A 92864-nucleotide genomic window follows, 5' to 3' on the forward strand; every position below is an offset into this window, starting at 1 on the left:
CAAGGGACGCAAGCGCGTCTATTTCTCACGGGATCCCGAGGCTCTGCGTGCCAGTGGTAGCACCACCAAGCCCAAGCCGGTACCGGACACCCCGTTCTGGGTGATCACCAACACCAACACCAGCCGCAAGCAGAATATGGTGGCCCAGCTGATGGCCAGCATGGGCTATGGCGAAGAGGTGATCGCGCAGGTGTGTGGCGCCATTTAACGGTTTATCAAGACTCAGGCCTTGCCCGGCAAGGCCGCCATTACGCAAGGAAAACGCCATGGCTCAGCATTCCCACGCCGGTCAGCCGGCTCGTTTAAGCGACCTGACCAACATCCCCCGTCTGGTCAGTGCCTACTACCTCAACAAGCCGGACATGAGCCGCCCCGAGCAGCGGGTTGCCTTCGGTACCTCCGGCCACCGTGGCAGTGCCTTGCACAACGCCTTTACCGAATCCCATATTCTGGCGGTGACCCAAGCGCTGGTGGAATATCGCCGGCAGGCCGGTATCACTGGCCCGCTGTTTGTCGGCATGGATACCCATGCCCTGTCCGAATCCGCCTTTGCCAGCGCAGTCGAAGTGCTGGCGGCCAACGGCGTTGAAACTCGCATTCAAGCCGGTATGGGCTTTACCCCGACCCCGGTCATCTCTCACGCCATCCTGCGCCACAATGCAGGCAAACCGGCTGCGCGCGCTGACGGGGTGGTGATCACCCCGTCCCACAACCCGCCGGAAGATGGTGGCTTCAAGTACAACCCGCCTCACGGTGGCCCCGCCGAAGGAGAGATCACCAAGTGGGTGGAGGACCGTGCCAACGCCATTCTGGAAGCGGGTCTGGCCGGTGTGAAACGGATGCCGTTCGCCGAAGCGCTCAAGAGCCCGTTCGTGGTCGAGCACGACTATGTCACCCCTTATGTGGATGATCTGAAGAACGTGCTGGACATGGATGCCATCAAGAACGCTGGCATCAAGATCGGTGTCGATCCGCTGGGTGGCTCCGGCGTCGCCTATTGGGACGTTATCGCCAAGACCTATGGCCTGAATATCGAGGTGGTGAACTACAAGGTCGACCCGACCTTCTCCTTCATGACCCTGGATAAAGACGGCAAGATCCGGATGGACTGCTCCAGCCCGTTCGCCATGGCGAGCCTGATTGCCCTCAAAGACAAGTTCGACATCGCCCTTGGCAATGACCCTGACTATGACCGTCACGGCATCGTTACCAAGTCCGGCCTGATGAACCCGAACCACTATCTGGCGGTGGCAATCCAGTATCTGTTTACCCATCGCACCGGCTGGGCTGCCGATGCGGCTGTCGGCAAGACGCTGGTCTCCTCTTCGATGATCGACCGGGTTGCCGGCGAGATTGGCCGCACCCTGAAAGAGGTGCCGGTCGGCTTCAAGTGGTTCGTGGATGGCCTCTATAGCGGCGAGTTCGGCTTTGGCGGCGAAGAGAGCGCGGGCGCCTCCTTCCTGCGCAAAGACGGCACCGTCTGGACCACCGACAAGGATGGCTTCATTCTGGCGCTGCTGGCGGCCGAAATTCTGGCGGTTACCGGCAAGGATCCGCAGGCCCACTACGACGCACTGGAAACCAAGTTTGGCCGCTCCAGCTATCGCCGTATCGACGCCCCGGCCAACAGCGCCCAGAAAGCGGTGCTCTCCAAGCTGGATCCGGCACTGGTCGAAGCCTCTACCCTGGCCGGTGAGCCCATTATCGCCAAGCTGACCAAGGCGCCGGGCAACGATGCAGCCATCGGTGGCCTGAAGGTGGTGACCGAGAACGGCTGGTTCGCGGCGCGCCCCTCCGGCACCGAGTCCATCTACAAGATCTACATGGAGAGCTTCAAGGGCGAGGCGCACCTGGATCTGATCCAGCAAGAAGCCCAGCAGATCGTCTCTGCGGCGCTGGCCAAGGCAGGCGTCTAAATCAGGTAGTCATCCTTGAGCCCCTGATGGGGTTGAACGTTGGATATAAAAAAGGAGCCATAATGGCTCCTTTTTCATTGTCTGTTTTATACCAGCGAGTTGTCAGCGTGCCGCCTTCACCGCCAGACCCAGCTGCCACACCGCCATGGCGTAGTGGGTGCTGTGGTTGTAGCGGGTGATGGTGTAGAAGTTGGGCAGGCCGTACCAGTATTGGTAGCCGGTGCCCACATCGAGGCGCAGCAGGCTCGACTCGCTGTGATTGCCCAAGCTGCTGGTGGGGGTGAGCCCTGCGCGGCGCAGAGTGGCGACCGGGTAGCGGGTCTGGAAGCCATGCTCGTAGCCGGGCAGTTGGCCCTGACCGCGCACCGCCACCGGTTGCCCTTTCTCCCAGCCGTGGGCCTTGAAGTAGTTGGCAACGCTGCCGATGGCATCCACCGGATCCCACAAATTGGTGTGGCCGTTGCCGTCAAAGTCCACCGCATAGCGCTGGAAGCTGGAGGGCATGAACTGGCCATAGCCCATGGCCCCGGCGTAGGAGCCCTTGGGTTCTGCAGGATCCATCCCTTCATCGCGGGTCATCACCAGGAAGGCTTCCAGCTCGCTGGTGAAGAACTCGGCGCGGCGCGGATAATCAAACGCCAGGGTGGCCAGCGCATCCAGAATGCGGGTCTTGCCCATCACCCGGCCCCAGCGGGTCTCCACCCCGATAATGCCGACGATGATCTCCGGCGGTACCCCGTAGATCTGCTCCGCCCGGTTCAGCTCGCTTGCGTATTCACGCCAGAAGTTGACGCCGTTTTGCACGTTATCCGGGGTGATGAACTTGGCGCGATAGCGGTTCCAGGCGCCGGTCGGGCCGGTGGGCTTGGCGGTGGTCGGCGCCTGGGCATCCATCAGGCGGATGATCCAGTCGTAGCGCTCTGCCTGAGCCAGCACCTGATGCAGCTGGGCGCTGTCAAAACCGTGCTTCTCGACCATCTTCTGGACGAATCGATCCACATTGGGGCGATTGGCGAAATCCCCCTTGCTAACCCCTTGTGTGTAAACGGGTTTGCTCGATGGCGCCTGATTGATAAAGGCACTGTTGGGTTGAGGCTTGACCACGGGCTTGGGGGCCGGGGCGCTGCTGCAGCCACCGAGCAGGGGGAATAACGACAGAGTGAGAAGAGAGGCAAGGCGACGCATAGGGTTCTCAAAGAGACTGACAAAAGTGTCGTCATGGTAAAACATTGTCATCCCCGTGCAAGTGTTCCGTGCGCCTCGTTGGCCACCAATTCATCGTGCGATAGATTAGCCCTTAGGTGAGGGCTGCACTGTTTAGCGCGGTGGGTGACGCAGGGTGTGGTAACCGCTCCAGAGCCGGGTCAGGGTGGTGATGGCGCAGAGCAGCGCAAAGCCGTAGGCGAGCGGGGCGAAGGCGGCGGGCCACAGACACATCAGCACAAAGAGAGCTATGGTCTCGCTCCCCTCGGTGAGGCCGCCCAGATAGTAGAGGGACTTGTGGTGGTAGACCGGATTGTCGATCCCCCGCTTGCCCGCCATGATGGCAAACGCCAGAAAGCTCGACCCTGTGCCCATAAAGGCAAACAGCAGGGTGGCGGCGGGCAGTGCATTGGCGGGGGCGGCGAGGGCAAAGCCTAGTACCACGGCGGCGTAGAAAATAAAGTCGAGCGTGATGTCGAGAAAGCCGCCGCAGTCGGTGATGCCGGTTTCCCGCGCCACTGCGCCATCGAGCCCGTCCAGCAAGCGGTTGAGCAGGATCGCCGCGAGCGCCCATTGATAGCAACCAAAGGCCAGCAGCGGCAGCGCCAGCATGCCAATAGCAAAGCCGGTGAGGCTCACCTGATTGGCGCTGATCCCGGCGCGGCAGAGCGGCTTGGCAAGCTGGCTGAGGGGGCTGCGGATCACGGGGATCAGGTGGCGGTCAAACAAGGTGAACTCCTCGGTCAAAAACAGGATTCGGTGAGGTGAAGTATGGTGCCCGGCGCGTCGTCTTCGTCGTGGGTTACCAGAATGGCGGGAATGGCCAGCGCTTTGATCTGCGCGAACACCAGCTGGCGAAAGGCGGCCCGCAGCGGCTTGTCGAGGCGGGAGAAGGGCTCGTCCAGCAGCAGGGCGTCGGGTTCCGCTAACAGCGCCCGCAGCAGGCTGACCCGCGCCCGCTGACCCCCCGATAGCAGTTGCGGCAGCTTGTCAGCCTGATCCGCCAGCGCGATCCGTGCCAATGCGGCCAGTGCCTTTTCCCGCCGCGCGCGTTTTCCCTTGATGGTCGCCGGCATGCCGAACATCAGGTTCTCCGCCACCGTCAGATGGTCAAACAGCAAGTCATCCTGAAACAGCATGCCGATGCGCCGCGCTTGCGCAGGCAAGGTGTTGAGTGGCCGCTCGCCGAGCCTTACCTCCCCCTCCAGCCGGATTGGGCCGCTCCCCGTCAGCGCGCTCGGCAGTACCCCGGCGAGCCCCGCCAGCAGGGAGCTTTTACCACAGCCGCTGGGCCCCATCAGGGTCAACACCTCGCCGGGTGCCACCTGCAGGGCGGGCAGCGAGAGCAACAGGCTTTCCTCCAGATAGAGCCGAAGAGGCGTGGTGCTCAGCACATGGCTATTTCCATCATGAGAGTTCATCGTGAGCCGCCCCCCTTGAGCGCCGGATTGATCCGCGCCGGCAGCCAGAGCGCCAGCAGATAGATAACGAGCGGCAGCAGCAGTTGCAGCAGGCCGTAGAGCCCCGCCAGCCGCCGGTTGAGGCCACTGCCGATGGCCACCGCTTCGGTGGTGATGGTGACCACTCTGCCTGCGCCAAACAGCAGGGTCGGCAGATACTGGGCCAGGCTTACCGCCGCCCCGACACCGAAGGCAAATAGCAGAGGGCGGGCCAGTAGCGGTGCTTTGACCTGCCACCAGGCTCGCCACGGTGTTGCTCCCAGCAGCAGGGCGCTTTGGGTGATCCGCGGATCGAACTGACGATAGGGGCCGTGCAGGCACAAATAGACATAGGGAAAGACAAACAGCAGCTGGCTCCAGAGCACCCAGCTCCAGCCAATGGCGCTGCTTATCGAGTCATGTGCAAGCCAGTCCAGCCCGAGCCGGATGCCAAACAGCAGGCTGGCCTGCGGCAGCAACAGCGGCAGGCAGACAAGCCAAAGTGGCCAGCGGCGGCGCCCGGCTTGCACCTCCAGACTACACACCGCCATCACCAGCGCCAGCAAGCCACTCGCCAGTGCCAACAGCGCACTGGTTGCCAGCAGCGGCAGCAGGGTTGGCAGCAGATCCAGCCAGTAGTGACCGCTCCACTGACTGGGCAAGAGGGCGGGAAAGGGCCAGCGGCGCGCCAGCGACCAGAGCAGCAGGGCCGCCAGCACCGCCAGATTGAGGGTGATCAGGGTGAATGAAAAGCATGCTGCGAGCCGGTTGGCAAAGGAGTGAGGCATCGCCCGTTTGCCATCGAGCCAGCAGCCTTTGCCCACTTCTTGATGAAACCACTCCAGTAATCTGAGCAGGGCGATCAGCAGCGCCGTGATGGCGAGCAGCAGCAGGGCGCCGCTGGCGGTGGCACCGCGCCAGAGCAGATCCGGGTCCTGATACCAGAGCCACAACCGCACCGCCAGCGGGGCGGGGGCATCGGGCCCGAGCAGCTGGGCGAGATCCACCACCGCCACACCATAGGCTGCCACCGCATAGATGGGCAGGTGCAGGGCGGGCCAGAGCGCTGGCAGCAGCAGGCGCCACCAGATCTGGGGGGGGCTGAAGCCGAGGCTCGCCCCCAGCCACTGCTGGCGCGCCAGCGGGATGGGTTGCTGCGCGGCCATCGCCATCAGCAGCAGAAAGGGGGTCTCTTTGAACACGAGCAGTGTAATCAGCCCGAGTCCTAGAGGGTCGCGAATAGTCTGCCAATCGGGGGGCAGTTCAAATCCGGTAAGGGCTGGCGAGACGAGCCGCAGCAGCCAGCCGGAGGGGGCGAGCAGAAAGGTAAAACCGATGCCAAAGGCGACGTGGGGCATGGCCAGCATCGGCGAGAGCAGGCGGCGGAGCAGGCCGAAAGCCCGGCTGTCGCTGTGGGCCAGCAGCAGGGCGGTCAACAGCAGGCTACCGAGGGTCGAGGCGGCGCCAATCCACAGGCTCAGCGCAGCGGAGTGCCACAGGCCAGGCTGGGCCATCAGCAAGGCAAGATGAGAGGCGGTCATCCCCTCCGCCAGCAGTTGCCATAGCCCCGCCAGCAGGGGAATGACGAAGATCACCAGATAAACAACGCCCATACCCATCCCGCGGTGGCGGATCAGCAACCTGCGCCATGGTCGGGAGCGGGCAAGCGGGTGACCAGCGGCACTCATCAGTGGCCGTAACGCCCGGCCCAGGCCGCTTCCAGTTTGAGCTGCCAGCTGGGATGGGGCTCTGACACTGATTTGAAGCGCAATGCCGGTTGCCCCTTTGTGGAGTCAGGCTGGGCATCGGCCCGCAGCACGCTGGGATCACCCCAGAATGCCGGATTGGCCTTGCGCGCCTGCGCTGCCGGGCTCAGCAGGAAGTTGGCCACCACCTTGGCCCCGGCGCGGGCACTGGCGTTGAAGGGGATAGCGAGAAAATGGCTGTTGGTGAGCGCCCCTTTCTCCATGGCAACCGCCTCCACACTGGGGGGCAGGGCGCCAATCTGGGCGGCGCTTTGCGCCTCCTGCGGGTTGAAGCTGATGGCCATGGCCAGTTCGCCATCATCGAGCAGTTGGCGGGTTTCGGCGGCGCTGGTGGGGAACAGCTTGCCCTTGCGCCAGAGTGCCGGATGCAGCTCATCGAGCCAGGCCCAGAGCGGGGCGGTGAGCTTGGTAAAGTCGCTCTCGGTCGCTTCCCGATAGAGGGGGGCGGGGTTTGGCGCCAACTCCAGCAAGATCTGCTTGAGAAAGCTGGAGCCATGGAACTGGGGCGGCTTGGGATAGGTGAAACGGCCGGGATGGGCCTTGGCCCACGCAAGCAGGGCAGCAGCCGAGGTGGGCGGGCTGGCGACCTCTTCGGTGTCGACCATCAGATTGAGCTGGCCGATGCCCCAGGGGGCTTCCAGCCCTTCCACCGGCAGGGTGAAGTCCTCACTCACCGGCAGGCTGCTGTCTACCAGCGCCATGTTGGGCAGCTCAGTGGTAAAGGGCGCGCCAAGCAGCCCCTGCTCCTTGAGCGCCTTGAAGTTCTCACCGTTGACCCACAGCAGATCGATGGGGCCGCCAGCTTGCTTACCCGCCTGCTTGTTGGCCAGCAGCTGGCTGACGCTCTGGGCGATGTCATCTACCTTCACCTGCACCAGCTTGACCTGATAGTCGCGCGCCAGCTCCTGCCCGGCCCACACCAGATAGGCGTTGATCTCCGGGCTGCCGCCCCAGGCGTTGAAGTAGACGGTCTGCCCTTTCGCCTCCTCAAGGGTCTGTTGCCAGCCGTCGTCTGGATTGGCCGCCAACAGCGGGCCACTGGCCAGCAGTGGCAGGGCGCACAGCAGGGCGTTGAGCCGCTGTTTAAGCCGAGAGTTCTGGCGTGATCTGAGGTGTGAGCCGAGCAGTGAGAATGGCTTGAGCATAAACGTTTCCCTGATTGTCAGGCGCCACGGCGCCAGCGGTGATAACGGGCCAGCAACGCCAGCACCCGGGTGGGCTGGTGGGCCCGTTTCCATTCACCTGCCACGTATTTGTTTCCCTCCATCAGGGTGGGATAGGCGTGAATGGTGCCGAGGATCTTGCCAAGGCCGAGGCGGTGACGCATGGCGAGCACGAACTCGGCAATCCGCTCACCGGCGTGAGTGCCCACTATGGTGGCGCCAAGGATAGTATCCTTGCCCGGCACGGTCAGCACCTCGACAAAACCGTGGCGCTCACCATCGGCAATGGCGCGATCCAGCTCGGCCAGCTCGAAGCGGGTCGCCTCGAAGGGAATCCCCTGCGCCTCTGCCTCCTTGCGATTGAGGCCGACCCGGGCAATCTCCGGAGTGGTGTAGGTGGCCGCCGGAATGACCCGATAGTCGGCCCGAAAGCGCTTGAACTGGCCAAATAGGGCATTGACCGCCGCATACCAGGCCTGATGGGCGGCGAAGTGGGTGAACTGGTAAGGGCCCGCTACGTCTCCCACTGCCAGTATGCTGGGGAAGTTGGTGGCAAGAAAGCCATCGACCGCTATGGTGCCGCGGGGGGCAAACTCGACTCCCAACGCTTCGAGCCCGAAGCCGCTCACATTGGCGACCCGACCCAGTGCCAGCAGCAGTTGATCCCCTTCAATCACCTGCGTCTCATCGCCCCGGCGCAGTTGCAGCCGGATGGGCAGATCCCCCTCGGCTGCGGGCAGGTAGTCGGCTCGCTCGGCGCGCCAGCCGGTGAGTAGCCGCACGCCATCGCGGCTCATCTGCCCGGCCAGCGCGTCGGCCACTTCCCTATCTTCGCGGGGCAGCAGCTGCTCCGAGAGCTCCACCAAGGTCACGGGAATGCCGAGCTGGGCGAAGCTTTGGGCCAGCTCGCAGCCGATGGGGCCGCCGCCCAGCACCAGCAGGCGGCGCGGCGGGGTGCGCAGTTGCCAGAGGCTATCCGAGGTGAGGTAAGGCACCTGATCCAGCCCCGGCAGCTTGGGCACCAGCGGCCGGGCGCCGGTGGCAATAACGATATGGCGGCTGGCAAGGCGCTGGCCATTCACTTCCACCTCCCAGGGGGAGACCAGCCGCGCCTCCCCTTCGATGCACTCCACCCCAAGCCCCTGATAGCGCTTGATGGAATCGTGGGGCTCGACCGCCTTGATAACCTCAGCCACCCGCTCCATCACAGCGGCAAAATCGGCGCGGGAGTGGCTTGGGCTAAAGCCCAGCTCGTCGGCCTTGCGCTGCTCTGCGGCAAAGCGGGCGCAGCGGATCAATGCCTTGGAGGGGACGCAGCCGCTGTTGAGGCAATCGCCCCCCATCTTGTGTTTCTCGATGAGCGCCACCTTGGCCTTCACCGCTGCGGCGATATAGCTGGTGACCAGTCCACCGGCCCCGGCACCTATCACCAGCAGGTTGTAGTCATAGCGAGCGGGTTTGCGGTAGGTGGCGAGCAGGCGCCGCTGGGCGAGGTGTGCGGTCAATTTCTTGACCAGCCAGGGCATCAGCCCCAGCAGGGTCAGCGCCATCATCAGGCCGGGAGAGAGGATATTGCCGGTGCTGGTTAACTGGCCAAGCTCGCTGCCCGCCAGCACATAGACGAAGGTGCCGGGCAGCATGCCAAGCTGGCTCACCCAGTAGTAGGTGCTGACTCTGATGGGGGTGAGCCCCATCAGCAGATTGACCAGAAAGAAGGGGAATACGGGGATGAGGCGCAGGCTGAGCAGATAGAAGGCACCCTCCTTCGCCATGCCGGAGTGAAAGGTGGTCAGCTTGTCACCAAAGCGGGCCGTGACCCAGTCGCGCAGCAGAAAGCGGGCGCTGAGAAAGGCCAGGGTCGCGCCGATGGAGCTGGCAAAGGAGACCAGCAGCAGCCCCCAGGCGACGCCGAACACCGCGCTGCCACCCAGGGTGAGCAGGCTGGCACCGGGCAGGGAGAGGGCTGTGCTCAGCACATAGATAATCACGAACAGCAGGCTGGCCGAGACAAAGTGGCTGTCGACCCATTGCGCCAGTGCCGCCTGCTGGGCCTGCAAGGCGCCCAGAGTGAGGTAACGGCCAAGATCGAGGGTAAAAAAGGTGCCGATGAGGCCCCCCATCACCAGCGCAAGCAGCAGGCGGGTCCGGTTCATCAGGCGTCCTTGCTGTCTGGCTGGGCGGGGCGTTCCGGTTGCACCGGTAGTTGGCAGAAGCCCTGCGGCGCGATATCGAGGGCGGCGTTGAACTTGGCCGACATGTTCTGGAAGGCGATAAGGCCGGTCAGCTCAACCATGGCGTCGTCGTCGAACCAGGGCTTGAGGCGGGCCGCCTGTTCATCGCTAACCCCATCCAGCCCGGTCATCGCTTCGGTGTAGTCGAGCACTGCTTTCTCCCGTTCATCGAACAGCGGGCTTTCGCGCCAGTTGGCCAGCGCCTCCACCTTCTCGCTGGAGCCGGCTCTCTTTACCAGGGTCATGGCATTGATGTCGACGCAAAAACGACACCAGTTGAGCTGGGAGACCCGCACCGTCACCAGCGAGCGCAGCACGGGGTCGATGGGGGATCGCTTGCGGTTGATGACCCCGTAGAGGGTAGCGACGGCGGCAAACAGGCGCGGCGAGCGGCCCCAGCATTTGCCCGGAATAAGCACCTGACCATAGTTGCGCTTTTGCAGCCAGAAAAAGGGGCGGATAAACCAGGCATATTCCCGGTCGGGTTTGACCTCAACGCGCATCAGTTACCTTCTTGTTGTTTCACACTTACGGTTTCAAATTGGGTTTGTAGGCCTGACCGAGTCGCTCGTTCAGGCGGATCAGAAAATCCTCGATCCGCGCCCGGTTGGTACCCAAGTCGCTGCGCCCCTGACGGGAGGCCGATCGCATATCGATGCGAGTCTCTTTCGGGCCGGCAAAGACCCGCAGCGCCACATCATCCTGAAAGCCGAACCAGCCGGTGGTGACCACTGCATCCAGACCATCCGGGCTCGGTCGTACCTGCCAGCCCAGCTCCTGCATCAGTTCGCTGGCTTCAATCACCACTTCGGCAGGGGAGGCCCTGGTAAAGAGAGGACCGGGTTTTGCCTCAACTGCTTTCAGCGGGGCGCTATTAATTGGCAGATCCTGCTCGGTTCTAAGCTCCGCCGCCCAGCGCAGCAGGGGGGGATTGTAGGGATCGGTACTCACATCGTTGATCAGCGGCATGCGCAGCGCCTGCACCACAAAGAGCAGCGGCAGCAACAGCGGCAAGGCGCCAAAGCCGTTGGCGTAGCGGTTGCGGCTCCAGGGCAGGCGCACCAGCAGGATAAGGGAGACAAGCGCTCCGATGAGACAGATCGCAAAACCTATCCACCAGGGCCAGAGATGGAAGCGGCTGCCGAGGGCGCCAGCGAGCGGGAGTAACCAGGCCAGCAGGGGCCACAAGCAAGAGCGGGGCATAGCACGGGATCCATCGTCGAATGTGGACAATGCCGAGAAGGATAAACTTAATTGTCTGATAACGTTAGTAAATTGATGCGAGTTTGGCGTTGTTTCAGCCAGTTTTGCGAGGGGGGATGCAGAGGTCGGTGAAGCCCGCCTGATGGGAGCTTCACCGAGAGAATGGTCAGTTGCGATGGTTTAATTGCGATAGAGCACTTTGATCAGATGGAAGCCGAACTTGGTGCGCACCGGCCCCAGTACCTTGAGCAGTTCGCCCTTGAATACGGCATCGTCGAAGGGCTTGACCATATCCCCTTTATTGAACTCCCCCAGATCGCCGCTACGTTTTGCAGAGGCGCAGGTGGAGAAGCGCTTGGCCATCTGGCCGAAGTCGGCTCCCTTCTCGATCTTCTCCTTGATCTCCATACACTGTTTTTCGGTCTTGACCAGAATGTGCTGGGCACAGGCTTTTTTCATCGGGGCGCTCCTGGGCGTGATGGCGAAGGTTGTTAATGCCAAGTGTGGTGGCAAATGGGGGCGCAAGAGTACCCCAATTTGCCACCGGCGTCAGCCATCACAGCCCGCCGTTTACCGGCGCTGGTCAGCCCTATTATTGGCGAGCGCGGGTGGCTAGCACGGCGCGGGGGCGAGCTTGCCAGATGATCTCCAGCCCGAGCAGGGCGTAGAGGCTCCAGATGGCCAGCGGATTGAGCCACTCGCCCCCCAGTTGCAGGGTCATCAGGGCGCAACCTGCCAGCAGCAAGGTGATGCCTGGCAGCCGCCAGTGGGCGGGCAGCGGGGCCAGCATCGCCATCGCCAGCAGAATACCGAGGCCAAACGGCAGATTCAGGGCGGTAAAGGCCAGTGCTTGTTGGCCACTCATGCCGGTCAGCAGGGCCAGCAGGGCGCTGCAACAGGCGAGGAAGGTGATGAACTCGAGACGATCGGCAATATAGTCAGCCATCTGTTCGCTACGTGCATGCATGATGTGTCTCCTTCAGTTGATGGTTCAAGTGTGAGGGAGTGACGTCTGCAAAGGCAGCGGGATAATTCGATTGCGCTGAACGAGCAATTCTTAATCACCCGCTACGGCGGGCTTTGGCGTGTGCCGGGCCTGCTAAACCGTGAGGGTGGGGCGATGCCGACAAACTCTGTCGTGGTGGGTTTCTGGTGGTAAAGAGAGGGGGAGAGGTGACAAATGGTGCCTGACGACGGGGTGAAGCATGTTCAGGGCAGGTCAGCTCGCCCTCATCGGGAAAGCGGGCGTCGTCATTGTCACCAAAATGTGTGATTTGTGGTCAACCTCTTAAAAGATATGGCGAATTTGCCAATGGCACCGCGCTGTCGCTGGCCGATGCCTATGTTAGGATAAGGTTCGCCATTTTTCTGGCGCGCATTATTGTGTCACGGCCATGCACTGCATGGCGTGCTGCGCCGCTTTCGGGGTTGGCCCGAAAGGGCGCTGGTTTCCTTCACCACAGATTCAGGAATATTGACCTTTGACAGGATGCATTTCATCCCTGCTGGCAGGGCGTTCGCTGTCTGGCTCTGCGTTTCGCCGCGGCCTGTTGGTACTGGGGGTGGGCCTGTTGCTGTCGCTGCTGGCTTCGCCCGCGTTTGCCGCCAAGCTCACCTATCAGGTCAAGGGGTTGAAAGGGGAGAACAAGGATAACGTTGAAGCCTACCTCAATGCCCTGCCGGTCTATCAGGAGCGGCAATACCGCCCGGCCCGCGCCAGGATCACCGAGAGCGTGCAAAAAGCGCTGCAAGTTTATGGCTACTACCAGCCGAAAATCACCCTGAGTCGCGACAAGAAGAGCCCGTCCAAAGTGGTGATCGAGGTGGACAAAGGGGAGCCGGTCATCGTCTCTCGCCTCGATATTCTGCTGGAGGGGGATGCGGGCAGCGACGAGCTCTACAGCGCCCTGCTGGACAAGTTACCGCTGAAAGAGGGGGAGCCTCTCAACCACGCCAAATATGAATCGATCAAGGCGGATCTTGGCAGCCTCGGGCTGGCCCGCGGTTACTTTGATGCCAAGCTGAGCAGGAGTCAGGTCAAGGTGTTCCCGGACAAGGGGACGGCGGAGATCTTCATCCTGTTCGAATCGGGCCATCGCTACCGTTTCGGCGAGATCCGCTACGATGCCACTCCCGAAGCGCTCCACCTGATCCGCCCGCTTATCAACATCAAGAGCGGTGACCCCTATCTCGCCATCCGGCTGGCCGAGATGTCGCAGGATGTCTCCTCCACCAAGCTGTTCCGTCAGGTCGATATCAAGCCGGTATTGAGCGAGGCGAGCAACTATCGGGTGCCCATCGCGGTGACACTGGATAACCGGGTCGATCACGAAATCGAGACCGGTATCGGTTACGCCACCGACGTGGGGCCAAGATTGAGTGCCACCTGGGAGAAGCCCTGGGTCAACCACTACGGCCACCGCCTCTTTGCCACCGCCAAGGTGTCGGCGCCGGAGTCTGAACTCAGTTTCGACTACCAGATCCCGGTGGGCAACCCGCTGCGAGACTACTACTCGGTACAGGCCGGTTACCAGTACAAGGACAACAACGATACCCGCTCCGATCTGACGGCTATCGGTGTGCACCGCTGGACGCGGCGACCGGAGAGCTGGGATCGGGACGTTTTTATCCGGCTGGAGAACGAGATCTATACCCAGGGCGCCGACGAGGGGAACAGCTTGCTGCTGATCCCGGGGGTCTCCTGGTCCCGGCTGCGGGTACGCGGCGGATTGGTGCCGGACTGGGGCGATCGCCAGCAGTTGACGCTGGAGTTCTCCGACCCCAGATGGGGCTCCGACATCAGCTTTATGCGGGTGTGGGGGCGCAGCAAGTGGCTGCGTACCCTCGGGGATAACCACAGATTCCTGATGCGGGCCGAGCAGGGGGCCATCATAGGTGACAGCTTCTCGCTGGTGCCGCCGTCGTTACGGTTCTTTACCGGTGGTGATCAGACGGTGCGTGGCTTTGGTTATGAGACCATCTCCCCCACCGGGTCGGATGGCAAGCTGACCGGTGGCCGCTACACCAGCGTGGCGAGTCTGGAATACAACTACCGCTTCAGCGAGAAGTGGCTGGGTGCCATGTTTGTTGATGGCGGCACCTCCACCACCGATTACAGCGAACCCTGGAAAATAGGTACTGGCGTCGGTGTGCGCTGGGTGACTCCCATCGGTCAGGTCAGGCTGGATCTGGCGGTCGGGGTATCGGAGGAGGATAAGCCCTTGCGGCTGCATTTCGCATTGGGGCCTGAATTATGATGTTGTCTAAACGCTTTTTTCTTTGGCCGCTGCGGCTGTATCTTGCGCGGGGGGCTGCATTGTGATCTGGCTAAAACGCATTTTTCTCTGGCTGATGGGGCTGGTGTTCCTGCTGCTGATCGGCGTCAGCCTGCTGGGCTTTACCCATCAGGGCAACAAGTGGTTGTGGCAACAGGCCAAGGGGGCGTTGCCCTCTCTCAAGGGGGAGCTGGTGGCCGGTCAGCTTGGCTACGGCTGGACTCTGGAAGGGGTGGGCTGGCAGGATGAATTGGTGGAAGTCACGGTCGATCGCGCCGTGCTCGACTGGGATCTTGGCAAGTTATTGCAGGGCAAGCTCTGGATAAAATCCCTGGTGGTGACCCATCCGGTGGTCAAGGTAGCTGACTCCGAGCCGACACCGGAAGAGCCTTCCGAACCCTTTGTCTGGCACCCGCTGCCGCTCAAGATCCAAGTTGACAGCCTCAAGGTAGCGGATCTCGATCTGGCGTTGCCCGGCGTGGCCGTGACCCTGGGGTCCCTCGATATCGGCGCTAGCCTCAATCGCAAGGGGCTGATTGTGCGCGGCCCGGTGCTCGATAACCTGAAAGTGACGCTGGACGACGCGGCGCCCGCTAACGCAGAGGCAAAATCAGCCAAGCAGCCAGCCGCTGCGAACGCCAAGACCGTTACCGAGCAGACCGTTAATGCAAAGAGCGCTAACGAGAAGCGAGCCGGGACTGCAGTTGCTCGCACCGACAAGGCCAGTGCCGAGGCCGCCAAACAGGGCAAAGGGGCGCCAGTTGCAAAACCTGCAAAGGCTGCCCCCATTGTCCTGCCCGCCATTCACCTTCCTTTCCCCATTCAGCTGGAAGGGGTCAATGCGACCCGGGTGCAATATAAGCAGGGCGAGCTGATCGAAGGGCTCGACAAGTTGCTGCTGTCGGCCACTGCCGCCGATGATCGCATCGAGGTGCGCGAGCTCTCGCTGCGCCACGCCATGGCTGATCTGGCGCTCAAGGGCCACATCCAGCTCAGTGACGACTACCCGCTGGCGGTGACGCTGGATGCCAAGGCCCGCAAGGGGCTGCTGGATGGCGAGTTGCAGGGTGAGCAGGCCACGCTGGCGCTGAGCGGTTCGGTCGGCAAGCTGGGGCTGGTGTTGTCGGCCAAGGGGCCGGTCGCCGCCAATCTCAAGGGTTCTCTGGCCGCCCTCGACCCGGATCTCCCTTTTGATTTGGCCCTCGACTGGAAGAGCCTCGGTTGGCCCTTTCATAAGCCTGCCAAAGATGAGCCGAGCTATCGGCTGGATAAAGGGAGCCTGACCGCCAAGGGCAAGCTCTCCGGCTACCAGTTTGCCCTCAATACCTCCGGCAAGGGGACCGATGTCCCCCCCTTCAAGCTTGCGCTGGACGGGAAGGGGGATCTGGAGCGGCTCAGCAAGATCGCCTTGCAGCTCAACGCCCTCAAAGGGGGGCTGAAGCTCGATGGCAAGCTGGCCTGGAACAAGGGGATCGAGTGGCAGGGAACCACCCTGTTCAAGGGGATCAATCCAGCCGAGCTGGTGCCTGAGCTGAAAGGGACGCTGGCCGGTGAGCTGGAGAGCCGTTTCGTGATGAACGAATCGGGCCACTGGGAGCTGAAACTGCCCAAGCTCAAGGTGGATGGCAAACTCAATCAGTACCCGCTGGCCCTCAAGGGGGCGCTTAGCGGCAACGACAAGATGGAGTGGCAGATCCCGGCGCTCTCGCTGCAAAGTGGCCCCAACCAGTTGCAGGCCAAGGGCAGTATCAGTAGCGTCCAGTGGAGGCTCGATGCCAACCTGCAGGCTCCCCAGCTGGGGGGCATCTATCCCGGCCTGAAAGGGGATATCAAGGGACAGGTGAAGGTCAGTGGCAATCAGCAGACGCCAAAAATCGATGCGGATCTGGCCTCCGAGCGGCTCTACTATGCTGGCACCGACCTGAAGGGCATTAGTCTCAAGGGCAATGCGGCGATCGGTGCCAAACCGGCCGGTGAGCTCTCGCTGTTGGTGGCGCAGCTGAAACAGGGGGATACCAAGCTCAGCCAGCTGGCCCTGAACCTCAGCGGCGATATCAGTCAGCATCTGTTGACCCTGACCATGAAGGGTGACCCTGTTGCCGCCAACCTCAAACTAGGTGGCGGCGTGCGCGGGGATCACTGGCGCGGGGCGCTCTCCGAGTTGCAGTTGAAAACCCCGCTGCGCCGTTGGGACTTGAGCTCCCCCTGGGCGCTGGATCTCGATCTGCCGCGTCAGCGGCTGGCGATGGGGGATCTCTGTCTCGGCTCCAAGGGAGCCAGCCTCTGCGTCAAGGGGAGTCAGGTCTCCGCTGCCCAAGGCACCCTGGAGTTTGCCCTGAGCGAGTTTGATCTCAAGCGGCTGCGCCCCTGGTTGCCGGACAACTTCCGCTGGCAGGCGATGCTCTCGGCCGACGGCCGCGCCAGCTGGCGTGGCAATCAGCCGACCTTGCATGCAGTGGTGCGCACTACGCCGGGCACTTTTGTGGCAGATGGCCTCAAGACTGATTATCAGCAGCTGGCACTAGCCCTGGATTTCGAGCGGCAGCAGGCGGCCATTCGCCTCGATTTTGCCTCCAAGCAGATCGGCAATATCGATACCGACCTGCTGATCAAGGAGCCTGCCGGTCGCGGTCTGCTCGGTGGTCAGCTCAAGTTTGACGATCTCAAGCTCAATACCTTCGCGCCACTGATCCCGGAGGTGCGCTCCCTGCAAGGGATCATCTCCGCCGATGCCCGTTTCGACGGCACGCTGGCGGCGCCCCTGCTGTTTGGTCAGCTCAACCTGCGTGACGGTGAAGTGCAGACCCACTCCGACATGGTGACCCTGACCAAGCTGGTGACCCGCCTCAAGATCGAGGGCAACCGCGCCGAGCTCGATGGCTCCATGCTGGTGGGCAAGGGGCCGCTGGCGTTGGGCGGCTGGCTCAGCTGGGCCAAGATGCCGGTCAGCGGCAGCCTCACCATTCAGGGCAAGGATCTGGAGGCGCAATATCCGGGCATGGGCCGGGTCAGAGTCTCGCCCGATATCGCAGTGTCGCTGGGGGAGGAGACCCGCATTACCGGTCAGGTGGATATTCCCTGGGCACGCATTCTGGTCAAGAGCCTGCCGGATTCGGCGGTGGCGGTCTCCGACGATGTGACCGTGGTCTATGACGATCTGCCCCCTGCTCCCAAGCAGGCCAGCCTGCCGCTGGCGATGAAGGTGGCGATCCGCCTTGGCAACGATGTGAAGCTCGATGCCATGGGGTTGAAGACTGATGTCTCCGGCGGTCTCAATATCCGTCAGGATCCCGAGAAGCCGCTGGCAGGCAATGGCCGGCTGGTGCTGACCAACGGCCGCTTCAAGGCTTACGGTCAGAACCTCATCATCAAGGAGGGTCGGATCCTCTTCTCTGGTCCGCTGGATCGGCCGTTCCTCAACATCGAGGCCAACCGGGATCCCGATACCATCGAGGGTCAGGTGACGGTCGGGGTGCGGGTGACCGGCCCAGCCAGCAAGCCGGAGATCACTGTCTACTCCGAGCCGCAGATGGCGCAGTCGGAACAGCTCTCCTATCTGCTGCGCGGCAAAGGGTTGCAGACCGGTGGTGAGGATGGCGGTTTCAACGGCCTGCTGGTGGCCGGTGCGGTGAGTCAGGCCAACGGCGTGGTGTCGAGCATCGGCGAGTCGCTCGGGATGAGCGATGTCTCCCTCGATACTGCGGGCAGTGGCGACAACACCCAGGTGACTCTGTCGGCCTATCTACTGCCGGGCTTGCAGTTCCAGTACGGGGTCGGGGTGTTCAGCCCCATCGCCGAATTCAAGCTGCGCTACGAGGTATTGCCACGGCTCTATCTGCAGGCGATGAGCGGGGTGGCCCAAGCGGTCGATGTCTTCTATCGCTTCACCCTGTAACGCTTTGCCCCCTAACAAGGCTGATATGAACGTAAACGGGAGGCGCAGGCCTCCCGTTTTTTATTGCGCGATCGGCAGCAGGTAAACGGCGATAAGAGACTGGAGTGCAGAGGGAAAATAGATTGCGGCGGGCTATAAATGCGAAAACCCGGCGCTAGGCCGGGTTTTCTGAATGATGGTGGAGGGAGAAGGATTCGAACCTTCGAAGGCAGAGCCGTCAGATTTACAGTCTGATCCCTTTGGCCGCTCGGGAACCCCTCCACGGGGTATTGCTTTCAATTTGTCGCACTTGAAATGGTGGAGGGAGAAGGATTCGAACCTTCGAAGGCAGAGCCGTCAGATTTACAGTCTGATCCCTTTGGCCGCTCGGGAACCCCTCCACAAGTGCGAGGCGCATACTAACAGATCTTCTGGTTTTGTGAACCCCCAAGCAGGATTTTTCCATTAAAAGAATTGGATTTGTGGCCGATAACCAGTGAAATCGCCATTTTCGAGAGTTATCTCATGCTGCCCAGTTCAATCCGTAATCACCTGCTCGTTGATGAGGGCCAGTTGGGGCAGCGCCTCAACCGTGACCTGCAGCATGGCGATCGGGCGGATTTCCGGTTGCATCTGGCCTTGCTCACCGACGCGGTGGAAGAGCAGCCCTGGTTTGATGCCAAACCGGCGGTCAGTTCCCAGAGCCGTGACTGGCGTCCGCACTTTGACTTGAGACCGGCAGAGGTGCTGGTGGCTGAAGGGGCTGGGAGTGACTGCAGTGCCATCAATGAGCGGTTGCAACAGGGGGGAAGCATGGTGGATGTGCGGCTCTGGCTGGCGCTGCAAACGCCGCCGCTGGCGGTCAAGCAACCGCTGCTGGATGAGGCTGTCTACGACAACCTGTCGCCGCTGGCGCGGGAGCGGTTGCAAGGAAAGCTGGCCGATATGCCACGCCAGGAGGATCCGTTGGTACTGTTGCCGATCCTCGACCGTTTGCAACAGGGGGTGGATACCCGGTTGCACTGGCTCAGTTGATGGCGCCTGCTCACTGGTGTAACGCGGTGCTTATCGGGCAAATCACAGGCAACAAAAAGGCGGGTAACCCCGCCTTTATGCTCGCTGAATTTTTAGCCTTGCGGCATGCTATCAAGCGTCGGCTTCATCCGGTTGCGGCTGCTCTTTGAGGGCGGCGTTGGCGCGACGGGCAATCGGCTTCTCGGTGTGACGATTGAGTTGGCGCTCCAGCTTTTGACCCAGTTCGTTGATGGCGGCGTAGAGATCCTCATGCTCTGCCTGGGCAAACAGTTTGCCGTTGGGGATGCCAGCACTGGCTTCGACAGTGAACATCAGACGCTCTTTGGAAACAATCACATGGGGTGTGATGAGAGGCACCTGAAGACGTTCGAGCTTTTCAAAACGGGATTCGATGCGCTCGCGGATAGCCGGGGTGATGTCGATGATTTTGCTGGTAATTTCGATTTTCATATTGGCCCCCTTCGGGTCGTCTTGCTTGTGTCTTCACCTTCAGATTACTCATTGGTAAAGATTGAAATGTGATCCATGTCACATAACCTTCCCTTGGCTATTCAGCAACTTATAAATTGTGATCTTTTCCGGTTTCGTGCCAAAAACAGCTTGAGCTCCATGAAACTGGCAGGCAGTATGACGGGAATAGGATCGTTTCTGTCCCTTCTTGGCAGCACTTCGTGTCGACCTCATGTCCGGTTTCCACTGCTTGATATCGCATGTTTGTACTCTTCCCTCGCAACCGCTGATCTGATGAGTGGATGCAGGGGGCGTTGCTGTGCCCGATGGGACATCAAACGTGGTTGGTTGTTGTGTTGGAGTGGTAAATGAAGCAGCAAGCCACGCAAGTTATGTGGTTTTTCGATCGGCAACATGATCAGTGGAGTCTCTCTGATCAGGGGGCCTACCAGCAGTGGCAAGGGGAGGGCAATCATCCCTGGGCCGCTCGCCTGTTACCGGAAGATGAGGCAGGCTTTGCCGACTTTCTCGTCCGGCTTCATGAATCACATCTGCCAGAGCAATTCATCGGTCATCTGAAAGATGATCAGGGTCAGCTTAACCATGTGCTCTGGAGCGGCCAATTTGTGCCCACCCAGCAGATCTGCTGTGGCTGGCTGGCCCCGCTCGATACCGCCAACAGCGCGGTCTCCTCCCTCAACCTCTCTTTGCCGTTGCTGCAAACCACTCTGCTCACCCAGTTGGCGCAGGCGCTCTCTGCCCGCACCGGGCTCGACTTCTTCAATACCCTGGTCAGCCAGCTGGCTCACATCCTCAAGGTGGATGCGGTCTGGGTGGGGGAGCTGTGCGGTGCCGACCGGGTCAGGGTGCTGGCCGCCGACGGGCTGGCGCAGAAGGATTACCCGCTGGCGGGCTCACCCTGTCAGGAGCTCTACAAGCAAGGTGCCATCTGTTTCGAGGTGATCGACGAGTCGCAGGAGTATCAACCCTGGCTGGCGGCCGGGCAGACTTACTATGGTCAGCCGCTGTTTGATGCCAGAGGTCAACTTCTGGGTCACCTGGCGCTGCTCTATTCGGCCCCGGCAGATACCCGCAACCTCACGTCGGTGCTCAATACCTTCTCGGTACGGATGGTGGCCGAGCTGGAGCGGCTGCAATCCGATGCCCAGATGCGCCTCTCTGCCGTTGCATTCGAGACCCACGAAGGGATCATCATCACGGATCCGGGGTTCAAGATCCTGCGGGTCAACAACGCCTTCAGCCAGATCACCGGCTTTGACAGCCAGTCGGTACTGGGCCTGCATCTGGAAGAGGATCTCTGGCCAAATCTGGGGGGATTGGGCTACGAGCTCAACACCCTCAGCCGCTGGCAGGGAGAGACCCAGCGTCGCCACGTCGATGGTCACACCTATCCCCAGTGGGAGATAGTGACGCCGGTGCAGGATGAGAAAGGGGTGATCAGCCACTTTGTCATCTGCTTCGAGGATATCTCAGAGCGCAAGGCGGCCGAGCGGCGCATTCAGGATCTCGCCTATTACGACGAGCTGACCGGATTGCCCAACCGCCGTCAGCTGCACGAAACCTTGGTGCAGACCTTCAACGAGTCGGTCCGCGACGGCCTGATTGGTGCGCTGCTCTTTATCGATCTCGATCACTTCAAGACCATCAACGACTCCCTCGGCCACGCCACCGGTGACTGGCTGCTCAAGGAGGTCGCCGCTCGCCTCAAACGGCTGGTGCGACAGGGGGATTGTCTGGCACGTCTCGGCGGTGACGAGTTTGTACTGTTGCTGCCGTCGCTCTCGGCTAGCCCGCCCCAGGCGGAGATGCAAGCCGATATCATTGCCGAGCGCCTCATCACCGAGATTGCCGCCCCTTATACCTATGTGGGACAGGTGTTGCACATCGGCGCCAGCGTCGGCATAACTTTGTTTCCGGATCGGGAGCAGGGGGTCGATGATCTGCTCAAGCAGGCAGATACCGCCATGTATCAGGCCAAGTCCGCTGGCCGCAAGACCCGTCGCTTCTTCGATGCCTCGATGCAGCAGCAGGCGGATCGCCGTCTGCTCATTCACAACGAACTGCGCAATGCCCTCAGCCAGCAAGAGCTGACCCTCTACTATCAGCCCCAGCATATGGTCGATGGCGGCGATATCATCGGTGTCGAGGCGCTCATTCGCTGGCAGCCGGCCGGTCGCTCGCTGGTCTCGCCGGCCGAATTTATCCCCATCGCCGAGGAGACGGACCTGATTGTCGATATCGGTAACTGGGTGCTGCACGAGGCGTGTGCCCAGTATGTGCTGTGGGAGGAGAACGGCATCCACATTCCGCAGATCTCGGTCAACGTCAGTGCCAAGCAGTTCCATGCCGCCGATTTTGTCGAGCGGATCCATGATGTGCTGGCGCAAACCGGCATGGATCCGGCCTGCCTCAATCTGGAGATCACCGAATCCGTGGTGCTGGGCCACGCCGAGGACACCATCAGCAAGATGACCGAGCTCAAGGAGCTCGGCATCAGCTTTGCCATCGACGATTTTGGCGCCGGTTACTCCTCCTTGAGCTATCTCAAGCGACTGCCTGCCGATGAGCTCAAGATCGACCGCTCCTTCATTCAGGACATCCCGAAAGATGGCGACAACATGGCCATCGTCGAGGCGGTGATCGCCATGGCGCGCCATATGGGGTTCAACGTCACGGCGGAAGGGGTGGAATCCCGTCAGCAACTGGAGTTTCTCAAGGCGCAGGGGTGCAGTTTCTATCAAGGCTATCTTGCCTCCAAGCCGCTGCCGGTGCCCTATCTGGAGAAATATGTACAGCGGCTGACCAGACCGGAGCCGCTACGCGAAATGCAGCTGAGCAGTGCAGAAAAATAGTCCCTGCTCCCCGCTGTAGCGCTGCCCGGCAACGGGTAGAATGAGAGGCAGTAGACCCACCGCCACCGGGCGGTGTATTGCCCTCAATGGAGATGTTCAGTGAAAGCTGTATGGGGAATTGTTTTGTCGGCGCTGTTTGTGCCGACCCTGATGGCGCAGACTGCCGACCAGACGCTCTACCGTCAGGCGTATGACGCCGTGCGGGCCAATGATCAGGCTCGTTTCCAGCAAATTCGTGCCCGGTTGACCCATTATCCGCTGCTGCCCTATCTCGATTACTATCAGCTCGCCTTTCGTCCGGGGGCGGCCGATTACAACGATGTGACCCGCTTTATCCGCCAGCATGGGGATACCCCCCAGTCCAACCGGCTGGAGCGCAGCTATCTGACCTATCTGGCCCAGAGCCAGCAGTGGTCGCAGTTCCTGCGCTTCTATCCGGCCAAGCCGAGCTCCACCGATCTGCTCTGCATGCACTATCAGGCGCTCTATTACACCGGCAAGCCGAAAGAGGCGTTGCAGGGAGCGGGCAAGATCTGGATGAGCGGACAATCCCGCCCCGATGCCTGCTCCCCGCTGTTCCAGCTGTGGCAGGCATCCGGTCAGCGTACCCAGGAGAAGATCTGGCAGCGGATGACGCTGGCGTTCGAAGCGGAAAACCCCAATCTGATCCGCCACCTTGGCGCGACCCTGGGAAGCGGCTTGCAGATCTATGGCGATCAGATGGTGACCCTGTTCGAGCAACCCGCCAAGGCGATGAATCCAGCCTATTTCAGCAACAACCCCTATTCACGCAAGCTGCTCTCCCTCGGTTTGACTCGCTATGCCAATCAGGAGCCGGAGTCGGTGCTGCGCCAGCTGGCGCTGTTCCGTAGCCGTTTCGGCCTGACCCAGGCCGAGGTGAAACCGGTAGAGCGTGCCATTGCCCGCCGTCTGTTGCTGGATCGCGCCATTGCCCAGCGCAGCTGGGTAGACAGCACGGTGAAAAAGCTGGCGGATCCTGATATCACCGAGCTGCGGGCACGACTAGCCATCTGGGAGCAGGATTGGCGTGGCCTCTCCGGCTGGGTGAAGATGATGCCGATGGCCCGCCAGAAAGAGGATCGCTGGCGCTACTGGATGGCGCGCTCTCTTGAAGTGCAGGGGCAGCAAAAACCGGCGCGGGATCTCTATCTGGAGACCGCCAACCTGCGCGGTTTCTATGGCTTTATGGCCGCCCAGCGTACCGGTGTGCCCTATCGCATGAAGAACCAGAGCGTCAAGCATGTACCGGACTGGCGTACTGCCAGCCAGCGCTGGCCCTTCCTGTTGCGAGTACGCGAGCTGTTGTCGATGAACGAGATTGCGGCGGCCCGCTCGGAGTGGATCCACAACATGGATCGCAATCCGGTTGCCCAGCGCATCGAGTTTGGCCATATCGCCCTCAATCAGGGGTGGCACGAGCTGGCCATTCTCGCCAGCATTCGCGCCGAAGCGTGGGATGCTCTCGACCTGCGCTTCCCGCTGCCGCTCAAGCGCACCTTCTCCCAGATGGCGCAAGAGCGCACCATGAACACCAGCCTGCTCTATGCCATCTCCCGTCAGGAGAGTGCCCTCTATCCGCTGGCCCAGTCGCCGGTGGGGGCGCGCGGCCTGATGCAGCTGATGCCGGCTACCGCCAAGGAGACCGCCGGCAAGCTGGGAGTGCCTTATCGCAACGAGCAGCAACTGTTTGATCCGGCGATGAATATTCGCCTCGGTAGCGCCTATCTCAAGCGCTTGCTGGATGTCTATGACGGCAACCGGATCCTGGCGGCGGCCGCCTACAACGCCGGGCCGGGCCGGGTAAAACGCTGGCGTGATCAGAGTGACAACAAGCCGATGGACGTGTGGCTCGAGAGCATCCCGTACAAGGAGACCCGCAACTACGTCCAAAACGTGTTGTCGTTCGATCTCATCTATCAGCACAAGTTGCAGCAGCCGCTGCGCTTCATGTCGGAGCGGGAGCTCAATCACGCCTATTGAGTCGGGGGCCGCCCGCCGGCCCCTGTTTTCAAATTTCCCTGCCGCCGCGTATCATCGGGTAAGGTTCTGTTACCAAAGGAAACATGCCCGGTGACCTGGCTCAGGGAATTACATCAGGCTGCAGGGTATACTCAGGCGTCGGCACCGACAGGTTCCCCCACAATAAAGGAATGGATAGTGGCAACGATTAAAGACGTTTCTCAGCTGGCAAATGTGTCTATCTCCACCGTGTCACGCGTTATCAACAACACGGCACAGGTAGCACCGGAAAAGCGTGAGGCCGTATTGGCGGCCATGAAGGAACTGAATTTTCGACCCAACAGTTTTGCTCAGGCACTGGTCAGCAAGCGTTCCAACTGCATTGGCGTGCTGGTCGGCGACCTCTGCGGTGGCCCCTTCTTTGCCCAGATGATGCGTGGCATCGAGACCATGGTCGATCAGGCCAACAAGTTCACCATCGTCATGTCTGGCAACCATGATATCGCCCGCGAGCGTCATGCGATTCAGGCGCTGCTGCAGCGTCAGTGCGATGCGCTGATCCTCCATAGCAAGGCGCTGCCGGACGAGGAGCTGAGCGAGCTGGCGGCAGGCTCTACCCCCATTGTCTTTATCAACCGCCAGGTACCCGGGGCCGAAGATCGCTGCGTCTGGTTAGACAATAAGGCCGGGATCACCACCGCGTGCCAGCACTTGCTGGATGCCGGTCATCGCAAAATCGCCTTTATAACCTCCGATGATGAAGAGTTTGTCGATGGCTTGCAGCGGATGGCGGGCTATACCCAGACCCTGGCCAGAGCCGGAATTCCTCTGGAGCCCGCATTGATTGGCCGTGGCTTTGCCGACGAGAACGGCGGTTATGTGGCGATGTGCGAACTGCTGGCCCGTGGCGTCGAGTTCACCGCCGTGCTCGGTTTCAACGATGCCATGGTGGCGGGGGCTATCTCCTGCCTGCTGGAGCGTGGCTACAAGATCCCGCAGCAGGTGTCGGTGGTGGGGTTTGACGATATTCCCTACGCCCGCTACATCTATCCCAAGCTCACTACGGTACGTTACCCCATCGAGGAGATGGGCAGCCGCGCTGCCGAGCTGGCGCTGCGCCTGCTCGATCACAAACCGGTGGACGGCCTGGCGCTCAAGTTTGAAGCCCAGCTGGTGGAGCGTGAGTCGGTCGCCTGACGTGCGTCAAACAGCGAATAACAACGTGGCCCCATCGGGGCCACGTTTGTTTTTGCTTGTTGTCTGCTTGTCGGCCCGTTTAGAAGCGGGCTGAGCCGCTGACGTAGTAGCTGCGACCCGGTTCGACGTTCTGGAAGACAGTATCTTTCTCTTGCAGGCGCACATCGGTCAGGTTGGTGATCCCCAATCGAAGATCAAAGTTCTCGGTGACCTTGAAGCCGGTGCCGAGATCGAAGGTCTGATAGCTGGGTAGCTTGTGCAGCACCACCGCCTTGTTGACGGTCTGCTCGGCAAACTGGGTACCGGTGTAGGTAGTGCCAACGAAGGCATTGACCCGCTCGGTGGCCTGCCAGGTGATCTTGGCGTTGGCCTTGTGTTCCGGCCGCTCGGGCAGGGCCTGACCCTGATCGCCCTCAGCCTTCAGGTAGGTGTAGTTGGCGCCGAGGTTGATATCGTCGGTCAGATCGAGCTTGCCGGTCAGTTCCAGCCCCTTGGTAGTGGCTTTCTCAAGGTTGTACCAGGTGCGGTCAGTGGAGTTCGGCAACTGCTTGAAGGTGAGCATATCGTCGATGTCGGAGTAGAAGAGGGTGGCGCTGGTCTCCCAGAGCCCTTCTCCTGCTATGACACCCAGCTCGTAGTTGGTGCTGGTTTCCGGCTTGACCTTGTCGCTGCCATAGATGCGGCAGCTGCCGCCGCAGCTCTCGATGCTGTAGCCGTTGGAGTACTGGTGCGGGGCCGGCGCCTTGAAGGCCTGACTGACGCCGCCCTTGACGGTCACCACCTCGTTCATCTCATAGACCAGATAGCCGCGCGGGGTGAAGTGGCTGCCGTAGATCTCGTGATGATCGTAACGGCCACCCAGCGTGAAGGTCAGGCTATCGGTCAGGCCAATTTCGTCTTGGGCGAACAGCGCCTCCTGGGAGTGGCTCTCTTTGCCGCCGATATCCTTGTAGCTCACCGTATCCACCAGCTCCCGATCCAGATATTCACCACCCAGGGTCAGGTAGTGGTTGGCCAGCGCCAGGTTGGTATAGCCCTTGAGGGTCAAGGTGTTCTCTTCCAGCTCCCGCTGCTGCGGGGCCGAGTAGCTGGTATTGAAATCGTCGATCTGGGAGGTTTCATAGTTGGCCATGACGGTGGTGTCACCCCAACTCCAGTTCCCCTTGTGAGTCAGACCAAACAGGTTGCGATCGTTCTGCTGCTGGCGGCTGTGCACCTTGTTGCCGGTCTTGCGGAAGATATCGAGGGGCCGCTCATCCTGATTGTAGAGATAGTCAAACTCGAAGCGCTGCTGCTCATCCACCAGCCAGCTCAGGGTAGAGGCGAAGTTGCGGGTCTGTTTGGCTTCGATAAGGGGGATGCCGTCAGCAGCTTCGGTGGGGGTCCAGGCTTGACGGTCATACACCTCGCCGTTCATCCGGATCAGCAGGTTGTCGGTCAGCGGGCCGGTAAAGCCCAGGTTGGTTCTGTGCTGATCGCCGCCATCCTTGCCCTCGATGGCCTTGAAGTCGGCATCGGCCGCCCCTTGCCAGGTTTTGCCCGGCTGTTTGGTGATGATGTTGATGACACCACCGATGGCATCGGAGCCGTAAAGCGCCGACATGGGGCCACGGATCACCTCGACCCGCTGGATCATGCCAAGGGGCACCGGGGTGTTGTCGAAGTTGCCGCCGCGCCACAGGGCATTGGAGGAGGAGAGGCGTTTGCCATCCACCAGCACTAGCGTGTACTTGCCCGACATGCCGCGAATGCCGATATCGCTGCGACCATTGGTGTCAGCTTCGGCCTGAATGCCCACTTCGTGGCGCAGCAGGTCGGCAAGGTCATTGACCGGTGCGGCGGCGATCTGTTCTGCCGTGATGACAGAGATGGAGGCTGGTGCCGAGCGGGTATTGTGCGCCGTGGTGGTGACGGTGATCACCTCATCGGCTTGAGGCGCGTTGTTGGCGGCGATCGCTTGCTGGGTCAGCAGGGTGACGATGGTGGTGGCCAGCAGGCTGGGAGCGATAAAACGGGAGGCTGAGAATTTCATTATTTACATCTTCCATAACATTCAAATGATAAGCATTATCATTATCTCGGCTATCTTGTTCCGTTCGCAACACTTTTTTACTGACGAGCTGACGAGCTGACGGGGCGGGTACGGTGCAATGGCAACCACCACCCGTGATCGATGGCAGAGACTATCAGTGGGGAATGGATCTGGCCGTGATAACTGATGTCATCAATAAACGCGAGAAGCGGGTTGTCATGGTGGGCGAGAGCGAGGAGATAAACCTGATGTCGGGGATAGCGCAGGAAAGTGAAAACGTGGTCAGAGTGGTCGCCATGACTCCGATAGACGCCATCCGGGAGGCCTTGCTGGCGGGCAAGCTGGTGGGGCTGGGGGAGCCGCACTGGCACCCGGATTTTATCCGGCGCCAGCATGCCTGGCTCTGCGATCCGGCACTCTGGGGAATAATGACCGATTTGGTGCTGGAGTGCGGCAACCGCCGCCATCAGGGCTTGCTCGATGCCTGGCTGGCGGGGGAGGAGTGCTGGCAGGGGGATCCGCTCACGCTGGCGCGGCTCTATCCGGTCTGGCTCGACTCCTGCGCCTTTCCCGCCTGGATGGCCCCCGAGTTTCCGGCCCTCTTCGCTGCCCTGCGCCAGAGCAATCTGGCGCGCCCTGCACATATGCGGCTGCGGGTGCATCTCTGCGAGCCCTCATTCGAGTTGCAGGAGATGAGCCCGGAGCGGTGGCAGCAGCACAACAGAGGGCGGGATCAGGTGCTGGCCGACTATCTTCTTGCACTTCCTCCACGCGGGGTGGTGGTGCTGGCGGGGGCGCGCCATCTGCTCAAAGCTGCAGGGGATCCGCACTTTACGCAGCCGACCCTGGGCCAGTTGCTGGAAGCGGCACGGCCGGGTTGGCTGCAGGTGCTTCACCCCTGGCCAATAGTTGATGAGAAGGGAAATGAGAAAGAGGAGCGGGTGTACGAGCTGGCCGATATCACAACTGCCGACCTCTATCCCGATTGGCCGATGCATCCACCGCTGGAGACCCTCATCGATCGGTTGGTGCGCATGGCTGACCGGGGACGGGAGATGCGAATTTGCCCTACCTTGCTGGCCGAACCCTGGCGTAGCCACTTGCTAAGCCGCACCCACTTGCTGCCAGCTGGCATGGCCCGCCAGCTGCAACAGTGGCTGGCGTAACTGCTGGTGCGAATAACCACCGAATGACGTAACAGAAGGGGGAGCCAAGCTCCCCTTTTCAATATTTGGCATCCTGCATTCAGCGCCGCAAAGTTGCACCATTTACGGCTTACCTTGCCACTCATCGCCGAAAATTCAGCTCCTTCGTTACTTTAAAGAAGTTTCTACTGGTCTTACCTGAGTAAATCCCTTTGCTTTTTATTTAACAAGGTATTTACATCTAGGTGTCGCCAGCATCGGTGACGCTAACAACGGCAAGGAGCCAGTTATGACCCATGTCGACATCCCTTTCCTTCGTTACCTCGATGCGGAAGGGTGCCCGGTCGCCACCTTACCGACCTGGCTGGACAAGGCGATACTGCACACTTTCTACCGCAATATGGTGATGGTGCGCAGCTATGACAAAAAAGCGATTGCGCTGCAACGAACCGGCAAACTCGGTACCTTTCCCTCCCACCTCGGGGCGGAAGCCGTGGGGATTGGCATTGGTCTCGCCATGCAGTCGCAGGATGTCTACGTTCCCTACTACCGGGATATGCCTACCCTCTATGTGCGGGGCGTGCCGATGGAGAAGAACCTGCAATATTGGGGCGGTGACGAGCGGGGCAGTTATTTTCTCAAACCCGATGGAACACCCTCTGAAGATCTCCCCATCTGCGTTCCCATCGCCACCCAGATCACCCACGCTTGCGGTATTGCCTCGGCCTTCAAACTGCGTAATCAACCGCGTGTCGCCGTAGTCACTATCGGCGATGGCGGCACCTCCAAGGGGGATTTTCTGGAGGGACTCAACTGCGCTGGTGTCTGGCACCTGCCGATGGTCATCATCGTCAACAACAACCAGTGGGCCATCTCGGTGCCACGCAAGCTGCAATCGAGCGCTCCTACGCTGGCCCAGAAGGGGATTGGCGCCGGGGTGCGCAGTCTGCAGGTGGATGGCAACGATGTGGTGGCGGTCTACGATGCCGCCCGCAGTGCCGTCGAACGGGCCCGCAGCGGCAAGGGGCCGACCCTGATCGAGGCAGTCAGTTATCGCCTCGGCGATCACACCACGGCCGATGATGCCACTCGCTATCGCGATGGGGCCGAGGTCGAGGCCGCCTGGGCGAAAGAGCCGGTCAAGCGGCTGCGCCAGTTTATGCACAGCCAGGGCTGGTGGGATGAAGAGCAGGAACAGTGCTTGCTTACTGAAGCTGCGCAGGAGGTAGAGCAGGCGGTCGCCCGTTATGAGGCGATGGCGCCCCAGCCACCGGAGGCGATGCTCGATTATCACTATGCCAGCCTGCCCGCCGAACTCTTGCCCCAGCGCGAGCGAGTGATTGCCAAGGGGATGAAGCAGGAGGTTGGCCATGAGTGAGATCAGTTTGCTGGAAGCGGTCAACATGGCCCTTCACTACGAGATGGAGCACGACCCGGATGTGGTGGTACTGGGCGAGGATGTGGGAGTCAACGGCGGTGTGTTTCGCGCCACCGTGGGGCTGCGCGACAAGTTCGGTTTCAAGCGGGTGATCGACACGCCGCTGGCTGAAGGGTTGATCGCCGGGGTGGCGGTCGGCATGGCGACCCAGGGACTCAAGCCGGTGGCGGAGTTCCAGTTTCAGGGCTTCATCTTCCCCGGGATGGAGCAGATCATCTGTCAGGCGGCGCGGATGCGAAACCGTACCCGTGGCCGTCTCTCCTGTCCCCTTGTCTATCGCTCCCCGTATGGCGCGGGCATTCATTCGCCGGAACACCACAGCGAGAGTGTCGAGGCGCTGTTTGCCCATATTCCGGGGCTACGGGTGGTGATCCCCTCCAGCCCGAGACGTGCCTATGGTTTGCTGCTGTCGGCTATCCGCGATCCGGATCCCGTGATGTTTTTCGAACCCGATCGCATATATCGCTCGATGAAATCCGAAGTGGTGGATGACGGTATCGGCCTGCCGCTGGATGTCTGCTTCACCCTGCGCCCGGGCCGGGATATCACGGTAGTGGCCTGGGGAGCCTGCATTCAGGAGGTGATGCGGGCGGCGAACCTGTTGGCCGAGCAGGACATCCAGTGCGAGGTGCTGGATCTGGCCACTATCAAGCCGCTGGATATGGCAACCATTCTCGCTTCGGTGCGCAAGACCGGCCGCTTGCTGGTGGTACATGAGGCGTGCGGTAGCTTCGGGGTCGGGGCTGAAATCGTGGCGCGGGTGACCGAGCAGGCACTTCCCAGCCTCAAGGCACCGCCCAAGCGGCTGACCGGCGTGGATGCCGCCGTCCCTTACTATCGCAACGAGGTGTACTACCTCATCACCGAGCAGGATATCGCCGATGCCGCTCACCAGCTGATGGAGAACCAGTGGCTATGAAATTTTTCAAATTACCGGATCTGGGTGAAGGGTTGGCCGAAGCCGAGATCGTCGAGTGGAAGGTGAGTGCCGGTGATACCGTTGCGGTCGATCAGGTGCTGTTGTCGGTGGAAACGGCCAAGGCGCTGGTGGATGTGCCCTCTCCGGTGGCCGGGGTGATTGCCCGTCTCTGTGGCGCCGAGGGGGATATCCTCCATATCGGCGCGCCGCTGGTGGAGTTCGAGGGGGGCGAAGATGATGGCACTGTGGTGGGCAAGGTGAGCGCCCATCAGCAACATATCGAGGATCACTTCGTGGTGGGGGCCATTGCCCCGGGTGGTGCGCTGGTACAAGCCATGCCAGCGGTGCGGCTGCTGGCACAAAAACTGGGTCTGGATATCGAGCGGATCAAGGGAAGTGGCAGCGGCGGCATGGTGACCGAGCTGGACGTGCAGCAGGCGTTCGAAGCTCAGCAGAGTAGCGGCAACGAGTTTCTCAAAGGGTCGCGGCGGGCCATGGCCAAGGCGATGGAGCTCTCTCATCAGACGGTGGTGCCGGTCAGCATCACCGACGAGGTGGATTTGCGTCACTGGCGCTCTGATGAGGATGTGACGGTGCGCCTTATCAAGGCCATTGGTGTGGCATGCCGCGCCGAGCCGTCGATGAACGCCTGGTTTGATGGCGAAACCCTGTCACGGCGGCTGTTCAACGAGGTCAATGTGGCCATTGCGGTGGATTCCAAGCATGGTCTCTATGTGCCGGTGATGGAGAACGTAGCCGAGCGCGAGGGGGCGGATATCCGGCAGGGGCTGGATCGGATGATCGCCGATGTGAAGGCGCGCGCCGTGCCCCGCGAAATGTTGCAGGGGGCGACCATTACGCTCACCAACTTCGGCGCCATCGCAGGCCGCTACGCCAGCCCCATCGTCACGCCGCCACAGGTGGCCATCATCGGAGCAGGCAAACTGTTCGAAAAAGTGGTGTTCATCCATGGGGAGGCGCGTCCCGTCAGGGCTCTGCCGCTGTCGATGACATTTGACCACAGGGCATGCACTGGCGGGGAGGCGGCCCGTTTTCTCAGAGCGTTGGTGGAAGCGTTGGAAGGGGCCACCTTATAACGGTTTGCGCCCTGTCATTGGCAGGGCACAAATTTGTTTGCGTAATCTACAAAGCCACGTATAATCCAAATCAGCTTGAAAGGGCGATAGTTATGTCAATGAATACGATGTTCTACATCTTGTCCTGTTGTTCATAAGTTAATCCCGTTTTTTGAGCTTTATCCGCTGAAAAGCATAAGTAATTATTTTGAATACAGGTTTAAAGATATGTCTAACATGATCACCGGTACCGTTAAGTTTTTCAACGAAACCAAAGGTTTTGGCTTCATCCAGCAAGAAAACGGCCCGGACGTTTTCGTTCACTTCAGCGCTATTCAAGGTGCCGGTTTCCGCACCCTGGCTGAAGGTCAGCGCGTACAGTTCTCTGTGACCCAAGGTCAGAAAGGCCCGCAGGCTGAGAACGTAACTGCTCTGTAATTCTTACAGAATTTAAGAAAGCCGTGGTACCTCTGGTGCCACGGCTTTTTGTTTATCTGGCTACCGCTACTGAATCACATATGCTGAATCATGCTGCTATCGCTTCTGCTTGTTGCCACCCTTACTCCAAACTCTGACGCGCCGGTACCGGTTCAATCCGCGATGGAAGCGCAGGCTATCTGCCAGCAATTTGTCCAGGTCAGGATGGGGGCCGCTCTACAACCCTATGAGGTGAATGCACGTCTGGTGCCTGAAAGGGAAGGGGAGTGGCTGGTGGATGGCAAAGTAAAAGGACCCGAAGGTCCTTTGCTGTTTGCCTGTCATCTTCGCCAGGGGCCACATTGGGAGCTACTTAATTTTTCACTCTGGGCTCCACAGCCCATCAAAGCGGTTTGAGTGCGACCAGCAGGTGCTGCAGGTGTTCAACCATGGTCATGCCAAACGGGGTGAGATAGCCGCCATCTTCTGCACTGATCAGTCCCTGCTGATGCAGACGAACCGCGGCTTGGCACAATTCATCAGACATATCGCTGCGTAATTTAATCCCCAGGCTCATGTTGGCCGGATCAAAGCATGCCAGTATTTTCAAGTCGTTTACAAAGTCGTTAGAAACCTGGTCGATCCCAATCATGGATTTACTCCTTACGCTAAAGATGTATGCAAACTAGCATCCCCGGATCCACTTTAGTGGGCGCTGGCTCAAATTATTGATCTTTGGCTGGATGCCGCGTTTCAAATGCTGTTTTTTTCGGCGTAATCAGATGGTTGGCTGACAGCGTCGCCAAGGGCCGCGCCGGACCAAACGTGATAGGATAGGGCACTTCTTTATATCGGACGGTCTATTGGTGGCTGTTCGCCCTGTTCAAGGTATCGCTCATGGTCAAGATCACTCTGGTATCCCTGCTGCATTCACTTTGTGCCCGCTTTCCTGTTTACCCCGCTGTTTCGTTGACGTCACTGCTGGATGCTCATCAGGGCGAGGTGTGGTTGCCTGCACGCAAGGGGGCCGACATTGCGCTGTTGCGCAAGCATGCCAAGGGGGCTCATGAGCTGGCGTCACTCGATGCGGGCTGGTGTGATTTTGCCGCCAGCGACAGCGGTGAGACGCCCGAGCTGGATGCGCTTGCCAACTACGACAGCGAGATGATGGATAACCTGCTGATGTATTGGCACAGCGCCGCCAAGATCAACAGCCCGATCACCGATAACCTGTTCGAACTGCGCCGCGAAGTGGTGGATGAGGCCCACGGGGCCAAGCTCGCTGCCGCCTGGGAGCAGCAACAACAGCTGCGTTTTGAGCAGCTGATGGCGATGGGGGCCAATGGCCGGGATCAGCTCTGCTTTGTCGAAGTGGAGTCCGCCTACTGGCTGCGGCAAAAGCTCAGTGAGCAAACGGACATCAGCCTCTGCACTCCCTCGATTGAGTGAGTAGGAAGGTGGTTTCGGCACGCAGATGAAGAGGCTGTTCAACCACAAACAGCGGTTGTACAGGAAGGTTGAGCAGTAGCGCGAGGAGTGGTCGGGAGAAGAGTATCTGCTCCCCCATGATGTGCGTTTGGCTAGGGAAGGTTGAAAATAGATGGCCCATGACGGGCCATCCTGGTTAAGCAAAAGTCAGCAGATCAGAAGGTAATGTTGGTCGAGATCCAGAAGCGGCGACCTTCCTGATTGTTGTTGTATTCGTTGGCATAAGCCGTTTTGCCACCGTCGTTATAGGCGTGGTACTGCAAGAAGTCCTCATCCAGCAAGTTGTAGATGGTGCCATTGACGGTTACGTTGTCGCTGATCCGGTAAGACGCCCCCAGATGGAACAGGGTAAACGCGCTGTAATCACCAAACGCATCTTGCTCGGCACCCACTCCGCGCCAACGCTTGCTGCGATATTCCCCCTGCAACCAGGTATTGAGCTGGGCGGTGGTTTGCCAGTTCAGCTTCATGTTGACCATGTGCTTGGGGGTATCGGTCAGTGGCTGGCCCGCTTGTTTGCCCGATTTCTGCTCGCTGTCGGTGAAGGTGTAGTTGGCCTTTAGATCCCAGTATTCGGCCAACGGAATGTAAGAGCCCACCTCTACGCCCCGGGTAATGGCTTCATCGATGTTGACCGTCTGGCCAAACTCCTTGATGTCATTCCAGTTGGTGCCAATGTCGATACAACCTGGCTGATTGGGCGCCTTGCTGTAGTGACAGTTGGCCACCGGCGTACCACTGGCGATCTTGTCGTGGAAGTCGTTGTGGAACAGGGTGACGTTGGCGTTAAAGCCGTTATCAGCCTGATAGTAGGCGGCTATTTCAGAGCTGGTGGTGGTTTCGGGCGTCAGGCTGGGAGTGCCGATCAGCGGCAAGGCGCCCTGGCGACCAAATCCGACGATCCCGCTGGTCAGTTGATCCAGGCGAGGGGTCTTGTAACCCTGGCTGACACCGCCTTTAAAGGTCCAGTTGCTGCTGGCATCCCATACCAGATATCCACGGGGGCTGAGCTGGCTGCCAAATACGCTGTGATCATCGTGGCGGGCGCCGATGGTCAGTGCCCAGTCGGGCAGGAAACGCCACTCATCTTCGGCAAATAGCGCCCATTGGGTATGCTCAAACGGTGCAGTAGCGACGCCGTCGATCATCTCGGCTTTCCACCACTGACCACCTACCGAGAGGGTGTTATCGCCCAGTACGGTGACCAGCTTGCTGTCGACAATGGTGTTCTCCAGCTCCAGAGTGCGCGGTGCGCCTGCGGTTTTGCCCGGAACGCCCTTGGGCAGGGTACGCCCTGCGGTGTCGGTTTCACTGCGAGTAATGCTACTGGAGAGGTTGCCGAAATTGAAACGGCCATCGTGAGCCAGCACATACTGATCGCGGGTATAGCGTTGCTGTTTGTCATATCCCCCGATCTTGGTCGGCGTATCCAGGGTGCCAAGCTGGCCTTCACTGTTGTCATACTCTTGGGTGCCGCGGTCAACATCGAACCAGATATCCTGATTGTCGGTAGGGGTGAACGTCAACCGTCCTCCCAGGTTGCGGATATCCGATTTAACCGGATTTGCCCCCATGATTGGCGTATTTTCTACGCCATTCTCATCTTGATAGCGAATGTCAGAGGCACTGCGATCAAACAGGCTGCCACGCAGGGTCAGTCCCAGCTTGTCTTCAATGACGGCGCCGCTGGTATAGAAACTGACGCCGGCACTGTCGCCAAACTCACTGTGTTGCTGTTGGGTATTTTCCAGCGTCAGGGCACCCATCCACTCCTTGGCGGGTTTGCGGGTGATGATGTTGACCACGCCCCCCATGGCATCTGAGCCGTAGAGCGTCGACATGGGGCCACGGATCACTTCGATGCGCTCAATGGCGGCCACTGGCGGCATAAAGCTGTTGGACGTTTCACCGAATCCATTAGGGGTCACGTTCCCCACATTGTTCTGACGGCGTCCATCGATCAGTACCAGGGTGTAGTCGCTGGGCATACCCCGCATGCTGATATTCAGGCCACCAGTCTTGCCGACGCTGCCTCCTACATCCACCCCTTCCACATCGCTGAGTGCATCAGCAATGCTGGCAACCCGTTTTTGTTCCAGATCTTCGCGGGTGATGACCGTGATGCTGGCGGGGGCATCGGTGACCTTCTGCTCAAATCCGGATGCTGTGACCACCATGGTTTCATTGATGGTCTGGGCCAGGGTTGCACCCGCAGGCAGCAAGGCGAGCGCAATGGCGTAACCGAGGCGGGATGGTTGGGGTATGGGCATGCTAGCTCTCCTGTTTATATTCTGAACTCTGCTGAACTACCAAAATTCTTATTGATAATCATTATCATCCTGTCGCGGCAGCATTCTATGCAAAGTCACAACGAGCAGAGAGCGATGTTTATGGAACCTGTCGTTCCAAAAACTGGAACTCGCGAGGGGAGGCTGTACCTCGGGTGATAGTTAATTAATCGCGTGAGGATTAATTTCATTTAAAATCAGTTGGTTATTTTTTCAGTAGCATAAAATGACGACGCCGCCCTCCCGCAAAAAAAGTGTTGCTGTCAATAACGTTAATTAAACGCCATTGACAATGATTTTCATTTGCAATAGTTTGCCGCCGCTTATGACGACCATCCTGCGGGAGCTTTTCTTTATCATGTCGAGCCACTCTGCCCGTCCTCACCATGTACCTCGCTGGGTCCGGCCTCTGCATACCTACAGCTCCATGCTGATGCTGATGGTCATGCTCTTTTTCACCCTGACCGGATTGACTCTCAATAACCGCCAATGGCTACCCGCCCCGTCTCCCCTGATCCAGCAACAGCTGTCATTACCGCCCCTGTGGGCCGAGACCGGTTTATGGCAACAGGATCCGCTGTTGGCTGGAACTCAGCTGTTTCACTGGTTACGCCAGCAACACGGGCTCGAGGGAGGCGAGATGGTGATGGAGTGGAATGCCGAAGAGCAGTTGCTCACCCTCGACATCAAGCGTCCCGGCGGTTACAGCCTGGTCGAGATTGAACCTGCCTTGGCAGAGGTGAGGATTGAGACCCAGCCATCTGGCGTCCTAGCCGTGCTCAACGATCTGCACATGGGTCGTTACAGCGGTGAGATGTGGCGATGGTTTATCGACTTAAGTTCGCTAGTGATGCTGCTTTTTACCCTGACCGGGTTCTGGCTGGTGTTGTCCCGGCGCAAACGTCGCACCAGCCTGTTTGGCCTGAGTGTGACGGGCGCGGCCCTGATGGGCGCGCTTTATTTCGTGATCCTCTACTACTAAACGGAGTCCCGGATGCTCAAATCCACAATGCTGGCACTCTCGCTGGCCAGCTTGCCAGCGGTTGCTGACGTCACTCTGTCGCTGGAACTGCCCCGCCACGAAGGCAGCCAATACCGTCCTTATGTTGCGGTCTGGGTTGAAAACCCCCAGCAACAGGCGGTGGCAACCATCGCCGTCTGGCGCAAAGAGGCGGACTGGCTCAAGGATATGCGGCGCTGGTGGCGCAAGAGTGGTCGTTATGAGAACGACCTGCCGGATGGCGTCTCCGGTGCGACTCGTAAACCGGGCGTGCACCAGCTGCACTGGGATGGCCGTGACCATCAGGGGAATGCCCTGCCGTCGGGACGCTACACCCTGCATATCGAAGCCGTGCGCGAACATGGCAGCCGTTCTCTGGTCAGCCAATCCATTGAGCTTGGCCAAACAGCCAGCTATCACCTGAAACCGGTCGCCGAACTGGGCCCGATCACCATACATACCGGAGTTAAATCATGACCAAATATTCTGCTGGCTGGGGGCTGCTCGCCCTGTTCGCCACCTGTGCGGCCGCTCATCCGGTCTGGATGTTGCCGAGCGAGTTCAACGTCTCGAGCGACAAGGATCACTGGATCACCGTGGATGGTACCGCCTCCCACGGGGTCTTCAGTTTTGACAAGCCGATCGGGCTGGACAATGTCACCGTCTATGACCCGGCAGGCAACCCCGGCCGAACCGGTCCTTATTACAAGGGACAGCGCCGCAGCGTGTTCGATCTGGCCGTGAATGAAGTGGGCACTTACAAGATCGAGCTGCGCAATCCGCCTCGCTATGTCACCACCTACACCATTGGCAAGCGCAATACCGAACGCCGGATCATGGCGAACAAGCAGGAGGCGGCCGCTCAGGTGCCCGCCAAGGCGCAAGGGGTGACCACCTATGCCATGCAAAATGTCAGCGCCTTCTATGTCACCCGTAACACCCCTAGCGATACCGTGCTCAAGAGCACGGGTCAGGGACTGGAGCTGCAACCCTTGACCCACCCCAGTGATGTGGTGGTGGGTGAAGCGGCCCGTTTTCGTCTGACGTTTGAGGGTCAGCCGTTGGCCGATCGCAAGGTGGAAGTGGTGGGGCACGGTACTCAGTGGCGCGATGGACGCCAGCAGCAGGAGCTGGTCAGCGACAAGGATGGTGTGGTGACGGTGACCCCGACCCAGACCGGCCCGCACCTGCTCTCTGCCAACATTGAGCAGGCCAGCCAATCGCCGATGGCTGACAAGGTTGCGATCAATTATCTGCTGACCTTCGAGGTATTGCCGCAATGATCCTGTGTAACAAGTGGCTGCCTGCCCTGGCCTTGCTGATGCCGCTGGCTGTACAAGCTCACTATCCGGTGATGGATTGTGGCCGTGAGGGTAACGAACTGGTCTGCAAGGTGGGCTACAGCGACGGTACCCTGGCGAGCGGTGCCGAGGTCGTCATGTATAGCTATGACGATGAGGTGCTGCTCACCGTCAAGGCCAATGGCCGTTCGGAAGCGCGTTTCACCGAGCCGGAGGGGGAGTTTTATATCCGCTTCGATGCCGGACATGAAGAACCCGCTGAATTTGACTATGCAGAGCTGCTCTGAGATGAGCGGCTGCCGTGTGCGCGTCGTGCCGGATGATGGCCGCAATGAGAATCGCTGGGTGGCACTGTTCACCACCGCCGTCTTGTTGTGCGGGGTGGTGGGGATCTATTTGCGTCAGGCGCCAGATACGCCTGTGGCACAAACGCCTGATCTCACCCCGGCTGGCCGTCAGCAGCTGACCGAGCTGGTTATCGCCCTCGATGAGGCCGGCTTTATGGCCAGTGACGGCTACTGGCCCGCGCTGGCCGCCATGGAGCAAGCCCTGATCCCCCCTTTTAGCGAGGGGGGTTGGCAAGAGCTGGCCAATGGCTGCTGGCTGGGGCCACGAGTGGGCCAACCCGATGCGCGCTGGCTTGTCTCGTTGCCTGCTAATGCCATTTTTCTCGATGGCGAAGAGGCATCCGGCATCCCTGACTGCACTACACCTCTCCACTGGATTTTGATGACACCATGATGCGTATTTTTCTGGGCCTGAGCCTGCTGCTGGCCCCTCTTGTTGCATGGAGCAAGCCGTTGACCGTGGGGATCACCCTGCACCCTTATTACAGCTATGTGCACCATATCGTGGGCGATCGTGCCAAGGTGGTGCCGCTGATCGAGAGCGGCTTCAACCCCCATAGCTATGAACTGCAACCGAGCGATCTCAAGCGCTTGAGCAGCATGGATGCACTGGTGCTCAACGGCATCGGCCATGACGAGTTTGCGGTGCATGCCCTCGAGGGGCTTGCGCTGCCCAAGCTGACCCGGATTTACGCCAATGCCGACTTGCCGCTGCTCGCCACCAGCAAGGGGAGCTACAACCCCCATACCTTTGTGGCCATCGATGCCGCGGTGCGTCAGGTCTATACCATTGCCCGCGAGCTGGGACGACTTGATCCGGCCAACCGTGACTATTTTCAGCAAAATGCCCTGACCTATGCCCGCAGCCTGCGAGCCATCAAGAACCGCTACCGGGCCGAGTTGTTGACGCTGGATCTGGCCAGTGTGCGCATCGCCAGTACCCATAATGCTTACGGCTATCTGCTGCAAGAGTTTGGCATCGGCATCGACACCGTCATTGAACCGGCCCACGGGGTTGAGCCCAATGCGACCCAGTTGCAGCAGACCATTGAGCGGATCAAGGCGGCCAATATTCAGGTGCTGTTTACCGAGCTGGATATGGATAACCGCTACGTGGAGCTGATCCAGAACGCCACCGGGATCCGGATTTACCACTTCTCCCACATGACGTTTGGTGACTATGACCCCGATCTGGTGAGCCGCGAGATGGATCACAACCTCAAGACCCTGGTCAAGGCGCTGTCACTGGCGGCGCAGGCAAGCTGATGGGGCCGTCAATCCTGCTGCAAGGGCTTGCCTTGTCGCTCAATCGGGTGAGCATACTCCAGCCCATCGATGGCACCTTCGCGGCGGGCAAGCTGCATGCCATCGTCGGCCCCAACGGCGCAGGCAAATCCTCCTTGCTCAAGTGCGTGCTGGGTCTGCGACACCATAGCGGCGACGTGTTTCGGGAGTGGGCGGGGGCGCCGGGTCCGGTGGCCTATGTGCCACAGCAGAGCCAGTTTGAGCCATCCCTGCCCATCACCATCAACGAATTCCTGCTGGCGACGTTCTCGCGCCGCCCCCTGTGGTTGCCGATGAAGTCGGCGGCGAAAGTGCGGATCGATCAGCTGTTGGCGCAAGTCGGGCTGACCGGTAAGGGGCATTTGCGCCTTGGTCAGCTGTCTGGGGGGGAACGCCAGCGCTTGCTGCTGGCACAAGGGCTGGATCAGGGGAGTAAACTCTGGTGTCTGGATGAGCCCATGACCGGGCTGGATCAAGAGGGACAAGAGATGGTTAACCGCTTGCTGCTGCAACTGCGCAGGCAAGGGGCCACCTTGCTGGTGGTGCACCATGACATGGCCTGGGTGAAGCGTTATGCCGACCGGGTGTGGGTGATTGATGGCGGGCTGGCGGCGGTCGGCACCCCGGATGAGGTGTTTGCCGACGACCAACTGGAGGTGGCGTGATGGAGAGTCTGCGTCAATGGGTATTCTCCCTCTTTGAAAGCGGCTATTTGCCCGAGATGTTCCAGTACGCCTTCCTGACCAATGCCCTGGTAGCGGCCCTCTTGATGGGGCCATTGCTCGGGGCGTTGGGCCCGCTGGTGGTGGTCAAGCGGCTGGCATTTTTCTCCGAAGCGGTCGGCCACGGTGCCCTGACCGGTGTGGCACTCGGGATCTTGCTGGGGGAGCCCGCCACGGCGCCGCTGGTGGCGCTGTTTTGTTTTTGCATCCTATTTGCCCTGCTGCTCCACTGGGTCAAGAGCCGCACCCAGATCCCTTATGATGCGTTGGTGGGCGTGTTCCTCTCGTTTGCCATCGCGTTGGGGGCCGCCTTGCTGCTTTATGTAGCCAAGCGGGTCAACGTACATATCCTGGAAAACGTGCTGTTTGGCTCGATCCTGACGGTCAAGGATCTCGACCTGCTGGTGCTGCTGATCATTGCCATTCCTGCACTGCTGATGTTGCTGCGCGGAACCAATACCGCCCTGCTGGCGAGTCTGGCGCCGGAGTTGGCGCGCAGCCGCGGGGTGGCGGTGCGTCTCTATGACTATCTGTTCGTGTTGTTGATTGCCCTGATGACGGTCGCCTCGGTCAAGGTGATTGGGGCCATTCTGGTGGGGGCGCTGCTGCTTATCCCCGCAACGGCGGCCCGACTGGTGAGTCGCAGTGGTGCCCAGTTTTTCTGGCTCTCGGTGCTGTTTTCAACCCTCAGCTGCTTCCTCGGCATTCTGGTGCCGATGGCGGGCGCCCTGCCACTGCCTTCCGGGGCGGCCATCGTGATGTTTGCCTCGCTCTTTTTTGTACTTGCGCTCGGTTACCGTCGCTGGAGAACCATTGAATGAGATCCTTTGTTTGTTTGCTGCTCGGCCTGCTGGCGTTGCCGTTGTGGGCCGCGCCGACCGTGGTCAGTACCGTGCCGGTGTTGCACGCCATCAACCTTTCGCTGTTGGCCGACACCGGTATCGTCGCCCGTTATCTGCCGCCCGCCAGATTGCCGCTAAACCGGATCCCCGGTTGGCTGAGCAAGGTGGACGTGGCCACCCTGGGACCGGCCGATGCCCTGCTGACGATGGAGTCGTTGCAGCCGGAGCTGGCGATTTATCCCCTGTTGCGCCAGCGCCAGATCCGGGTCGTGCCCATTGATGTCGCGCGGGAGCTGGCGCCAGCAGGCGCCAAAGTGACCCTGCGAGCGGACGGGGAGGGGGACTACTTCTGGCTCGATTTTGGCAATCTGACCCTGATGGGCAATGTGGCCGCGCGGGATCTGGCCCGTATGTGGCCAGCCCAGAGCGCGCAGATTGAACGTAATCGCCAGCGACTGCTGCGGGCGGTGCAGGGCAGTGCCATGGCGTTTGACGATGTGCTGCTGGCGCACAATGTGGCCAGTCTGGCGGTGGCAGATCAACGGCTGATGCCACTGGCGCAGGCGCTCGGTCTGCCATTGGTGCCGCAACAGCAGGCCGATCTGGTGCTGACCAGTCGTCCGCTCAAAGGACGTTCCCGTGGCATCTGGCAGCCGGACCCCTTGCTGCGGCTGGGAGATCAGCCGATCGAAGTCTGGCTGATGCAAAATCAACAGGCCCTGGTTCGCCAGCTCGCGCCAACAGCCGATTGATGCGGGAATGTGAATGCTGGACCTGATCGAAATAAAAATATTCTGCGCCGTGGTTGAGTGCGGCAGTCTTACCGCTGCCGCCGATCAACTCGGTTTCCCGAAATCGACCATGAGCCGTCGTCTCGCCCAGCTGGAGCTGCGGGTTGGTCAGCCGTTATTGCGTCGTCAGAGCAATCGACTGCAGCTGACGGAAGCGGGCCGATTGTTTGAATCCTATGCCCGGCAGATGCTGCGACTCTCGCAGCAAGGGCTGCAGGTGATGGAGGATCTGCGGGAAGAGGTGAGCGGGGAGTTGCAGGTACGCTGTCACCCCGTCTGCGCCGAGACATGGTTTGTGGAAGCGCTTGAGTCGTTTCTGGAGCACTATCCCGGGGCCAGGATCAGTCTGAAAACCGACGAGCAACTCTCTCCAAACAGTGCTGTTCAGGGTGAAATCTGGTGCTGGTTCGGGGCGGATCCCGAGTGTGGTTTGCGTTACGAGCCGCTGGTGCAACTGCCCGCCTCTCTCTATGCCAGCCCGGACTATCTGGCAGGACAACAGCCGATACAACACCCTAGAGATGTGAGCACCCATGACTGGATTGGTGGGGGCGCGACGATCAACGACGGGGTGCTGTTACGGCATCGACAGGAGGGGGAGTATCTGTGCCAGCCTACGCCCTCCCGCTTGCTGTTTGATGATGTGGGGATGCAGATCAGCGCGATGCGACGTGGCCGGGGCATCGGTATTTTACCGGATACCCGTGTCCGGGCCCTGAACCGGGCCCATCCGGACAGCTTGATCCCCTGTTTGCCGGGTTGGCAAGTGGTGCCATGGCAGGTGGGATTGCTCTATCCTTATGGGCGGCAGCCGCGCAAGGTCAGTGCATTACTGGCTCATATTCGCAGTGCGCTCCCACCCTCCTGGCGCGGGTGCAAGCTGGACAAGCTGCCGACAAGATGTGAACATGGCGCCCTTTATCGAGAGAGAGACTTGGCCAATGAGCTATGAACTGAGCGACACCGAGCGCAATGCCGCGCTGCAACTGAACGCTGATTACCGTTACGAACACTTCATCAGCAAGCTGGTCGAGCATGAAGAGCTGTTTGTTCTGACTGACGAGCATGGCGTCATGATGCTGACCACCGATGATGAAGATTGCATCCCGGTATGGCCGCACCCGGAGTACGCCAAAGCATGGGCCGAAGGTGAGTGGGCCGATTGCAAGCCGCAGTCCATCACCCTCAAGGTATGGCTGGAGCGCTGGGTTGACGGTATGGAGCAGGACGAGCTGTGTGTTGCCGTGTTCCCGACCCCGGATCAGGAAGGCATCGTGCTGGAGCCGGCCGACGTGGCTGACGCCATTGCCGAGAAGCAGGCCAAGCGCGGCTAATTGCCTCGTTTACTTGCAAGCAACCCGGTTGCAAAACAAGACCCCGCCACTGTGCGGGGTCTGTCGTTTTTGGGGCGGCCCTCCTGTGCTCGCTGGAGCAGAGGAGGGCCGCCAAAATTACGGTTGCCGATAAGTGGTGTCAGTCAGGAGCACGACCGGGAACGTTTTGTCGGCCTTGATGGCCGCTTTGGTCTGTGTCTTTGCCTCTTCATCGATCCACAGCAGGCCACCGTAGCTGTAACCGCTGTTGTCGCCACCGAGGGGCCAGTAGAGCTGCTCGCTCTTGGGGGTTGCGGGCACCTTGGGCAGTTTTATCCAGCGCCAGGCCCCCTCCCGGGTATAGGGCACCTGATAGGCGGGGACGAAGCTGGCCAGCTCATAGAGCCGCTGCTGGATCTGCCGTGACAGGGCCGCCTTTTTGGCAAAGTCGAACTCCTTGTCATACTGCTCCACCAAGGCCGTGATGGCGTCATCATCGATGTTCATGATGTTGTTGGTCTGGGGCTTGTTGGCGTTGACCTTGTGGAAGAACTCCCAATAGGCGGGATAGCGGCTGCCCGCCCAAGCCATCCAGGCGCTCTGGTGCTTTTTCTCCAGCATCGATTTGAAACCGGCCGAGGCATCCATCAGGTTGAGCTCCAGATTAAGTCCCGCCTTCTTGGCTTCTTCCCGTAGCAAGGTGAGCCGCTGGGCGTGCTCTGCGGTGGTGTAGGTGATAGCGAGGGTCAGTGACTGCCCCATGTCGTTTTGCAAAATCCCCTGTGGCCCCACTTTGTTAAAGCCTGCCTTGGCAAAGTATTCCCGTGCCAGTTTGGGATCGAACGGACGGGCCTTGATCTCGCTGTTGGTAAACTCACCCTGACCTGAGCCATAACTGTTGAGTCGCTGGTAATCCCCCCGCAGCAGGGTGGTGAGCATCTTGTCGAGGTTGAGGGCATGCTGGATCCCGAGCCGCACATCGAGATTATTCAGCTGCGGATCGGCGGTGTTGAGATAGAGCCCCATCGGCGATTGCGGAGTCTGATTGTAGAACCAGGTGCGCGCGATATACCCCTTCTCGAACTCCGACGTTTTGGTCTTGTCGTGCCACCAGTTGGGCATCACCAGCGGGAAGGTATCGAGATCGCCGCGCAGGAAGTGCTGCCAGGCGATGTTCAGATCCCTGAGCACCTTGATCTCGATCCGCGCGGGATTGAAGCGATGCTGGAAGTAACGCTCGTCATCCCCCCACCAGTTTTCAATCCGCTTGAAGGTAACCGACTTGCCCTTTTTCACCTGATCGAGCTGATAGGGGCCGGTGACCGGCAACACCTTCCAGTTGTACTCCTTGACCCAGTTGGCGGTGAGCGTGATGGCGTGGCTCGGTTCCGGGCTGATGGGCAGTGATTCGAGCAGATCCTGGCGGCTCTTTTCGGTGCCGCTGGTGATGGCCAGGGTGTGATCATCAAACTTGGTGATATCGGCTATCTGGGTGCTGTAGTAGTTGTTGTACCAGGGGTCGTTGATCTCTTTGCTGCGCATCATCTTGAGGGTAAAGAGCCAGTCATCGGCGGTGACCGGTTGGCCGTCTGACCAGCGCGCCTTGGGATTGATGCGAAAATAGAGGGTCTTGTGGTCGGCACCGAAGGCCCACTCGTTGGCCAGCATCGGCATGGGATTGCCGGTGACGGGGTGGGTGCTCAGCAGTGGCAGGTTGCTCTCTCGCACGTAACCGGCAAAGCCGCCGTTGGAGTCGGGGCCATATTTGCGCAGGGTCAGGGGGAAGCTGGTCATAAAGGTGCGAAAGGTGCCGCCGCGTTTGGCGGCCGGATCGGCATAGACCGGATCCTGGTTGTTGCTCTCCCACTTCAAATCAGCGGGCAGCGTGGCACTCCAGCCAAACGGGCTCCAGCATAGGGTCAGGGTGATGGCGGTGGCGCGAATGATAGGGTGGAGGCGGCGCCCCCCGGCGGTGATGGTCGATGGCATATCCTTGCTCTCCTGAAAGTCTGCTTCCTGCAGATCACGCGCTGGTGATGTCAGTCCCGATGGGGACTAGCTCATCATGAAAATTTTATCCTGTCAGGTCAATGAAATAGCACAAATTGGCAGGTGCTCATCAGGTCGCTCTCTGTGGTTTCAACCCGCGCAGTCGGCCACCCAGCAAATGGACCACAAAGCCGAGCAGCACCAGACCTGAGCCCAGCCACTGCATGGCGGTCGGATGTTCATCGAGCAGCAGGGCGGCCGCCACCATGCCAACACAGGGGATCAGCAGGGAGAGCGGCGCCACCTGCGCCACCGGATAGCGCATCAGCAGTCGTCCCCACAGGCCGTAACCCAGCTAGGTCGCGACATACGAGAGATAGAGCACGCACAATAATCCCTGCCAGCTGAAATTGAGCAGGCTGCTGGTTATCAGCGCCGGCCCCTCGAACAGCCAGGAGAGGGCAAAAAATGGCAGGATGGGCACCAGACCACCCCAGGCGATCAGGCTCGGCAGTGTGGTCTGGTAGCGCAGACCAATCTGGCGATTGATGACGTTGCCAAGGCCCCAGCAGGCTGCGGCGCACAGCGTCAGCACGAAGCCGAGCAGGGTCAGGTTGCCTTCGCCGTGGGTGGCGATGAGATAGAGGCCGAGCCCCGCCAAAGGCAGCGCCACCCAGTGGTGGGGTTGCCAGCGCTCCCCCAGCCAGATCATCGCAAACAGCAGGGTGAACACCACCTGGGATTGCAGCACCAGCGAGGCCATGCCTGCCGGCATGCCGAACTTCATGGCACTGAACAGAAAGGCGAACTGGCCCAGGCTGATGGCGCCGCCGTAGGCCAGCAGCCAGCGCCAGGGCATGGCGGGCCTGGGGACCAGCAAGATGGCGGGAAAGACCACGCCGATAAAGCGCAGTGCCCCCAGCAGTAGCGGTGGTATCCCCTCCAGTCCCCACTTGATGGCGATGAAGTTGAGCCCCCAGCAGAGGATGACCAGAGCGGCCAGACACTTGTCCTTGGTTTGCATGGTTGAAATCCCTGTCATCAGCTGTGTGGCGCGCGGGTTTACACAGCCCGGCGCGATCGGCAAGGGTGGGAGCATACCCTTGGGCAGGTGGTGAGTGTCAAGGACAAAGGCCCGTTTGGATATTTCTGGTTGAGAGGCCCGTAGCTGCTTTTTGTTGCAAGGTCAGGGCAGATCAGGCCGTGACGCAGTGCAGCGCAATACCACGGTTGGTTATAGCCGCACGCATGGGGGCGGGCAGGGCGTCGTCGGTGACCAGCACGGTGATCTGGCCCGGTGCGCCAAGCTGGCTCGGGTGGATGGTGCCAAATTTGCTGCTGTCGGTGATCACCACATTGGTCATCCCCTTGGCCAGCACGCTGTTGACCACATCGGCCCGCATCATGTCACGACCGGTAAAGCCCACCTCGGGGTGAAAACCGTCGACCCCGATAAAGGCCTTGGAGAAGTGCACCTGCTCGATGCAGAGGCGCGTCAGCGGCCCCACCACGCTTTCGCTCTGATGCTGGAACAGCCCGCCGAGCAGCACTACCTGAGCCGGGGTGTCTTTGAGCAGATGGGCGATATAGCTGCTGATGGTGATGATGGTGACCCTCTTGTGCAGGGCCAGATGGCGCGCCAGCATGGCGTTGGCGCTGCCCCCTTCGATAAAGACCGTCTCGCCATCTTCCACCAGCTGGGCGGCCCGCTCGGCGAGACGCTCCTTGAGCAGGTAGTTGATGTTCATCCGGGCATCCGGGTCATCGGTCTCCAGCGCCATGGCCGAGCCGTGTACCCGTCTGAGCAGCCCCTGTTTCTCCAGCGCGGTGAGGTCGTTGCGCACAGTCACCTCCGACACGCCGGTGTGTTGGGCGAGCTCACTCACGCTCATCTTGCGCGCCTGATGGACCAGAGTGAGGATCAATTGGTGGCGTGGGTTCATGGTGCGCTCGCATGCAAGGTGATGGATAACGGCAAGCCACCCGTGGGGGTGGCTTGCCAATCATATGACGTCACAGGCGCCATGGGGGCACCCCGTCAGAGACTGTGCTCGGTGCGGGCGATGATATCATCTTGCGCATCCGGGGATAAGGCGGTGAAGAAGGCCGAATAGCCCGCCACCCGTACCACCAGATCCCGGTACTGATCCGGATTGGCCTTGGCCGCCAGCAGGGTTTCGCGAGAGACGATGTTGTACTGCACGTGCCACCCCTTGTGTACCTCGAAGAAGGTGCGCAGCAGGCTCATCAGCTTGGTTTTGTCCCGCTCGTTCTCAAGGCTGGCCGGGCTCAGCTTCTGGTTGAGCAGCACCCCGCCGAGAATGGCCGCCGTGGGCAGCTTGCCGATGGAGTTGAACACCGCGGTCGGGCCGAGACGATCCGAACCCGAAGAGGGGCTGGCTCCTTCCGCCAGCGGGGTGCGGGCATGGCGCCCATCCGGGGTGGCCATGGTGGCAGCACCGAACGGCACGTTGGCGGAGATGGAGGAGGTGCCCGCATAGTAGGTGCCACCGATGGGGCCACGGCCGAAGCGGGTGTTGTGCAGTCCCTTGAGCTCGTCGATGTAGCTCTGGTAAGCCTGTACCAGCAGCAGGTCAACCTCGTCCATATCGTTGCCATATTTGGGGGCGGAATTGGTGAGGCGCTGGCGCAACTGCTCGCCCTGGAGCCCTGCAAAGTCCTGCTCCAGGGCGGCAGCCAGCTCGTGCTGATCCACCACCCCCTGCTCGAACACCAGTTTCTTCAGGGCCGCCAGACTGTTGCCGAGGTTGGCGATCCCCACCTGCAGACCGGAGACCCAGTCATAGACGGCACCCCCTTCTTTGATGGTCTTGCCGCGTTCGATGCAGTCATCTACCAGAGTGCTGCAGAGGATGTCGTGGGCTTGGGCTTCCAGCACGCTGTCGACCACGCAGTCGATCTCGATGGATTTGCGGGTGAAGTAGCGCACCTGCTCATCCCAGCGGGCCATCACCTCGTCAAAGTTGCCAAAGCTCCCGTCTCGCAGCGACTGGGGCTGGGGCAGGAATACCTTGCCGGTGGTGGCATCGCGGCCGCCATCGAGGGATGCCAGCAGAATGCGGGCGAAGTTGATAAAGCTCATGCCGGTGCAGCGATAGCCCCACTTGCCGGGCACGGCGGTCTCGATGCAGCCGATGGCGGCGTAGTGGTGGGCATCCTCCACGCTCACCCCGAGCTTGATGAACTCGGGGATCACCACCTCGTCGTTGTTGAAGGCGGGCATGCCAAAGCCGCAACGGATCACCTGAATGCAAGCGTCGAGAAAATCCTCGCTCATCCCGGCGTGGTAGCGCACCGACAGGTTCGGCTGGGTGGATCTCAGCTGGCCGCAGGACTCCAGAATCGCGTAGGAGAGGCCGTTGACCGCGTCATGGGCCGCGCCATTCCGCCAGTTCTGGCCACCGATGGTGACGTTTTGATAGAGCGGGCTGCCGGCGGAGGCCTTGGAGTGGGTGCCGGAGCGGATCTTGTTCACCTCCAGCAACTTGAGCCAGCACCCTTGCAGCAGCTCGATGGCGCGCGTCCGAGGCAGGGATTCCGACAATTCCACTTCGCGGCGATACCAGGGGTAGAGAGATTGATCCATCCGGCCAAACGACACCGAGTGGCCGTTGGATTCGATCTGCAGAATGAGCTGGATAAAGTAGCAGAGCTGCAGCGCCTGCCAGAAGGTCTCGGGTGGCTGGTGGGCGATGTGGGCGCAGTTGAGCGCAATGGTCTCAAGCTCGCTTCGGCGCTCGGGGCGAGACTCTTGAGCGGCCATGTCACGGGCAAGGGCGGCGTAGCGCTCGATGTGATCGCTGACCGCCTCCAGGGTGATGGCGACGGCGTGCAGGAACTGCTCGCGTTGCAGATCGGCCCAATCCGCCAGATCCAGCCGACTGCGCCGCTCGGCCACCTTGGCCTTGAAGCCATCGAGCCCCAGCGTGAGCAACTCCTCATAGTTGACCGCGAGGTGGGCATCCCCCGAGGTCATGTTGCCCTCGGCCTTGATGATGCCGCTCTCCAGCAGCGCTTTCTGTTCGTCGGTAAAGAGGCCGAAGCAGCGATCCTGCACCGTCTGGCCGCGCCAGAAGGGGGTGAGGGCATGGATGATCTCTTTGTCGGTTTCGCTGACTGCAAAACCGGCGCCGGGGCGGTCTGCCAGCTCGTCGATCTCCTTCTCAATCCAGCTCACCGTGTATTCAGGAAACAGCGGCGCCGCCCGCACCTGACTGGCCTGGTTACCGACGATCAGCTCGTCGTGCTTGATCCAGATGGAGCGTTCCTTGAGGTGATGGGCCAGCGCCAGGGCGCGGCGCACCGGCAGCGGCCGGGCGAGATGAGCCTGATAGGCCTGCGTGTAGTGGCGGGCACGCTCGGTGCAGACCGGTGGTTGAACGATGTGGATCAGGCTCTCTTTGTGGGCGCGGATCCGTGGGCTGAGGGTATTGAGGTCGAGCTGGGTCATGATCTTATCCTCTGGTCACAGGGGTCAGCCCCTGACGTTGGGCGTATGCGTGGGCAAAGTTGAGTAAATCGGGGTCGTCGAGCGGTGTCTCCGGCGCCTGATAGGGCAGATCCAGCAGGGCATATTTGCCCATCCCCAAGGTGTGGTAGGGGAGGAAGTGGATCTCCTGCACGGTGCCGAGACTGGCAGCGGTGTCGGTGATGGCGGTGATCGATTCGCGGTCGGCATTGAAGCCGGGAATGAGCGGCACCCGGATCTGCATCGGCACGCCGTGCTCGGCCAAGCGTTTGAGGTTCGCGATGGGCAGCTCCACCTTGCCGCGGGTCCAGTTGAAGAAACGTTCTTTATCCACGTGTTTGAGATCCGCCAGCACCAGATCCAGTGAGGGGAGGCTTGGCTCAATCTGGTGCCAGGGCACATGGAGGCAGCTCTCGACCGCCGTGTGTAGCCCTTGTGCCTTGCAGCGTGCCAGCAGAGCGGCGGCAAAGTCGGGCTGCATAAACGGCTCGCCACCGGAGAGAGTGACGCCACCGCCGCTCCGTTCGAAGAAGGGGCGATCCCGCAAGATGGTGTCCATCAGGGTGTCCAGCATTTCATCGCGGCCGCACACCTGCAGCGCTTCGCTGGGGCAGAGGCCGCGCAGCCGTTCCATATCGTCGGCCTTGAGGGCTGAACGGCTGAGCTGGATCCCCTCGCTGTCACGCAAGATTGCCGGACAGGCCTGGCTGCAGAGCTGGCATCCCTCGATGCACTGGCGCCGGTCTAGTAGTATGTCCGGCTTGGGAGAGCGGCTTTCCGGGTTTTGACACCAGCGACAGGCCAGCGAGCACCCCTTGAGAAATACCAGGGTGCGAATGCCGGGGCCATCGTGAGTTGAATATCGTTGCAGGTCGAAAATCATACCGCCTCCTTTTGTATTTGCATTCTATTTGCTTTCATTCGAAAGTTGATTTGATTTCGATCAAGCTATTTGCAGATGTTTTATCGCTAGAATGGCGACATATTGAACATCCCGTTAAGGAGTTAGAGATGGAGCTGTATCTCGATACCGCCGATGTGGCGGCAGTGCGTCGCTGGTCACGGATCCTGCCGTTGGCCGGTGTCACCACCAATCCTTCCATTACTGCCGCCGGGGGCATGCCGCTCTCCGAGCTGCTGCCCGCCCTGCGCGACGTACTGGGGCCCAAGGCGCGCCTGTTTGCTCAGGTGATGGCCAAAACCGACACCGAGATGGTGCGCGAGGCGTTCGCCCTGCGTGAGCTGGACCCGGATCTGGTGATCAAGATCCCGGTATGCGCAGAGGGATTGGCAGCGATCAAGAGCCTGACCGCCAACGGCGTGCCGACGCTGGGCACGGCGGTCTATACCCCGCTGCAAGGCTGGCTGGCGGCGGTGGCGGGGGCGGAATATGTCGCACCTTATGTCAACCGACTGGATGCCCAGGGGGGCGATGGCATCGCCACCGTGCAGGAGCTGCAACAGCTGCTTGAGCTGCACGCCCCGAACAGCAAGGTGCTGGCGGCGTCATTCCGCACTCCCCGTCAGGCGCTTGACTGCCTGCTGGCCGGTTGCCAGTCCATCACCTTGCCGCTCGATGTGGCGGAGCAGTTGCTGAACGTGCCTGCGGTGGATGCGGCGCTGGTGAAGTTTGATCAGGATTGGCAGCGCGCCTTCGGTCGTTGATTGCAGTGACAAGCGGATTGTTGTGATAAAGGGGGGAGGGTGAAGCGCAGGTTGTGGGGATTGACCGACTAGACTTGAAAGAGGGGGCCACGTTCGCTGGCCGCCCTGCAGTTTACCGGAGGTATCCCATGAGCGACCATTTGCTACTCCCCCATGGTGAAGATTTGCGTCGTGCGGTGCTTTGGCTCAGCGAGCATCACTTGCACGATATCTCTGCCATTGAAGAGGCCAGCCTGCGTTTTGATCTCTCGCCACTGGATGAGGAGTTTCTGATCCAGCACTGGCTCGACAGCCAGCGCCAATCATGAATATCTGAGGTAAGGGATTAGAAGAAGTTGGCGAGTTTGATGCCAAACTCTTTGGGATCGACTGTGCATTCGATGCTCTCCTGCACACCTGATTTGGCCAGATCCAGCCACTGCACCTCGAGGTAGTGACGCTGGGTGGCGTGATAGATCACCTTGACCACCGGCTTGAGCGGTTGCTGTTCGTTGCGCTGCATCACGATGGCCAAGCGCTGGTTCGAGAGTTGCACCAGCGTTCCCACCGGATAGACCCCCATGCACTTGATGAACCTGGTCACCAGTTCGGCATCGAAGTGCTGATTGATCCCCTTGAGTAGAATGCGGAAGGCTTGGGTCGGCTGCATGCCCGCTTTGTAGACCCGATCCGCGGTGATGGCATCATAGACATCGACGATGCCGCTCATCCGGGTATAGAGCGAGAGCTGCTCGCCTTTGAGCCGCTGTGGGTAGCCGGTACCATCAAGCCGCTCGTGATGGTTGGCGGCCACTTCCAGCATGGTGGGGGTGATGCCCGGGGTATTACTGAGGATCTCGTAACTGTGCACCACATGCTGGCGCATGATGGTGAACTCCTCGTCAGTCAGCTTGCCCGGTTTGTTGAGCACCTCGTCCGGGGTCATGATCTTGCCCACGTCGTGCAGCAGGCCACCCAGGGTCAGCTCTTTGAGCACGCTGCGCTCCAGACCCAGATAGCGACCGAAGTTGGCGAGCAGAATGGCCACGTTCATGGAGTGCTCCATCAGGTAGGCATCCTTGGCGCGAATACGGGCCAGACAGAGCATGGCATCGCCGTGGCTGAACATGGTGTCTACCATCTCTTCGGCGACTTCCGCCAGCGGGGTGATGTCGATGGGTTCACCCGCCTTGAGCTGGCGAATGAACTTGCCTTGCAGCTCGCGGGCCTCTTGGTAAAGGCGGCGGATCTTCAGCTCCCGCCCTTCACCGTTGGCACTGGCCCGGCGTCCCGCCTGGGCGCTGTTGGCATTGAGGTCGGGGGAGATAACGGCGTCACTCTCGGCGCTGCCCAGCTTGCTGCGGGCCAGATCAATGCGCACCGTGAGCACCCCCTGGCGTACCAGATTGGCAATTTGTGCCACGCTGGTCACCATACCCATCTGGGCGATCTCCATCCCACCTGTCTGGCTGGCGATAGCAATGACATACATGCCGGGTTTCAGCTGGTTGACGGGAATGACGGGATAGGATGCTTGAGACTTCATGAGGGCTTCCTGACTTTTATTATTATGAGTATCGTTCGGATGGGTCACACCGGAGAAGTGTAACATTGGATGACCAGTTCGTCATAATTGGCAACCCCTTAACAGTGGCGTTGTCGCCCCCGCCCGATATAATGACGCCCCTTTACTTGTTGGACTCCGAGGTTGTGAATGCGGCTTGATAAATTTCTGTGCGATTGTTCCGATTTGACCCGCTCGCTGGCAGGCAAACTGATCCGTCAGGGTGAGGTCATGGTGGATGGCATTGTGGTCAAGCAGCCCGCCTTTCATATCAATGAGCAGAGCCAGATCGAGTTTGACGGCGTGCTGCTGACGCTGGAGCAGCGCAACCGCTATTTCATGCTGCACAAGCCGGAAGGTTACGTCTGCTCCAACGAGGATCCGGATCACCCGACCGTCTTCTTCCTGATGGATGAACCGGCGATGGGCAAGCTGCACGTGGTGGGTCGCCTCGACCTCGATACCACGGGTCTGGTGCTGGTGACCGACGACGGTCAATGGTCCCACCGCATCACCTCGCCGCGCCACGAGTGTGCCAAGACCTATCACGTCTGGCTGGCCGATCCGGTGAGCCCGGATGCGATCGCGCTGTTCGCCGAAGGGGTCTACCTGCGTAACGAGACCGATAAAACCCGTCCTGCCCAGCTGGAAATTCTCGGTGAGTGCGAGGCCCGCCTGACCATCCATGAAGGCAAGTACCACCAAGTCAAGCGGATGTTTGCCTCCATCGGCAACAAGGTCGTTGGCTTGCATCGCGAGCGGGTGGGTGGCCTGACGCTGGATGAAGAGCTGGCCCCCGGTGAATACCGCGAGCTGACCGCTGAGGAAATCGCCCTGTTCTGATCAGGGATGGTGCCGGGTGTCAGTGAGTGCTGAAACCCAGCACCAGCGCCGTGCCAAGGGTGGCAATCAGTGCCCCAGCCCAGGCGGCAACGGATGGCCGCTCCCCCGAGTGCCACCACAACAGCGGCAGCAGCAGTACCGGCGTGGTGGAGGAGAGAATGGCTACCATGCCCACCTCGCCCTGCCGCAGAGCCATCAGGATCAGCGTCATGCCCAGCCCCATCGCTAGAAAACCGTTGGTGGCAATCATGGCGAGGATCTGGCGATTGACCGGTTTGAGCGGCATCGCCAGTGGCAAGCGCCCCAGCCGCAGGACGCAGTGGGCCAGCAGGGCACTGCCCATCCGGATACCCGATGCACTCACCGCATCCACCTCACCACTCATCATCACCGGCTTGGCGATAATGGCTCCCACGCTTTGACACAGTGCCGCCGTCAGGCCAAGGCCAATCCCCAGCGCCAGATTGCCACGGATCTGCTCCCACTCGTTGCTGCTACTGCGTCTGCCAAACAGGATCGCCAGCATCACGCCGGCAAAGACCAGCATGGCCCCCAGCAGTCGCCAGCCAGTGAGCTGTTCATTAAATAGCCAGAGCCCAAGCAGGGCGGAAAACAGCGCATGGCAGGAAAAAAGCAGGGCACTGCGTCTTGGCCCCAGCCGGTTCATGCAGGCAAACAGCGCCGTGTCGCCGACGAAGATACCGACCAGTCCCGAGATGGCGAGCAGGGGCAGGGCGCTTGCGGTGAGGGTTTGCCAGCCACCGGTGAGCAGACTCATGGTGCCGAGCATCAGGCTGACCAGAAACATGCGCCAGCGACTGTAGGCAAATGCGCCGAGATGACGGGCCGGTTTGACCGAAATTAGCGCTGCAACTGCCCATAAACTGGCCGATGCGAGGGCCAGCCACTCATAACCCATAAAAACTCCTGAAAAAATTAACCCGAAAGACTCCATCTCCCGGGCAAGCCCGATACAATACGGGGCGTTTTCGGGGATAACAAGAGCGGCATCAGGCATTCATCAGGCGCGCCGTCGGCCTTCCCCTCCTGCAGTGGTTTTATTCGAGGTTTTGTCATGAGGTATGGTTTCTTCCCCAAGCTGGCGCAACGCTGGCTCTCCCCGCTATTGCTTGCCGTGCTGGCAGGGCCCCTGGCCCATGCCACCACCGTTGAGCAGCAGCCTCTGCTGGCCGATCGGCAAACCCTGGTCAAGGGCAACGGTGCCGAGCCGGAGTCTTTGGATCCGGCGCTGGTGCGATCCGGTTTTCCGGGGGAGGCGGTACTGGTCGATCTGTTTGAAGGGCTGGTCAGCGAAGATGGGCAGGGGCATATCGTCCCTGCTCAGGCACAGCGCTGGGAGGTGAGTGAAGATGGACTGGAGTGGCGTTTTTTCCTGCGCCCCCAACTGAAGTGGTCCAATGGCGAGCCGCTGGTGGCCGCTGATTTCGTCTATGCCTGGCGTCGTCTACTCGATCCGGCCATCAACTCCCCTTCTGCCGGATTGCTGCTGGCGACGGGGATCAACAATGCGCAATCCATCTATGCCGGTGCGTTGGAGCTCGACAATCTGGGCATTGAGGCGCAAAGCGACCAGATCCTGAAAATCACTCTGGAGCGACCTGCCCCCTATTTTTTGCAGCTCATCAGTCAGCGCCCCTTTGTGCCAGTCAATCAGAAGGCGATAGCCCAGTTTGGCAAGCAGTGGACCGAGCCCGGCAAGCTGGTGAGCAATGGTGCTTACCGGCTGGCAAGCTGGACGCCGAACGAGCGGATAGAAGCCGAGCGCAATATCCACTACTGGGATGACCTTCACACCCGTATCGGACGGGTCACCTATCTGCCGATCACCTCGCAACATGCCGAACGGCTGCGCTATGAGGCTGGTGAAATCCAGCTCACCAACAAGGTCTCCCTCGGCTATTACCAGAAGATGAAGCGCGAGTCTCCGGAGCGGCTCTGGGGCTTGCCGCTGTTTGGCACCTATCTCTATGCGTTCAATTTGAAGCGACCCGAACTGCAGGATGTGCGGGTGCGTCAGGCGCTCTCCATGGCGGTTGATCGACAGCAGCTCATTGGGGCAGTGAGCGGGCAGGATGAGCAGGCGGCATGGTCGCTGTTGCCGGAGATGCCGGGTTATCCCCAGGTGGTATTGCCTGTGGCGCTCGAAGATATGCCGACTCGGCAGGCCAAAGCGGCAGCCCTGCTGTCTGCGGCCGGGTATAACAGTGCGAATCCACTAAAGCTGAGTATTACCTACAACGCTGCCGACACCCACAAGCAGATGGCAATGGCCATTGCTGCCATGTGGCAGAAGCTGGGGGTGCAGGTCTCCCTCAACAGTCTGGAGTGGGGGGCCTATCAGGTGGCCAAGGATAGCGGTGATTTTCAGGTGGCCAGAAGTTTCCTGTTTGGCGATTACGTCGAGCCGTCAGCCATGCTGGGCAGCTTCCGTTGTCAGGATCTGCGCAACGAGAGCGGCTACTGCAATCCCGATTTTGATCTGCTGCTGGAGCAGGCGGCCAACACGCTGGACGGTGCGAGCCGGGGTGAACTGTACCACCATGCCGAACAGTTGCTGCTCGAAGAGGCGCCGATCATCCCTGTATATCATTACAATCAGATGAGACTGGTCGATCCCGCGCTGCGAGGGCTGCCCAGCCAGAATTTGAAAGGGACGATTGCCACCAAGGATCTCTATTTCAGCCCGCAGTGAGGAGCATTTCATGAAACTTGCCATCATTTCCGACATCCACGGCAGCATCATTGCGCTGGAGCGGGTGCTGACCCAACTTGAGCCCTGGCAGCCGGATCATTATCTGCTGCTCGGCGATCTGCTCAACCATGGCCCGCGCAATCCTCTGCCGGAGGGATATAACCCGGCCGCCGTGGCCGATCTGCTCAACGAGCTGGCACCGCAGATCATCGCGGTGCGGGGAAATTGTGATTCCGAAGTGGATCAGATGCTGTTGCGCTTTCCCATTACCGCTCCCTACAACCAGCTGCTGGTCGATGAGCGGCGCTGGTTTGTCAGCCACGGTCATCTTTACCGTCCGGACGAGGTACAGCTCCCGGCGGGCAGTCTGTTCCTGAGTGGTCACACCCATGTGCCGGTGCTGGAGTGGCAGGGGGATCGGGTATTGATGAACCCGGGATCGATCTGTTTCCCGCGCGGCGAGCTGCCTGCCAGTTACGGCTGCTATGAAGACGGGGTGCTACGCGTCAATGCGTGTGAGGATGGGCGAGAGTTGCTGCGACTGATGTTTTAAAACGGACAGAAAAAATGCAAGGCCTGATGATAAGAGATGTCAGGCCTTGATACCGTAGGAGCGGGTGCCAGAGCGAGTGTTGCCCTTGGCGTCATAGGTCAGGCTGTTGCGATCTCGCAACTGACTCAGAAAGGTTGCCAGACGACGGTTGGAGACCATGCTCAATTCAAGCAAGCGACCGTTGATATCATTTTGTGCCTGGCAGGCATCCAGTTTTGCACGAAGCTGCGCTATCTCGTCGGGATAGGCTGCCAGCTGCAGTGCTAGTTCCGGCATCTCTGCCAGCGTCTTGTCCAGGGTTTCTATCGCAGCAAGCAACTGCTGTTTGCGCTCGGTCAGTGCAGGCAGGGCCAGTGCCTGATGCTGCTCGAGCAAGCTGAACTCCTCTTCCAGAATGCCTTGCATCTGGCTGAGGTAATCATCTTGGGTGTGCAGTAACGAAGGTAAGTCCATCATCCCAGAACTTTGTCCAGATTGGCCTCGAAACTGAACATCTTCTTGGCAACAGCGTCGCTGTTGACCTGATATTCGCCACTCGCGACGGCTTTTTTCAGTCGTTCGACCTTGCTCTCATTGCCGGTCGAGGCGGTATTGAGGTTTTGTTGCATCTTTTGCAATTGTTGCGCCTCACTGGTCAAGGAGACGGAGTCCAGCTTGACAGTAGCCGCTTTGTTTTCGGGCGATGAGGTGACTGACTTGCTGCCTGTCCCCTGGCTATTAGCGGTATTTTGCAACCGATTGTTCGCCAAGTTGTTGATATTGTTGATGGCCATTTTAGTTACCTTCGTCTGCTTTAAGGTTTGCTTACCTGTTTATCGGTGCGGCAGGTCAAAACTTTAGAAAAAAGTTGTCAAGGATCCGGATTTAAAACGTGACCGATACGGCACCCACAGCACTGACTTTACCCTCAACGGTTTTGCCGGAGCGAATATTGACGAGTTTGATGATCTCTCCGAAGCTGCCATCTTGCAAGGCTCGGGCCATGGTTTTGATCTGGAAGTTGCTGTTTTCTGCCGTCAGAGTGACCTGATCCCCTTTACACACTACACAAACTTGGCTTAAACGGATGGGCTGCCCCGGTTTTAGCTCTCGCTTGCTGCGTACCCCGATAAGAGGAGCGGTGTCAGTCAGGTAGTCGCCGCGGATCAGGGTTTGATCCTGATAGGCCAGGACCAGCTGGCTTTCACTCAGCAGATCCCCCTTGGCAATGGGGTTGGCCACCGTGACATAGGGTTTTTGAATGCTGACCCGCACCGGGAGATAGACGTCCCAGGGTTTGTCTTCCTCACATTTAAGGTAAACTGTTGTATTGCGGCGAATTTCCATTTTTGCTGGTAAGCTGATAGTGAGCAGATCTTCGCAGCGGGTCAGTGGGAGCCGTTCATCCAGCGTGGCAGGGGTAACCTCAGCTCTGGCATCCAACGAAACATCCAGCTGGCTGTAAACGAACTCTTGTGCCCTTTCTTGCAGATAAGTAGTGACGTCCGAGGCGTAGCTGGAAGATATGCTGCCAAAAAAGAGGCTGATGAGTAAAAGTCGGTTAATCATTTTCGCTCGTTGGTCGATAAGTTGTTCACGCATATCACCATATTTAACTATGATTGCTTCAGAATCTGTTCGTTGTCACATCGATAGTCTGACGCAATCCATCACGCATGCATGATTAATGCCAAGCGTTTTTAGGGAGTGTTTATGGCCAGTATTCTGGACTCGGTCAACCAGCGTACCCAGCTCGTGGGACAAAACCGGCTGGAGTTGTTGTTGTTTCGTCTCAACGGACGTCAAAGATTTGGCATCAACGTATTCAAAGTGCGTGAAGTGTTGCAGTGCCCCCCCTTGACCGTGATGCCCAAACTGAACTCTTGCATTCGCGGGGTCGCCCATATTCGTGGCCAGACGATTTCGGTCATCGATCTCAGCATGGCGGTTGGCAAGCGTCCGATTGAAGATTTGAGCAAGTGCTTCATTATTATCTCCGAGTACAACCGCTCCATTCAGGGTTTTCTGGTGCATTCGGTCGAGCGCATCATCAATATGAACTGGGAGTCAATCCTGCCGCCGCCCAAAGGGGCGGGGCGCATCAACTACATGACGGCGGTCACCGAGGTGGACGGCGAGTTGGTAGAGATCCTCGATGTTGAACGTATTCTCAACGAGATCTCCCCGGTCTCTACCGAAGTGAGCAAAGAGCTGGTGGAGTCTAGCGTCGAACACCCGACCCTGGGACGTCCTGTGCTGGTGGCCGATGACTCTTCAGTTGCGCGCAAACAGGTGCAGCGTGCGCTCGAAGCCATCGGGGTCGAGTGCGTGCTGGCAAAAGATGGTCGTGAAGCACTGAATATGCTGCTGGAAATGGCCAAAAATGGCCCCATCAAGGATCAGATTGCGCTGGTCATTTCGGATATCGAAATGCCGGAAATGGATGGTTACACCTTCACTGCAGAAATCCGGAATAATCCCAATCTCAAGGATTTGCATGTTATTCTGCATACCTCACTCAGTGGGGTATTCAACCAGGCCATGGTGCAGAAAGTGGGGGCCAACAATTTCATCGCCAAGTTCCAACCGGATGAATTGGCCAAGGCCGTACAAAACGCACTCTAATAAAGAAGAACAGCTGCATGAAGACACTTTCGGACGACTTATACAAACAGTTCAGCAACTTTCTGGCGGTTCAGAGCGGGATCGTGCTGGGTGATAACAAACAGTATCTGGTGAAGAGCCGTCTTTCACCGTTGATGGCTCAGTTTGGCATCGAGAGTCTGTCTGATCTGGTTACCCGTGCAATGAGTGTGCGAGAGCGTGACCTGAAAATGGCCGTGGTGGATGCCATGACAACCAACGAGACCCTCTGGTTTCGTGATACCTATCCGTTTCAACTGCTTACCGACAAGATTTTCCCGGAATTGGGGAAAAGCGGCCGCCCCATCAAGATCTGGTCTGCCGCCTCGTCGTCAGGTCAGGAGCCCTACTCCATTGCCATGACGGCGCTGGAGCAACAGATGAAAAAGCCGGGCACCTTGCCCGGTGGCGTTCAGATTGTCGGAACGGATATCTCGACGACCATGCTCAATCAGTGCAAGGAAGGCATTTATGACAGTCTTGCACTGGCTCGCGGGTTGTCGCCCGAGCGTAAGAAGATGTTTTTTGAGCCTTACGGCGACAACAAGATGCGGGTGGTGGAGCGAGTCAGAAAATTGACCACCTTCCGGCCGATCAATTTGCTGGAGAGCTACAGCCTGCTTGGCAAGTTTGACATCATTTTTTGCCGTAACGTGCTCATCTATTTTGCGCCGGAAGTGAAGTCAAAGATCCTCAACCAGTTTGCTGCCAGCCTCAATCCTGGTGGGTATCTGATGTTGGGGGCGTCGGAGTCACTGGCCGGATTGACCGACCGGTTCGAGATGATCCGCTGTAATCCGGGGATAGTCTACAAGGTCAAATAGGCCTGATAGCCTTGATATTCTGGGTTCTTGCCAGTTCATGTAAAGAGGGAAGCGATTAGCTTCCCTCTTTCTTTCTCTACAGTTCAATGCCTCTATTTGCCTGCCATTTCCAACCACTGCCAAGATGGTTAACAACCTGAGGTAGCCAGACGTTACCTGGCTGCTGGGGCGAGATACTCCCGTGGTTTCTGGTCTGAAATGTGCTCATCCCCAGACCATCGAGTTGAGTGATTCGCTTATGGCACACCTCTTGCAAACAAAATATACCAAGCAGGAGGTGTGCTATGGCTCTTTCATTTGACAAGGCATTCGGTGTTCATCAACACACGATAAGCGTTCGCGCCAAGCGGGCTGAAGTGCTGTCCAGCAATATTGCCAACGCGGATACACCGGGCTTCAAAGCCAGGGATATCAACTTTGCACAGGCGTTGCAGGAGGCCCAGTCGCATCAGGGTTTTGGTCTGGCCACGACCAGCGAAAAGCATTTTGCCTTGAATATGGACGCTCCGGGTACCGTGCAATATCGCAACCCGCTGCAACCGGATACCGGTGACGGCAATACGGTCGATGTGCAGCAGGAGCGCAGCGAGTTTCTGCGCAATAGCCTCGAGTATCAAACCTCCCTTGAATTTATGAATAGCAAGATCAGTGGCCTGCTGAAGGCCCTGAAAGGAGAGCAGTGATGAGTTTGTTCAAGGTCTTCGACATAGCAGGCTCGGCTATGAGCGCACAGTCCGTGCGGCTCAACACGGTTGCCAGCAACATGGCCAACGCGGACAGCGTCAGCTCCAGTGTGGAAAATACTTACCACGCCAGGCGGCCAGTCTTTGCCGCCCAGCTCGATCAGGCGATGTCTGATAAGCAGGGCTCGGTCGGGGTTGAGGTGAAGGGCATTGTCGAGAGCAAGGCACCACTGCTTAAAGAGTACAACCCCAACCACCCGATGGCGGACAAAGACGGCTTCATCTTCAAGCCGAACGTCAACATGGTTGAAGAGATGGCCGACATGATCAACGCCTCGCGCAGCTACCAGACCAATGTCCAAGTTGCAGATTCGGCCAAGAAGATGCTGCAGCAGACGCTCCAGCTTGGCAAGTCCTGATAGGAGGGATGCAGCATGGTCGATACAACCAACAATGTGAACGGTATCAGCCGTACCACGACCCAGACGACAGGCACCACAACGGCGCCCAAGAAAGAGCTGGATCAGGCTTCATTTATGAAACTGCTGACCATGCAGCTGTCATATCAGGATCCCTTCAAGCCGGTCGACAATGCCCAGATGCTTTCCCAGATGGCCTCCATGTCTACGTCGGAGGGGATCAGCAGTCTGTCTACCCAGATGGGCAAGCTTAATGACCAGATGATATCCAGCCAGGCTCTGCAAGCGTCTTCTCTGGTTGGTCAAAATGTGTTGCTACAGGGCAATACCGGATTTTTAGACCAGGATGGTTCGTTATCTGCGGTCGTTGCTGTTGGTACAACGAATAAATATTCGGGCGTCAAAATTACCGTTGAGGATGAAAAGGGGCAGGTTATCAAGGAGTTTCCTCTCGAAGGAGACCAAAAAGGTAATGTTGAAATTGCTTGGGACGGTAAAGACAAGGCCGGCAACCGAGTCGCCGCAGGCAAGTATGTCATCAAAGCCAGCGGCACTCTCGATGGCAAATCGGAAAGTATTGCCACATTTGCTTATGCCAAAGTGGACAGTGTTGCCTTGGGCAATGCGACTAACCCGACTCGCCTCAATTTGAGAGGACTGGGTAGCGAATATTTGAACAACATTCTGCAAATTTCAGGAACCAATTCAAATCCGACGGTTACACCGTCAAAAACCACGTCGACAGCATCGATCTAAGGAGCTGGATATGTCATTTAACAATGCCTTGAGCGGTGTCAACGCGGCACAAAAAGACTTGAACGTCACCGCCAACAACATTGCCAACGTTAACACCATGGGCTTTAAAGAGTCCCGTGCCGAGTTTGCGGATGTCTACGCCAACTCCATTTTTGTCAGTGCCAAGACCCAGGTCGGTAACGGTGTGGCGACTGGCGCGGTTGCCCAGCAGTTCCATCAGGGGGCGCTGCAATTTACTAATAACGCACTGGACTTGGCGATCCAGGGGAATGGCTTCTTTGTGACTTCGGATGGATTGACCAATCTGGATCGCACTTACACCCGTGCCGGTGCCTTCAAGCTCAATGAAAACAGCTATATGGTCAACAATCAGGGCCATTATCTGCAAGGCTATGAAATTAACGAAGATGGGTCTCCAAAAGCGGTCAGTATCAATGCAACCAAGCCTATCCAGATCCCTGACCGTGCTGGTGAGCCGATTAAGACCACGAAGATTGACGCCAGTTTCAACTTGCCGTCGACAGCGTCGCCGTTGCCTGCAGGTGGAGGTGCAGGTGATGCATCAACCTTTGATCCCAAAGATTCGAAAACTTACTCTTCTTCAACCTCAGTGGTGATTTATGACTCTCTGGGCGAGCCGCATACCATCACGCAATATTTTGTCAAAGAAGCTGACCCCGCAGATCTGACCAAACCGGCCAATCCAACTGCTTGGCGTATGTACCTCTACCAAGGTGATAAACCCATTGATATTGTCGGTGGTGTAACACCGACGATGGCGACTGGTTTGAGCCAAGCGCCTGCTGGTGCAAGAGTCACCTTCGGTGCTGATGGCAAGATGGTTACCCCTACTACACCGGCGACCATCAAGACAGAGCAATTGGGAACTGCGCCCCCAACAGGCGCTGGCATTATCACTAACGGTGCAGATCCCACCCAGCAGGTGGATATCAACTTCGGAACGGTGACCCAATATGCCTCACCATTTGAAGTCAGTAAGTTGACACAGGATGGTTCTACTGTTGGTCGTTTGACCAAGGTTGAGATCACCCCGGATGGTATAGTGTCTGCGACTTACAGCAACGCCACCACCATCAAGGTGGCGATGGTTGCCATGGCCAAGTTTGCCAACTCGCAAGGGCTGACTCAGGTTGGCGATACCTCCTGGCGGCAATCCCTGCTTTCTGGTGAGGCCTTGCCGGGGACACCCAATTCGGGAACATTTGGCACCATCAAATCATCGGCGCTGGAGCAGTCCAACGTGGATTTGACCTCCGAGCTGGTGGACCTGATCACTGCCCAGCGTAACTTCCAGGCTAACTCCCGTTCACTGGAGGTCAACAGTTCGCTGCAGCAGACCATTCTGCAGATCCGTTAATTACACAATGCATGAAAATGAGAGGGGGCCTGGCCCCCTCTCTGTTTCTGTCGCCTCCTCGCGCTTCTTACTCCCCGCTATCTTTGCTATTGGCACTCTAATTGCATTTCTCCTGTCAGAGTCATCTGTTTGACGGAGAATTCCATGGATCACCTGCTTTATATCGCCATGTCCGGGGCCAAAGAGACCATGAACAGCCTGGCTGTTCGGGGCAACAACCTCGCCAATGCCAATACCACCGGTTTCAAGTCCGATTTCGAGCAGGCCAGAAGCATGCAGGCGTTCGGTGAAGGCTTGCCAAGCCGGGTGTTTGCCATGGCTGAGCGCCCGGGTCAGAACCTGCAGCATGGCATGCTGATGACCACAGGACGGGATCTGGACGTGGCGGTGGATGGTCCGGGCTGGATTGCCGTGCAGGATCCCAAGGGCGGTGAAGCCTATACCCGCATGGGGAATTTGCAGGTCAATGCGACCGGCAACTTGCAAACCTCGACCGGCCTGAATGTGGTGGACGATGGTGGTCAGCCTATCGTGCTGCCGATGCCGATGGAGAAACTCGAGATCAATCGGGATGGCACCATCAGCGGTCGACCGGAAGGGGCTGCCGCCAACTTGCCGGAAGATTTCCAGCGGATCAAGCTGGTCAACCCGGCCGCCGATGCGGTGGAGAAGGGGCAAGATGGTCTGTTTCGCCGCAAGGATGGCCAGAATGAAGCAGCCTCGGCCAATGTCGGCCTGATTGCCGGCTCCCTTGAGGGGAGCAACGTCAATGTGGTGGATGAGATGACCAACCTGATCCGGCTGCAACGTCAGTTCGAAACCCAGGTCAAAATAATGAAGACGGCCGAAGAAAATGATGAAGCTCAAACCCAACTGCTGCGAATCAGCTAATCAAGGAGTTACCTATGAATCCCGCACTCTGGATCAGCAAGACCGGGTTGGATGCACAGCAGACCAATATTTCGGTCACCTCGAACAACCTGGCGAACGCCAGCACCGTGGGCTTCAAAAAGTCACGGGCCATCTTTGAAGATCTGCTTTATCAAAACATCAATCAGCCTGGTGGCCGCTCCTCTGCCGATACCGAGCTCCCCTCCGGCTTGATGCTGGGGGCGGGTGCCAAGGTGGTCGCGACCCAGAAAAACCACAGCCAGGGCAACGTGCAAACCACCGACAACTCGCTGGATTTGATGATTAGTGGCCGTGGTTACTTTGAAATTCAGCTGCCCGATGGCAGTGCGGCCTATACCCGTAACGGTCAGTTCACCCTCAACGATGAAGGGACGATTGTGACGCCGGGCAACGGTTACACCCTGCAACCGGAAATCCAGATCCCGGAAAACGCCCAGAGCGTCACGGTGGGCGAAGATGGCCAGGTCTCGGTGCAGCTCAAGGGCGATGGCGCGTCTCAGGTGGTCGGGCAGATCACCTTGTCAGACTTCGTCAATGCCAGTGGCCTGCAGCCGATGGGGGAGAACATGTTCGTCGAGACCCAGTCCAGCGGTGCCGCCATTCAGGGCAACGCCGGTGCCGATGGTCTGGGGGTGGTCAAGCAGGGGATGCTGGAGACCTCCAACGTTAACGTAACCGAAGAGTTGGTGAACCTCATTCAGGCTCAACGGGTCTACGAGATGAATTCCAAGGTGCTCTCCGCTGTGGACGGCATGATGTCCTTCCTGATCCAGCGTACCTAATTAGGAGGTGCATGATGAAAGCCGTATGGATGCTGGGATTGCTGGTGCTGGGAGGGTGTAGCAGCACTCCCAATACACCCAAGCCTGATGATCCCGAGTTTTCCCCCGTTTACGGGGAGTCGGAGCCGGTGTCGGTGCGGCCGACAGGGGCGATTTTCCAACCGGATCAGGTCAATGGCATCTATTCGGATATCAAGGCGCACAAGGTGGGTGACATCATCACCATCGAGTTGGCGGAATCGACCTCGGCCTCGAAAAAAGCCAATACCCAGAGTGGCAAGGATAACAAGTTCAATCTGGACCCGGTCAAGTTGGGGGGCGTGCCCGTGACAGCCAGCCCCTATGATCTCTCGGCCTCCATTGCTCAAGACAGCGCGTTCAAGGGCCAGGCCAAGGCGGATCAGAGCAACAGCCTGCAGGGTAATATTTCGGTCAGCGTGGCCAAGGTGCTGCCCAACGGCAATCTGGTGGTGCGCGGCGAGAAGTGGATCATGCTAAACAATGGCAATGAATATATCCGGATCACCGGCCTTATTCGCCCGGAGGATGTGACGTCTGACAACAGCGTCTCGTCCCAGAAGGTGGCCAATGCCCGCATTTACTACGGTGGTACCGGCGATCTGGCCAATAGCCAGGAGCAAGGGTGGCTGACCAGCTTTTTCAATGGCCCCTGGTGGCCGCTCTAGGAGATGTTATGAAGTCACTCCGTCTTGTCACTCTGCTTTGCTGTTTGCTCCCTCTGGGCGTGGCCAATGCTGCCAGGATCAAGGACATCAGCTCGGTTGAAGGGGTGCGCAACAACCAGCTGATTGGTTACGGCCTGGTGGTGGGGCTGCCCGGTACTGGCGAGAAGAATAACGCCTTCACCGAGCAGACTTTCCGTACCATGCTCAACAACTTTGGCATCAAGGTGCCGGATAACATCAAGCCCAAGATCAAGGATGTGGCGCCGGTGGCGATCCATGCCGACTTGCCACCCTTCTCCAAGCCGGGCCAAACCATTGATGTCACTGTTTCTGCCATCGGCGAGGCCAAGAGCCTGCGCGGCGGTACCCTGCTGCAAAGTTTCCTGAAAGGGTTGGATGGTCGGGTTTATGCGGTCGCGCAGGGCAGTCTGGTGGTCGGTGGTCTGGGGGCCGAGGGGGCTGATGGCTCCAAGGTGGTGGTCAATACCCCGACCGTCGGGCGGATTGCCAACGGTGCCACCGTGGAGCGGGAGGTGCCCAACTCCTTCAGTCAGGGGGACACCATCACCTTCAACCTTAACCGCCCCGACTTCACCACTGCGCGCCGGCTGGCCGATGTGGTCAACGATCTGGTGGGGCCCAATACCGCTCAGGCGCTCGATGCCACCTCGGTCAAGGTCTATGCCCCGCGGGATCCGGGTCAGCGCGTCTCCTATCTCGCCACCATCGAGAATCTGGAGGTGGATCCGGCCAATGAGGCGGCCAAAATTATCGTCAACTCCCGTACCGGCACCATCGTTATCGGCAGTCAGGTCAAGCTCAAACCGGCGGCCATCAGCCACGGCGGCCTGACGGTGACCATAGCCGAGAATAAGCAAGTGTCCCAGCCCAACCCGTTGTCGGGGGGCGAGACGGTGGTGACCAACAACTCGACCATCAATGTCCAGCAGGAGCCGGGGCGGATGTTCAAGTTTGATACCGGTGCGACCCTGGACGACTTGGTTCGCGCGGTCAATCAGGTCGGGGTCGCCCCCGGTGATTTGATGGCCATCCTCGAGGCGCTGCAGCAGGCAGGCGCCATCGAGGGGCAACTGGTCATATTGTAACAAGCGGCAAGTGGTTGCCACGGGTGGCAATGAGGTAAGCAAAATGGCGGAGTTTGACACCAACAGCGGCATGAATCTCGGGATGGTACAGGACATCAAGAACCTGGACCGTCTGCGCCAGATGAGCCAAAGCAAAGAAGGGCAGGCCGAAGCGCTCAAGAGTGCATCGCGCCAGTTCGAGTCAATCTTTACCCAGATGCTGTTTCAGAGCATGCGTCAGGCCAACGGGGTGTTGACTCAGGACAACCCGATGAACAGCAGCTATACCCAGTTCTATGAAGGGATGCTGGATGAGCAGCGGGTTGCCGACATGTCGAGCAAGGGGGGGCTGGGACTGGCTGACATGGTGGTCAAGCAGCTCTCTCCCGAGACCTTTACCCATCAGGATGGGCGGGTGCTCAAGATGCCGCAGCGTACCGAACGGACCTACAAACCCTATCAGCCCCCCACGGCGGCTGCCGACGATTTGATCGCTGTATCAAAAGTTGGCAAAGATTTTGCTGAGAAAGAGATGGCGGAGGGGGCCAAGGAGAGCCACGGGCTCACGATGCCCCATCGACCACACCGCAGCATCCCGCCCATGGGGCGGATTGCCAGCGAAGAGGGCAGTGCCGCCAGTAGTGGGGGCAAAGAGTTCGATACGCCGGAAGAGTTCGTCAATCGCCTGATGCCGCTGGCCAAGAAAGCGGCCGACAAGCTGGGGTTAAGCCCGGCGGTACTGGTCGCTCAGGCGGCACTGGAGAGCGGTTGGGGCAAGCGGGTGATCAAGGATGGCGAGGGGCAGGTGACCCATAACCTGTTTGGCATCAAGGCCGATCCGCGCTGGGAAGGGCCCAAGGCGGTGGTCAGCACGCTCGAGTATGAGCAAGGCGTCGCCTCCCGTCAGAAAGCGGCATTTCGCTCCTATGAGTCGTTTGAAGAGAGCTTCAACGACTATGTGGACTTCCTCACCTCCGGCTCTCGCTACAAGGGGGCCCTGGCAAAGGTGGATAGCCCGGACCGCTATTTCGAGGCGCTGCAACAGGCGGGTTATGCCACCGACCCGCACTACGCCAGAAAACTGAAACAGGTATTGCGCAGTGATGCTATTGCCCAATACAACGAGATGGAGCTGTAACATATGGCAAGCGACCTGCTTGGGATTGGTTCATCGGGCGTGCTGGCGCAGCAACGCCTGCTGCAGACCACCAGTAACAACATAGTGAACGTCAATAGCCAGGGCTATGTGCGTGAACGTACGCTGGTGTTTACCAATTCCATCGGTCTTGGTACCGGTGACATCAAGACCCAGCGGGTGATCAACGACTATATGCAGGGGGAGGTGCGCCGTGATACCTCCGCCTATCACGCTTCTATGACCCATTACGAACAACTTGCGGGTGTTGACAGCTTGCTGGGGGATACCAGCAACAGTGTGGGAGCGGCCATTACCTCCTATTTCAAATCATTCCACTCTGCCAATGAATCGCCCGCCGAGATCGGTGGCCGCAAGGTGGCGATGACGGAGCTGAGTGGCATGGTCAACCGCTTCCATACCCTCTCGGCGCAGTTCGACAAGCAGAGCGATACCCTCAATACCCGCATCGAAGATGAAACCAAGCAGGTCAACAGCCTGCTCACCAGCATCAATGATCTCAACCAGGCCATCCTCCGCACCCAGGGTTCACCCGAAGAGAACCTGATGCTGTTTGATCAGCGGGATGAGGCGATCCGCCAGCTGTCGGAGAAGATGGATATTCGCACCGTAGCCCAACCCAACGGCAGCATGCTGGTCAATATGAGCACTGGCCATTCGCTGATCCTTGATGGGGGCGTAGCCCAGTTCAAGCTGATTGCAGGGGATCCTGACTCCCGGGATCAGGAGTTGCAGCTGACGTTGGGGGATAATCAGGCAACCATCGATCACGATACATTTGGTGGGGCCATGGGCGGGCTGTTCAAGGCGCGTACCGACCTTGAGCCAACCAAGCGTGAGCTGGGGCAGTTGGCCGTGGCGATGGCAGATGCCTTGAACCAGCAAAACCGCCTCGGGATGGATCTGGATAACGAGATTGGCGGCGATATCTTCACCCTGCCTACCAGCAAGGGATTGCCATACGGCAGTAATACCGGGACGGTCGGAGCGAATGTCAGTTTCGTGCCAGGCAAAGGGACATCAGTGACCCCGTTTGATTACGAAGTGCGCTTTAGCAGCGCCACCGGTTATGAGGTGTTCTCGCTGGACAAGTCGGGCAATCGCACCTCTGTAGCGACTGGCACCACCCCTCCTGCAACGTTTGAACTCACCGGTCACGGTATTTCAATCGACCTCACCGGTACGCCGGCTGCGGGTGACAAATTGTTGCTGCAACCGACCAAAAGCGCGGCCGCCGGGCTGGAGCAACTGATCACCCGACCGGAAGATTTGGCGTTGGCCTCTCCACTCAAAGCGGAAAAGAGCACCAATAATGGCGGCGGGGCTGATATCAAACTGGGCGGGGTATTCAATACCGGAGCAGGGTCAGGTTTTGGTACCAATAGTCTGAGCCCGACGGCGCCCCAGGTCGTCAAGATTGACACCAACGGTAACTATCAGGTTTTTCAAGCCGATGGCACCACCCTGATAGGTACGGCACCTGCGAGCAGCAAGGGACAAGATCTGATGTCGGCGATCGTCAACCCTTTCCCCGCCGGAGCCGCAGTCTATGCCAACCCGAAACAGGCACCTGGCTACGAGTTCAGTATCACCGGGACGGTGAAGGCTAACGACAGCTTCAAGCTCAGTTACAACAGCAATGGCTTTGCCGATAACAGCAATGGTCTGGCATTGGCCGAATTGCAAAACAAGGATCTGGTGCGCAAGAGCACCAATGGTGGGACTACCAACGACAAGATGACCTTTAATCAGGCCTATTCCGGGTTGGTGATGGAAGTGGGCAACAATACCAGTCAGGCAAAAACCTTGCTCAAGGCCAATGAATCCAAGCTTATCCAGAGCACAGGCATCTTTGAAAGCGTGTCTGGGGTCAATCTGGAGGAGGAGGCAGCCAATCTGATCCGCTTCCAGCAATCCTATGCCGCTTCGGCGCAAATCGTCAGTACCGCCAAAACCATTTTCGATACACTGCTCTCGTCCGTGAGGTAACGTCATGCGCATCACCACCAACATGATCTACGACCGGAATATCTATTCCCTCAACAGTGCCAATGAGCGGTTGAATACCGCCTATCAACAGCTGCAAACCGGTAATAAATTTCAGACTGCCGGCGAAGACCCCGCGGGGATGAGCCAGAAGATGGCACTGACCAAGGAGATCGACCTGTTCAAGCAGTATGGGGTCAATGGCAGCTTGCTGGAAAACAGTCTGGGGCATGAGGAGACGGTATTAACGTCGATTAATAATGCGATGCTGAGTGCCCAGACCCTGATCCAGAAGTCAAATAATGGCTCTATCAGCATGGATGATCGCAAGGCTATTGCCAGCGAGCTGGAAGGGTTGCAGCAGCAGATGTTCGACCTGATGAATAGCAAGAATTCCTCTGGTGAATTCATATTTGGCGGCAATCAGAGCAAGACCCAGCCTTATATCAAAGACGCCAACGGAAAATATATTTATCAAGGAGATCCTGGCCAGCGAAATATTCAGGTATCACCCACAGTACAAATTGCTGCCAATGATTCTGGGCAGGACCTGTTTGAAATTGTGGCGACCAGAAGAACCGCCAGTGCCACCACCGCGAATATCAAGGTCGGGATCGGCGATCAGGGTAATTTTGATAATTTTTTCAAATCCAATTACAACTCGGCACTGCCCAGCAACACCTATACCGTATCAACGACTATCGGTCCACCGGACACCTATGATATCAAGGATAGCGGTGGCAATACCCTGCAAACGGGTAACTATACTGCCGGCACCAAGATCCCTTTCAATGGTCTGGAGTTGACCCTTGATCTGCCAGCAGGTGGCGCGGCTCAGCAGTTTGACCTCAATCCACCAAAGAATGACAATGTGCTGAACGGGATGTCGGATTTTATGGCCGCCTTGCGCGACCCCAGTATCACAGCTGATAACTTTGCGCAGGAAGTGGCTGATGCCACCGTCCATATGAAAAATGCCCGCCTGAATATCGATCATGGATTGGGTGAGCTGGGTGGCCGGATGAACAGTCTCGAGGCGGTCATGGGCTCCAATGAGGGGCTCAGCACTCTCAACTCAGAGGCGAGAGCCAAGGTGTCGGAAGCGGATCTCTATGAGGTTATTTCGACGCTCTCCAAAGAGGATGCGGCATTGAGTGCTTCGCAACTCTCTTTCAGCAAGATAAGTCGTCTGACGCTATTTGACTATATCCGCTAATGAAGGGGCCCTTTTGGGCCTCTTCTGTTATCGCTGCTCTGCACACCGGTTTCGCGTTATTTCCTGCCAATTGTAACAAGCTGTTGCCATCCCCCATTTAATGGTTGCTGCGGGGTTGACCTCCCTGCGGTATTGGATAATCATGCCGCCCGCACAACAGAGGGTTGTGCGAATTATTTGCAGCATCTCGTTAGGCGAGGCTCCTGTATAAACACAGGCCACTGATCTCACGACGTCCAGAGACGCCCAAGATCAGGACAGTTTTCATCGGATTAAGGTGTAAACCCAAGTGGCTTCCGGCATGCCGGATACGTTATACAGTGCTAAAGCTGGTACGTGGGGATGATGACACGCCGAACGGCGTCATTTCCTGCCTATTACTCGTCAATCAAATTGCTGTTTTCTTGTCGTTGCATCCGGCTGTTTCCGGAAGCATTCAGGTTCGCCTGAAATCACATGAGGATATCTGTGATGAAGAAAACACATACCATTCTTAACCGTCACCAACTGCTCGATCTGGCTGCCCTGCAGGGCTGGCTGGAGTCCAATCTGGATCCGGTTCAGCGCGCCGATCAACTGCTGACCCTGCGGCCAGAAGAGCTCAACTGTGTCTTTGATACGCTACCTGCACCGCAAGGTACAGAGCTGCTTGGCTCACTCTCTGCCGAGAGTGCCGGTCGCCTGTTGCAGCGGCTGCATGGCAGCATTGTCAGCGTGTTGCAGGAGGCCATTCCCCGTCGCGAGATGGTGGCCATCCTGCGCAAATTGAGCCGTCAGGATCGCACCATGTTACTGGCTCGCTTCCCGACCCAGGCTCAGGCCATGTACTACTCCCTGCTGGATTGGCCCACCGAGTCGGTGGGAGCCAACATGCGCCACGAATATCTTGCGGTGCGGGAGGAGGACACGGTCGGGCATGCCAAACAGCTGATCCACGATGCCTGGGACAATGCCCAGCTGTTTCGCCACATCTATGTGGTCAACGGGGATGGCCGTCTGCAAGGGAGCCTCTCTCTCAAGACTCTGCTGATCGCTGACCCGCTGGCCAGCGTGGCAAGCCTGATGGATCGGGAGACAGTGCGGATCAACGCCCGTGCGGATCAGGAGCTGGCAGCGCGCTTGCTGATTGACCGCGACCTGTCGGTATTGCCGGTCGAGGATCAGGGACGACTGGTCGGTATTTTCCATGTCGACGATGCGGCTGATATCCTGGAGCTCGAATCCACCGAGGATGCCGAGATGCAGGGTGGCTCATCGCCGCTCGATACCCCTTACCTGCAGGCGACGCCCTGGCAGCTATGGCGCAAGCGGGTGGGCTGGCTGCTGATCCTGTTTGTGGCGGAAGCCTATACCGGCACCGTGCTGCGGGCCTTTGAGGAGCAGCTGGAGGCCGCCATCGCGCTGGCGTTCTTTATCCCCTTGCTGATCGGTACCGGTGGTAACAGTGGCACCCAGATCACCACCACCATAGTTCGTGCCATGGCGGTCGGAGAGGTGAGTCTGCGCAATCTCGGCACCGTGCTGAAAAAGGAGCTCTCCACCGGTCTGCTTATCTCTGCGGCCATTGCGGTTGCGGCCTGGATCCGGGCCTGGAGTCTGGGGGTTGGCCCCCAGATCGGTATGGTGGTGACCTTTACCATCATCGCCATCGTGCTCTGGAGTGCCACGGTCGCGTCCATCATTCCCATGGTGCTGCGCCGTTTCCGGATTGACCCGGCTGTAGTTTCCGCACCGTTCATCGCGACGCTGGTGGATGGTACCGGCCTTATCATCTACTTCGAGATGGCCAAGTGGTTGTTGCCCGAGTTGCAGTAACGGGCAGATTGATATGCAAAAGGCAGCCAGTGGGCTGCCTTTTGCATTTATCTTTCCGGTTTAGCCGAGCTGGAACAACAGTGGCCAGCCTTGCTCCTGGCAATAACGATGCTCCTTCTCCAGATTCTGCATCAAGAGACGGTTATCCTCGCACCAGTCGATCGGCAGGGTCACGACCAGCTGATCGCCTTGCACTGCGACTTTCCACTCCGGCAGCAGGTTGTCCTGGCGCTTGTGGTGGGCGGCCACCGCTAGGCGCAGAATGCGGATGCAGCGCAGCACCGTTTGCAGGTCGTGGTTGGGCAGGGGCGGCAGCTCGGAGAGCTTGAGCCCCTTGCGCTGAAAGCGTACCAGCGCCGCCAGCAGGGCCTGATCGTCCTGGTTGAAGCCGGGCAGGTCGGTGTGTTGCAGGATATAGGCGGAGTGACGATGGATACCGCTGTAGTTGATGGCAAGGCCAATTTCGTGCAGCCGCGCCGCCCAGCCGAGGATGGCGCGATAGGGCTCTATTTCCATCTGCCACGGCTCTTGCAAGGCATCGAACAGGGTCAGCACGCTCTGTTCCACCCGGGCGGCTTGTTTGCGGTCCATCCGGTAGTGGGTGCCCAGCGCCTGTGCGGTGCGCTCGCGGATATCGTGGTGCTGCAAGCGCTCCTCGAACTCGTAAAGGAGCCCTTCACGCAGGGCGCCGTCAGAGTAGTCCAGTCGCTCGATGGGCAGTGAGGTAAACAGTCCGAGCAGGATGGCGACCGCGGCGGCAAACACCTCCTGGCGCTCTTCGGTGAGCCCCGCCAGCTTGAGGTTATCGACCCGCTTGCGCTCAATCATGACGGCCTTGAGATGTTCCAAGCCCGCGAGGGTGATGCTGCCATCGGTCCAGCCCTCGCCCTGCAATACATCGCGCACGGTACGAATGGAGCCGGAGCTGCCAAGGCAGCTCTGCCAGCCCAGCTTGCGATACTGGTTGATGATGGGGGCGAGCTGGTGCTGCGCCTCCAGCACCGCATTGCTGAAGTTTTTCTCGCTCAGCTTGCCGCTGGCAAAGAAGCTCTGGGTAAAGCTGACACACCCCATCTTGCGGCTGGTCAGGGCCTTGTGATCAAACCCCTCACCGATGATGAGCTCGGTGCTGCCGCCGCCGATATCGACTACCAGCACCTGACCCTCGATGTGCTGGGTATGGGCGACCCCCTGATAGATGAGGCGCGCCTCCTCCTGCCCGCTGATGATCTCGATGGGGTGGTTGAGCACCTTGGCCGCTTCGCTGACGAATTCGCGGGCATTGCTGGCGCGGCGCAATGTGTAGGTGCCAGCGATGCGGATCTGGTCCGGCTTGATATTGGTGAGCCGCTCGGCAAACAGTGACAGACAGGCGAGGCCGCGCTCCATCGCCTCCGGGCTCATTCGTTTCTGCTCATCCATCCCCTCGGCCAGACGCACCCGCTCCTTGATGCGATCGACGATGCGAAAACGTCCTTCGCTCAGGTGAGCGATCACCATGTGAAAACTGTTGGAGCCGAGATCCACGGCGGCATAGAGACTATTGTCCATTGTTTGACTCGATACGTTTGAGATAGTCGTAAATCGCCACCTGAGAGCGGATCTTGCGGCGGTTGCCCCGCTTCACATACTCGTTCTTCTGGTCGGCATCGATCACCCGCGCCTTGCAGGTATCACTCAGTTGTAGCTCGAGAATATCCATGATGCGCTGCTTGAGGCGCTCATCATAAATGGGTGTACCCACCTCGATCCGGCCGTCGATATTGCGGCTCATCCAGTCGGCGCTGGAGATATAGAGCTGGGGGTTGCCCTTGTTGTGGAACACCATCACCCGCGGGTGTTCAAGGAAGCGGTCGATGATGCTGATCACCTTGATGTTGTCACTGAGGCCCGGTACGCCCGGACGCAGGGCGCACATGCCACGGATGATCATCTGGATTGGCACCCCCGCCTGACCGGCGGCATAGAGCCGGTTGATGAGATCCTTGTCCACCAGATTGTTGATCTTGAGGATGATGCCGCTCGGCTGACCCGCCTTGGCGTTGGAGAGCTCGTTATCGATGAGACGATAGAGCTGACGGCGGCTGTTGATGGGGGAGACCAGCAGGTGGTTGAACTTGTAGCGCCGATACGGATATTCGATGTATTCGAACACCCCCTCCACTTCGGCGGTGATATCCGGATTGCGGGTCAGCAGCGAGAAGTCGGTGTAGATCTTGGCGGTCTTCTCGTTGAAGTTGCCGGTGCCGATATGGGCATAGCGCACCGGCTCGCCATTTTCGTGGCGGGTGATGAGGCAGAGCTTGGAGTGGATCTTGAGGCTCGGTACCCCGAACACCACCTTGACCCCGGCATCGGTGAGGATGTTGGCCCAGTCGATGTTGGCCGCTTCATCGAAACGGGCGCGCAGTTCGACCACCACGGTCACCTTCTTGCCGTTGTTGGCGGCATCAATGAGGGAGTGGATGATGCGCGACTTCTTGGCCACCCGGTAGATATTGATGCGAATGGCACTCACCGCCGGATCGAACGCTGCCTGGCGCACCAGCTCGGTGAAGTGGTGGAACTTGTGGTACGGGTAGTAGAGCAGAATATCCTGCTTGGTGATGGCATCGAAGGCGTTGACGAAGCCGTCGAAATCGCGGCAATCCAGCGCTGGCAACTTGGGGTTTTCCAGATAGTCACGGCCCACGTTGGGGAAGCCGATGAAATCCTTGAAGTTGTGGTAGCGTCCGCCCGGCATGATGGCGTCGTAGCTGCTGATCTGCAGCTTGAGCTTGAGGAAGCTTATCATGGCGGCGGGCATCTCCCGCTCGTAGACGAAGCGCACCGGCATGGCGGTGAGACGCTGCTTCAAGCCGTCACTCATCTTGTCCAGCAGACTCAAGTCCAGCTGGTCGGAGAGTCCGTATTCGGCATCCCGGGTCAGCTTCACCGCGTAGGCGGCAATCTCGTCGTAGTCGAAGAAGCCCTTGAAGATCTCGTCGAGACAGAAGCGGATAACGTTATCCAGAATGATGATCTGCTTCTTGCGCCGGGTTCCTTCCGGCGGCAACTGGAAGAAGCGGGGCAGGTCATCGGTCGGCACTTCCACCAGGGCGTACTGGATCACCTGACCGTTCTTCTTCATCTCGACGGCCAGATAGGTGTACTCATCCTTGAGGAACTTGACCGGATTGACCTCCTTGTTGAGCAGGATCGGGATGATGTGGCGCAGCACCTTCTCCTTGAAGAAGACCCGCAACCACTTCTGGATCGCCTCGGAAAGCTGGTTCTCGTTGACCAGGAAGATGTTGTGGCGGGCCAGCGCAATCAACAACTCCTTGTAGGTGTTGTCGAATGCCTCACCGAGCGTCATCACCTTCTGCTGGATGGCGCGCAGCAGTACCTTGGCTTCATCGTCGCCGCCATGTACTTCGTTGATCAGAATACGGCGCTTGACGTCCGACACCCGTACCTTGAAAAACTCATCCTGGTTGGAAGAGAAGATCCCCAGAAAACGGACCCGCTCGATGAGGGGCACCGTCTTGTCCATTGCCTCTTGCAACACCCGTTCATTGAATGAGAGCCAGCTCAGCTCTTTCTCTTCATACAGCTTGTCGGTGCTCATGTTGTGCCTCTGTTTCAGGTCGCGTCTGCGCGGCAGTTATGGCGTTAATATATGACAAATAAATGACAAGATGGTTACTGCTCGCTGAACGCCTCGTCGATGTCGACCACCAGATCATCGGAGAGGGACTCCAGCGCGGTGATCAGGTCATCCATGGCGAGCCCATCGGGCAGGGCAACCAGCGCGTGGGCATAGAAGAGCGGGGCGCCGGAGTGGGGGGCCGGTTCACAGCCGGTGGTGAGATCGGCCACGTTGATCTCGAGCTGGCGCAGGATGCTGGCCACTTCGTGGACGATGCCGGGGCGGTCGTTGCCGGTCACTGTCATCATCACCTGATGGGCCGGTTCGGCAGTGGGTGTGCCTTCGGCAAAGCTGATGGTCAGACCCGGCAGCAGGGCCAGCGCTTCACACAGGCTGCGATAGTGCTCATCGGGCACGGAGACATGGAGGATACCGGCAAACTGGCCCGCCAGTTCGCTCATGGCACTGCCCAGCCAGTTGCCCTGCTCGCGGCTGATGACGGCCGCCAGACTCTCGACGATCCCGGGTTTGTCTGCACCGATCACGGTGACCACCAATTGCTTTTGCATCCTGCTCTCCTTGAAATTGGAACTCTGGCTCGATCCCCATTGTGCCTGCTGTGGCTGGTCATATGAACCCCCGCCTGCGGGCAAATAGATAAAAAGACGGGACTTTTACACTTTCCATACGCTTGTCTGCTGCCTTGCTCCGTGGCGGCTGTGGTAAAGTGGTTCCCCTTTCGTGTTGTGAACTGGATCGTGCTTTCATGAATACCCTTGTCGTATCGGGATTGCTGTTGCTGGCGCTGCTTGTGTTGGCGATCTTCTGGAACAGAGGCAGACAGCAAAAGCGCCTGCCTTATGATGTGCAGGAGACCCTGTTCAGCCCCGCCGAGCGATCGTTTCTCGGGGTGCTGGATCTGGCGGTGGGTGACAAGGCCCGGGTCTTTGCCAAAGTGCGGGTGGCCGATGTGCTGACGCCGCAGGCCGGGATCGGCAAAAGCAAATGGCAGCAGCACTTCAACAAGATCAGTGCCAAGCATTTCGACTATCTGCTTTGCCACCCCGCGGATCTCTCCTTTATCTGTGCCATCGAGCTTGATGACAGCTCTCACCGTCACCAGAAGCGCAAGGCGCGGGATCTCTTTCTGAAAACCGCCTGCGACAGCGCCGGTCTGCCGTTGCTGCAGATCCCGGCAAGTGCCAGCTATCTGGTGGAAGAGCTGCGCGAACAGATCCTGCCGCTGCTGGTCAAAACCAGCGAACCGCTGGCAGAGGATCTGCCGCTCGGGGCGCGTCGCGAGCCGACGTTCAACCCTCTGCTGCTGGACGGCGTGGATGTCGGTGCCGGGATGCGTGGCCGTACTGCCCATGCCGAGGCCATCTCGCCCACGTCGTTCCACGAGCCTGCCATCCACTCCAGGGGGATGGTGGAGATGCCACAGAGTGAGGGTGAGCTGGTCGATGGCCTGTTCGCCGACGTGGAGGATGATGAAGTGCACGAGGTACACCACTGCCCCCGCTGCGATGCGCCGCTGGTGGAGCGGGAGGCGAAAAAAGGCCCCCACGCCGGTCGACTCTTTCTGGCCTGCAGCCGTTTTCCCGAGTGTCGTTACGCGGCGCCGCACCACCATAATCACCACTGAGTGCCCCTCACCGTGTCGCATGCTGCCCTCTGACGAGGGCAGTTTTCTTTGTGCGATGGGCGGCGTTTATGGGCGGCGCTGCATGCAGAAAATTCCTCGGCAAAATTTATCTAATCTCCCGTTTCTGTCGATACACTTAGCCTGAATACGACAATTTTTGACAATGTGTCGGAATTTTGGCACTTTGTGCCGGTCATGACATCGCCCAGCCGCGTTTTATGGCCCAATAAAACAATAAGTTAGATCAGGACATCGCGAGGAATGGATATGGTGGAGATGGGCGTGTTGATTGTTGATGCCGATGCGCAGCGGCGCCAGCAGTTGGGAACCGTGCTCTCGTTTATGGGGATCCCGTGGCAAGAGGTGGCGCAAAGCGATCTGGATGTGGCCATCGAATCCTCGGGTCCGCTGCAAGGGGTGCTGGTGGGTGAACTGACCGACCGTCCCTTGTCAGAGCTGCTGGCTGCCTTCCCTCGCACGCCATTCCTCTCGCTGGTTGAGGCCGATCTGCCCAACAGCAACTTTATCGGGGTCGCGCTCTCGCCCTTTACCTATGAATCCCTCACCCGTCATCTGCACTTCTGTCAGGCGTTTGTCTCCTTGCATCCCCGTCAGCAGACCCATGACAAGGGTCAGGCCCTGCTGCGCTTGCTGGTGGGCAAAGGGAAGGGGATCCAGGAGGTGCGTCGGCTCATCAGCCAGGTGGCCGAGACCGATGCCAACGTGCTGATCCTCGGCGAGTCCGGCACCGGTAAAGAGGTGGTGGCTCGCGCTATCCACGAACTCTCTTCCCGCAGCAGTGGCCCCTTCGTGCCCATCAACTGTGGCGCTATTCCCGCCGAGCTGCTGGAGAGCGAACTGTTCGGTCACGAGAAGGGGGCGTTTACCGGCGCCATCGCGGCTCGTCGCGGTCGCTTCGAGCTGGCGCAGGGGGGCACCCTGTTCCTCGACGAGATCGGCGACATGCCAATGCCGATGCAGGTCAAACTGCTGCGGGTGCTGCAGGAGCGGCTGTTCGACCGGGTCGGTGGCGGCAAACCCATTCAGGCCGATGTGCGCATCATCGCGGCTACTCACCGGGATCTGGAGGCGATGATCCGCACCCAGGGTTTCCGTGAAGATCTCTACTACCGCCTCAACGTATTCCCGATTGAGACGCCGCCGCTGCGAGATCGCATCGACGACATTCCGTTGCTGCTGCAGGAGCTGCTCAACCGCCATGCCGAGCAGCACCACGGCTTTATCCGGTTGACCCAGCGGGCGCTGGAGTCGCTGATGCAGTACCCCTGGCCCGGCAACGTGCGCGAGCTCTCCAACCTGCTGGAGCGGCTGCTGATCCTCTACCCGCACCAGATTGTCGATGTGGCCGACCTGCCGAGCCGTTATCGCCTGTTGCCGAGCGAGCCGCGTGATGAGCGGCTGACCGAGATGGATGAGCGCGATGCGCTGGCGGCGGTATTCCAGGAGCCGCCCGAGCTGGATCACTCCCTCGCCTCGGCCCGCACCATGCAGTTGCCGGAGGAGGGGGTCAACCTCAAAGAGATGCTGGCCGACCTCGAAGTGGAACTGATCCGTCAGGCGCTGGAGTCTCAGGACGGGGTCGTGGCCCGCGCCGCCGATCTGCTCGGCATGCGCCGTACCACCTTGGTGGAGAAGATGAAAAAGTACGGGATGAGCAAGGACGTCTAAGGGTCAAAGCCTTGACGCCAACACGCAATTTATTGTTTTAATTCACATAATTTAGTGGCATGGAAATTGAATAACCTGACCCAATAGCCAGTTTGAGGTCAGGTTTATGACAATCCAGCAGCAGGACATGCCACTCCAGTCCCACGAAGTGAGCCAGCTCTATGCCATCTTCAAGGCGCTCCCCACCGGGGTGTTGCTGCTTGATGGGGCCGGGGTGGTCACCCGCGCGAATCCGGCGGCCATCTCCCTGCTGGGGGAGCCGTTGGAAGGGGAGCTCTGGCGCCACATCATTGCCCGCTGCTTCGAGCCGCGCGAGGATGATGGCCACGAAATCTCCCTGCGCGACGGGCGTCGGGTGCAGCTCTCGACCCAACCGCTGCCGGATCAGCCCGGTCAGCTGGTCTTTATCAACGACCTGACCGAAACCCGCAAGCTGCAAGACCGCATCAACCATATGAAGCGGCTGTCGGCGCTGGGCAATATGGCGGCCTCGCTCGCCCACCAGATCCGCACTCCGCTCTCCGCCGCCATGCTCTATGCCGCCAACTTGGCTAACCGCACCCTCAAGCCGGAATCCCGCACTCAGTTTCAGCAAAAGCTGATGGCCCGTTTGCAGGATCTGGAGAAGCAGATCAACGACATCCTGCTGTTTGCCCGCAACGGCGACAATCAGGTGGTCACCCCCATCTCGGTACAAGGGCTGCTGGCCGAAGTGCAGGCTGGTGCCGAGGCTTTCTGCCAGCAGCAGGGCTGCGAGCTGCACATGGAGGCGCCGGAGCCCGATCTCTGTCTGCTGGCCAACAGCAGTGCGCTGGCGGGGGCCATCAACAACCTGATTGCCAATGCTCAACAGGCGGGGGCCACGTCACTCTTGGTCAGCGCGGTGCGCAGTGGCGCCCGGGTGGAGATGCGGGTTATCGATAATGGCAAGGGGATCCCTTCCCATCAGCTCGGTCAGGTATTCGAACCCTTCTTTACCACTCGCTCCCAGGGCACTGGCCTGGGGCTGGCGGTGGTGCAATCTGTAGTGCGTGCCCATCAGGGGGAGGTCGGTGTGGCCTCGGTTCCCGGTGAGGGCACCTGCTTTACTCTGTCGTTCCCCCTGCATCAGCAACCGGTGCAGCTTGGAGGTGTAGCATGACCCATATCGGATCCAGGTTGTTAGCCGGGGCCAGCTGGCCGTTGGCGATTAATGTCGATGAGCTAGAGCTGTTGGCTGTGGGAGGTGTAGCATGACCCATATCGGATCCAGGTTGTTAGCCGGGGCCAGCTGGCCGTTGGCGATTAATGTCGATGAGCTAGAGCTGTTGGCTGTGGGAGGTGTAGCATGACACAGGCCAGGATCCTGGTAGTTGAAGATGACAATGGCCTGCGCGAAGCGCTGGTGGATACCCTTTTGCTCGGCGGTTATGAGTGCCGTGAAGCGGACAGCGGCGAGCGGGCTTTGCTGGCGCTCTCCCGTCAGCCGTTTGACATGGTGATCTCCGATATCCAGATGGGGGGGATGGACGGCCTCACCCTGCTGGCTACCATCCGCCAGCAATATCCGCAGATACCCGTGCTGCTGATGACCGCCTACGCCAACATCGACGGCGCGGTGCGCGCCATGCGTGAAGGGGCCATCGACTATCTGGCCAAGCCATTTTCGCCGGAGGTGCTGCTCAATCAGGTCAGCCGCTATGTGCCCGCCCAGAAGGTGGAGAAGCGCGCCGTGGTTTATGGGGACCCCAAAACTGCCGAGCTGTTCCAGCTGGCGACCCGGGTGGCCAGAAGCGAAGCGACCGTGATGGTGACCGGCCCGAGCGGGACGGGGAAAGAGGTGCTGGCCCGTTACATTCACGATAACTCCAGCCGCGCCGAGCAGCCCTTTGTCGCCATCAACTGCGCCGCCATTCCGGAAAACATGCTGGAGGCGACCCTGTTTGGCTACGAGAAGGGCGCCTTCACCGGTGCGGTGCAGGGGTGCCCCGGCAAGTTCGAGCAGGCGCAGGGGGGCACTTTGTTGCTTGACGAGATCACCGAGATGGATCAGGGGCTGCAAGCCAAGTTGCTGCGGGTGTTGCAGGAGAAAGAGGTGGAGCGGCTCGGCAGTCGCAAGATGATCCCGCTGGATGTGCGGGTCATCGCCACCAGCAACCGGGATTTGAAAAAAGCGGTGCAGGATGGCCTGTTCCGCGAAGATCTCTACTATCGCCTCAACGTCTTTCCGCTGCGCTGGTCTGCCCTGTGCGAGCGGCCCGGTGACATTCTGCCGCTGGCGGAGCACCTGCTGGCGCTTCATGCCAGTCAGCAGGGGTTACCGACCCCACAGTTGACAGATGCCTCGCGGGAACGACTGCTGGCCCATCCCTGGCCCGGCAATGTGCGGGAGCTGGACAACGTGGTACAGCGCGCCCTGATCCTCAGCCCCGACGGGGTCATTGATTGTGACCACCTCATTCTGGAGGAGCTGGATGAGCAGGAGATGGAGTTTGTCAGCGTGGAGCGCAGCTATGGTGGCGATCGCCTCGGCAGCGAGCTCAAGCAGCAGGAGCACCAGATCATCCTCGACACCCTGCAAGATTGTAACGGCAGCCGCAAGGCGGTGGCCGACCGACTCGGCATCAGCCCGCGCACCCTGCGATACAAACTGGCCCAGATGCGGGAGGCGGGGATCGACCTGCCAGCCTGAGGCATGTGGGAAACCGCACTGTGTGGGGGCTGTCATGGTCTTGATGGCCCGGCTCGATTATCATGGGGCCCTTGGCGCTTTGAGCCTGGGCCCTGTTTTTATTGGTAAAGCAGGGGACCGAGCCTTAATAAGGGACCCCTATGATCTCTCATCGAAAACTCGAAACCGTACTGAACCATCTGCTCGAACCGCACGCCATCAAGGATTATTGCCCCAACGGCTTGCAAGTGGAGGGGCGTGAGCGTATTCGCAAGGTGGTGACCGGTGTCACCGCCAGTCAGGCGCTCATCGACGCCGCCGTGGCTGCCGAGGCCGATGCCATTCTGGTCCATCACGGCTACTTCTGGAGCGGTGAACCGGCCCAGATCACCGGCATGAAGCAGCGTCGGCTCAAGACCCTGCTGACCCACGATATCAACCTGTTTGCCTACCATTTGCCGCTGGATGTCCACCCCGAGGTGGGTAACAACGCCCAGCTCGCCAAGCTGCTCGACATCAAGGTGCGTCGCGGTCTGGAGCCGTGGAACAGCAAGAGCGTCGCCATGGTGGGCAAGCTGGAAGAGCCGATGAGCGGCCGCGATTTTGCCAAGCTGATTGCCGAGCGCCTTGGCCGTGAACCACTCTATTGTGGCGATACCGGCCCCGAGCTTATCCGTTCCGTGGCCTGGTGCACTGGCGGCGGTCAGAGCTACATCAATCTGGCGGCGGAGCAGGGCATCGATGCCTTTATCTCCGGTGAAGCCTCAGAGCAGACCATTCACACCGCCCGCGAGATGGGGATGCACTTCTACGCCGCGGGCCATCACGCCACCGAGCGTTACGGCGTCAAGGCGCTGGGGGAGTGGCTGGCGACTGTGCACGGGCTGGATGTGACCTTTATCGATATCGACAATCCGGTGTAGGGTCGCTTGGCCGAGTAATCCGACCTAACCGCTGCCATCGTGCGGTAGGTAGAAATGACAAGGGAGGCCTAAGCCTCCCTTGTTGTATCTGACATGCAGTTGTTGGCGGTTACTCGCAGGCGTAACCTGCTGGGTCCAGCAGGGTGCCATCCAGTTGCACGGCACCATCTACCATCTGCAGCCTGCCTTCGCAGAACCAGCGTACCACCAGCGGATAGATGCTGTGCTCCTGCGCCTGTACCCGTGCCGCTACCTCGTCCGCCGTGTCCCCTTCAAAGATGGGCACGCGGGCCTGCAGGATCACCGGGCCACCATCCAGCTCTTCGGTGACGAAGTGGACGCTGGCGCCATGCTCGCGCTCCCCATCGTCGATAGCACGCTGGTGAGTGTGCAAGCCCTGATACTTGGGCAGCAGGGAGGGGTGGATATTGATCATCCTGCCAGCGAAATGGCGCACCAGATCGCCGCTCAATATCCGCATAAACCCGGCCAGCACCACCAGATCCGGCTGATAGTCTGCCATCAGCGCCAGCAGGGCGGCGTCATACTCCTCCCGGCTGGCAAACTGCTGCTGGGCCAGAATGGAGGTCGCCACGCCAGCTTCTTTGGCGCGAACCAGACCATAGGCATCGGCCTTGTTGCTGATAACGCCGACCACTTCACCGGCAATCTTGCCGCTGGCGCAGTGGTCGAGGATCGCCTGCAGGTTGCTGCCGCTGCCAGAGATTAGGACGAGGATCCGCATCATTTGATGACGACCTGCTCCTCACCGTCTGCTGCCTTGGCGATATGACCGATGTGCCATGCGTTCTCGCCTTCTGCCTTGAGCCGGGTCAGCGCCTTCTCCAGCTGGTTGGCGGGCAGGGCGATGATCATGCCGACGCCGCAGTTGAAGGTGCGATACATCTCGTGACGGGTGACGTTGCCAGCCTGCTGCAGCCAGCTGAACACCGCCGGCCACTGCCAGCTCTGCTCATCGATCACCGCTTGGGTGTTGGCGGGCAGGACACGGGGGATGTTCTCCCAGAAGCCACCGCCGGTGATGTGGGAGAGGGCGTGGATCTCGCACTCCTTGATGAGCTTGAGCACAGGTTTCACATAGATGCGGGTCGGCTCCAGCAGGGCGTTGGCCAGAGTGGTGTCACCCAGCGGCTGATGCACGTCGGCTTTGGAGACTTCCAGAATTTTACGGATCAGGGAGAAGCCGTTGGAGTGAGGGCCGCTGGCAGCCAGCGCGATCAAGGCATCCCCTTCACCGACCTTGCTGCCGTCGATGATTTCGCTCTTCTCCACCACACCGACGCAGAAACCGGCGATGTCGTAGTCTTCCCCTTCATACATACCCGGCATCTCGGCGGTCTCTCCGCCCACCAGGGCACAGCCTGACTGCTCGCAACCGGCACCGATCCCGGTGACCACCGCGGCCGCGGTGTCCACGTCCAGCTTGCCGGTTGCATAGTAGTCGAGGAAGAACAGCGGCTCGGCGCCCTGTACGATCAGGTCATTGACGCACATGGCCACCAGATCGATGCCCACGGTGTCGTGCTTCTTCAGGTCGATGGCCAGCCGCAGCTTGGTGCCCACACCATCGGTACCGGAGACCAGTACCGGCTCCTTGTAGCCCGCAGGGATTTGACACAAGGCCCCAAAGCCGCCAAGACCACCAAGGACTTCAGGACGACGAGTGCGCTTTGACACGCCCTTGATACGTTCAACCAGTGCATTGCCGGCATCGATATCTACGCCAGCATCCTTGTAGCTCAGTGAGGTTTTGTCAGTCACGAGTATTCCCCGTCATGTAAAGAAGTGGAGGGTAAAATTCGGGGCGTATTCTAACAGTGGCGGTGAAAAACCAGAAAGGAAATCGTTTGCGCGTTTTTGCGCGGAAATGCTCTACAAGCGGTGGCTTTTGTTGTATGATTCCGCGATTTTTTTGCGGCAGGTTAGAGGAGATAATAATGAAAGTCGTTGAAGTCAAACACCCCCTGGTCAAACACAAGATCGGTCTGATGCGCGAAGGCGATATCAGCACCAAGCGTTTCCGTGAACTGGCCAAAGAAGTGGGCAGTTTGTTGACCTATGAAGCGACCTCTGACTTCGAAACCGAGAAGGTTATCATCGATGGCTGGAATGGGCCAGTAGAAGTTGACCAGATCAAAGGCAAGAAGGTAACCGTCGTACCTATCCTGCGTGCCGGCCTTGGCATGATGGATGGCGTGCTGGAGCACATGCCGAGTGCCCGCGTCAGCGTGGTCGGTATCTACCGCGATGAAGAGACCCTGCAACCGGTTCCTTATTTCGAGAAGATCGTCAGCAACATCGAAGAGCGTCTGGCGCTGGTCATTGACCCGATGCTGGCCACCGGCGGCTCCATGATCGCCACTATCGATCTGCTGAAGAAGAAAGGCTGCCAATCCATCAAGGTGCTGGTACTGGTTGCCGCGCCGGAAGGGATCAAGGCGCTGGAAGCCGCTCACCCTGACGTAGAGCTCTATTGCGCTTCTGTCGACCAAGGGCTGAACGAGAAAGGCTACATCGTGCCGGGTCTGGGCGATGCCGGCGACAAGATCTTCGGTACCAAATAAGTTAATGCCTTGACCCGCTTCCCATGTGGAAGGGGTGATCGGAGCCGGCGCATCGCCGGCTCTGCTGTTTGTGGCCGCTTGTGCCAGCCTTGCCGCAGGATGCGCCTTGCCGCTACCATAAGCACACTCTCCCATTTCGAGACTCTGTTCATGTTCAAACGTGTTGTGACCGCCCTCTGCTGCGGCTTGTCATTCATGGCCTCGGCCGCTCAGGTGACCGACCTCTATCAGGGCAAGGCCCCGACCAGTGGTGACATGGTGGCCGCTCAGGGGCAGGCTCTCGGTCAGGTGCTGATCAAGGTGACCGGCAAGCGTGACATCCTCACCCAGCCGGTGGTGGTCAAGGCGCTGGCGGTCCCGGGCGACTATGTCAAAAGCTATGGTTATCAGGATCAGGACTCCGTCAAGTATCTGAAAGCCGAGTTCAAGAGTGACAAGGTCAACAGCCTGGTCTCCGAGAGCCAGTTTGCCCTGCTTGGCCCGGCTCGTCCCCAGATGGCGATCTGGCTGGTGGTGGATCAGGGGGAGCGTCGCTTGCTGGCGGATCAATCCAGCGATGGTTGGGCGCAAGCCTTGCGCGAGCAGGCCCAGACGCTGGGGCTACCCATCAGCATTCCGCTGATGGATCTCGATGACAACATGGCGGTCAGTGCCACCGACGTCTGGGGACGCTTTGCCGACCCGATTTTGCAGGCAAGCCAGCGCTATGGCGCCGAGATGGTGGTGTTGGGCAAGCTGACACCGGAAGGTGACAAGTGGAGCATCGATTGGGGGCTCTACGGCCCCAAAGCGGCCGGTGAAGTGGCCGAGCTGACCCGTGGCAATAGCACCGGCACTCAGGCCGAAGTGGCGCAAGGGTTTGCCGATACCCTGGCGGCCTGGCTGGTGAAAAACTACGGTGCTCGCATTTCGGGTCCGGCAACCAGCCAGACCCTGGTGGTGGATGGCCTCTCCGAAGTGGACAGCATGATCGCCGTGCAGAAGATGCTGCAGGGGATGGCCAACGTCAGCAAGGTGGCGATCGGCAAGCTGGAGGGGGACCAGGTCACCTTCAACTTCACCCTGCAAGGGGATCAGGCCGAGCTGGTACGGGCACTGCAGCTTGAGAGTCGTTTGCGCAAGGTTGACGATAATGGCAGCGGTTTGCGTTACCAATGGTCGCAGCCCTGATTTTATAAGGCTTTTGTAGACCGCCCGGCTTGTCCGGGCGGTTCTCTATCTGCCTTTGCGATGATACACTTAGCCACAAATGTCACAGTCAAAGCCCAACGAGTGAAGCAACCGGCCCAACTGTCTTTAGCCGTACAACTACCGGATGATGAAACCTTCGTCAGTTTTTATCCCGGCACCAATGCTCATCTGATCACCGCCCTCAAGAACGCGGCCATCGGTCAGGGATCGCCTTTCCTCTATTTCTGGGGGGCCAAGGGATCCGGACGCTCTCATCTGCTCCACGCCACCTGTGCCGAGGTCAACGCCCGCGATGCGGCGGCGGCCTATCTCTCCCTCGATCAGTTTGAACAGCTCGATCCCAGCATGCTCGATGCCCTCGAAAGCCTGCCGCTGGTCTGTCTCGACAGCCTCGAGGCGATCGCCGGCAATGCCGTGTGGGAGCGGGCGCTGTTCGACTTCTACAATCGCTGGCAGGAGAAGGGCGAGGGGACGCTGGTGGTCACCGGCTGCAGCGCACCGCGCAAACTGGGGCTGCAACTGCCGGATCTCGCCTCGCGCCTCGACTGGGGTGTCAGTTTCCATCTCGAAGAGCTGGATGATGAAGGCAAGCTCAGTGCCCTGCAGCTGCGTGCCGAGCTGCGGGGCTTCAAATTGCCCATCGATGTGGGCCGCTTCCTGCTCAACCGACTCTCCCGCGATATGCGCACCCTGCTCACCACCCTCAATCAGCTCGACAACGCCTCATTTCGCGCCAAGCGCAAGCTCACTATCCCCTTTGTCAAAGAGATCCTCGAGCTCTGATCCTGTCGACAGTGTGCGGTTTCGCGCCAGACTTTTGTTTGAATGGCAGATAAAAAGAAACCCCGGCATCAAGCCGGGGTTTTGCTATCTCAAGGACTCTCTCAAAGAGTTCTGCCTATCAGTGGAACTGATCTTCTTCGGTGGATCCGGTCAGCGCAGTCACCGAGGACTGGCCACCCTGAATGACGGTAGTCACCTTGTCGAAGTAGCCGGTACCAACCTCTTGCTGGTGCGCCACGAAGGTGTAGCCACGGCTGGCGGCGGCAAATTCCGGCTCCTGCACCATCTCGACGTAGTGCTTCATCCCTTCGCCACGGGCATACTGGTAGGCCAGCTCGTACATGTGGAACCACATGTTGTGAATACCCGCGAGGGTGATGAACTGGTACTTGTAGCCCATGTCGGAGAGCGCCTGCTGGAAGCGGGCGATGGTGGCATCGTCCAGATTCTTCTTCCAGTTGAAGCTCGGGGAGCAGTTGTAGGCCAGGATGCGATCCGGGAACTTGGCCTTGATCGCTTCGGCAAATTTACGTGCTTCGTCCAGATCCGGTTTGGCGGTTTCACACCACACCATGTCGGCATAGGGGGCGTAAGCCAGACCGCGAGCGATGGCTTGATCGATACCGGCACGTACCTTGTAGAACCCTTCGGCAGTGCGCTCGCCAGTCAGGAAGTCTGAATCGTACGGGTCGGCATCGGTGGTCAACAGGTCAGCGGCGTTGGCGTCGGTACGGGCGATCACCAGGGTGGTGGTGCCGCACACATCGGCCGCCAGACGGGCTGCAACCAGCTTCTGCACCGCTTCCTGAGTCGGTACCAGCACCTTGCCGCCCATATGGCCGCACTTCTTGACGGAAGCGAGCTGATCTTCGAAGTGCACGCCAGCAGCGCCCGCTTCAATCATCCCCTTCATCAGTTCGAAGGCGTTCAGCACGCCGCCGAAACCGGCTTCCGCATCGGCCACGATGGGCAGGAAGTAGTCGATAAAGCCCTCATCCTGCGGCCCTACCTTGTTGGCCCACTGGATCTGGTCGGCACGGGCGAAGGAGTTGTTGATGCGCTCCACCACGGACGGCACCGAGTTGGCCGGGTAGAGGGACTGATCCGGATACATGGTGGAGGACAAGTTGTTGTCTGCCGCCACTTGCCAGCCGGAGAGATAAATCGCTTCGATCCCCGCCTTGGCTTGTTGCACGGCCTGGCCACCGGTCAGGGCGCCGAGGCAGTTGACGTAGCCTTTTTTGGCGTCGCCGTGGATCAGTTCCCACAGCTTGTCGGCGCCGCGTTGGGCCAGGGTATGCACCGGCTGCAAGCTGCCGCGCAGGTTTACCACATCTTCGGCGCTGTAGCCGCGCTTGATCCCTTTCCAGCGGGGGTTTTCCGCCCAGTCTTTCTCGATAGCCTGGATCTGTTGCTCACGGGTCAGTGCCATATCAGTTCCCTCTTTCATTGATTTCACGTTTCCATTGACTTGTTATTGGCGGGCTCCGCTGGGGAGGCCCGGAGTTCAGAGCCGCTCGTAACCGGGCAGCGTCAGAAAATCGATCAGAGTATCGGCGCAGGTGATCTCTTCCATCAGTTCGCTTGCCTCGGCAAAGCGTCCAGCCTGCCAGCGCTCGGCACCCACCTCGGCTTTGACCACTTCCTGCTCTTCGGCCAACATCTGGCGGAACAGCTCCTTGGTCACCACTTTGCCGTTCGACAGGCTCTTGCCGTGGCGGATCCACTGCCAGATGGAGGTGCGGGAGATCTCGGCGGTGGCGGCATCTTCCATCAGGCCGTAGATGGGCACGCAGCCGTTACCGTTGATCCAGGCTTCCAGATATTGCAGGGCGACCCGGATATTGGTGCGCATCCCTGCCTCGGTGCGCTCGCCCTCACAGGGCGCCAGCAGGTCGGCGGCGGTGATGGGGGCATCCTGCTCGCGCAGCACGCCGATCTGGTTCTTGGCGCCAGCCGCCATGGTGGCGTTGAACACCGCCATGGCGGTATCGGCGAGGCCGGGGTGGGCAACCCAGGTGCCATCGTGGCCGTTGTTGGCTTCGCGCTCCTTGTCCGCTTTGACCTTGGCAAACACCTGCTCGTTGACGGCGGCATCCTTGGCCGGAATAAAGGCGGCCATGCCCCCCATCGCCAGCGCGCCACGCTTGTGACAGGTCTTGATCAGCAGCCGCGAGTAGGCGGAGAGGAATGGTTTGTCCATGGTCACCACCTGACGATCCGGCAGGACGCGATCCGGATGGTTCTTCAAGGTCTTGATGTAGCTGAAGATGTAGTCCCAGCGGCCGCAGTTGAGGGCGACGATGTGATCCTTCATCTGATAGAGCAGCTCATCCATCTCGAATACGGCCGGCAGGGTTTCAATCAGCACGGTGGCCTTGATGGTGCCACGGGGCAGACCGAACTTGTCCTCGGTCCAGGCGAACACTTCGCTCCACCAACGCCCCTCCAGATGGCTTTGCAACTTGGGCACGTAGAAGTAGGGGCCCGAGCCTTTGGCAAGCAGTGCCTGGTAGTTGTGCAGGAAATAGAGGGCAAAATCGAACAGGCCGCCGGGGATGGGCTCGCCATCGAAGGTGACATGTTTTTCCGGCAGGTGCAGACCACGCACCCGGCAGATGAGGACGGCCGGATTGGGGTTCAGGGTATAAGCCTTTCCTTCCGGACTGGTATAAGAGACGGTGCCGTTGACCGCATCGCGCAGGTTGATTTGACCCTCGATCACTTTATTCCAGGCGGGGGCCAGTGAGTCCTCGAAGTCCGCCATGAACACCTTGACGTTGGCGTTGAGGGCGTTGATCACCATCTTGCGCTCGACCGGGCCGGTGATCTCCACACGGCGGTCTTGCAGGTCGGCGGGAATGCCGCGAATGGTCCAGTCACCTTCACGGATGTGGGCGGTTTCCGGCAGGAAGTCCGGCAGCTCGCCGCCATCGATACGGGCTTGACGTGCCACACGTTGTTTCAGCAATTCCCCTCTTTGGGGAGCAAAACGTTCCACCAGTTCGGAGACCAGAGCCACCGCGTCCGGCGTCAGAATTTGCGCGTATTCGGGCAGCATCTCGCCCTGGATGCGAAGGCGGGCGCTGCAGTGGGTCTGAGCCGGTGCCGACATAAGGTTCACTCCTTTGAGAATTACATTTTGAACTTACTAACTACGACTAAAGTCGAATCCCTGTTCTTGCAAACTTCCCGTAACAGCGGGATAACACGATTGATAAGGTGCGAAATATTGTTGATTACGTCAACAGTTTTTTTTAAACGCCTGTTTTCTCGCCATGGTTAAGTTTATGTTTTTTATTGTTTTATTGGATTGGTATAAAAGCTCTACGCAGATGGTTATGCTCCTGCTTTTTCCCATCGGACAACGGCTAATTTGGGCCGTTACCCCACCCCTCGTTTTGTAACCTATTACGTAATAAAATTACAAATGCAAAAACAAATCCCGACCTAACTCCAGGCTTTGCCAAAACAGCCGTATGAAGTGCGTTTGAATGTGGCAATGAAGGTTTTGCTATTGCTAGGTCTGGTTGGTGAACACGCGTTTTAAACTTGTGGTGGTGATGCGGGCTCTGTTGGCACCAGCGGCTGCAGTGATGGAAAGTGAAGCGCAATAACGTAGGTTTGTATCAGTTGTCGGGGGG

83 protein-coding genes, 2 tRNA genes, 1 pseudogene and 1 riboswitch (1 of these 87 running past the window's edge) are annotated in these 92864 nt (G+C 59.3%); of the genes and pseudogenes, 53 read left to right on the forward strand and 33 right to left on the reverse strand.

Features of this window, described 5'->3' with window-relative positions:
• Both seqA and pgm read left to right on the forward strand, forming a co-directional pair.
• Positions 1-208 carry the 3' end of a replication initiation negative regulator SeqA gene (gene seqA / locus BN1115_RS10365; protein ID WP_042657095.1) on the forward strand. The gene continues 302 nt to the left of window position 1, outside the view, so 208 of the gene's 510 nt are visible here — the last part of the coding sequence; the start codon falls outside the window, past its left edge; the stop codon is at positions 206-208.
• A gap of 58 nt (positions 209-266) precedes the next feature.
• Positions 267-1916 (forward strand): phosphoglucomutase (alpha-D-glucose-1,6-bisphosphate-dependent), encoded by a 1650-nt coding sequence (pgm, locus tag BN1115_RS10370; RefSeq protein WP_042657096.1) that lies wholly within the window; start codon positions 267-269, stop codon positions 1914-1916.
• Positions 1917-2018: 102 nt separating this feature from the next.
• On the opposite strand, the gene mltB is transcribed toward pgm, so the two are convergent.
• The 10 genes from mltB to BN1115_RS10420 form a co-directional block, all read right to left on the reverse strand.
• Entirely contained in the window at positions 2019-3101 is a 1083-nt protein-coding gene (gene mltB / locus BN1115_RS10375) for a lytic murein transglycosylase B (protein WP_042657152.1), read from the reverse strand.
• 132 nt (positions 3102-3233) lie between these two features.
• Positions 3234-3848 carry a CDP-alcohol phosphatidyltransferase family protein gene (locus BN1115_RS10380; RefSeq protein ID WP_042657097.1) on the reverse strand — a complete coding sequence of 205 codons (615 nt, stop codon included), beginning with the start codon at positions 3846-3848 and terminating at the stop codon, positions 3234-3236.
• A gap of 14 nt (positions 3849-3862) precedes the next feature.
• Positions 3863-4513, reverse strand: coding sequence for an ATP-binding cassette domain-containing protein (locus BN1115_RS10385; protein WP_042657098.1), 651 nt, complete (start codon positions 4511-4513; stop codon positions 3863-3865).
• 23 nt (positions 4514-4536) lie between these two features.
• Positions 4537-6171 (reverse strand): ABC transporter permease family protein, encoded by a 1635-nt coding sequence (locus BN1115_RS10390; RefSeq protein ID WP_042657099.1) that lies wholly within the window; start codon positions 6169-6171, stop codon positions 4537-4539.
• A gap of 74 nt (positions 6172-6245) precedes the next feature.
• Positions 6246-7469, reverse strand: a complete 1224-nt coding sequence (locus BN1115_RS10395) for an ABC transporter substrate-binding protein (protein WP_244152255.1) — start codon at positions 7467-7469, stop codon at positions 6246-6248.
• A 17-nt stretch (positions 7470-7486) separates the two neighbouring features.
• Positions 7487-9640: an FAD-dependent oxidoreductase gene (locus tag BN1115_RS10400; RefSeq protein WP_042657100.1), complete on the reverse strand. Its 2154-nt coding sequence runs from the start codon at positions 9638-9640 to the stop codon at positions 7487-7489.
• Complete coding sequence (locus tag BN1115_RS10405) at positions 9640-10221, reverse strand: carboxymuconolactone decarboxylase family protein (RefSeq protein WP_021231092.1); 582 nt, start codon at positions 10219-10221, stop codon at positions 9640-9642. Before BN1115_RS10405 ends, BN1115_RS10400 begins: the two co-directional genes overlap by 1 nt.
• 25 nt (positions 10222-10246) lie before the next feature.
• On the reverse strand, positions 10247-10921 hold the full coding sequence (locus tag BN1115_RS10410) for a DUF1499 domain-containing protein (RefSeq protein ID WP_042657101.1): 675 nt from the start codon (positions 10919-10921) through the stop codon (positions 10247-10249).
• Between the two features lie 180 nt (positions 10922-11101).
• Positions 11102-11380, reverse strand: coding sequence for a peptidylprolyl isomerase (locus tag BN1115_RS10415; protein ID WP_042657102.1), 279 nt, complete (start codon positions 11378-11380; stop codon positions 11102-11104).
• 133 nt (positions 11381-11513) lie between these two features.
• Positions 11514-11888, reverse strand: coding sequence for a hypothetical protein (locus BN1115_RS10420; RefSeq protein WP_033136756.1), 375 nt, complete (start codon positions 11886-11888; stop codon positions 11514-11516).
• Between the two features lie 514 nt (positions 11889-12402).
• Here BN1115_RS10420 and tamA point away from each other — a divergent pair.
• Both tamA and tamB read left to right on the forward strand, forming a co-directional pair.
• Positions 12403-14178 carry an autotransporter assembly complex protein TamA gene (tamA, locus tag BN1115_RS10425; protein WP_042657103.1) on the forward strand — a complete coding sequence of 592 codons (1776 nt, stop codon included), beginning with the start codon at positions 12403-12405 and terminating at the stop codon, positions 14176-14178.
• A 61-nt stretch (positions 14179-14239) separates the two neighbouring features.
• On the forward strand, positions 14240-18091 hold the full coding sequence (tamB, locus tag BN1115_RS10430; protein ID WP_042657104.1) for an autotransporter assembly complex protein TamB: 3852 nt from the start codon (positions 14240-14242) through the stop codon (positions 18089-18091).
• A 176-nt stretch (positions 18092-18267) separates the two neighbouring features.
• Here the strand turns inward: tamB and BN1115_RS10435 are convergent.
• Together BN1115_RS10435 and BN1115_RS10440 are read right to left on the reverse strand one after the other, a co-directional pair.
• Positions 18268-18352, reverse strand: a tRNA-Tyr gene (locus tag BN1115_RS10435).
• Between the two features lie 34 nt (positions 18353-18386).
• Positions 18387-18471 (reverse strand) — tRNA-Tyr (locus BN1115_RS10440).
• A gap of 124 nt (positions 18472-18595) precedes the next feature.
• Between BN1115_RS10440 and BN1115_RS10445 the strand changes: the two genes are divergently transcribed.
• Positions 18596-19105 carry a VC2046/SO_2500 family protein gene (locus tag BN1115_RS10445; RefSeq protein ID WP_042657154.1) on the forward strand — a complete coding sequence of 170 codons (510 nt, stop codon included), beginning with the start codon at positions 18596-18598 and terminating at the stop codon, positions 19103-19105.
• Positions 19106-19216: 111 nt separating this feature from the next.
• Here BN1115_RS10445 and hpf read toward each other — a convergent pair whose 3' ends face one another.
• The gene (hpf, locus tag BN1115_RS10450) at positions 19217-19555 is read right to left on the reverse strand and encodes a ribosome hibernation-promoting factor, HPF/YfiA family (protein ID WP_005334257.1); all 339 of its coding nucleotides are present in this window, start codon (positions 19553-19555) and stop codon (positions 19217-19219) included.
• Between the two features lie 368 nt (positions 19556-19923).
• Here hpf and BN1115_RS10455 point away from each other — a divergent pair, with 368 nt between their 5' ends.
• The 3 genes from BN1115_RS10455 to BN1115_RS10465 all read left to right on the forward strand — a co-directional run bounded on the left by BN1115_RS10455 (position 19924) and on the right by BN1115_RS10465 (position 25605).
• Complete coding sequence (locus BN1115_RS10455; RefSeq protein WP_042657105.1) at positions 19924-22428, forward strand: putative bifunctional diguanylate cyclase/phosphodiesterase; 2505 nt, start codon at positions 19924-19926, stop codon at positions 22426-22428.
• A 99-nt stretch (positions 22429-22527) separates the two neighbouring features.
• Positions 22528-24429, forward strand: coding sequence for a transglycosylase SLT domain-containing protein (locus BN1115_RS10460; protein ID WP_042657106.1), 1902 nt, complete (start codon positions 22528-22530; stop codon positions 24427-24429).
• 177 nt (positions 24430-24606) lie between these two features.
• The gene (locus BN1115_RS10465) at positions 24607-25605 is read left to right on the forward strand and encodes a LacI family DNA-binding transcriptional regulator (protein WP_042657107.1); all 999 of its coding nucleotides are present in this window, start codon (positions 24607-24609) and stop codon (positions 25603-25605) included.
• A 79-nt stretch (positions 25606-25684) separates the two neighbouring features.
• Here BN1115_RS10465 and BN1115_RS10470 read toward each other — a convergent pair whose 3' ends face one another.
• Positions 25685-27637, reverse strand: coding sequence for a TonB-dependent receptor domain-containing protein (locus BN1115_RS10470; RefSeq protein WP_042657108.1), 1953 nt, complete (start codon positions 27635-27637; stop codon positions 25685-25687).
• Positions 27638-27813: 176 nt separating this feature from the next.
• Here BN1115_RS10470 and BN1115_RS10475 point away from each other — a divergent pair, with 176 nt between their 5' ends.
• The 6 genes from BN1115_RS10475 to BN1115_RS22915 all read left to right on the forward strand — a co-directional run bounded on the left by BN1115_RS10475 (position 27814) and on the right by BN1115_RS22915 (position 33049).
• Positions 27814-28803, forward strand: a complete 990-nt coding sequence (locus BN1115_RS10475) for a hypothetical protein (protein ID WP_244152256.1) — start codon at positions 27814-27816, stop codon at positions 28801-28803.
• 268 nt (positions 28804-29071) lie between these two features.
• On the forward strand, positions 29072-30160 hold the full coding sequence (gene pdhA / locus BN1115_RS10480) for a pyruvate dehydrogenase (acetyl-transferring) E1 component subunit alpha (protein ID WP_042657109.1): 1089 nt from the start codon (positions 29072-29074) through the stop codon (positions 30158-30160).
• Positions 30153-31139, forward strand: a complete 987-nt coding sequence (locus BN1115_RS10485) for an alpha-ketoacid dehydrogenase subunit beta (RefSeq protein ID WP_042657110.1) — start codon at positions 30153-30155, stop codon at positions 31137-31139. The genes pdhA and BN1115_RS10485 overlap by 8 nt, the downstream gene beginning before the upstream one ends.
• Positions 31136-32236 (forward strand): dihydrolipoamide acetyltransferase family protein, encoded by a 1101-nt coding sequence (locus tag BN1115_RS10490; RefSeq protein WP_042657111.1) that lies wholly within the window; start codon positions 31136-31138, stop codon positions 32234-32236. The genes BN1115_RS10485 and BN1115_RS10490 overlap by 4 nt, the downstream gene beginning before the upstream one ends.
• Positions 32237-32443: 207 nt before the next feature.
• A complete protein-coding gene (locus BN1115_RS10495) occupies positions 32444-32653 on the forward strand; it encodes a cold-shock protein (RefSeq protein WP_075112094.1) in 210 nt (69 codons plus the stop codon).
• 90 nt (positions 32654-32743) lie between these two features.
• Entirely contained in the window at positions 32744-33049 is a 306-nt protein-coding gene (locus BN1115_RS22915; protein ID WP_082034828.1) for a hypothetical protein, read from the forward strand.
• Here BN1115_RS22915 and BN1115_RS10500 read toward each other — a convergent pair.
• Positions 33036-33284, reverse strand: a complete 249-nt coding sequence (locus BN1115_RS10500) for a TIGR02647 family protein (protein ID WP_033136857.1) — start codon at positions 33282-33284, stop codon at positions 33036-33038. The genes BN1115_RS22915 and BN1115_RS10500 overlap by 14 nt on opposite strands.
• A 245-nt stretch (positions 33285-33529) precedes the next feature.
• Between BN1115_RS10500 and BN1115_RS10505 the strand changes: the two genes are divergently transcribed.
• Positions 33530-34081 carry a hypothetical protein gene (locus BN1115_RS10505; RefSeq protein ID WP_042657112.1) on the forward strand — a complete coding sequence of 184 codons (552 nt, stop codon included), beginning with the start codon at positions 33530-33532 and terminating at the stop codon, positions 34079-34081.
• A 194-nt stretch (positions 34082-34275) separates the two neighbouring features.
• Here BN1115_RS10505 and BN1115_RS10510 read toward each other — a convergent pair whose 3' ends face one another.
• A complete protein-coding gene (locus BN1115_RS10510) occupies positions 34276-36390 on the reverse strand; it encodes a TonB-dependent receptor domain-containing protein (RefSeq protein ID WP_175566081.1) in 2115 nt (704 codons plus the stop codon).
• A 376-nt stretch (positions 36391-36766) separates the two neighbouring features.
• Here BN1115_RS10510 and BN1115_RS10515 point away from each other — a divergent pair, with 376 nt between their 5' ends.
• The 11 genes from BN1115_RS10515 to BN1115_RS10565 are packed head-to-tail and all read left to right on the forward strand — an operon-like array spanning position 36767 to position 44029.
• The gene (locus tag BN1115_RS10515) at positions 36767-37390 is read left to right on the forward strand and encodes a PepSY-associated TM helix domain-containing protein (protein ID WP_167335552.1); all 624 of its coding nucleotides are present in this window, start codon (positions 36767-36769) and stop codon (positions 37388-37390) included.
• Between the two features lie 12 nt (positions 37391-37402).
• Positions 37403-37885: a DUF2271 domain-containing protein gene (locus tag BN1115_RS10520; protein ID WP_042657113.1), complete on the forward strand. Its 483-nt coding sequence runs from the start codon at positions 37403-37405 to the stop codon at positions 37883-37885.
• Complete coding sequence (locus tag BN1115_RS10525) at positions 37882-38691, forward strand: DUF4198 domain-containing protein (RefSeq protein WP_042657114.1); 810 nt, start codon at positions 37882-37884, stop codon at positions 38689-38691. The genes BN1115_RS10520 and BN1115_RS10525 overlap by 4 nt, the downstream gene beginning before the upstream one ends.
• Entirely contained in the window at positions 38688-38996 is a 309-nt protein-coding gene (locus BN1115_RS10530; RefSeq protein WP_042657115.1) for a hypothetical protein, read from the forward strand. Before BN1115_RS10525 ends, BN1115_RS10530 begins: the two co-directional genes overlap by 4 nt.
• 1 nt (position 38997) lies before the next feature.
• A complete protein-coding gene (locus BN1115_RS10535; RefSeq protein ID WP_128821456.1) occupies positions 38998-39450 on the forward strand; it encodes a hypothetical protein in 453 nt (150 codons plus the stop codon).
• Positions 39447-40322: a metal ABC transporter solute-binding protein, Zn/Mn family gene (locus BN1115_RS10540; RefSeq protein ID WP_042657117.1), complete on the forward strand. Its 876-nt coding sequence runs from the start codon at positions 39447-39449 to the stop codon at positions 40320-40322. Before BN1115_RS10535 ends, BN1115_RS10540 begins: the two co-directional genes overlap by 4 nt.
• On the forward strand, positions 40322-41005 hold the full coding sequence (locus tag BN1115_RS10545) for a metal ABC transporter ATP-binding protein (protein WP_042657118.1): 684 nt from the start codon (positions 40322-40324) through the stop codon (positions 41003-41005). Before BN1115_RS10540 ends, BN1115_RS10545 begins: the two co-directional genes overlap by 1 nt.
• A complete protein-coding gene (locus BN1115_RS10550) occupies positions 41005-41883 on the forward strand; it encodes a metal ABC transporter permease (protein ID WP_042657119.1) in 879 nt (292 codons plus the stop codon). The genes BN1115_RS10545 and BN1115_RS10550 overlap by 1 nt, the downstream gene beginning before the upstream one ends.
• Positions 41880-42656, forward strand: coding sequence for a hypothetical protein (locus tag BN1115_RS10555; RefSeq protein ID WP_128821457.1), 777 nt, complete (start codon positions 41880-41882; stop codon positions 42654-42656). The genes BN1115_RS10550 and BN1115_RS10555 overlap by 4 nt, the downstream gene beginning before the upstream one ends.
• A 13-nt stretch (positions 42657-42669) precedes the next feature.
• Complete coding sequence (locus BN1115_RS10560) at positions 42670-43647, forward strand: LysR family transcriptional regulator (RefSeq protein WP_082034830.1); 978 nt, start codon at positions 42670-42672, stop codon at positions 43645-43647.
• On the forward strand, positions 43637-44029 hold the full coding sequence (locus BN1115_RS10565) for a DUF2750 domain-containing protein (RefSeq protein ID WP_042057449.1): 393 nt from the start codon (positions 43637-43639) through the stop codon (positions 44027-44029). The genes BN1115_RS10560 and BN1115_RS10565 overlap by 11 nt, the downstream gene beginning before the upstream one ends.
• Before the next feature lie 117 nt (positions 44030-44146).
• Here BN1115_RS10565 and BN1115_RS10570 read toward each other — a convergent pair whose 3' ends face one another.
• The 5 genes and pseudogenes from BN1115_RS10570 to BN1115_RS10590 form a co-directional block, all read right to left on the reverse strand.
• Positions 44147-45997 (reverse strand): extracellular solute-binding protein, encoded by a 1851-nt coding sequence (locus tag BN1115_RS10570; protein WP_042657121.1) that lies wholly within the window; start codon positions 45995-45997, stop codon positions 44147-44149.
• 130 nt (positions 45998-46127) lie between these two features.
• Positions 46128-47021: pseudogene (locus tag BN1115_RS10575) on the reverse strand (EamA family transporter).
• A gap of 172 nt (positions 47022-47193) precedes the next feature.
• Positions 47194-47940 (reverse strand): DeoR/GlpR family DNA-binding transcription regulator, encoded by a 747-nt coding sequence (locus tag BN1115_RS10580; protein ID WP_042657122.1) that lies wholly within the window; start codon positions 47938-47940, stop codon positions 47194-47196.
• A 95-nt stretch (positions 47941-48035) separates the two neighbouring features.
• Positions 48036-50468, reverse strand: a complete 2433-nt coding sequence (locus BN1115_RS10585; RefSeq protein WP_042657123.1) for a formate C-acetyltransferase/glycerol dehydratase family glycyl radical enzyme — start codon at positions 50466-50468, stop codon at positions 48036-48038.
• Between the two features lie 4 nt (positions 50469-50472).
• Positions 50473-51369, reverse strand: coding sequence for a glycyl-radical enzyme activating protein (locus tag BN1115_RS10590; protein ID WP_042657124.1), 897 nt, complete (start codon positions 51367-51369; stop codon positions 50473-50475).
• Positions 51370-51497: 128 nt separating this feature from the next.
• On the opposite strand from BN1115_RS10590, the gene fsa reads away from it, so the two are divergent.
• Both fsa and BN1115_RS10600 read left to right on the forward strand, forming a co-directional pair.
• Positions 51498-52151, forward strand: a complete 654-nt coding sequence (gene fsa, locus BN1115_RS10595; RefSeq protein ID WP_042657125.1) for a fructose-6-phosphate aldolase — start codon at positions 51498-51500, stop codon at positions 52149-52151.
• Positions 52152-52279: 128 nt separating this feature from the next.
• Positions 52280-52459, forward strand: a complete 180-nt coding sequence (locus BN1115_RS10600) for a hypothetical protein (protein ID WP_042657126.1) — start codon at positions 52280-52282, stop codon at positions 52457-52459.
• Positions 52460-52476: 17 nt separating this feature from the next.
• Here the strand turns inward: BN1115_RS10600 and BN1115_RS10605 are convergent, their stop codons facing one another.
• On the reverse strand, positions 52477-53676 hold the full coding sequence (locus tag BN1115_RS10605; protein WP_042657127.1) for an HD-GYP domain-containing protein: 1200 nt from the start codon (positions 53674-53676) through the stop codon (positions 52477-52479).
• Positions 53677-53844: 168 nt separating this feature from the next.
• Here BN1115_RS10605 and rsuA point away from each other — a divergent pair, with 168 nt between their 5' ends.
• Positions 53845-54537 (forward strand): 16S rRNA pseudouridine(516) synthase RsuA, encoded by a 693-nt coding sequence (rsuA, locus tag BN1115_RS10610; protein ID WP_021231067.1) that lies wholly within the window; start codon positions 53845-53847, stop codon positions 54535-54537.
• Between the two features lie 19 nt (positions 54538-54556).
• Here rsuA and BN1115_RS10615 read toward each other — a convergent pair whose 3' ends face one another.
• Entirely contained in the window at positions 54557-55456 is a 900-nt protein-coding gene (locus tag BN1115_RS10615; RefSeq protein WP_042057436.1) for a DMT family transporter, read from the reverse strand.
• A gap of 156 nt (positions 55457-55612) precedes the next feature.
• On the opposite strand from BN1115_RS10615, the gene BN1115_RS10620 reads away from it, so the two are divergent.
• Complete coding sequence (locus BN1115_RS10620; RefSeq protein WP_042657128.1) at positions 55613-57250, forward strand: peptide ABC transporter substrate-binding protein; 1638 nt, start codon at positions 55613-55615, stop codon at positions 57248-57250.
• A 10-nt stretch (positions 57251-57260) separates the two neighbouring features.
• On the forward strand, positions 57261-57803 hold the full coding sequence (gene yfcE, locus BN1115_RS10625) for a phosphodiesterase (RefSeq protein ID WP_042657129.1): 543 nt from the start codon (positions 57261-57263) through the stop codon (positions 57801-57803).
• A gap of 39 nt (positions 57804-57842) precedes the next feature.
• Here yfcE and BN1115_RS10630 read toward each other — a convergent pair whose 3' ends face one another.
• The 3 genes from BN1115_RS10630 to flgA all read right to left on the reverse strand — a co-directional run bounded on the left by BN1115_RS10630 (position 57843) and on the right by flgA (position 59351).
• Positions 57843-58259, reverse strand: coding sequence for a flagella synthesis protein FlgN (locus tag BN1115_RS10630; protein WP_042657130.1), 417 nt, complete (start codon positions 58257-58259; stop codon positions 57843-57845).
• A complete protein-coding gene (flgM, locus tag BN1115_RS10635; RefSeq protein ID WP_005334177.1) occupies positions 58256-58576 on the reverse strand; it encodes a flagellar biosynthesis anti-sigma factor FlgM in 321 nt (106 codons plus the stop codon). Before flgM ends, BN1115_RS10630 begins: the two co-directional genes overlap by 4 nt.
• Before the next feature lie 91 nt (positions 58577-58667).
• Positions 58668-59351 (reverse strand): flagellar basal body P-ring formation chaperone FlgA, encoded by a 684-nt coding sequence (flgA, locus tag BN1115_RS10640; RefSeq protein WP_082034831.1) that lies wholly within the window; start codon positions 59349-59351, stop codon positions 58668-58670.
• A 144-nt stretch (positions 59352-59495) separates the two neighbouring features.
• Between flgA and BN1115_RS10645 the strand changes: the two genes are divergently transcribed.
• From BN1115_RS10645 to mgtE, 14 genes are all read left to right on the forward strand, one after another.
• Positions 59496-60407, forward strand: a complete 912-nt coding sequence (locus BN1115_RS10645) for a chemotaxis protein CheV (RefSeq protein ID WP_042657131.1) — start codon at positions 59496-59498, stop codon at positions 60405-60407.
• 17 nt (positions 60408-60424) lie between these two features.
• On the forward strand, positions 60425-61249 hold the full coding sequence (locus BN1115_RS10650; RefSeq protein ID WP_042657132.1) for a CheR family methyltransferase: 825 nt from the start codon (positions 60425-60427) through the stop codon (positions 61247-61249).
• Positions 61250-61533: 284 nt separating this feature from the next.
• A complete protein-coding gene (gene flgB / locus BN1115_RS10655; RefSeq protein WP_005334169.1) occupies positions 61534-61932 on the forward strand; it encodes a flagellar basal body rod protein FlgB in 399 nt (132 codons plus the stop codon).
• Positions 61932-62351: a flagellar basal body rod protein FlgC gene (gene flgC, locus BN1115_RS10660; RefSeq protein WP_005350658.1), complete on the forward strand. Its 420-nt coding sequence runs from the start codon at positions 61932-61934 to the stop codon at positions 62349-62351. The genes flgB and flgC overlap by 1 nt, the downstream gene beginning before the upstream one ends.
• Before the next feature lie 15 nt (positions 62352-62366).
• A complete protein-coding gene (locus BN1115_RS10665) occupies positions 62367-63107 on the forward strand; it encodes a flagellar hook assembly protein FlgD (RefSeq protein ID WP_042657133.1) in 741 nt (246 codons plus the stop codon).
• Between the two features lie 10 nt (positions 63108-63117).
• Entirely contained in the window at positions 63118-64485 is a 1368-nt protein-coding gene (gene flgE, locus BN1115_RS10670) for a flagellar hook protein FlgE (RefSeq protein WP_042657134.1), read from the forward strand.
• A 144-nt stretch (positions 64486-64629) separates the two neighbouring features.
• Positions 64630-65376 carry a flagellar basal-body rod protein FlgF gene (gene flgF, locus BN1115_RS10675; protein WP_042012589.1) on the forward strand — a complete coding sequence of 249 codons (747 nt, stop codon included), beginning with the start codon at positions 64630-64632 and terminating at the stop codon, positions 65374-65376.
• A 14-nt stretch (positions 65377-65390) separates the two neighbouring features.
• A complete protein-coding gene (flgG, locus tag BN1115_RS10680; RefSeq protein ID WP_042657135.1) occupies positions 65391-66179 on the forward strand; it encodes a flagellar basal-body rod protein FlgG in 789 nt (262 codons plus the stop codon).
• A 14-nt stretch (positions 66180-66193) separates the two neighbouring features.
• Entirely contained in the window at positions 66194-66865 is a 672-nt protein-coding gene (flgH, locus tag BN1115_RS10685) for a flagellar basal body L-ring protein FlgH (protein ID WP_042057417.1), read from the forward strand.
• 8 nt (positions 66866-66873) lie between these two features.
• The gene (locus tag BN1115_RS10690; RefSeq protein ID WP_042657136.1) at positions 66874-67971 is read left to right on the forward strand and encodes a flagellar basal body P-ring protein FlgI; all 1098 of its coding nucleotides are present in this window, start codon (positions 66874-66876) and stop codon (positions 67969-67971) included.
• Positions 67972-68014: 43 nt separating this feature from the next.
• Positions 68015-69088 (forward strand): flagellar assembly peptidoglycan hydrolase FlgJ, encoded by a 1074-nt coding sequence (flgJ, locus tag BN1115_RS10695; protein ID WP_042657137.1) that lies wholly within the window; start codon positions 68015-68017, stop codon positions 69086-69088.
• A 3-nt stretch (positions 69089-69091) separates the two neighbouring features.
• Positions 69092-71095 (forward strand): FlgK family flagellar hook-associated protein, encoded by a 2004-nt coding sequence (locus BN1115_RS10700; RefSeq protein WP_042657138.1) that lies wholly within the window; start codon positions 69092-69094, stop codon positions 71093-71095.
• A gap of 4 nt (positions 71096-71099) precedes the next feature.
• Entirely contained in the window at positions 71100-72308 is a 1209-nt protein-coding gene (gene flgL, locus BN1115_RS10705; protein ID WP_042657139.1) for a flagellar hook-associated protein FlgL, read from the forward strand.
• A 179-nt stretch (positions 72309-72487) separates the two neighbouring features.
• A riboswitch (M-box (ykoK) riboswitch) is annotated at positions 72488-72657 on the forward strand.
• A 122-nt stretch (positions 72658-72779) separates the two neighbouring features.
• Positions 72780-74123 (forward strand): magnesium transporter, encoded by a 1344-nt coding sequence (gene mgtE, locus BN1115_RS10710; protein WP_042657140.1) that lies wholly within the window; start codon positions 72780-72782, stop codon positions 74121-74123.
• A gap of 60 nt (positions 74124-74183) precedes the next feature.
• On the opposite strand, the gene ppx is transcribed toward mgtE, so the two are convergent.
• The 3 genes from ppx to BN1115_RS10725 form a co-directional block, all read right to left on the reverse strand.
• Complete coding sequence (ppx, locus tag BN1115_RS10715) at positions 74184-75674, reverse strand: exopolyphosphatase (RefSeq protein ID WP_042657141.1); 1491 nt, start codon at positions 75672-75674, stop codon at positions 74184-74186.
• Positions 75664-77733, reverse strand: a complete 2070-nt coding sequence (gene ppk1 / locus BN1115_RS10720; protein WP_042657142.1) for a polyphosphate kinase 1 — start codon at positions 77731-77733, stop codon at positions 75664-75666. Before ppk1 ends, ppx begins: the two co-directional genes overlap by 11 nt.
• Before the next feature lie 74 nt (positions 77734-77807).
• On the reverse strand, positions 77808-78323 hold the full coding sequence (locus BN1115_RS10725; protein WP_033138700.1) for a glycine cleavage system transcriptional repressor: 516 nt from the start codon (positions 78321-78323) through the stop codon (positions 77808-77810).
• A 197-nt stretch (positions 78324-78520) separates the two neighbouring features.
• Between BN1115_RS10725 and BN1115_RS10730 the strand changes: the two genes are divergently transcribed.
• From BN1115_RS10730 to BN1115_RS10750, 5 genes are all read left to right on the forward strand, one after another.
• Positions 78521-79399, forward strand: a complete 879-nt coding sequence (locus tag BN1115_RS10730) for a DUF2726 domain-containing protein (RefSeq protein ID WP_042657143.1) — start codon at positions 78521-78523, stop codon at positions 79397-79399.
• A gap of 267 nt (positions 79400-79666) precedes the next feature.
• Positions 79667-81088 carry a sigma-54 dependent transcriptional regulator gene (locus tag BN1115_RS10735; protein WP_042057396.1) on the forward strand — a complete coding sequence of 474 codons (1422 nt, stop codon included), beginning with the start codon at positions 79667-79669 and terminating at the stop codon, positions 81086-81088.
• Positions 81089-81194: 106 nt separating this feature from the next.
• The gene (locus BN1115_RS10740) at positions 81195-82229 is read left to right on the forward strand and encodes a sensor histidine kinase (protein ID WP_005334126.1); all 1035 of its coding nucleotides are present in this window, start codon (positions 81195-81197) and stop codon (positions 82227-82229) included.
• A 186-nt stretch (positions 82230-82415) separates the two neighbouring features.
• On the forward strand, positions 82416-83759 hold the full coding sequence (locus BN1115_RS10745; RefSeq protein ID WP_021231049.1) for a sigma-54-dependent transcriptional regulator: 1344 nt from the start codon (positions 82416-82418) through the stop codon (positions 83757-83759).
• Between the two features lie 140 nt (positions 83760-83899).
• The gene (locus tag BN1115_RS10750) at positions 83900-84661 is read left to right on the forward strand and encodes a Nif3-like dinuclear metal center hexameric protein (protein WP_005350685.1); all 762 of its coding nucleotides are present in this window, start codon (positions 83900-83902) and stop codon (positions 84659-84661) included.
• Between the two features lie 109 nt (positions 84662-84770).
• Here BN1115_RS10750 and purN read toward each other — a convergent pair whose 3' ends face one another.
• Entirely contained in the window at positions 84771-85409 is a 639-nt protein-coding gene (gene purN, locus BN1115_RS10755) for a phosphoribosylglycinamide formyltransferase (RefSeq protein WP_042657144.1), read from the reverse strand.
• Positions 85406-86443, reverse strand: a complete 1038-nt coding sequence (gene purM, locus BN1115_RS10760) for a phosphoribosylformylglycinamidine cyclo-ligase (RefSeq protein ID WP_042657145.1) — start codon at positions 86441-86443, stop codon at positions 85406-85408. The genes purN and purM overlap by 4 nt, the downstream gene beginning before the upstream one ends.
• 176 nt (positions 86444-86619) lie before the next feature.
• Between purM and upp the strand changes: the two genes are divergently transcribed.
• From upp to hda, 3 genes are all read left to right on the forward strand, one after another.
• Positions 86620-87246, forward strand: coding sequence for a uracil phosphoribosyltransferase (upp, locus tag BN1115_RS10765; RefSeq protein ID WP_005334115.1), 627 nt, complete (start codon positions 86620-86622; stop codon positions 87244-87246).
• A gap of 150 nt (positions 87247-87396) precedes the next feature.
• The gene (locus tag BN1115_RS10770) at positions 87397-88416 is read left to right on the forward strand and encodes a DUF2066 domain-containing protein (protein ID WP_042657146.1); all 1020 of its coding nucleotides are present in this window, start codon (positions 87397-87399) and stop codon (positions 88414-88416) included.
• Between the two features lie 102 nt (positions 88417-88518).
• The gene (gene hda / locus BN1115_RS10775) at positions 88519-89220 is read left to right on the forward strand and encodes a DnaA inactivator Hda (protein ID WP_021231044.1); all 702 of its coding nucleotides are present in this window, start codon (positions 88519-88521) and stop codon (positions 89218-89220) included.
• Positions 89221-89338: 118 nt separating this feature from the next.
• Here hda and aceA read toward each other — a convergent pair whose 3' ends face one another.
• A complete protein-coding gene (gene aceA / locus BN1115_RS10780) occupies positions 89339-90652 on the reverse strand; it encodes an isocitrate lyase (RefSeq protein WP_019446693.1) in 1314 nt (437 codons plus the stop codon).
• 75 nt (positions 90653-90727) lie between these two features.
• Complete coding sequence (aceB, locus tag BN1115_RS10785) at positions 90728-92335, reverse strand: malate synthase A (protein WP_042657147.1); 1608 nt, start codon at positions 92333-92335, stop codon at positions 90728-90730.
• Positions 92336-92864: the final 529 nt, after the last annotated feature.

Source organism: Aeromonas allosaccharophila (assembly GCF_000819685.1).
GTDB lineage: Bacteria > Pseudomonadota > Gammaproteobacteria > Enterobacterales > Aeromonadaceae > Aeromonas > Aeromonas allosaccharophila.

Excerpts from the sequence above, each read along its gene's own strand:
- BN1115_RS10540 (WP_042657117.1), top strand. The coding sequence starts at position 39,447 with ATGATGCGTATTTTTCTGGGCCTGAGCCTGCTGCTGGCCCCTCTTGTT.
- flgJ (WP_042657137.1), top strand. The coding sequence starts at position 68,015 with ATGGCGGAGTTTGACACCAACAGCGGCATGAATCTCGGGATGGTACAG.
- aceB (WP_042657147.1), bottom strand. The coding sequence starts at position 92,335 with ATGTCGGCACCGGCTCAGACCCACTGCAGCGCCCGCCTTCGCATCCAG.
- BN1115_RS10565 (WP_042057449.1), top strand. The coding sequence starts at position 43,637 with ATGAGCTATGAACTGAGCGACACCGAGCGCAATGCCGCGCTGCAACTG.
- BN1115_RS10495 (WP_075112094.1), top strand. The coding sequence starts at position 32,444 with ATGTCTAACATGATCACCGGTACCGTTAAGTTTTTCAACGAAACCAAA.
- flgF (WP_042012589.1), top strand. The coding sequence starts at position 64,630 with ATGGATCACCTGCTTTATATCGCCATGTCCGGGGCCAAAGAGACCATG.
- BN1115_RS10400 (WP_042657100.1), bottom strand. The coding sequence starts at position 9,640 with ATGAACCGGACCCGCCTGCTGCTTGCGCTGGTGATGGGGGGCCTCATC.
- BN1115_RS10605 (WP_042657127.1), bottom strand. The coding sequence starts at position 53,676 with ATGAAGTCTCAAGCATCCTATCCCGTCATTCCCGTCAACCAGCTGAAA.
- BN1115_RS10525 (WP_042657114.1), top strand. The coding sequence starts at position 37,882 with ATGACCAAATATTCTGCTGGCTGGGGGCTGCTCGCCCTGTTCGCCACC.
- BN1115_RS10405 (WP_021231092.1), bottom strand. The coding sequence starts at position 10,221 with ATGCGCGTTGAGGTCAAACCCGACCGGGAATATGCCTGGTTTATCCGC.
- BN1115_RS10550 (WP_042657119.1), top strand. The coding sequence starts at position 41,005 with ATGGAGAGTCTGCGTCAATGGGTATTCTCCCTCTTTGAAAGCGGCTAT.
- BN1115_RS10770 (WP_042657146.1), top strand. The coding sequence starts at position 87,397 with ATGTTCAAACGTGTTGTGACCGCCCTCTGCTGCGGCTTGTCATTCATG.
- BN1115_RS10600 (WP_042657126.1), top strand. The coding sequence starts at position 52,280 with ATGAGCGACCATTTGCTACTCCCCCATGGTGAAGATTTGCGTCGTGCG.
- BN1115_RS10490 (WP_042657111.1), top strand. The coding sequence starts at position 31,136 with ATGAAATTTTTCAAATTACCGGATCTGGGTGAAGGGTTGGCCGAAGCC.
- pgm (WP_042657096.1), top strand. The coding sequence starts at position 267 with ATGGCTCAGCATTCCCACGCCGGTCAGCCGGCTCGTTTAAGCGACCTG.
- aceA (WP_019446693.1), bottom strand. The coding sequence starts at position 90,652 with ATGGCACTGACCCGTGAGCAACAGATCCAGGCTATCGAGAAAGACTGG.
- flgC (WP_005350658.1), top strand. The coding sequence starts at position 61,932 with ATGAGTTTGTTCAAGGTCTTCGACATAGCAGGCTCGGCTATGAGCGCA.
- BN1115_RS10470 (WP_042657108.1), bottom strand. The coding sequence starts at position 27,637 with ATGAAATTCTCAGCCTCCCGTTTTATCGCTCCCAGCCTGCTGGCCACC.
- BN1115_RS10515 (WP_167335552.1), top strand. The coding sequence starts at position 36,767 with ATGTCGAGCCACTCTGCCCGTCCTCACCATGTACCTCGCTGGGTCCGG.
- BN1115_RS10650 (WP_042657132.1), top strand. The coding sequence starts at position 60,425 with ATGAAGACACTTTCGGACGACTTATACAAACAGTTCAGCAACTTTCTG.
- BN1115_RS10545 (WP_042657118.1), top strand. The coding sequence starts at position 40,322 with ATGGGGCCGTCAATCCTGCTGCAAGGGCTTGCCTTGTCGCTCAATCGG.
- ppk1 (WP_042657142.1), bottom strand. The coding sequence starts at position 77,733 with ATGAGCACCGACAAGCTGTATGAAGAGAAAGAGCTGAGCTGGCTCTCA.
- hpf (WP_005334257.1), bottom strand. The coding sequence starts at position 19,555 with ATGAAAATCGAAATTACCAGCAAAATCATCGACATCACCCCGGCTATC.
- BN1115_RS10560 (WP_082034830.1), top strand. The coding sequence starts at position 42,670 with ATGCTGGACCTGATCGAAATAAAAATATTCTGCGCCGTGGTTGAGTGC.
- yfcE (WP_042657129.1), top strand. The coding sequence starts at position 57,261 with ATGAAACTTGCCATCATTTCCGACATCCACGGCAGCATCATTGCGCTG.
- BN1115_RS10455 (WP_042657105.1), top strand. The coding sequence starts at position 19,924 with ATGAAGCAGCAAGCCACGCAAGTTATGTGGTTTTTCGATCGGCAACAT.
- BN1115_RS10665 (WP_042657133.1), top strand. The coding sequence starts at position 62,367 with ATGGTCGATACAACCAACAATGTGAACGGTATCAGCCGTACCACGACC.
- flgL (WP_042657139.1), top strand. The coding sequence starts at position 71,100 with ATGCGCATCACCACCAACATGATCTACGACCGGAATATCTATTCCCTC.
- BN1115_RS10555 (WP_128821457.1), top strand. The coding sequence starts at position 41,880 with ATGAGATCCTTTGTTTGTTTGCTGCTCGGCCTGCTGGCGTTGCCGTTG.
- upp (WP_005334115.1), top strand. The coding sequence starts at position 86,620 with ATGAAAGTCGTTGAAGTCAAACACCCCCTGGTCAAACACAAGATCGGT.
- BN1115_RS10570 (WP_042657121.1), bottom strand. The coding sequence starts at position 45,997 with ATGCCATCGACCATCACCGCCGGGGGGCGCCGCCTCCACCCTATCATT.
- BN1115_RS10420 (WP_033136756.1), bottom strand. The coding sequence starts at position 11,888 with ATGCATGCACGTAGCGAACAGATGGCTGACTATATTGCCGATCGTCTC.
- flgH (WP_042057417.1), top strand. The coding sequence starts at position 66,194 with ATGAAAGCCGTATGGATGCTGGGATTGCTGGTGCTGGGAGGGTGTAGC.
- BN1115_RS10415 (WP_042657102.1), bottom strand. The coding sequence starts at position 11,380 with ATGAAAAAAGCCTGTGCCCAGCACATTCTGGTCAAGACCGAAAAACAG.
- BN1115_RS10535 (WP_128821456.1), top strand. The coding sequence starts at position 38,998 with ATGAGCGGCTGCCGTGTGCGCGTCGTGCCGGATGATGGCCGCAATGAG.
- BN1115_RS10410 (WP_042657101.1), bottom strand. The coding sequence starts at position 10,921 with ATGCCCCGCTCTTGCTTGTGGCCCCTGCTGGCCTGGTTACTCCCGCTC.
- flgA (WP_082034831.1), bottom strand. The coding sequence starts at position 59,351 with ATGATTAACCGACTTTTACTCATCAGCCTCTTTTTTGGCAGCATATCT.
- BN1115_RS10730 (WP_042657143.1), top strand. The coding sequence starts at position 78,521 with ATGAATACCCTTGTCGTATCGGGATTGCTGTTGCTGGCGCTGCTTGTG.
- BN1115_RS10485 (WP_042657110.1), top strand. The coding sequence starts at position 30,153 with ATGAGTGAGATCAGTTTGCTGGAAGCGGTCAACATGGCCCTTCACTAC.
- BN1115_RS10505 (WP_042657112.1), top strand. The coding sequence starts at position 33,530 with ATGGTCAAGATCACTCTGGTATCCCTGCTGCATTCACTTTGTGCCCGC.
- BN1115_RS10700 (WP_042657138.1), top strand. The coding sequence starts at position 69,092 with ATGGCAAGCGACCTGCTTGGGATTGGTTCATCGGGCGTGCTGGCGCAG.
- BN1115_RS10395 (WP_244152255.1), bottom strand. The coding sequence starts at position 7,469 with ATGCTCAAGCCATTCTCACTGCTCGGCTCACACCTCAGATCACGCCAG.
- pdhA (WP_042657109.1), top strand. The coding sequence starts at position 29,072 with ATGACCCATGTCGACATCCCTTTCCTTCGTTACCTCGATGCGGAAGGG.
- BN1115_RS10735 (WP_042057396.1), top strand. The coding sequence starts at position 79,667 with ATGGTGGAGATGGGCGTGTTGATTGTTGATGCCGATGCGCAGCGGCGC.
- flgM (WP_005334177.1), bottom strand. The coding sequence starts at position 58,576 with ATGGCCATCAACAATATCAACAACTTGGCGAACAATCGGTTGCAAAAT.
- flgE (WP_042657134.1), top strand. The coding sequence starts at position 63,118 with ATGTCATTTAACAATGCCTTGAGCGGTGTCAACGCGGCACAAAAAGAC.
- flgB (WP_005334169.1), top strand. The coding sequence starts at position 61,534 with ATGGCTCTTTCATTTGACAAGGCATTCGGTGTTCATCAACACACGATA.
- mgtE (WP_042657140.1), top strand. The coding sequence starts at position 72,780 with ATGAAGAAAACACATACCATTCTTAACCGTCACCAACTGCTCGATCTG.
- ppx (WP_042657141.1), bottom strand. The coding sequence starts at position 75,674 with ATGGACAATAGTCTCTATGCCGCCGTGGATCTCGGCTCCAACAGTTTT.
- BN1115_RS10630 (WP_042657130.1), bottom strand. The coding sequence starts at position 58,259 with ATGATGGACTTACCTTCGTTACTGCACACCCAAGATGATTACCTCAGC.
- BN1115_RS10510 (WP_175566081.1), bottom strand. The coding sequence starts at position 36,390 with ATGCCCATACCCCAACCATCCCGCCTCGGTTACGCCATTGCGCTCGCC.
- BN1115_RS10620 (WP_042657128.1), top strand. The coding sequence starts at position 55,613 with ATGAGGTATGGTTTCTTCCCCAAGCTGGCGCAACGCTGGCTCTCCCCG.
- fsa (WP_042657125.1), top strand. The coding sequence starts at position 51,498 with ATGGAGCTGTATCTCGATACCGCCGATGTGGCGGCAGTGCGTCGCTGG.
- BN1115_RS10585 (WP_042657123.1), bottom strand. The coding sequence starts at position 50,468 with ATGACCCAGCTCGACCTCAATACCCTCAGCCCACGGATCCGCGCCCAC.
- BN1115_RS10580 (WP_042657122.1), bottom strand. The coding sequence starts at position 47,940 with ATGAACCCACGCCACCAATTGATCCTCACTCTGGTCCATCAGGCGCGC.
- BN1115_RS10520 (WP_042657113.1), top strand. The coding sequence starts at position 37,403 with ATGCTCAAATCCACAATGCTGGCACTCTCGCTGGCCAGCTTGCCAGCG.
- BN1115_RS10590 (WP_042657124.1), bottom strand. The coding sequence starts at position 51,369 with ATGATTTTCGACCTGCAACGATATTCAACTCACGATGGCCCCGGCATT.
- BN1115_RS10530 (WP_042657115.1), top strand. The coding sequence starts at position 38,688 with ATGATCCTGTGTAACAAGTGGCTGCCTGCCCTGGCCTTGCTGATGCCG.
- BN1115_RS10645 (WP_042657131.1), top strand. The coding sequence starts at position 59,496 with ATGGCCAGTATTCTGGACTCGGTCAACCAGCGTACCCAGCTCGTGGGA.
- BN1115_RS10690 (WP_042657136.1), top strand. The coding sequence starts at position 66,874 with ATGAAGTCACTCCGTCTTGTCACTCTGCTTTGCTGTTTGCTCCCTCTG.
- BN1115_RS10500 (WP_033136857.1), bottom strand. The coding sequence starts at position 33,284 with ATGATTGGGATCGACCAGGTTTCTAACGACTTTGTAAACGACTTGAAA.
- flgG (WP_042657135.1), top strand. The coding sequence starts at position 65,391 with ATGAATCCCGCACTCTGGATCAGCAAGACCGGGTTGGATGCACAGCAG.
- BN1115_RS10725 (WP_033138700.1), bottom strand. The coding sequence starts at position 78,323 with ATGCAAAAGCAATTGGTGGTCACCGTGATCGGTGCAGACAAACCCGGG.
- purN (WP_042657144.1), bottom strand. The coding sequence starts at position 85,409 with ATGATGCGGATCCTCGTCCTAATCTCTGGCAGCGGCAGCAACCTGCAG.
- BN1115_RS10390 (WP_042657099.1), bottom strand. The coding sequence starts at position 6,171 with ATGGGCGTTGTTTATCTGGTGATCTTCGTCATTCCCCTGCTGGCGGGG.
- BN1115_RS10740 (WP_005334126.1), top strand. The coding sequence starts at position 81,195 with ATGACAATCCAGCAGCAGGACATGCCACTCCAGTCCCACGAAGTGAGC.
- BN1115_RS10615 (WP_042057436.1), bottom strand. The coding sequence starts at position 55,456 with ATGGGTTATGAGTGGCTGGCCCTCGCATCGGCCAGTTTATGGGCAGTT.
- BN1115_RS10745 (WP_021231049.1), top strand. The coding sequence starts at position 82,416 with ATGACACAGGCCAGGATCCTGGTAGTTGAAGATGACAATGGCCTGCGC.
- BN1115_RS22915 (WP_082034828.1), top strand. The coding sequence starts at position 32,744 with ATGCTGCTATCGCTTCTGCTTGTTGCCACCCTTACTCCAAACTCTGAC.
- mltB (WP_042657152.1), bottom strand. The coding sequence starts at position 3,101 with ATGCGTCGCCTTGCCTCTCTTCTCACTCTGTCGTTATTCCCCCTGCTC.
- BN1115_RS10750 (WP_005350685.1), top strand. The coding sequence starts at position 83,900 with ATGATCTCTCATCGAAAACTCGAAACCGTACTGAACCATCTGCTCGAA.
- BN1115_RS10445 (WP_042657154.1), top strand. The coding sequence starts at position 18,596 with ATGCTGCCCAGTTCAATCCGTAATCACCTGCTCGTTGATGAGGGCCAG.
- rsuA (WP_021231067.1), top strand. The coding sequence starts at position 53,845 with ATGCGGCTTGATAAATTTCTGTGCGATTGTTCCGATTTGACCCGCTCG.